Source organism: Cupriavidus sp. LA-1 (assembly GCF_055385985.1).
The window spans coordinates 668342-779022 of the sequence record NZ_AP031387.1 but is presented as its reverse complement, the minus strand read 5'-3'; the positions used below and the strand labels follow the sequence as shown (position 1 = coordinate 779022).

Below are 110681 nucleotides of genomic sequence, written 5' to 3'. Positions count from 1 at the left end.
GCTGGGCATTCCGCCCAACGCGGTGATGGCGCTGATGGTGGGTGCGATGACCATCCACAACATCCAGCCCGGCCCGCAGGTGATGACCAGCAACCCGGCGCTGTTCTGGGGCCTGATCGCCTCGATGTGGATCGGCAACTTCATGCTGATCGTGCTGAACCTGCCGCTGATCGGCATCTGGGTGAAGCTGCTGAAGGTGCCTTACCGTTACCTGTACCCGGCCATCCTGACGTTCTGCTGCATCGGCGTGTACTCGGTCCAGAACACCACTTTCGACGTGTTCCAGACCGCGGCCTTCGGCGTGATCGGCTACCTGTTCATCAAGCTCAAGTGCGAACCCGCGCCGCTGCTGCTGGGCTTCGTGCTGGGGCCGATGATGGAAGAGAACTTCCGCCGCTCGCTGCTGCTGTCGCGTGGTGACTTCAGCGTGTTCGTGACGCGCCCGCTGTCGCTGGGCCTGCTGATCGCGGCTGCGGTGCTGGTGCTGGTCGTGGCGATGCCGTCGATCAAGTCCAAGCGCGAGGAAGCGTTCCAGGAAGAATAAGCAGGAAATATCGCCGGCCCTGGCGCCGGCGGCACAACGCACTCAGGGCACCGCAAGGTGCCCTTTTTTTGTGCTTGCCGCCAGGTTCCGGCTCCGCCCGGCCGCTGCCCGCCGCGTGACGAACTATATTGGTAGGACTCGGACAACTGTCGCCCACGACGCGATGGAGGTTGAGATCATGACCATGGCTACCACGCTGGCGAAGTGCCTGAGCAAGAGGCAAAGCCAGTTCGACACCGTTCGGCACCCCTACAGCCTCAGCAGCATGGCCACTGCGCAGGCTGCGCACATTCCCGGAGACCGATTGGCCAAGAGCATCCTGCTTGAAGACGGCAGCGGCTACGTCGTGGCCGTGATTCCTTCGACGCACCACCTGAAGCTGTCTGAGATCCGCGAGCAGACCGGCCGCAAGCTGACACTGGCACACGAGGATGGCGTGCGCGAAGTGTTCCGCGACTGCGACCAGGGCGCGATCCCGCCGGTCGGCATGGCTTACGGCACGCAGACCTGGCTCGACGACAGCCTGCTGACGCATCCTGACGTCTACTTCGAGGCGGGCGACCACCAGGAACTGGTGCACATGAGCACCGGGCAGTTCCTCGACCTGATGGCCGACGCGCGGCACGGGCATTTCGCGCACAGGATCATGTAGGCCGGCTCTCAATGCCCTGACAGGCCATGCGGCCGGCGCTTGCCGGCCGCTTTTCATTGCGTCGGCAACGCCTCCCCCCGTTCGCGTCCGGATGAAAAAAGCCCCGCCGGATGAGGATCCTGACGGGGCCATGCGAGCGCTGAACAGCCTAAGCGCTCAGGTGCTCAGGCGACGTCGAACCGGTCCAGGTTCATCACCTTGACCCAGGCGGCGACAAAGTCACGGACGAACTTCTCCTGCGCGTCCTCGCTGGCGTAGACTTCGCAAAGGGCACGAAGTTGGGAATTCGCCCCGAAAACCAGGTCGACGCGGGTGCCGGTCCACTTCCGCTCACCGGTCTTGCGGTCGCGCCCTTCGAACACGTCCCGGGTCTCCGACAGCGGCTTCCATTCCGTGCGCATGTCGAGCAGGTTGCGGAAGAAGTCGTTGCTCAGCGTTTCCGGCCGGTCGGTGAAGACGCCGTGCGCATCCTGCCCGGTATGGACGTTCAGCACGCGCAGTCCGCCAATGAGCACCGTCATCTCGGGGGCGGTCAGGGTCAGCAATTGCGCCTTGTCGATCAGCAGGTCCTCCCCCGGGATGCTGTACTTCCCCTTCAGGAAGTTGCGGAAGCCATCGGCAATCGGCTCGAGCGCCCCGACCGATTGCACGTCGGTCTTTTCCTGCGAGGCGTCCATGCGGCCCGGCGTAAACGGCACGGTGATCTTGTGGCCAGCCTTTTGCGCTGCCTGCTCGATCCCCGCGCCGCCGGCCAGCACGATCAGGTCGGCGAGCGAGATCTTCTTGCCGCCGGACTGTGCGCTGTTGAACTCGGCCTGGATGCCTTCGAGGACCTTCAGCACCTTCGCCAGTTGCTCAGGCTGGTTGGCTGCCCAGTCTTTCTGCGGCGTCAGGCGGATACGCGCGCCATTGGCGCCACCGCGCTTGTCCGAGCCGCGGAAGGTGGATGCCGAGGCCCAGGCGGTCTGCACCAGTTGCGAAACCGGCAGCCCGGACGCCAGGATCTTCTGCTTGAGCGCGGCGACATCCTGCTCATTGACCAGCGGATGATCGACCGCCGGGATGGGATCCTGCCAGAGCAGCTCTTCGGCCGGCACTTCCGGGCCGAGGTAGCGGGCGCGCGGGCCCATGTCGCGGTGGATCAGCTTGAACCAGGCGCGGGCAAAGGCATCGGCGAGCTGCTCGGGATGCTCCAGAAAGCGCCGCGAGATCTTCTCGTAGGCCGGGTCGAAACGCAGCGACAGGTCCGTGGTCAGCATCGTCGGCCGCAGCTTCTTCGAGGGATCGTAAGCGTGCGGGATGGTTTCGCCGGCATCCTTGGCGACCCACTGGTTGGCACCGGCGGGGCTCTTGGTCAGCTCCCATTCGTTGCCGAACAGGCTCTCCAGATAGCTATTGCCCCACTTCGTCGGCGTATTGCTCCAGGTCACCTCCAGGCCGCTGGTGATCGTGTCGGCGCCCTTGCCGGTGCCAAATGTGCTGGCCCATCCCAGGCCCTGCTGTTCGAGAGCGGCGCCCTCGGGTTCGGCCCCGATGTTGCTCGCGGGACCGGCACCGTGGGTCTTGCCGAAGGCATGCCCGCCGGCAATCAGCGCAACGGTCTCCTCGTCGTCCATGGCCATGCGCCCGAACGATTCGCGGATGTCGTGCGCCGCGGCGAGCGGGTCAGGATTGCCTTCGGGGCCTTCCGGATTCACATAGATCAGGCCCATCTGCACGGCGGCCAGCGGGTTCTCCAGGTTCCGGCCAGGGTCGGCCTCGGCGCCAGCACCCTTGCCGTAGCGGAGGTCGCCGCCCAGCCAGGTCTTTTCCTTGCCCCAGGAGACATCCGCGTCCGGTTCCCAGGTGTCTTCCCGGCCACCGCCGAAACCAAAGGTCTTGAAGCCCATGGTCTCGAGCGCGACATTGCCGGCGAGGATCATCAGGTCGGCCCAGGAGATCTTCTGACCGTACTTCTGCTTGAGCGGCCATAGCAGGCGGCGCGCCTTGTCCAGGCTGGCGTTGTCCGGCCAGCTGTTGAGCGGTGCGAAACGCTGCTGGCCGCGCCCACCACCCCCGCGGCCATCGCCAATGCGGTACGTGCCCGCACTGTGCCAGGCCATGCGGATAAAGAGCGGGCCGTAGTGGCCGAAGTCCGCCGGCCACCAGTCCTGCGAGTCAGTCATCAGCGCGGCCAGGTCCTTCTTCACCGCTGCGAAGTCGAGACTCTTGAAGGCCTTGGCATAGTTGAAGTCGCCGTCCAACGGGTTGGATTTGCCGGAATGCTGGCTCAGCAGGTCCAGGCGCAGTTGATTCGGCCACCAGTCACGATTCGTCGTGCCACCGCCGGCGGCATGGCTGAAGGGACACTTTGCTTCGTTTGACATACGTTTCTCCATGTGGGGACGTACTGAAAACATCTGCAGCAATGGCGTCAAAGGTCGGGCGATCAGCGGGCGCGCGAGAGCGTGCGCCAACGCGGGAAGTCGTGGCGCCCATGGCAAGTCGGGCCGCGGCAGCGGCCGTCCGCAACCAGAATATATGCAATTGTGATCTTCAGGAGAATGCGTTTCTGACTATCCGCCCGATAGGCCCTGGTTATGGCAGGGAGATGGCGGCTCGGGCCAACCCGCAGGGCAAGGGGGATACGTTTTATATGTGAACAGGCCCTAGGCCCCGAACAACTCGCCGCAGGCCGCCCGCACCGCCGCGGTGACCTGCCCGCGCCCGTGGTCGCGCCGTTCCAGCATGCCGATGTGGCGCATCACGGGCTCGCCGTTGACCAGCAGCGGCAGGATGCGCAGCGCCTCGTCGTCGCGCCAGCGCGCGCGGCGCAGCAGCGGCACCACGGTCACGCCGACCTCCTGCCGCACCAGTTCCACCAGGGCCTCGATCGCATTCAGCTCCAGGAACTCGTTGACCTTCAGGTGCGCGCGGCGCAGTGCGCGCTCGACCAGCACGCCGGTGCGCTGGCTGCGGTCGAAACGCAGGTAGGGATTGGTGGCAAGCGCCTCGCGCGCGTCGCGTCCCGGGCTGCCGCGCGCCGCGATCGCCACCAGCGGCTCCTGGTACAGCGGCGTCCAGCGCAGCGTGCCGGGCACGCGCGCGGCGCCCTCCACGAGGATGGCGGCATCCAGTTCGCCGGCCTCGACCTGCGCCGCCAGCTCGATCGACTTGGCGCCGACCAGGCGCACGTCCAGCGCGGGATACGTGCGCTTCATATGCGCCACCGCGTGCGACAACCCGCCCATCACGGATACCACCGCGCCCACCGCCACCGCACCCGCCATGGCCTCGTCCGAGGCCAGCGGCAGGCGCATCTCGTCGTACAGCGACAGCATGCGCCGCGCCTGCGGCAGCAGCGCGCGCCCGTCGGCATTGAGCACGGCCACGCGGCCATTGCGGTCGAACAGCTCACGCCGCAACTCGGTCTCCAGCGCGCGCATCTGCAGGCTGACGGCGGCCTGGGTCAGCGCCACCTGCCCGGCGGCGGCGGCAAAGGAGCCGTGCTCGGCCACGGCGACAAAGGTGCGAAGGAAGCGGACGGTGCTCATTGGTGCGCGCAAATGGAGAGTGAGGCCTATGCCGCCAAGGCGCGATCCTTAAGATTTCCTTGTGACACTGGAAAGAAATATTAGCTTTCTTTGTGATCGGCAGCACGGAATAATGAAGGCCGATCATCAATCGGGGCCATGCGCCTGACACCGGAGACACGTATGAAATCCTGGCTGCGCCGCTTCGGCATCGGCATCGGCATCGGCCTTGGCTGCGGCCTGTGCCTGGCCGCCACGCCCGCACTGGCCGACACCTATCCCAGCAAGCCGATCCGCCTGATCGTGCCCTTCCCGGCCAGCGGCGCGACCGACCTGCTGGCGCGCGCCATCGCGCAGAAGGTGGGCGCCAGCATGGGCCAGCAGATCGTGGTCGACAACCGCCCCGGCGCCGGCGGCGCGATCGGCTCGGACATGGCCGCCAAGGCCGCGCCCGACGGCTACACGCTGCTGATCGCCACCACCAGCACGCATTCGATCGGGCCGTATATCAACCCCCGCCTGCCGTACAACACCGAGACCGACTTCACCCCGATCGGCCAGGTGGCCATCGCCACCAACCTGCTGGTGGTGCCGAACAGCCTGCCGGCCAGGAATGTGCGCGAGCTGATCGACTACGCCAGGAAGCATCCCGGTGAACTGAACTACGCCTCGAGCGGCAACGGCACCGTGGTGCACCTGACCGCCGAGGCCTTCAAGGCGCAGGCGGGCGTGTTCATCACCCATATCCCCTACCGCGGCACCGCGCTGGCCGTGCCGGACCTGATCTCGGGCAAGGTGCAGGTGCTGTTCGACAGCATCGTCTCGGGCCTGCCGCATGTGAAGGACGGCAAGCTCAAGGCACTGGCGGTGACCAGCGCAAAGCGCTCGCCGCTGGCGCCGGAAATCCCCACGGCGAGTGAGTCGGGCCTGCCCGGCTTCGAGTCCGATACCTGGTTCGGCATTTACGGCCCCAAGGGCCTGCCGGCCGATATCGTCAACCGCCTGAATGCCGAGTTGAACAAGGCCATCCAGTCGCCCGACGTCAGGGAACGCCTGGGCAAGCTGGGGGCAGAGCCGGTCGGCGGCACGCCGGCGCAGTTCGCCGCGATGGTGAAGAAGGACAGCGCGCGCTGGGGCAAGCTGATCAAGGATCGCAAGATCACGGCAGAATAAGCGCCACCGAGGCGCCCGAGCAAAGGACACAGACAAGCATGCAGAATTTCAACTGGACCAACCCCTACCCCTCCGTGCGCATCCCGCTGTTTGCGCGCAACGTGGTCTCCACCTCGCACCCGCTGGCGGCGCAGGCGGGCCTGCGCATGCTGCTCAAGGGCGGCAATGCCGTCGATGCGGCCATCGCCGCGGCCGCCGCGATCACCATCGTCGAGCCGGTGTCGTGCGGCCTGGGCAGCGATGCCTTTGCCATCCTGTGGGACGGCAAGGAACTGCACGGCCTGAACTCGTCGGGCGTGGCCCCGGCGGCATGGAGCCCGGAGTACTTCAAGAACAAATACGGCACCGACGCAAACGGCCTGGCCAGGCGCCCGATCCGCGGCTGGGACTCGGTCACCGTGCCCGGCGTGGTCGCAGGCTGGGCCGCGCTGCATGAGCGCTTCGGCAAGCTGCCGTTCGCCGACCTGATGGAGCCGGCGATCGAGATCGCCGAGCGCGGCTATGCCGTGCCGCCGGTGGTGGCGCACAAGTGGGCCGCCGCGGTGCCCGAGCTGAAGGACCAGCCCGGCTTCGCCGACACCTTCATGCCCGGCGGCCGCGCCCCGGCGGTGGGCCAGAAGTTCACCATGAAGGCCGCCGCCGAAACGCTGCGCAAGATCGGCGCAACCCGTGGCCGCGCCTACTACGAAGGCGAGATCGCCGAGCAGATCGCCGCCTTCAGCCAGCAGTGCGGCGGCGCCATGACGCTCGACGACCTGCGCAACTACCGCCCCGACTGGGTCAAGCCGATCAGCAAGTCCTACCGCGGCTACGAGCTCCACGAGATCCCGCCCAACGGCCAGGGCATCGCCGCGCTGATTGCGCTGGGCATCCTGGACCAGTTCGACCTGGCGTCGCTCCCGGTGGATTCGGTCGACTCGCAGCACCTGCAGATCGAGGCGATGAAGCTGGCCTTTGCCGACCTCTACCGCTACGTGGCCGACCCGCGCAGCATGGAAGTCACGCCGGAAGACATGCTCGATGACGCCTACCTGAAGTCGCGCGCAAAACTGATCGACATGCAGCGCGCCACGCATTTCAACTTCGGCATGCCCAAGGTGGGCGGCACCATCTACCTGACCGCCGCCGACGAGAACGGCATGATGATCTCGTTCATCCAGTCCAACTACATGGGCTTCGGCTCGGGCGTGGTGGTGCCGGGCACCGGCATCAGCCTGCAGAACCGCGGCGTGGGCTTCTCGATGGACCCGAAGTCCGCCAACGTGGTCGCGGGCGGCAAGCGTCCGTTCCACACCATCATCCCGGCCTTCCTGACCAGGGACGGCCAGCCGGTGATGAGCTTCGGCGTGATGGGCGGCGACATGCAGCCGCAAGGCCATCTGCAGACCGTGGTGCGCATGCTGGACTACCAGCAGCAGCCGCAGGCCGCCTGCTGCGCGCCGCGCTGGAAGGTCAACCGCGACTTCACGCTGGATGTGGAAGGCACCATGGACCCGGCCACGGTCGAGGGCCTGAAGGCGCGCGGCCACCAGCTCAAATCGGTGGACGATCCGTACATGGACTTCGGCTCGGGCCAGTTCATCTGGCGCCTGTCGGACGATGCCGAGCACGGCTACGTGGCGGCCAGCGACAGCCGGCGCGACGGACAGGCGGTGGGGTTCTGAGCCTGCGGGCCTGATTGCCTTTGCTTGAGATACGCCCGGGCCTGCCCCGGGCGTTTTTCATGGTGCGCCAGGACTGTCCGCAACTGGCCCGCCCGCGATCGGCGCAACTGTGCATGGCGTGTCCGCCTGCACTCCGTACACTTGTGCTGAAACAGCCTCCGGAGCCCCCGCGCCATGCCCACCTACGCCTTCCGCCTGCTCAATGTGTTTGCCGAATCCACCTTCGGCGGCAATCCCCTGTGCGTATTCGAGGATGCGCGCGGCATGGACGACGCCACCATGCAGGCGCTGGCGCTGCAGTTCAACCTGTCGGAAACCACGTTCATCCTGCCGTCGGAGCATGCCGGCGCGCGGGTGCGCATCTTCACGCCGGGCTATGAGATGCGCTTCGCCGGCCACCCGACGCTGGGCACCGCGCATGTGGTGCGCGAACTGGCCGGCACCGGCGACACGCTGACGCTGGAATTCCCGGCGGGCGTGGTGCCGGTGACCGCGCAGGGCGAGGTCTGGACCTTCACCGCCCCGCACAGCGGCAAGCCGAAGACCGCGCCGGCCGGCCTGCCCGACACCGACATGGCCAGCCTGCTCGGACTTGAGGAACGCGACCTGCTGGTGTCGCCGATGTGGGTCGACACCGGCGCCGACCAGTTGCTGGTGGCGGTGCGCAGCACCGATGCCGTGCGCCGCGCCAATCCCGACAGCGCACGCCTGGCGGTCTGGCCGCAGAGCAGCCTTGGCCGCAAGAGCGCCTACGTCTTCGCCTTCGACCCGGAGCAGCCCGGCCGCGTGCTGTCGCGCTACTTCTTTACCAAGCAGGGCGGCGGCGTGGCCGAGGATCCGGGCACGGGCTCGGCCTGCGCCAACCTGGGCGGCTGGCTGCTGACCACCGGCCACGCGCTGCCGGCTGAATACGCGATCGACCAGGGCGAGGCCGTGGGCCGCCCCTGCCGGCTGCACCTGGCCGTCAGTGCCGACGGCGCGATCCGCGTGGGCGGCCGCGTGCTGGAAATCGGCCGGGGCACCGTCACGGTGTAAGGCCACCGAAGCGCTTCTGCGCTACATTGACGGCTCCCCTCCCCCGACAACCAACGCCCCGCCTGCCATGACCCCGCACGCCATCACCACGCTGGCCGAACTGGAAGCGCTCTACGCGCAACCGGCGGCCCCGTCGCTGTCCAAGGAAGTCGGCTACCTGCACCCGCACTACCGCGCCTTTATCGAAGCGGCACCGCTCTGCCTGCTGTCGACGGTGGGCGATGGCTGGGCCGAATGCTCGCCGCGCGGCGACGCGCCGGGCTTCGTGCAGGTGCTGGACGAATGCACGCTGCTGCTGCCCGACCGGCGCGGCAACAACCGCATCGACAGCCTGCGCAATATCGTTGCCGATCCGCGCGTGGGGCTGCTGTTCGTGATCCCCGGCGTCGACGAGACCATCCGCGTCAACGGCACCGCGCGGATCAGCGTCGACCCCGGGCTGATCGCACGCTGCGTGGTCGACGGCAAGGCCCCGACCACGGTGCTGGTGGTCACGGTGCAATCGGTGTTCTTCCAGTGCGCCCGCGCGCTGATCCGCTCGCGCCTGTGGGCAGCGGACGCGCAGATCGCGCGCCAGTCGCTGCCCAGCAACGGCGAGATCCTGGCCACGCTGACCGGAAACGCCATCGACGGCGCGGCCTACGACCGTGACCTGCCGGAGCGGCAGCGCACCACGCTCTACTAGCGCCACCTTGTTCGTGCCGCAGCCGGCCGGCGCCCGATACGCCTAGGCCCGCGGCAGCCACTCCGGCGCATGCGTGCCGAGCGGTTCGGACGGCAGGGTCCAGCGCGCCGGCGTCTCCGACAGGTGCGCCGCGTGGCGCACCACCGTCAGCATGCCAAAGCCCGACGGCATGGCCTCGAGCAGATCGGCCACGTCGTCGATCTTCTGTTCGGGCGCCTTGAGCCCTTCCGGCACGCGCCCCAGGCTGCGCAGCCACTGTCCCACCTGCGCCAGCGACACGCGCACATGCCAGCTGCCGCCCTCCACCGCGCGCCGGTGCAGCGCGGCCATCGCGCCGAAGGCCAGCAGGTAGCCCGCCGCGTGGTCCAGCACCTGCGCCGGCAACGGGCGCGGCGTGTCGCTGCCGGCCGCCTGCGCTTCGGCATCATTGAAGCCGGTGGCGGTCTGCACCAGCGAATCGAAGCCGCGCTTGTGCGACCACGGCCCCACGTGGCCATAGGCGCTCAGCGACACATAGACAATGCCCGGCCGCGCGCGCGCCGCGGCCTCCGGCCCCACGCCCAGCTCCGCCAGACCATCGGGGCGATAGCCCTGCACCATCACATCGGCGCCGTGCAGCAGCTTGTGCAGCGTGCGCTTGTCGTCGGGATCGCGCAGGTCCAGCTGGCAGCTGCGCTTGCCGCGGCCGGTGTCGATCACCAGCGGCGCAATCGACGGCAGGTGCGAGGCGGTGACCAGCAGCACGTCGGCGCCGTGCGCGGCCAGTGTGCGGCCCGCCACCGGGCCGGCGATGATGCGGGTGAAATCGAGCACGCGCACGCCTGACAGCGGCTGCGCGTCCGGGGATGCGGGCGCCGGCAGCGGTTGCGGCGGGGCATCGCCGATGCGCTCCAGCGTGACCGGCGGCAGGCCGCGCAAGGCGGCGGCCTGCGGATGGCGGTCCCATTCCTCGAAGCTGCGCATGGCGGCGACCACCAGGCCCGCGTCGGAGGCCGCGCTCTCGAAGGATTCTGCGTCGCGCTTTTCCAGCGCGGCCTGCACCGCCGCCTTGTCGTTGGCACAGCCGAGCAGGCGCACCACGCCGTCGCGGTGGTGCGGGAAATTGGTATGCAGGCGCACCCAGCGGCCGTCGCCGCAGCGGTAGACGCCGGCCAGCTTGTCCCACAGCTCGGGCGCGGGCCCGCCGTCGACGCGCAGGTAGCGTTCGCTGCGGAATTCGGTGATGGCATGGCGCATGTCGACGCTGACGTCCTGCCAGCGGCCGGTGCGGCTGTGCCACAGCGCGGCGGCGGCCAGTGCCGAGGCGCCAAGGCTGGCCTGGGCGGCGGTGCCGACGGCAAAGCTCGACGGCAGCACCGGCTCGGCGCCGTCCAGCTTCAGGTGCGCCAGCGCTTCGGCGGGCAGGCCGGCGTCGCGCCACAGCGCGGCAACGACTTCAGAGGGCTCAAGCGGCACTGGCGCCGCGTCGGATTGGGCGTTCATGGGCATTCCTGCAGCAGTGGACCAAGGCCGGCCACAGCGAGCCGGCACAGGCTTCCATGCTACTCCGACACGTCACTTTCGTCGCACCGGCATGCATCGGCGCCGCGCAAATCCGGGACATGGCCGGAAATCGGCGCCAGCTCGCGGCGTGCGGCGGCTCCGGCACGGTAAAATCCCCTTATTGGCATTCCGCCACGCAATCTGACGACCCGGCCCGACGCGCACCCTGACGCACCCAGACGCCTCCGGCCGGCCAACCGGCGCCATCATGAGCCACGACAACAAGCCTACCGACAGCACACCCGCCGCCTCCAATTTCCTGCGGAGCATCATCGACCAGGACCTCGCCGCCGCCACCTATGCCGGCCGCCAGGACCAGGCCGGCGAGCCGCTGCCGACCGTCATCACCCGCTTCCCGCCGGAGCCCAACGGCTACCTGCATATCGGCCACGCCAAGAGCATCTGCCTGAATTTCGGGCTGGCGCGCGACTACGGCGGCCGCTGCCACCTGCGCTTCGATGACACCAACCCGGTCAAGGAAGACACCGAATACGTCGATTCCATCATCGACGCCGTGCACTGGCTGGGCTTTTCCTGGGACAGTGAGGGCAAGGACGGCGCGAAGCAGCCGCACCTCTACTACGCCAGCGACTACTTCGACCAGCTCTACGCCTTTGCCGAGACCCTGATCGAGCGCCGCGCCGCCTATATCGACAGCCAGACCGCCGAGCAGATCGCCGCCAGCCGCGGGAACTTCTCCGAGCCGGGCAAGCCCTCGCCGTACCGCGAGCGCAGCGTCGAAGAGAACCTGCAGCTGTTCCGCGACATGCGCGCCGGCAAGTACGCCGACGGCGAGCACGTGCTGCGCGCGAAGATCGACATGACCGCGCCGAACATCGTGATGCGTGACCCGGTGCTCTACCGCATCCGCCACGCGCATCACCACCGCACCGGCGACAAGTGGTGCATCTACCCGATGTACGACTTCACGCACTGCATCTCGGACGCGCTGGAGAACATCACGCACTCGCTGTGCACGCTGGAGTTCGAGAACAACCGCCCGCTGTACGACTGGGTGCTGGAGCACCTGCGCGACAGCGGCGTGTTCCGCGACCCGCTGCCGCATCAGTACGAGTTCGCGCGCCTGAACCTGACCTACGCCATCACCAGCAAGCGCAGGCTCAAGCAGCTGGTCGACGAGCAGCGCGTCGACGGCTGGGACGATCCGCGCATGCCCACGCTGGTCGGCGTGCGCCGCCGCGGCTACACCCCGGAATCGATCCAGCTGTTCTGCGACCGCGTGGGCGTGGCCAAGGCCGACAGCTGGATCGACATGAGCACGCTCGAAGGCTCGGTGCGCGACGACCTGGACGGCCGTGCCGCGCGCGGCGTGGCGGTCCTCGACCCGCTGCGGCTGGTGATCGACAACTACCCCGAAGGCCAGAGCGAAGAGTGCTCGGCGCCGGTGCACCCGAAAAAGCCGGAGCTGGGCCGCCGCGTGTTCCCGCTGTCGCGCGAGCTGTGGATCGAGCGCGAGGACTTCAACGAGAACCCGCCCAAGGGCTACTTCCGCCTGTTCCCGGGCAACAAGGTGCGCCTGAAGTACGGCTACGTGATCGAGTGCACGGGCGTGGACAAGGACGCCGACGGCAACGTCGTCGCCGTGCACGCCAGCTACCTGCCCGATACCAAGAGCGGCACGCCGGGCGCCGACAGCGTCAAGGTCAAGGGCGTGATCCACTGGGTCAGCGCGGCGCACGGCTATGAGGCCGAGGTACGCCTCTACGACCGCCTGTTCAACGACCCGAATCCGGATGCCGGCGGCAAGAACTTCCTGGATGCGCTCAACCCGGATTCCAAGAAGGTCATCACCGCCTGGCTGGAGCCGGGCTTGCGCGAAGCCCAGCCGGAAGACCGCTTCCAGTTCGAGCGCCATGGCTACTTCGTCGCCGACCGCATCGATTCGCAGCCGGGCAAGCCGGTCTTCAACCGCATCGTCGGTCTGAAAGACAGCTGGGGCAAGTGATGGCCAGATCTGGCAAAGCAGCCGTGCAGACCATCACCTTCCCGCTCGAGGGCGAGTTCATCGCGCTCAACGACCTGCTCAAGCTGGCGGGCGTGTGCGACAGCGGCGGCGCCGGCAAGGCGTTGGTCGCCGCCGGCGAAGTGTCGGTGGACGGCACGCCCGAATCGCGCAAGACTGCGAAGATCCGCGCCGGGCAGGTGGTGGGCCTGGCGGGCATCGAGATCCGCGTCGTCGCCGCCTGACCGCGCGGGCCGGCCGGCGCAGCCAGTGATGGCCGCGCCGGCATTGCAACCGAAAGGACTGGAACATGCCGATCGCTTTCTGGTGCGTGCTGCTGGCCGGCGTCATGCCGCTGGCGACGGTGGCCATCGCCAAGGCCAGCGGGCCGGGCTATGACAACCATGACCCGCGCGGCTGGCTGGAGCGGCAGTCCGGGCGCGCGCGCCGCGCCGACATGGCGCACCGCAACCACTTCGAGGCCTTCCCCTTCTTTGCCGCCGCGGTGCTTACCGCCAGCCACCTGCAGGCGCCGCAGGCGCGCATCGACGAACTGGCAATGGCCTTCATCGCCGCGCGCCTGCTGTACACCCTGTGCTACGTGACGGACCGCGCCACGCTGCGCACGCTGTGCTGGACCGTCAGCTACCTGACGGTGGTAGGGATCTTCCTGCTGCCGGTATTCGTCCACTGATCCCATGGTCGTGCGCACGCTGGCCCTTCTGGCGGTCTCAGGCATTGCAGGCGCCCACGCGGCACCGGTCGAATACACCCTGGACCCGGTCCACACCACTGTCTATTTTTCCGCCAGACATGTCGAACGCAGTTCGGTGCGCGGGCGTTTCGGCAAGATCGACGGGCGCCTCGTCTACGACGCCGACAGCGGCGCCGGCGCGCTCGACGTGACTGTTGACCTGGCCTCGGTCGATACCGGCAACCGCACGCTGGACGGCGTGCTGCGTTCGGCACAATTCTTTGATGCCGTCCAGTACCCGGTGGCCCGGCTGCGCGCGAACCGGTTTCTGATGGAGGGCGGCCGGCTTGCCGCGGTGGAGGGTGAGCTGACGCTGCACGGGGTCACGCAGCCGCTGCGCCTGCTGGCCGAGCACTTCCGCTGCGGCGAAGTGACTTTTTTCGGCGTGAGCCACCAGGTCTGCGGCGGCGATTTCCATGCCGAAGTGCCGCGCAGTGCCTTTGGCATGACCCGCTTCCTGCCCGAGGTGGGCGACACCGTGACGCTGCAAGTGGCGGTCGAGGCATCGCCCGCGGGCAGCACCCCGCGCTAGCCTTACTCGTCACCTGCAGCGCAAATTTCTCTTGTAGAATCAGCGCTTTGCCAAATTCCTGCCACACCCGCCGCGTGCGCCTGGCGGGACGCGCGAGACCGAGACCATGTTCGACATCCATTCCGGCGACATCGTGGCCGCCGCGCTGGCGGCTGCCGGCGCATGCCTCGCCTGCAGCATTCCGGCCGACTTCGTGCGCCGCTTCCCGCTGTGGGCGGTGCAGACCTATGGCCGCCGCGCGCTGCTGATGCCGTTTCTGGCGATGATGGTCGGCACCTGGCTGCTCCGCCTCGGCGTGGCCGGCCAGATCAATACCCCGGCCGGACAGGCGCTGGTAGTGGCGGCCGCCTTCCTCGGCACGGTGCTGGTCTCGGCGCTGCTGCGCTTCTACCTGAAGGAATACCGCAAGCGCTGAGCCGCGCGCACCGGCAAGATACGCGCACGGCGTGTCTTGTGATTCGCCGTCTTGTGATTCGAGTATGATGCGGCCTTTTGCGTCTCCCGCACCCCAGCCGGGGCGCCTGCCGCTCACTTCACCTTATGGCGCTCAAATCCACCATCTTCAAAGCCGACCTGTCCGTCTCGGACATGGACCGGCCGTACTACGGCAGCCACAGCCTGACCATCGCCCAGCACCCGTCCGAGAATGACGCGCGCATGATGGTGCGCCTGCTGGCCTTTGCCTGCGAAGCCACTGAGACCCTGGCCTTCACCCGCGGCCTGGACGATCCCGACGAGCCCGACCTGTGGGACAAGCGCCTGACCGGCGACATCGCCCACTGGGTGGAGCTGGGCCAGCCCGACGAAGCGCGCCTGAAGCGCGCCGCCGCCCGCGCCGAGCGCGTGACCATCTACACCTACAACGCGGCCAGCGCGCGCGAATGGTGGAAGGGCATGGCGGGCAAGGCCGGCAAGCTGCGCAACCTCACCGTCTACAATGTCCCGGCGGAAGCCGTCGAAGCCCTGGCCGCGCTGGCGCAGCGCGCCATGCGCCTGTCGGTGACGATCCAGGACGGCGATATCTGGGTGGCCGACGACGACCACAACGTGCAACTGACGCTGGATGTGCTCCAGCGCGCCCAAGCCTGAACGCAGCGGCGCTGCGTTCAACTCTCCTCACGTCTGTTCCCATCGGAAGGAAATACGCCATGCAAACCACGCCCTCTGGCCTGCAATACGAAGACACCACCGTCGGCGCCGGCGCCGAAGCCACCGCCGGCAAGCACGTGACCGTGCACTACACCGGCTGGCTGTACGAGAACGGCCAGGCCGGCCGCAAGTTCGATTCGAGCAAGGACCGCAACGACCCGTTCGTGTTCCCGCTGGGTGCCGGCCACGTGATCCGCGGCTGGGACGAGGGCGTGCAGGGCATGAAGGTGGGCGGCGTGCGCCGCCTGGTGATCCCGGCCGACCTCGGCTACGGTGCCCGCGGCGCCGGCGGCGTGATCCCGCCGAACGCTACCCTGCTGTTTGAAGTGGAACTGCTGGCTGTATAACGCCAGATTGTCGCTCCCGCGCATGCCCCGCACGGGTATGCGCGGGAGCGACAAGCGAATTGCTAGAAGCCGATGGCGGCGTTGCCGACATCGACGCGGACCTTGTCCCGGTCCAGCAGCCGCGCCGCATGGCGCGCATAGTCCTGCGCCCAGGCAGCGTCGCCGGTGAAGCGCGCCTCTCCCGAGAACTTGGCGACATTCAGGATCTTGTCGATCACCAGCACCTTGCCGACCGGGCTCGACGCCTGGCAGTCCAGCTCGGTGTATTCCCGGTCGAACCAGCGCCACGCGGCGTCCTCGGTGACCGCGGCCAGCTCGTCCGTGCCGATCGTGAAGTCATATTCCTTGCCACTGCCGAACACCACCGTAAGCGTACGCGCCATCGCAGGTTCCCCCTGATCGGATTGAGGTCACCATTGTAAGGACATGGCGGCCGCGCGGGCCAGCAATTCACGGCCGCCTGATCGCGGACAAAGGTGCTGCAGCACTGGTCCGCCGCGAGTGACAGAGGCGGCACCGCGCCGCAACCGTTGCGAACCACCCACACCCGCCCCGCTCGCTCAGCCAATTCCGAGGAAAACTGGCACTTATGTCATTTCCTCCGCCTGCCCGGGGCGCCGCTTTGATTTATGCTTGCAGCATGGGCATCACGCGACAGGACCTCGAATCGGACCGGCTGCGCACCACGCTGTGCAGCACCCCGGTTGCGTCCTCGCTGCTGCCCGAGGCGGCGCTGGAGCAGTCCCTGTCCGATACGCTGGCGCGCCGCCCGGAAGATCCCGCACTGGGCGGCGATGTCTGGGTATTCGGCTACGGCTCCCTGATCTGGAACCCGATGGTGGTCCACACCGAGCGCCTGCGCGCCACGGTGCACGGCTACCACCGCGGCTTCTACCTCTATTCGCGCATCAACCGCGGCACCTGGGACAACCCGGGGCTGGTGCTTGGCCTGGACCGCGGCGGCTGCTGCCACGGCATGGTGTTCCGCATCCCCAGCCATGTGGTCGAGCAGGAGTTCCGCCTGCTGTGGCGCCGCGAGATGCTGACCGGCGCCTACCATCCGCGCTGGCTGCGCATCCGCATCGGCAACGCCTGCGCGCCTGAGCAGCGTGCCCTCGCCTTCGTCATGAACCGGTCGCACGAGGCCTACGCCGGACGGCTGCCGGACACCAGTGTGGTCGAGCACCTGCGCCACGCCGCCGGGCTGTACGGGCCGGCGCGCGAATACCTGCAGCAAACCCTGCTGGGCCTGGCCACCAACGGGGTCGACGATCCCTACCTGGGACGGCTGTGGCGCCAGTTGCAGGCCGACGATGTCGCCGACGCCGAGCGCGCCGGGCGTGCCGCCAGTGCCACCGACGGCGCCCTTGACGGCGTGCCGGCGCCCTTGCCGGCCAGCCGCCACGAAACCGTCTGAGCCAAGGAGCTGCCGCCATGACACGCCCCGCCGCCCGCACCCGCAGACAGGCACTCAATGAGTTGCTGGGCCTGGTGGGCTTGCTGATGGGCGGCGGCCTGCTGGCGGCGCAGGGCGGCCAGACGCTGGCGGCACGGCCCGCCGGCGGCGCGGCCAGCCAGCCCGCCGCCCGCCCGCCGCACGGCACGGCCACGCGGCCGCCAATACGGCAGGACGCCATCGGCACGCTCGACCGCAACCTGATCACCGCCGCCAGCACCGGCGACCAGGAACTGGTGGCGCGCCTGCTGGCCGCCGGCGCCTCGGCCCGCGCCGCCGATGAACGCGGGCGCAGCGCGCTGCTGGCGGCCGTGCAGAACCGGCGCACCGAGGTCGCGCGCACGCTGCTGCTGGCCGGTGCCGACGTGAACCTGAAGGACGCCGAATCCAACAGCCCTTTCCTGCTGGCCGCCGCCACCGGCCAGGCCGAGGTCGTGCGCCTGGCTCTCGCCAACGGCGCCGACCTGGCCAGCACCGACCGCTACGACGGCACCGCGCTGATCGTCGCCAGCCAGCAAGGCCACGTGGAAGTGGTGAAGCTGCTGCTGAAGGCCGGCATTGCCGTCGACCACGTCAACGACCTGGGCTGGACCGCGCTGCTGGAGGCGGTGATCCTGGGCGATGGCAGCGTGCGCTACGAGGAAACCGTGCAGCTGCTGCTGGATGCGGGCGCGGACGCCAACCTGGCCGATCGAGAAGGCGTGACGCCCACGCGCCATGCGCGCGAGCGGGGCTACAAGACCATGGTGAAGATGCTGATGCGGGTGCGAGGCCATTGAGGGAGGGCACCGCGCGAACGAAAAAGGCTGGTCGACTGACCAGCCTTTTTCATTTTGCTGCGCCGCCTCAGGCCGCCGGCTTCTCCCCCGCGCCGGCATTGCGCGCGTTCTCGCTTTCCTGCAGTTGGCGCCACATCACCTTGCCGGTGCCCGACTTCGGCAGCGCATCGACAAACTCCACCACGCGCGGGTACTTGTAGGCGGCCATGTTCTCCTTGGCCCAGTCGATGATCTGCTCCGGCGTGGTCTTGCCCCTGGCATGGGCGCGCAGCACCACCACCGCCTTGACCGTCTCGCCGCGGTACGGGTCGCGCGTGCCGATGATGCAGGCCTCCTGCACGTCGGGGTGCTTGTACAGCAGGTTCTCCACCTCGGCCGGCCATACCTTGAAGCCCGACGCATTGATCATGCGCTTGAGCCGGTCGGTGATGAAGTAGTAGCCCTCCTCGTCCATGCGGCCCAGGTCGCCGGTGCGGAAGAAGGTCTTGCCCTCGAACTCGACGAAGGCGTCGCGGGTGGCATCTTCCTTGCCCCAGTAGCCCTTGAACACCTGCGGGCCGCTGACGATGATCTCGCCGATCTCGTTGGGCGGCAGTTCCTTGAGCGTGACCGGGTCGACCACGCGTGCGTCGGTGTTGAAGGTCGGCACGCCCAGGCACTGCAGCTTGGGCCGGTCCGACGGGTTGCTGTGCGTCGGCGCCATGGTCTCGGACAAGCCATAGCCTTCCAGGTAGCTCAGCCCGAACTGCTCGCGCAGGCGCTCTGCCACGGCCTGCGGCATGGCCGCGCCGCCGCCGCCGATATAGCGCAGGCTGGACAGGTCGAACTGGGCCAGGTTGGGGCTGGACAGGAAATCGATCACCATGGTCGGGATATTGGTCCAGTGCGTGACCTGGTAGCGCGAGATCAGGTGGCCGGCGACTTCACGGTCCCAGCGCGGCAGCATCACCACGGTGGCGCCGCTGTAGATCGGGCCATTCATGCCGTACTGCATGCCGGTGACATGGAACAGCGGCAGCACCGACAGGATCACCGATTCGGCGCCCGAGCCCGACCAGGTCGCGGCGCCGATGACGTTGTGCATCACGGAGCGGTGCGTATGGATGCAGCCCTTGGGGAAGCCGGTGGTGCCGGAGGTGTAAGGCATCACCGCCATATCGTCCGGGCCGGCGGTATGCGGGCCGGGCTGCAGCCCCGCGCCCAGCGCCTCGGCCCACGCGGTGGCGCCCGCGGGCAGCAGGTGCGGCGTGGTCAGCCAGGCCGGCGGCGCGTCTTCCGGGTGCTCGTGCGCGGGCGGCAGCGCATCGGCATATTGCGTCACCAGCAAATGCTGCAGGCGCTCGGCCGGCTCCAGCTCCGACTGCGCCTGCTCGACCCCGGCCGCCAGGTCGGCGGTGAAGATCGCCACGCGCGCCTGCGCATCGGTGACGTAGTGCTTGAATTCCTCGGCGCGGTTCATCGGGTTGACCGGCACCACCACGGCGTCGGCGCGCAGGATGGCGTAGTAGCTGACGATGAACTGGGGGCAGTTCTGCATGTACAGCAGCACCCGGTCGCCCTTCTTCACGCCCGCCTTCTGCTGCAGCCAGCCGGCGACCGCGGTGGCCTGCGCCTCCAGTTCACGGAAGGTGATGGCGTTGCCGAAATAGCGGATCGCGGCCTTGTCGGCATAGCGGAGCGCCGAGACTTCCAGGTTGGTCCAGAGCGACGTCTCCGGCAGCACGATGGCGGTCGGCAGGCGCTTCGGCCAGAACTGGAAATGCGGGCGGGCTGGGGTCTGCATGAAACGTCTCCTGTGCGGTCTCGCGGACCGGGTCTGTATGGTCAAGGACTATAACCGAACGATCGTTCTATTTTCAACCGCAGACTTTCCCGAACGCCGCCGGCGCGGATTTTGCAGCGGGCGTTGCATTCGGCGCCTTCGCCCTCACAATAGCGGTATAGAACCCTTCCCGATCCAGGATTGCCCATGAGCGACGTCACCCTGCAGAATTTCGAAACCGAAGTGATCGACGCCTCGCGCCAGTCACCCGTGCTGGTCGACTTCTGGGCACCATGGTGTGGCCCCTGCCGCACACTGGGGCCGATGCTGGAACGGCTCGAAGCCGAGGCCGACGGCCAGTGGAAGCTGGTCAAGGTCAATGTCGACGAGAACCAGGAGCTCGCCGCGCACTTCGGCGTGCGCAGCATCCCGCATGTGGTGGCGATTGCCGACGGCCAGGCGGTGGACCAGTTCATCGGCGTGCTGCCCGAGTCGGGCCTGCGCGAATTCCTCGGCCGCCTTGCGACCCAGCCCGCCCCCACGGCGCTGCAGGACGCGCAGCAACTCGCCGCCGAGGGCGACCGCACCGGCGCCGAAGCCAAATTCGCCGAGGCGATCGCGCTGGATCCGGAGCATGCCGACACCGCCCGGCTGGCCTATATCGCCTTCCTGCTGGACGGCAACGAGGTCAACGCGGCCAGGGCTCAGTTCGAGGCGCTGCCGCCGCACGCCGCGCAGGCGGACGCCTGCGCCGCGCTGCGCACGCGCATGGAAGCCATGGAGAATGTGTCGGGCCTGCCCGACGAAGGCACCCTCACCGGGCGCATCGCGGCGAACCCGCAGGACCTCGCGGCAAGGCTGGACCTGGCCAGGCTGCTGATCGCGCGCCAGCAGTACGAGCCGGCGCTGGAGCAGTTGCTGGAAATCGTGCGCGCCGACCGGACCTTCGAGGACGATATCGGCCGCAAGACCATGCTGTCGGTGTTCGGGATGCTGGCCGACCGGCCCGAGGCGGTGTCGCGCTGGCGCCGTCAGCTGAGCACGTCGCTGAACTGAAGCGCAGGGCCACCGGCGCGGCACGATAAACTGGCGGGCTCAGTCCCGCCTCTTTTGCTGTTCGCCATGACCGCACCCCGCCTGATCGATTTCAAGACCGAACCCGCCCCCAGCCACGACCGCCCACGCCCCGACCGGCTGGTGTCAGGCAACCCCGACCGCACCACCTGGACGCACTACAGCGCGCAGCATGGCGATTTCGATTGCGGCATCTGGGCGTGCGAGCCGGGCGCGTGGCGCATTGCCTTCCCGGCCGGCAAGGAAGAGTTCTTCCATGTGATCAGCGGCCGGATCCGCATCAGCGACGATGCCGGCCAGGCCAGCGAATTCGGCCCCGGCGACGCCTGCGTGATCCCGGCCGGCTTTACCGGGCTGTTCGAGGTGCTGGCGCCGGTGCGCAAGTATTTCGTGGTGATCGACCGCGACGCGGCGGCCTGAGTCTGGCCTGCTGCGCTCAGGCCGCCGTGACGGGGCCTTCGACCAGCGTGAAGCCGTTCTCGCGCATATGCGCCACCATCATCGCGTCCATCGACTTGACGTGATGGTCGAACCAGCCAGACAGCTCGGCCACCAGCCGGCGGCCCAACTGGAACTCAGCGTCGGTTTGCACCTTGTCGCGCACCGCGACGGCCACGGCCAGCACCTGCTGGTGCTCGCCCGCGTGGCAATGGCGCGGGCCAAAGCCCATCGCCTCCATCCACTGCTCTTCCTGGGCGAAATGATGACGGGTATGGTCGATCCATTCGTCCATCGCCGCCAGGAAGCCGGCATCGTCGGCGCCGGCCGTGGCGGCCAGCAACTGCACGAACTCGGCATGGGTGGCGTCGGTGACCGGTTCGCCCAGATGGAGGTGGTCGGGCAGGCCGGCGGCGGAAAGCTGGTCTTTGGCGTCCATGGGATCGGCGGCAATCGTGGAGGAAAACGGCAAGGATACCCAATCGGCGCGGCCCGGGCCTGATCTGGCGCAAGCCACGGGGTATGCTGTGGGCAATGCGCCCCGCCCGCCACCTCTACGCTTCATGCCAAGACTGATCTTCTTCTGCGGCCATGCCGGCACCGGCAAGACCACCCTCGCCCACCGCCTGATCGGCCCGCTGATGCAGGCCACCGGCGAGCCCTTCTGCCTGCTCGACAAGGACACCCTGTACGGCCGCTACAGCGCCGCGGCCATGGCCGCCATCACCGGCGACCCCGACGACCGCGACAGCCCGGCCTACCTGGACAACCTGCGCGACCCGGAATACCAGGGGCTGCTCGACACCGCGCGCGAGAACCTGGCGCTGGGCATCAGCGTGATCGTGATCGGCCCGCTGTCGCGCGAGGTCAAGGCCCACCTGCTGAACGATCCCGACTGGCTGCACGTGCCCGCCGGCACCACCGTGCGCACGGTCTGGGTCCACCTGCCGGAAGACGAGGCCCATGCCCGCATCATCCGGCGCGGCAACCCCAACGACGCCTACAAACTGCACCACTGGGAAGCCTACCGCACCCGGCGCTTCATGCCGGCATCCGAGGACTATCCGGAACTGATCTTCTTCGACAACCAGGCCCCGGGCGAGCCGGAGCTCGACGGACTATTGCGCAAACTGAGCGCCTGAGCGGCGCATCGATGTTCAGCCGCGCGCGATCGCGCCGATCACCGCCGACGCCGCGACAAAGCCGAACACCGCCGTCACCGCCACCGACGAGCCGAAGCCCGCGCACGCCAGCCCTTGCGGACCACGCATGGCTGGCTGGCCAGGGTGCCCGTCCGCCGGCGGCGCCTCGTCGATCTCGCAGGCCTGCTGCTCGGGCTCGGGGTATTGCAGCGGCTCGTCCGAATAGACCGCGGCAATGCCGAACTTTTTCTTCGGGTCGCGCGTGAAGCCCCATTGCTTGCGCAGGCCGGCGCGCACCTTGGACAACAGCGGGTCCTGGATGGTGCGCGCAAGGTCGTCGATGCGCACGCGCGTGGGATCAAGCTGGCCGCCAGCGCCGCCGCAAGTGATCACCGGCACGCCCTGGCGCCGGGCCCAGCCCAGCATGGCGATCTTCACCCGCACCACGTCGATGGCGTCGATCACATAGTCATAGCCCGCGCCGAGCAGCCCGGGCACATTGTCCTCGGTCACGAAATCGTCGACCTGTGCCACCTGGCAGCGCGGATTGATGGCGACGATGCGCTCGGCCATGGCCTCGACCTTGGCGCGCCCGTAGGCATCGCCCAGCGCATGGATCTGGCGGTTGGTGTTGGACAGCGCGATATGGTCCAGGTCGATCAGCGTGATGCGCCCGACCGCATTGCGCGCCAGCGCCTCGGCCGCCCAGCTGCCGACCCCGCCGATGCCGACCACGCACACGCTGGCCGCCTCCAGCCGCGCCAGTCCGGCGGCGCCGTAGAGCCGCGCGACGCCGCCGAAGCGGCGGTGGTAGTCATCGTCGGCCGGGCTTTCGTGGGTCAGCGGCTCGGGCAGGCCGGCCAGGTCGTGTGCGGCATCGTTCATACGAAAAGAATCGGGTCACCGGAAACAGGCCATGCCGCGTGCGGCAGCGTCGGGAAATAATCCGGCGCTTTCCGGCGGTGATGTCAGCCAATCCCCGACAAATGCGGGAAGCGCGCAACTATACAATAGACGTGCAGTGGCCCGCTCGCCGCCCCGCGCCGCGGGGCCGCGCCGCCAGCCAGGAGAGCCTGCCTCATGCCCGTGCGCCGCAAGGTCGTTCTGTTGAGTGCCCTGACACCGGTTGCGCTGATCGCGCTGCTGGTGATCGTGATCCTGAGTTTTGACTGGAACCGGCTCAAGCCCTGGCTCAATGACCGCGTCTCGGAGGCCATCGGCAGGCCCTTTGCCATCAATGGCGACCTGACCGTGACCTGGCGCCGCGGCGAGGGCGAGACCGGCTGGCATACGCTGGTGCCATGGCCGCGGCTGTCGGCGCGCGACATCACCATCGGCAATACCGACTGGGCCGCGCAGCCCAAGATGGCAACCGTGCGCGAACTGATCTTCGTGCTGCGCCCGGTGCCGCTGCTGACGCATGAGATCTCCGTGCCAACCATCGTCATCGACAGCCCCGCGGTGTGGCTGGAGCGGCTGGCCGACAGCCGCAACAACTGGACCTTCGATACCGGCCCCAAGACCGGCAAGTCCAAATGGCAACTGGATATCGGCGAGGTGGTGCTGGCGCGCGGCGACCTGGCGCTGACAGACCAGTTCAAAAAGATCGAACTCCATGCCGAGCTCGACACCATCGGCAACGCCGCGCTCTATGACAAGGCACGCGACGGCGCGCTGATCCCACCGCAGTCCTCCGCGGTGGCGCCCGGGCCGCCTGCCAGCGCACCCGAGGCGGCATCGGCGCCGGCGACCGCCGGCCCGGCATCCGCGACGGCCGCTGCCGCCAGCGGCCGCTACGGCATGCGCTGGAAAGCCACCGGCCGCTACAACGACGCCACCATCAATGCCACCGGCAAGGCCGGCACGGTGCTGAGCCTGCGCAATGCCGACCTGCCCTTCCCGATCCAGGCCGATGTGCGCGTGGGCACCACGCGCGCGCAGATCGAAGGCACCGTGACCAACCCGGCCCACCTGGCCGCGCTGGACGTGCACCTGACCCTCTCCGGCGACAGCATGGCCAGGCTCTACGCGCTGACCGGCGTGGTGCTGCCGTCGACGCCGCCGTACCAGACCCGCGGCCGGCTGATGGCGACGCTGCGCAAGGAAGGCTCGATCTACGAGTACCAGAATTTCACCGGCCGCGTCGGCGGCAGCGACCTGTCCGGCACGCTGACCTTCACCAAGCGCGACCCGCGCCCGCTCCTGGCGGGCAACCTGGTATCGGACCAGTTGCGCTTTGTCGACCTCGCTCCGCTGATCGGCGCCAATGCCGAGCCCGGCCGCCCGGCCAAGGACAGCCCCGTGGCCCAGCCCGCCGACAAGGTGCTGCCAGTGGCCCCGTTCCGCACCGAGCGCTGGGACGAGATCGATGCCGACGTGCACTTTACCGGCAAGCGCATCATCCGCGATGCCTCGCTGCCAGTCACCGACCTGGTCACGCACCTGAAGCTGCAGGACGGCGTGCTGCTGCTCGATCCGCTCAATTTCGGCGTGGCTGGCGGCAACCTGGTGTCGACCATCAGGCTGGACGGCAAGCGCGAGCCGATGGGCGCCATGGTCGACATGACCGCGCGGCGCATGAAGCTCAAGCAGCTGTTCCCTACCTTCGACCTGATGCGCGCCAGCATTGGCGAACTCAATGGCAGTGCCAAGCTTTCGGCTACCGGCAATTCGGTGGCGGCGCTGATGAGCTCGTCCAATGGCGAAGCCAGGCTGCTGGTCGAGAACGGCACGATCAGCAAGTTCCTGCTTGAAGCGATGGGGCTGAACGTGGGCAGCGTGGTGATCCGCAAGCTGTTCGGCGACAAGACGGTGCAGATCAACTGCGGCGTCAGCGACTTTACCTTCACCGACGGCATCGCACGCGCCCGCACCTTCGTGCTGGATACGCAGGACGCGGTGATCGAGACCACCGGCGGCATCGACCTGCGCAATGAAAGGCTGGCGCTGACCATCCACCCGGACTCCAGGGGCCTGCGCGTGTTCTCGCTGCGCTCGCCGTTGTACGTGGGCGGCACCATGAAGAAGCCGTCTGTCAGCCCCGACATCGGCGTGCTCGCGCTGCGCGCCGGCGGCGCCCTGTCGCTGGCACTGCTGGCGCCGGTGGCCACGGCGGTGTTGCCGCTGGTCGACCTGTCGCCGGGCAGCGACGACAACCAGTGCGCGACGCTGCTGGCCGACCTGCGCAAGCGCCCCACCGCGCCGCCGCCCGGCAAGACCTACAAGGACCCGAAGGCCCCCCGCGCGCCCGCCGCCAAACCCGTTGCGCCGGCGGCCGCGGTGGCCCGGCACGGCAAGCCGGCGGGTGTCCACGAACGCAAGCAAAGCAGGCTCGGCGGCCATCGCGCACCCCCACCGCCGCGGCCGAACAACGACGCGTTCTACCGGGGCGCTTAGCCCGCAGGCACCGCGCCGTAGCCAATGCTGAATGCGGCCAGCGACTTCCCGACGCCATCCGGACAGCGACTTCAGGATCCATAGCGGATGCGCTGAAGCAAATTCGCAACACTTTGCCGCCCCTGCGACAACTCGCCACACGCAGCCGTTGTGCCGCGCCCTCCGGCAGGCGCATAATTAAATGGCCATTTACAAGAAGTTTAAGCATGGCAAGCATTGGATGCGGCACGGGCTCGCCCGGGTAGCCTCCTTCGAAAGGCGCGGCCACGGCCGCCCTTGTTTTTCCGCCTCGGCCCGGCCGCCGGCCGCCACCGGGCGCGGCCCCACGACGCCACTCGCCGCCCCGCCCCCATGACGCTGACGCACACCGCCGTCCCGCCGATCACCTGGCTGATCGCACTGACGGTGTGCAACCACGTGGCCTTCAATGCCAGCCGCGTAGTGGTGTCGCTGTTCGCGATTTCCCTCAAGGCTTCCACCGTCACGCTCGGCGTGCTGATGTCGCTGTACGCGGTGCTGCCGATGCTGCTGGCGATCCGCGCCGGCAAGCGCATCGACGAAATCGGGCCGCGCAAGCCGATGACCGCGGGCTCGCTGATGGTGGTGGCGGGCACGCTGCTGCCGGCGCTGTGGCACGACATTGGCTCGCTGTACCTGTCGTGCGCCCTGATCGGCGTTGGCTTCATGCTGGTCCAGGTGGCGATGCAGCTGCTGATCGGCCAGGTCTCCACCAACGACTCCCGGCTGCGCAACTACACCTGGCATGCGCTGGGGCTGTCGGTGTCCGGCACCGTGGGCCCGGTGGCGATGGGCTACGTGATCGAGCACGCGGGTTTCCGCCCCGCCTTCATGGTGCTGGTGGCGGTGGCGCTGGTCGGCCAGGCCGGCCTGCAGTGGGTGCGTCCGCGCCTGCCCGCGCAAGGCGGCAACGCCGGGCGCATCGCCATCGAGGACGGCAGCCGCCGCTCCACGCTGGACTTGCTGCAGCATCCCGAACTGCGCGCGGTATTCATCGCCAGCGCGGTGCTGTCGGCCGCGTGGGACCTGCACGCCTTCCTGATCCCGATCCAGGGCTCGCGCATCGGCCTGTCGCCGTCGTCGATCGGCTGGGTGCTGGGCGCCTTCGCCATTGCCACCTTTGCCATCCGCGTGGCGATGCCGGCGGTGTCACGCCGGCTCTCCGAGTGGAAGATCATCCGCGCCGCACTGCTGGTGGGCGCGCTGGCCTACCTGGCCTACCCCTTCGTGGCGCAGTTCTGGCTGATGTGCGCGCTGGCCTTCGTGCTGGGACTGGCGCTGGGCAGTGCCCAGCCCAATGTCATGAACATCCTGCACACGGTGTCGCCGCATGGCCGCGCCGGCGAGGCGCTGGGGCTGCGCTCGGCGGTGCTCAACACCAGCCAGGTCGTGTGGCCGCTCACCTTCGGCGTGGTCGGCACGGCGTTGGGCATGCTGCCGATCTTCCTGTCGATGGCGGGGGCGATGGGCGCCGCCGGCTACTATTCGCGGCGACAGGGGCGCTAGGTGCTGCCGCCGCCGGTTTGACACCCGCCGCGGGTGCTGACACCGATACGCTTGTCGCCACGCAAATGCGATCCCCGATGCATTCGCTATACTCGAATCAGCCGGACCTGCGGCCCCCGCCCCCGGGCGCACCGCGCTTCCCGACCGATATCCTGATGATTGCGACATGACTCAACTTGCCGACCTTCGCCGCACCTATGTGCTGGGCTCGCTGTCCGAAACCGACGTGGCCCCCGACCCGATGAGCCAGTTCAAACGCTGGTTCGACGAGGCGGTCACGGCCAAGCTGCCCGAACCCAACGCCATGACCCTGGCCACGGTCGACGCCGACGGCCAGCCGTCCGCGCGCATCGTGCTGCTCAAGGGCATCGACGACCGGGGCTTCACCTTCTACACCAACTACGAAAGCCGCAAGGGCCTGGACCTGGCGGCAAACCCGCGCGCCGCGCTGCTGTTCCACTGGGTCCAGCTGGAGCGCCAGGTGCGCGTCGAAGGCCGCGTCGAGAAAGTCACGGACGACGAGAGCGACGCCTATTTCGCCACGCGCCCGCTGGGCTCGCGGGTGGGCGCATGGGCCTCCGCGCAAAGCCGCGAGGTGCCCGGCCGCGACGTGCTGGAGCAGCGCGAGCAGGAATACCGCAGCAAGTTCGGCGAAAACCCGCCGCGCCCGCCCTACTGGGGCGGCTACCGCGTGGTGCCGACCGCGCTGGAGTTCTGGCAGGGCCGCCCCTCGCGGCTGCACGACCGCATCGCCTTCCGCCTGCAACCCGGCGGCGACTGGCAGATCGTGCGGCTGTCGCCCTGAGGGGGCTGGCACGCCGGAACGCGCGCCAACAGCGCCGAACAGGCCGGTAGTGGGGTCTTCTGGACGGTGCGCTGCACAAGTTGCGGAATTGGACTAAAGTGAGACAGGCGTCGCTTGGCTACTCTTTTCTTGCAGCGCTCGTGACGGATCGGGCAAGGTTCCAGCGCAGTACCAGCCTTGCCTGATGCGTCGGCCGAAGCGTGTGCCGCAACCATCGGGAGGTAAAGCGCATGTTTTTCAAGCAAGCCCTGGAAAAGCAACTCGACAACTGGATCGCCGACCTGCGAGAGAATGCCAATCTGCCGGTCAGCTTGCGGCTGTGGAACGGCACCGAATACCCGCTCGGGCACTTCGACGAGCCGGCCGTCACGCTGACCGTGCGCGAGGCCACGGCACTGCCCCTGCTGCTCACGCCAAGCCTGGACAACCTGGGCGAAGCGTATGTGCAGGAAAAGATCGACTTCGATGGCAGGCTGGCCGACATCATCAAGGTCGCCTACGGTTTATCGGCCGCGGCCACGCGCCGCGCCGGCGGCGTGCTGTACAAGGTGGCGCAGCACTTCACGCATAGCAAGCAGGAAGACAAGGCGTCGATCCAGTACCACTACGACGTCTCCAACGACTTCTACCAGCTCTGGCTCGACCCCAACATGGTCTACTCCTGCGCCTACTTCGAGCACGGCGACGAAGACCTGGCCACCGCGCAGATCAAGAAGATCGACCACATCCTGACCAAGATCCGGCTGCAGCCGAACCAGACCCTGCTCGATATCGGCTGCGGCTGGGGCGCGCTGGTGCTGCGCGCGGCGCAGAAGTTCGGCGCGCGCTGCGTGGGCATCACGCTGTCGCAGAACCAGTTCGACCTGGCCACCGAGCGCGTCAGGGCCGCGGGCCTGTCCGACCGCATCGAGATCCGGCTGCAGGACTACCGCGACACCGCCGGCACCTTCGACCGCATCACCAGCGTCGGCATGTTCGAGCATGTGGGCAAGGACAACCTGCCCGGCTACTTCCGCCGCATCCGCGAACTGCTGGCCGACGACGGCTATGCGATGAATCACGGCATCACCTCGCCCGACCCGGACAACGGCGCGACGCCGATGGACGGCGCCGAGTTCATGGACCGCTACGTGTTCCCGCAGGGTGAGCTGCCGCATATCGGACTGGTGCTGCGCACGATGCAGCAAGGCGGCCTGGAAGCCTTCGACGTCGAGCTGCTGCGCCGCCACTACGCGCGCACGCTGCACCACTGGGCGGAAAACTTCGAGGCCCGCGGCGACACCATCCGCAGCCTGGTCGGCGAGAAGAAATACCGCATCTGGCGCGTCTACCTGGCCGGCTGCGCGCATGCCTTCGATACGGAAAAGATGGCGATCTACCAGGTGGTCTGCCACAAGGCCGGGCTACCGGCGAGCACGCTGCCGTGGTCGCGCCGCTATATCTATGACCAACCCATTGGCAACAAAGACTGAAGGTGACGCTGGCGATTGACTGAAGACCTCTTCGGCGGGCTGCCACTGCCCGCCCCACCTGCCCCTCCGGAACGGCCCGCCTCCCACAATGGCGCGGCCGCCCCGCCCGACCCCTCCGGCAAGCCGGCACGCGGCAAGAGCGTGCAGCCCGCACAGGCAGACGAAGCCCTGCGCGCGCTGGGCGCGCGGCTGCCATCGGACCTCTATTTCGGCACGTCCTCCTGGGCCTACCCCGGCTGGAACGGGCTGGTCTACGACGGCGAGTACGGCGACAGCCTGCTGTCGCGCAAGGGCCTGGCCGCCTATTCGCGCCACCCCCTGCTGCGCGCCGCCGGCATCGACCGCGGCTTCTACGGGCCGATCCCGCTGGCGGACTACCTGTCCTACGCCGCGCAGGTGCCCGATGGCTTCCGCTTCCTGGTCAAGGCACCGGCCAGCGTCTGCGATGCCTGGCTGCGCGGCTCCGACGGCGCCGGCCGGCTGGCCAACGCCGCCTTCCTGGACGCGGAGATCGCGGTGCGCGACTTCGTCGTGCCGGCCACCAGCGGGTTAGGAAGCAAGTGCGGGCCGCTGCTGTTCCAGCTGTCGCCGATGGGCCCGCTGGCCGACAGCGCGGTATTCCTGGAGCGGCTCGACGCCTTCCTGGGCGCGCTGCCGCCGCTCGATCCGTCGATCACTCCGCATGCCTGCTACACCGTGGAACTGCGCGACCCGGCGCTGCTGACACCGCGCTACATCCGGCTGCTGCGCCGCCACGGCGTGCGCTTCTGCCTGGCGGCGCGCGACCGCCTGCCGCCGGTGCCGCGCCAGGCCGCGGCGCAGGCGCTGATGGATGAGGAAGCGGCGGGTCCGCTGATCCTGCGCTGGATGCTGCATGGGGGCCGGCCCTATGCGTACGCGGAAAAGCTGTACGCGCCCTTCGACCGCATCGTCGACGACGACCCCGACACCCGTCATGCCATTGCCGACGTGGTGGCGCGCACGCTGCGCGCCGGGCAGCCGGCCATTGTCATCGTCAGCAACAACGCCGAAGGCTGCGCGCCGCTCAGTTGCGTGCGGCTGGCCGAGGCGATCGTTGCGAGGCTGGAAGGGTGAATTGGCTGATATGACTCGCCGGCCAGGCCGGCGAAACAGCACCTACTTCTTCAACTTCGCCCCAAACTGCTTCCGGAACTTGGCCAGCTTCGGCGAAATCACGAACGCACAATACCCCTGGCTCGGATTGTCCTGGTAGTAGTTCTGGTGGCTCACCTCCGCACGCCAGTACGGCTGCTCCGGCTCAACCTGCGTCACGATCGGCGCATCAAACACCTTGGCAGCAGCCAGTTCCCGCATCACGTATTCCGCCGTCGCCCGCTGCGCCTCCGAATTCGTAAAGATTGCCGACCGATACTGCGTCCCGACATCGTTCCCTTGCCGGTCCGGTGTGGTCGGATCATGGATGGCAAAGAAGATCCCGAGGATTTCCCGGTAGTTGATCACCGAAGGATCGAACGTAACGCGCACCACCTCGGCATGGCCCGTATTCCCCTCGCAAACCTGCTGGTAAGTCGGGTGATTCACATGGCCGCCGGTATAGCCGGACTCCACCGCCACCACGCCCTCCACCTGCTGGTAGACCGCTTCCAGGCACCAGAAGCATCCGCCCCCCAGCGTGGCCGTTTCAAGTCCATGTTCCATTTGCGCAGCTCCCTTGCTCGTTCGTGGTTTCACGGACTCAAGCATAAGCGCAGATCAGCCCCCTTGCACCGGATTCAGCCAGGCTGGCGCTGCGCCTCCAGCATCGCGCGCAGTTGCGGCTTGAGCACCTTGCCCAGCGCGCTGCGCGGCAGGTCGTCCAGCAGCACCACCTCGCGCGGCAGCTTGAAGCGGGCGATGCGGGTCGCCAGCAGTTCACGCAGCGGCTCCGCCGCCAGTGCTTCGGGCGGCGCGCCCGGCGCGGGCACGATCACCGCCACCGGCACCTCGCCCCAGCGCGCATCGGCCACGCCGACTACCGCGCACTCCTGCACGCCGGGCAGGCCGACCAGCACGTTCTCGATCTCAGCGGGATAGATGTTCTCGCCACCCGAGATGATCATGTCCTTGCTGCGCCCGACCACTTCGATGCAGCCGTCGGCATCGCAGTGCGCGAGGTCGCCGGAACGGAACCAGCCGCCGGGCAGGCCCTTGTCGGCCTGGTTCCAGTACCCCGCCATCACATTGGTGCCGCGCACCCACAGTTCGCCGACCTCGCCCTGCGCCACCTCGGCGCCATCCGCGCCGGCCAGGCGGACTTCGGCTTCCGGCTGCGGCCAGCCGGCATAGCCGGGCCGGGCCATCGCATCCTCCAGCTTCAGCACCACCGACACCGGACCGGTCTCGGTCGCGCCATAGACCTGCCCCAGCGGCACGCCGCGGGCATGGAAGGCTGCGATATACGACAGCGGGATGGTCGACGAGCCCGCCATCACGCCGCGCAGCGCCGACAGGTCGGCACCGGGCCAGCCAGGATGCTCCAGCACCGCGCGCAGCGTCGCCGGCACCATCAGCGCCAGGCTCGGCCGTGCCTGCGCCACCGCATCGAGCCATGCCTGTGGCGCAAAGCGGTCATGCAGCGTGACCTGCGCGCCGGCCAGCAGCGCGGGCAGCGTCTGGATGCACAGGCCGCCGACATGGAACATCGGCAGCACCGACAGCACGTGGTCGTGCGCCGTCATGCCATGCGCCCACCAGCTGGCGCGCGCATTGGCCAGCAATCCGGCCTGGGTGTGCACCGCGCCCTTGGGCTTGCCGGTAGTGCCGGAGGTATAGGCCAGCAGCAGCGGCGCATCGTCCGGCACCTGCGGATGGACCACGCCGAATGGCGCCGGGTGGTCGATCAGCCGGTCAAGACGGGCGACCTGGCAGCCAGCGCCGGCCTCCCGCGCCAAGGCTTCATGGTGCTCGTCATGGAACAGCGCGGCCAGTTGCGCATGGCCAGCGATGGTGCGCAGCTCGGCGGGCGCGAGCCGGTAGTTCAGCGGCGTGAGCATCGCCCCGACGCGCGCGCAGGCGAACAGCAGCACCAGTTGCAGCTCGTGGTTCAGGCACAGCGTGCCGACGCGGTCGCCCGCGCGGATGCCCCACGTCGCCGCAAGATGGGCGCTGGCGCGCTCCACGCGCCGCCACAGCTTGCCGTAGGTGAAGGAGCGGCCGAGGTAGTGCAAGGCCGCCCGCCCGGGTGTAGCGGCGGCATGGCCATGCAGCATGGCCGGCAGCGCGCCCAGCCCGGCGGCGCCCGCACGCATGGCGCGGCGGGCGGCGCTCATTCGTCGCGCTCGCCGGATTCGTACAGGGTCTCGCGGCCCATGCGGTCGAGGATCAGCTCGGCGGTCCAGGGCAGCATCAGCGCGCCGCAGCGCGAATCGCGGTAAAGCCGCTCCAGCGGCAGGTCCTTGAGCATCGACTGCCCGCCGCAGGTGCGGATGGCCAGCCGGGCGATATCGTTGGCGCCCTCCATCACGGTGTAGTGCGCCGCATACAGGCGCAGGCGCTCATCCTTGGTGGGATTGGGCTTCGCCTCATGGATCACGCGCCAGAAGATCGAGCGCATATTTTCCAGCTGGATCCGCATCTGCGCCACCGCGATCTGCTTGGTCGGGTACATGCGGCGCTTGACCGGCGGCTGGTCCGGCACCTCGCCGCGCAGGTACTGCACGGTGAAGTCGTAGGCAGCCTGCGCCACGCCCAGGTAGGTGGGCGACAGCGTGAAGAACATCGCCGGCCAGGTCTGCGCGGCGCGGTAGTACACGCCGCGCGGCATCAGCTGCTCCTGGTCAGGCACGAATACGTCCTTGAGCAGCAGCGTGCGCGACACCGTGCCGCGCATGCCCATCGGGTCCCAGTCGCCGGTCACGGTCAGCCCGTCCGCCTTGCCGGGCACGGCGATATAGAGCGTGTCGCGCATGTCGGGATGATGGTCGCCGCGATCCTCGGTGCACAGGATGCCGTAATAGTCGGCCGCACCCGACAGCGAGGCGAAGATCTTGCGCCCGTTCAGCACCCAGCCGCCCTCGACCTTGCGCGCGGTGGTGCCGAACGGCGCCTTGCCCGCGGCCGCGGCGGAGCCTTCGGAGAACGGCTGCGCATAGACCGCGCCGTCGCCCACCACGCGCGCGAAGTGCAACTCACGCCGGGCTTCGTGCTCGGCACGCTGCCCGGCCGTCATGTCGATGCCGTCGGACAGCATGCCGGTCCACATGGTCGAGCAGATATGCATGTTGTACGTGAGCGCGGTGGCGCCGCAGAAGCGGCCGATCTCGGCGCCCACCATGCAGTAGGTGGCAAAGTCAGCGCCTTCGCCGCCGAACGCCTGCGGCACGCACAGGGCCAGCAGGCCGGCCTCGCGCAGGTCGTCATAGTTGGCGAACGGGAAGCTGGCCTCGCGGTCCCAGGTGGCCGCGCGCGCCGCAAAGCGCTCGCGGCCCAGGCGGTTGGCCAGCGCCAGCAGGCGCGCTTGTTGCGGGGTGAAGTCCGCCGTACCGACGGCGGGGATGAAGTCGAGCTGGCCGGATGGCATGTCGCGGTCTCCTGTGTTCCTGCGCGCGCCGGATGCGGGGCGGCGGCGCGGCGGTGGTTCTTGTTTAGCGTCGCCGGAAGGTGGCGCGGGTCAGTGCACGGGGAAGCGCAGGCGCAGGAAATCCAGCACCGCCGCGTTGAACAGCGGGGGCCGCTCCATGCATGCCAGGTGGCCGACATCCGGCAGGCAGCGGTACTCGGCGCCCGCAATGCGCTGCGCCATCCGCTCCATCACCTCGGGTGCGGCATTGGTATCGTGCTGCCCGGCCAGCGCCAGCACCGGCACCGCGATGCGCGCCAGCGCGTCGCGCTGGTTGAAGCGCACCAGCGCGCCCAGCGCCGCGCGGTAGGTGGGCGCCGGCACCGCCGCCATCACCGCCGTGGCGAAGGCCACAGCCTGCGCATCGGCATCGGGCGCGACCATCGTGCGCACCAGCCCGGCGGCCATCTCGGCCATGGTCTTGCCGGCGTCCAGCGGCGCGGTGCGCGCGGCGATGAACTCGCGCTGCCAGGGCCCGTCGCCCTTGCCAAAGGCGGGCGAGGTGCCCGACAGCACCATGCCGTCGATCAGCGCGGGCGTGGCCGCGCAGGCCTGCTGCGCAACCATGCCGCCCATGCTGTGGCCCAGCAGCACCACGCGCCGGCCGGCATCGCGCTCGGCCTGCAGCAATGGGGCCAGCGCCTGTGCCAGTCCGTCGAAGTCATAGGGGTCGATCAGGGCGCTGTCGCCATAGCCGGGCATGTCCCAGGCCACGGCGCGGTAGCCCGCCTGCGCCAGCGCCTCGCCCTGCGCGGGCCAGGCCGCCTTGCCGCCGCCGATGCCGTGCAGCATCACCACTGCCACCGGGCCATCGCCCCAGGCCAGCATGGCGATGCCGTTGGCGTGGCGTGCCATCGTCGCTGTCGTCGCGGTTGCGCTCATGCGGCCACCTCCGCCAGCGTGCCTGCTTCGACCTCGGCGCGGCCATCCAGCGATACCGTGCAGTTGCGCAGCGGCAGGTCGAAATGGCCCAGCGTATGCCGCCCGGCCACTTCGTTGGCGCCGGTCGAAAACAGGAAGTTGCCGGCGAACGCGCGCAGTTCGGTGCCGTTGCAGTCGCGCTTGTCGTAGAAGGTCATCGCATCCCAGCGGGCCATCCGGTTCAGGCCCCAGCCGACGTGCGAGACCGCATACGCGTCACGCGTGCCCTCGCGGTCGGCCCAGGCCTGGTAATAGCCGCGCATCATGTCAGCATCCACGCCCTGCCCCTCGACACCGACGATATAGTCGTCTTCGATATGACAGACCACGGTATCGCGCAGGTAGGTCTTGAAGGTCAGGTTGACGTCGCCCGGCGCCAGCACCAGCGTGCCGTTGACCTGGCGGCTGGCCGGGAACGCCAGGCACAGGCCGCCGGGCCAGTGCGAGACCTGGCCGGGCTTGTTGCAGAAGCCCCAGACCCCGCCCACACGCGCATCGGCCAGCCCGATGCGCAGCTCGGTGCCGGCGGCGGAATGCACGCGCATCTCGCGCGCGCCGCGCAGGCGCTTCATCGCCGCGCGCACGGTGCCTTCCAGCGCCGGGTCGGGCTGGCAGCGTTCCAGGATCTCGGGGTGTTCGTTGCTGACCATCAGCATGCGCGGCACCACGCCGTCGGCGCCGCGCAGGATCAGCGGCAGCTCCGGCGCATGCAGCAGGCCTTCCACGGTGCAGTCCAGCACCAGGTGGCAGCGCGACAGCGCCGCCACCACCGGGGCAAGGTTCTGCAAGGCATCGCTGGCGCCGGTCGAGCGCACCGGCGCGGGCGCGCTCAGTGGCGGTGTCGGTACCTGGATGCGTACCGGCGCGGCACCCAGCGACTGCACCGCCAGCTCGGCCAAGGCCACGTTGACAGGGCGGGATTGCGACTCCGTTACAATCCCGACGACATCCCCGCCCTGCAGGGCACAGAGTTCCAGCGTGCGCCGGAACGCCGCCAGCCAGCGGTGTTCGATCTGCTCGATGAGCATGACGTTTGTCTCCTGCTTGTTGTTTTATGGGCGGCACGGCCGCCCTGCTTTGTGCGCCAGCCCACGTCCGCGGCGCGCTGTGTGCGGCGCCGGACTTGAACTCGCAGCCCCTGGCGCGAATAATATATATGAAATTTCATGAACTCCAGTGGAGCCCCCATGGGGATGCCTGAGGCCCAGCCACGGATTGCCAGCGCAGCCGCCGCGCCCGACTTCGATGCGATGCACTTTCGCCGCACCCTGTCGCAGTTCGCGACCGGGGTCACGGTGATCACCACGCGCGCCAGCAACCAGTCGGTCGCCGCCGGCGCGCCGCCCTTCATCGGCATCACCGCCAGCTCGTTCAATTCGGTATCGCTGCAGCCGCCGCTGGTGCTGTGGAGCATGGCCTCGCGCGCCAACAGCCTGCCGATGTTCCGCGACGGCACGCACTACATCATCAACGTGCTGTCGGCCTCTCAGCTGGACTTGTGCCAGCGCTTTGCCACCCTCAAGGGCGACCGCTTCGCCGGCGTGGACTACCGGCTCTCGGCCAACGGCCTGCCGGTCCTGTCCAATGCGCTGGCGTGGTTCGAATGCCACAACCGCAGCCGCTACGACGAGGGCGACCACGTCATCTTTGTCGGCGAAGTGGAACGCTGCGGCGTGCTGGATGGCGAAGACGGCCCGCTGGTGTTCCAGGGCGGCCAGTTCACCACCACCGCCCCGCTCGATCTCTGAACGGCACGGGCCCATCATGGCGGATCTGCCTGCAGCATCACCCCTGCCCTTCGTCGATGGCTACCTGGCCTACCTGCTGGCGCGCGCCAGCCACCTGATCTCGGGCGAATTCCACCGCGAGGTCGAAGCCAGCGGCCTGTCCGTGCAGGAATGGCGCGTGCTGGCCACGCTGGCCGACCGCCCCGACTGCACCATCGGCATGCTGGCCGAGATCACACTGACCAAGCAGCCGACGCTGACCAAGCTGGTTGACCGCATGGCCATCGACGGCCTGGTCAGGCGCAGCGCCGGCAAGACCGACCGCCGCCTGGCCCTGATCTCGATCACGCCCCGCGGCCTGGGGCTGGCCCGGCCGCTGCTGGAACGCGCGGCGCAGCACGAACGCGCCGTGCTGAACGACTTCGGCACGCAGCAGGGCGCGCTGCTCAAGGAAACCCTGCGCCAGCTGATCGCGCTGCATCAGCGCTGACTGTCCGCGCCCGCCTTCAGGATCGCCAGCGGCGAACTGTCCACCTTGATCCGCTGCAGCACGATATTCGAGCGGATATCCATCACGCCCTTGGTCCGGTACAGCCGGTTCACGATGAAGTCCGAGTAGTGCTTCAGGTTGCGCGCCTGCACCCGCAGAATGTAGTTGCTGTCGCCGGTGATGATGTACGCCGACAGCACTTCCGGCCACGACTGCACCGCGGCGATAAAGGTGTCATGCCAGCCTTCCACGTCATGGCGCATCGACACCTGCACGATGGCCTCCAGCTCCAGCCCCAGCTGCTCGGCATCGAACCAGGCGCGATAGCCGCCGATCACCCCTGACTCTTCCAGCAGCCGCACCCGCCGCAGGCATGCCGAAGGCGACAGCGCCACGCGGTCGGCCAGGTCCTGGTTGCTGATGCGGCCGTTCTCCTGCAGGCAGGTCAGGATGCGCAAATCGGTAGGATCGAGGTTCATTCGAATTTCCTTCGATAAATCATCAGTTCTTCGCATTTTATGCGAAAGATACGTGCATCGACGGCCCATTTAGCAAGCCTCTTGCCGCCGATTTTGACTATGATTCCCGACATCGAGGCAGACAGAAACGGCGCTCCGAGAAGGCGCCGCCCACCCTATGACCGCCCCCAATCAAGACCCGCGCCGGCTGTGGGACATCAGCCCGCCGCTCTCCCCCGCCACCCCGGTCTGGCCCGGCGACACGCCATTCCAGCAAGCGCCGGCATGGCAGATGGACGAGCACTGCCCGGTGAACGTGGGCCGCATCACCTTGTCGCCGCACACGGGCGCGCACGCCGACGCACCGCTGCACTACGCCGCCGACGGCGCGCCGATCGGCGCCGTGCCGCTTGCGCCGTATCTCGGCACCTGCCGGGTGATCCACTGCATCGGCGCTGCGCCGCTGGTGGAGCCGCGCCATGTCGAACACGCGCTGGCGGGCCTGCCGCCGCGCGTGCTGCTGCGCACCTACCGGCAGGCCCCGCTGGCGCAGTGGGACCCGGCCTTCTGTGCGGTCGCGCCTGAAACCATCGCACTGCTGGCCGCGCACGGCGTGCAGCTGGTCGGCATCGACACGCCGTCGCTCGATCCGCAGGAATCCAAGACCATGGACGCGCACAACGCCGTGCGCTGCCACGGGCTGGCCATCCTGGAAGGCATCGTGCTGGATGAAGTCGATGCCGGCGACTACGAACTGATCGCGCTGCCGCTGCGCTTTGCCGGGCTCGATGCCAGCCCGGTGCGTGCCGTGCTGCGCAGCCTCGACTGAACCCCTCCCGAACCACACCTGCCCAAGCGACGACATGACGACATTTGACCGCGACCACTGCATCCGGCTCGACCAGCAAGACCCGCTGCGCCCGCTGCGCGACCAGTTCGCGCTGCCCGAGGGCGTGATCTACCTCGACGGCAACTCCCTGGGCGCCCGCCCCCGCGCCTCGGCCGCGCGCGCCGCCCAGGTGGTGACCGAGGAATGGGGCGACGGCCTGATCCGCAGCTGGAATACCGCCGGCTGGTTCGAGCTGCCGCAGCGGCTGGGCAACAAGCTGGCCCCGCTGGTGGGCGCCGGCCAGGATGAAGTGGTGGTCACCGACACCACCTCGATCAACCTGTTCAAGGTGCTGGCCGCGGCGCTGCGCGTGCAGCAGACGCGCGACCCGGCGCGCAAGGTGATCGTGTCGGAAGCCAGCAACTTCCCCACCGACCTGTATATCGCGCAGGGCCTGGCCGACCTGCTGCAGCAAGGCTATTCGCTGCGGCTGGTGAACTCGCCGGCCGAGATCGACGCCGCCGTGGGCGCCGATACCGCCGTGCTGATGCTCACCCACGTCAACTACAAGACCGGCGAGATGCTGGACATGGCCTCGCTCACCGAGCTGGCCCACGCCCGCGGCGCGCTGACGGTGTGGGACCTGTGCCATTCCGCCGGCGCCGTGCCGGTCAACCTGAAGGCAGCCGGCGCCGACTACGCCATCGGCTGCACCTACAAGTACCTGAACGGCGGCCCGGGCTCGCCCGCCTTTGTCTGGGTCGCGCCGGCGCTGCGCGATGCCTTCTGGCAGCCGCTGTCGGGCTGGTGGGGCCACGCCGCGCCGTTCGCCATGGACCCGCAGTACCGCCCGGTCGACGGCGTGCGCCGCTTCCTGTGCGGGACCCAGCCGATCACCTCGCTGGCGATGGTCGAATGCGGCCTGGACGTGTTCGCGCAGACCGACATGCAGGCGCTGCGCGCCAAATCGCTGCAGCTCACCGACCTGTTCATCCAGCTGGTGGAAACCCGTTGCGGCCACCACCCGCTGACGCTGGTCACCCCGCGCGAGCACGCGCGCCGCGGCAGCCAGGTCAGCCTGGAGCACCCGGATGGCTACGCACTGGTGCAGGCCCTGATCGAGCGCGGCGTGATCGGCGATTACCGCGAGCCACGCATCGCCCGCTTCGGCTTCACGCCGCTCTACACCAGCTTCGCCGAGGTATGGGATGCTGTGGAAATCCTGCGCGATGTGCTGGACAGCGGCGCCTATCGCGACGCGCGCTTCCAGACGCGCGGCCAGGTGACCTGATCGGGAGCGCATCATGAGTGAATTCAAGGGATGCCCCTTCTCCGGCGCTGCCGGCACCGCAGGCCAGGCTGCGCCGCAAGGCGAAGGCTGGCACGGCGCGCAGATGGATTTCGCCAGGGACATGAGCTATGGCGACTACCTCGGCCTGGACCAGATCCTGAGCGCGCAGCACCCGCTCTCGCCGGACCATAACGAGATGCTGTTTATCGTGCAGCACCAGACCACCGAGCTGTGGATGAAGCTGATGCTGCACGAGCTGCGCGCCGCGCGCGAGTCGGTCAAGGCCGACAGCCTGCCGCCGGCGTTCAAGATGCTGACGCGGGTGTCGCGCATCATGGACCAGCTGGTGCAGGCGTGGAACGTGCTGGCCACGATGACCCCGCCGGAGTACTCGGCGATGCGGCCCTACCTGGGCATGTCGTCGGGTTTCCAGTCCTACCAGTACCGCGAGATCGAGTTCATCCTCGGCAACAAGAACGCGGCCATGCTCAAGCCGCATGCGCACCGGGCGGAGCACCTGGCGCTGGTGGAAGCCGCGCTGAAGACGCCGTCGCTTTACGACGAGGCGATCCGGCTGATGGCGCGGCGCGGCTTTGCCATCGATGCGGATTGCGTCGAGCGCGACTGGACCCAGCCTACGGCCTACAACGCGTCAGTCGAGGCCGCCTGGCTGGAGGTCTACCGCAATCCCGGTGCGCATTGGGAACTGTACGAACTGGGCGAGAAGTTCGTCGACCTGGAGGATTCGTTCCGGCAATGGCGCTTCCGGCATGTGACCACGGTCGAGCGGGTGATCGGCTTCAAGCGTGGTACCGGCGGCACCGAAGGCGTCAGCTACCTGCGCAAGATGCTGGATGTGGTGTTGTTTCCCGAGTTGTGGAAGTTGCGCACGGATCTCTGATCCGCCGCATGCGCGGACCCGGCGTCAGCCCGCCGGGTCCGACAACCTGGCCGCCAGCGCCCCCAACGCCGGCGCCAGCGTCTTGTGGAACACGGTTTCATCCACCGCCCCATAGGACGCACTGCAACTGAGCATGTGCAACTCCTTCTCCCCCACCGGCCGGAACGCCACCGCACACGCGTGGATCGCCGGATGCCAGTCCCGGAACGACGCCGCATAGCCGCGCTGCTGCGCCTCGGCCAGGGCCGCGCGGGTGGCAGCCTCCTGCTGCTTCCACTGCTCCGGGAACGCCTGGCTGAATTCCGCCATCACGCGCTCGCGCCGCGGCGCAGGCAATGCGGCCAGGTAGGCCCGCCCCATCGAGCTTGAGACCAGCGACAGCCGCGACCCCACGCCCAGCCCCAGCATCACGCCGGCGTCGTTGCGGATCGATTCCAGGTAGATCACCTCCATGCGCTCGCGCTTGCCCAGTGACACCGAGACCCCGTACGCCTGCGCGAACGCCAGCATATGCGGGCGCGCCAGCGACACCACGTCGGACGCCGACAGATAGGCATAGCCCAGCGCCAGCACCCCGGCATCCAGTGCGTACTTGCCCAGGCTCTCGTCATAGCGCAGGTAGCCCAGCTGCACCAGCGTGCCCGCCAGCCGGCTCACGGTCGCCTTGGGGAAACCCGTGCGGCGCACGAAGTCCTGGTTGCCCAGCATCGCCTCGCCGGTACGGAAGCAGCGCAGCAGCTCCAGTCCGCGCGCCAGCGCGGTGACGAAGTTGGGATCGCTCTCGCGCGCCGGGCCCGGCGGCGCGGCATCGGGAGAAAGTGGCGGGCTGGTGGCAGGGCTGCTGGCAGGGCTGGTCAAGGGCGGCTCCTCTCAAGTCGGCGGGTGTCCGCTCATCGCACAAAGGCGCGGAAGTCGGGGGTTTTGCCAGTTGCACGGCAAACCCATTGCGATATACTAATTCAACGGAACATAGTTCCGCAATGCGGAACCACACGGATCTCGAGAGAATCCTCCGCACGATCACCGAACCCGTCATGATTTCCGGATACACCGGCGCGGCCAGCGGCATTTGAGCCGACCCGCCCGACGCTTCCGCCGCGCTACCGAAGGAGACCTGCATGGCTGCCAACGCCGAATTCCACTGGGCCGACCCCCTGCTGCTGGACCAGCAACTGACCGCCGACGAACGCATGGTGCGCGACGCCGCAGCGGCGTACTGCCAGGACAAGCTGATGCCGCGCGTGCTGCAGTCGTTCCGCAACGAGAAGACCGACGTGGAGATCTTCCGCGAGATGGGCGAACTGGGCCTGCTCGGCCCCACCATCCCGGAACAATACGGCGGCCCGGGCCTGAACTACGTCAGCTACGGCCTGATCGCGCGTGAAGTGGAGCGCGTGGATTCGGGCTACCGCTCGATGATGAGCGTACAGTCCTCGCTGGTCATGGTGCCCATCTTTGAATTCGGCAGCGAAGCGCAAAAGCAGAAGTACCTGCCCAAGCTCGTCACCGGCGAGTGGATCGGCTGCTTCGGCCTGACCGAACCGAACCACGGCTCCGACCCGGGCTCGATGGTCACCCGCGCCAAGAAAGTAGACGGCGGCTATGAGCTGACCGGCGCCAAGATGTGGATCACCAACTCGCCGATCGCCGACGTGTTCGTGGTCTGGGCCAAGCTGCAGGGCGACGACGGCAAGGAAGCGATCCGCGGCTTTATCCTGGAAAAGGGCTGGAAGGGCCTGTCGGCACCGGCCATCCACGGCAAGGTCGGCCTGCGCACCTCGATCACCGGCGAAATCGTGCTGGACCAGGTGTTCGTGCCGGAAGAGAACATCATGCCGGGCGGGAGCGGCCTGAAGGGCCCGTTCACCTGCCTGAACTCGGCCCGCTACGGCATCGCCTGGGGCGCGCTGGGCGCCGCCGAGTTCTGCTGGCATACCGCCCGCCAGTACACGCTGGACCGCAAGCAGTTCGGCCGCCCGCTGGCCGCCACGCAGCTGGTGCAGAAGAAGCTGGCCGACATGCAGACCGAGATCACGCTGGCCCTGCAAGGCTGCCTGCGTCTGGGCCGCATGAAGGACGAAGGCACCGCCGCGGTGGAAATCACCTCGATCATGAAGCGCAATTCGTGCGGCAAGTCGCTCGACATCGCCCGCGTGGCGCGCGACATGCTGGGCGGCAACGGCATCTCGGACGAGTTCGGCGTGATCCGCCACGTGGTGAACCTGGAGGTGGTCAACACCTATGAAGGCACCCACGACATCCACGCGCTGATCCTCGGCCGCGCCCAGACCGGCCTGCAGGCCTTCTTCTGATCGCGAACCGCGACTTGCGGACAGGCTCTGCGGAATAAAAAGGCCCGGCTGGGAAGCCGGGCCAAGCACACTACCAAGGAGACGACGAGGCTGCCCCCGTCGATAAAACACCTGTCTTGCACGCCGGCCCCGCCTTTGCGGGGCCGCGTTCATTTGTTGGGTTGCGGCGTCAGGCGCAGGTACGGCCGCACGGCCTGGTAGCCTTTCGGGAATTTCTCGCGGATCACCGCTTCGTCCTTCAGCGAGGGCACGATCACCACATCGTCGCCGTCCTGCCAGTTGCCCGGCGTGGCCACGCTGTGGTTGTCGGTCAGCTGCAGCGAATCGATCACGCGCAGGATCTCGTTGAAGTTGCGCCCGGTGCTGGCCGGATAGGTGATGATCAGGCGCACCTTCTTCTTCGGATCGATGATGAACAGCGAACGCACCGTCAGCGTTTCATTCGCGTTCGGGTGGATCATGTCGTAGAGTTGCGACACCTTGCGGTCGCCATCGGCCAGGATCGGGAACTTGACCGCGGTCGACTGGGTCTCGTTGATATCCTGGATCCAGCCGCGGTGCGAGTCCACGTTGTCCACCGACAACGCAATCGCCTTGACGCCGCGCCGCGCGAATTCATCCTTCAGCTTTGCCGTCAGGCCCAGTTCGGTGGTGCACACCGGGGTGTAGTCGGCCGGGTGCGAAAACAGCACACCCCAGCTGTCACCAAGCCAGGCATGGAAACTGATGCGGCCTTCGCTCGAATCCTGCTCGAAGTCCGGGGCGATATCGCCAAGACGCAATGCCATTCTGTTCTCCTGATTTCGGGTGGAACCAGAGTAACCGGATTGATATCCAACCCAAACGAATATAAAGTCACTACAAAATCACTCGAAGTCATATAAACATTTTCTGACATTCATTACGCCGGCTTTCCGGCATGCTGGCGATACCAGGCACCGAAGTGGCCCGCACGCTGGCGTGCAGCCTTGAAACGACGGCCGCCCGCCACATATGCTAAGTATCAGTCCGACAAAAGCCGTTAGCCTCGGAGCGTAGAAAATGTCAGAATCCGCACAAACCGAACCATCCGCCCGCAAACAGGAGAAACTGATGAGCGATGTCAAGACCGTTCTGTCCGACGCCGAGGAACTGCTGAAGCAAGCCGCCTCGACCACCGGGGAAAAGGCCGCCGAACTGCGCGAGCGTGGCATGGGCCTGCTCAAGCAAGCCAAGGAAAAGGCCCAGGACCTGCAAGACGCCGTCGTGACCAAGAGCAAGGCCGCCGCGCGCGCCACCGACGACTACGTGCACGACCACCCGTGGCGCGCCGTGGGCGTGGCCGCCGGCGTGGGCCTGCTGATCGGTCTGCTGCTGAACCGCAAGTAAGCGGTGCCAACCCGGCGCGGCACGCTGGTGCCGCGCCAAAGCGGCAACCCGGTCATCGGGTTGCCAGTGGCCGGGGCACCCGCATGTGGGTGACACATGCGGGCGTCCCGGCCCCGCCTGCTGGAAAGGCGCGCACGGTCACGCCGGCGCGCCGCTCTTTCACGCCGGAGCTGCATGAGCGAATCCCCCCCTTCCCCCAAGTTCCTTGATTCCGTGCGCAACCTGGCCGGCTCGCTGGTGGCAATGATCCAGACCCGCCTCGAACTCGCCAGCGTGGAGCTTGCCGAGGAACGCACGCGCCTGATGAAGGTCGCGCTGCTGGCCTGCTTCGGCCTGGTGTTCTTTGGCATCGGGCTGGTCACCCTGACCGGGCTGGTCGCCATCCTGTTCTGGGATACCTACCGCTGGCAGGCGCTGGGCGCGCTGACAGTCCTTTACCTGCTGCTGTGCGCGATTTGCCTGGCGTATGCACGCAACCTGGTTCGCAACGCCCCGCCGATGCTGGAGGCCACGCTCGCCGAAATCGACAAAGACCGGGAGATCCTGCGCCGATGAGCACCCTGGAACCCGACGAGCGCACGACCACACGCACCCGCCGCGAACACCCGCGGCGGGCCCGGTTCACGCAAGAGGTGCGCCTGCCGCTGGCAGTGCGCAAGGAACTGCTGCTGACCCGCGCCGCCCTGGAGCGCCACGATTGCCTGCAGGCCCTGCACGCCGTGCGCGGCAGCACACAGCGCCTGAGTACCCTCAGTAGCTGGCTGCCGCGCATCGCCCGTCCGGGCTCGTGGATGAAGGTGGTCGGCATGACCAGGGACTACCCGCTGCTGAGCACCGCGGTGACGCTGGCGCTGCCGCTGCTCAAGCGCACGCCGGTGCTGCGCTGGACCTGGAAGCTGTCCAAGGTCGGCATGGTGGCTGGCGCCGCCTACTGGGCCTACAACACCTGGCGCGATGCCAGGGGGCAGGCGGCGCCCCCCGCAACCGCCCCCGATACCGATACCGGTTTCCGCGATCCACTGGTTCCCTGATTCCGATGCGCTGACGCGGCCCCCGCCGGTTCAGCCCGCCAGCGCCAGCCGCTCCCCGGCCTCGGGGCCGGCCGGGGCGAACGGCACCGGCAACGCAATGTGGTAGCCCTGCGCCAGGTCCACGCCCAGCTCGCGCAGCCGCTCGAGCATCGCTTCGTTCTCGACGAACTCCGCAATGGTCTTCTTGCCCATGGCGTGGCCGATGCGCTGGATCACCTCCACCATCACCAGGTTGACCGGATCGGCCAGCATGTCGCGCACGAAGCTGCCGTCGATCTTCAGGTAGGCCGCGGGCAGGTGCTTCAGATAGGTGAACGACGACATACCCGCGCCAAAGTCGTCCAGCGCGAACTGGCAGCCCAGCTGCTGCAGCTGCAGGATGAACGCACCGGCCTGCGCCAGGTTGGCGATCGCCGCGGTTTCCGTGATCTCGAAGCAGATGCCGTCGAGCGCAATACCGAAGCGCTGCGCCTGCTCGCGCACGAAATCGGGAAACTGGATGTCCGCCAGCGACGAGCCTGACAGGTTGATTGCACAGGTGGCGATCTCCGCCTGCCGTCCCGCCAGCGCGCCAAACGCGGTCTCGACCACCCAGCGGTCGATCATCGGCATCAGGTTGTAGCGCTCGCAGGCCGGTACGAAGGCCATCGGCGGCACCAGCCGGCCGCGTTCGTCGACCATGCGCAGCAGCAGCTCCACGTGGCGGCCCGTCTCCGGCAGCGCGCCGTATTGCACCGGCACGATCTCCTGCGAGAACAGGCAGAAGCGGCCGGCCGCCAGCGCCGCATGCACGCGGCTGACCCACTCCATTTCGCCATGGCGCGCCTGCACCACGCTGTCCATGGGATGGTAGACCTGCACGCGGTTGCGCCCGCCTTCCTTGGCCACGTAGCAGGCCGCGTCGGCCGCGCTCAGTGCCTCGGCCACGCTGCCGGTCTGGCGGTCCATCATCACCAGGCCGATGCTGACACCCACCGCGAAGGTGCGCTGGCGATGCGCAAAGCGGAAGCTCGCGATGGCATGGCGCAGCGCTTCGGCCACGCGCTCGCCATCGGCGGTGCCGCAATGCTCCAGCAGCACGCCGAACTCATCGCCGCCGAGGCGCGCCAGCATATCGCTGCGCCGCAGCTGGCTGCGCATCACCTCCGCCATCTGCCGGATCAGTTCGTCGCCGGCGGCATGGCCGCAGGTATCGTTGACCACCTTGAACTGGTCCAGGTCCAGGTACATGAGCGTATGCGTGACGCCGTGGGTGCGTGCACGCGCGATCGCCGCGCCCAGCCGGCGCTCGAACTCGGCGCGGTTGACCAGCCCGGTCAGGGCGTCATGGCTGGCCTCGTGCGCCAGCCGCGCGGCATGCGCCCGCTCCTGGCTGATGTCGTGCAGCACCACTACCACGCCGATGGCCTGCGCGGCGCGGTCGCGGATCAACGCCACCGAAGGCTTGACCGCCAGCGCCTGGCCGGGCTGCCCGGACCCGACGCGCTGCACCAGTTGCGCCGACCCGCTGCGCCAGCGCTGGCGCAGCGCCAGCGTCACGATATCGGGCAGCGGCGCCAGGCTTTCCTCGTCGCGCAGCACGCAGACTTCGCTCAGGGGCCGGCCCTGGGCTTCGGCTTCACGCCAGCCGGTAAGGGCCTCGGCCGCGGGATTGAGCGACTGCACACGCCCCCACACATCGGCCGTCACCACGGCGTCGCCGATGGCCTGCAGCGTGACCTGGGCGCGTTCCTTCTCGGCAAAGAGCTGGGTCTCGTAACGCTTGTGGTCGGAGATATCCGTCAGTGAGCCCGCCATGCGCGCGCGCCGGCGCCCCGCCCCGCGCACCAGCCGGCCGCGGGCGCGCACCCACAGGTAGTCGCCGGCCCGGTTGCGCAGGCGGAATTCGGCGTCATAGGGCTCGCCGCTGCGCAGGTGCTGCGCCAGCTTCTCTTCGAAGGCCGACAGCTCGGACGGATGCAGCAGCCCCAGCACGGTCTCGCGCGCGTGCGGCAGCTCGTCGTCGCGGTAGCCCAGCATCTGCGCGCAGCGCGGCGAGAAGTACAGCTCGCCGCGGCCGAGATGCCAGTCCCAGAGCCCGTCGTTGCTGCCCTCCACCGCGAGCTGCAACTGCTCTTCACGCTGCGCCAGCGCCTCGCGCAGCCGGCGCTCGCGCCGCAGCGGCGCCAACGACAGCAGGATCGCCGACATCAGCAGCGCGGCCGCCATCACCGCGCTACCGGTGGTGAGCAAGCGGGTCACACGGCGCGAGGCCTGGCCCAGATAGCCTGAGAAGGCCTGCTCCAGCGGCATCAGCCTGCCGTCGATCTGCGCAATGTTGCGCAGCACCGGCGCCACGCACTCGCTACCGCAGCCGGGCTGGGCGGTCAGGCGGCGCAGCGCCAGTGCCTGTTCGTGCAGGGCAGCGATTTCGATGTCGGCTGCCGCCCAGACGCGGATCGCGGCATCGACCTCCTGGATATGGCGGAAATTGCGGTACAGCCGCACCATCCGCGCAATGTCGTCGGGATGGTTGCCGCCGGCGAGGAAGCCCTCGTGCACGCGTTCCAGGTCCGGCTCGTCGCGGTCGAGTTCCAGGCGCGCGCGGTGGTCGCCCAGCGGGATGGCGATCGAATCCAGATAGCCAGTGAATTCCCTGGGATCACGCTCCTCGGCGTAGCGCAGCAGATGCAGCACGGCGTTCTTCTGGCCCTTGGACCACTGGCTCTCGCCCGCGACAAATGCGCGCGCGGCCGACAACAGGTCCAGGCTGGCGATGCTGAACAACGCCAGCGCAACGACAACCGGTACGAACGGCCAGATGATGCGCAGCACGTGCCCGCTGGCCGGCAAGGAAACGCCTGCTCGCCGCATAGGGTCTTGTTGTGGGGCCGCGTCTCGCGGCCGCTCCCATATACCGCGGTCCAAACGCCGCGGTCGACCCATTGTGCTGCGCAGGCCGGGCTAAGTCTCTAACTCGAACTAGTTAAAGCAGCCCCTACTGCCGGGGCACGCCAGACGCAAAAAGGGCCTGTGACTTGCGCCACAGGCCCTTCGAAATGCTGGTGGGTCGTGCGTGACTCGAACACGCGACCAACGGATTAAAAGTCCGCTGCTCTACCGACTGAGCTAACGACCCGAAAAAACAGAACCGCGATTATAGTGACGCGATTCCCGATGTGTCAAGTCTTCGGCGCGGCTACCCGCCTCAGACCATGCGCTCCAGACGCCATATCTGGTAGCGGAACGCCAGCACCGCCCCGGCCAGGATACCTGCCAGCGCGATAAACGAACCGATCGCCAGCGTCGACACGCCCGACAGGCCCTGCCCCACGGTGCAGCCCAGCGCGGTCACCCCGCCGGCGCCCATCAGGATGCCGCCGACCATGTGATTGGCAACGTCCTCGGCATTGCCGAAGCCTTCCCAGCGGAACGTGCGCGTGGCCAGTGCGTAGACGGCCGCACCGGCGATCACGCCGAACACGCTGACGATGCCGACTGTCAGCACCTTGCTCTTGTCGCTGAACATCATCAGCCAGTCGAGCGTATAGGCATAGGGCGCGACAAAGCTCAGGCTTTCCATGCGGCCGCTGTTGGTCGAGACGAACAGTTCTTCGAGCGTGTTGGGATCTTCGGAGACATAGCCGAGGTGGCCGGACACGTACCACATCGCCACGATGATCAGGCCCACGCCGATGCCGCCCAGCAGGTTGTCGAACGAGCGGAAGCTGCGGCCCGCCAGCGCCCACACCACCAGCAAGCCACCCAGCACCAGGCCCAGGCCCAGCTGCAGCGCGCCGCGCGCGAGCCCCGTGCCCTGCGCCAGCACGGAAGGCAGGTCCTGCGTGGTGGGCAGCGTCAGCGTCACCGCGTCGACGGTATTCACGCGCACCACGCCGAACAGCCCGCGCAACGTCATGTAGGCCGACAGGCCCAGGAAGACAAAGACCACCAGCGATTTCAGGTTGCCGGCGCCGATGCGCACCAGCGTCTTGCTGCCGCAGCCGGACGCCAGCACCATGCCGAAGCCGAACATCAGCCCGCCGGCCAGCGCCGACAGCCAGCCCAGCTTGCTGGCGGTGTAGATGGTCTTGGTGGGGTCGATCGCACCGGTCCAGGCCAGCACGCCGGTGCCGATCATGGCCACGCCGATCGCCAGCACCCACATGCGCATGCGGCTCCAGTCGCCCATGTTGACGATGTCAGAGACGGCCCCCATGGTGCAGAAGTGCGTGCGCTGCAGCACGGCGCCAAACAGGAAGGTCAGGACGAACGTGCTCAGCAGCACGGTGCGCGAGAGCGCGGCAAGGTCGATATCAGGCATGTCGGGGGCGTGGACGGCGGCTGGTGATCAGGCGGCAGCCTGGTAGCGGGTCGGGTCGGGCACGCCGGCGGCCTCGAAGCCGGCGCGGCGGATGCGGCACGAATCGCACACGCCGCAGGCGCGGCCATCGTCGTCGGCCTGATAGCACGACACCGTCAGGCCGTAGTCCACGCCCAGCGCGATGCCGGCGCGGATGATCTCGCCCTTGGTCATGTCGATGATGGGCGCATGCACGCGGAAGCGGTCGCCCTCGACCCCGGCCTTGGTGGCCAGGTTGGCCAGCGTTTCATAGGCCGCGACGTATTCCGGGCGGCAGTCCGGATAGCCGGAGTAGTCGACCGCGTTGGCGCCGAAGAACAGGTCGCGCCCGCCGACGGCCTCGGCCCAGCCGAGTGCCAGCGACAGCATGATGGTGTTGCGCGCCGGCACGTAGGTGACGGGGATGCCGCCGGAAGCGCCGTCGGTCGGCACCACCAGCGCGTCGTCGGTCAGCGCCGAGCCGCCGAAGCGGCGCAGGTCCAGGTCGACGATCTCGTGGCGGGTGGCGCCCAGCGCGGCCGCCACGCGCTTGGCGGCGTCCAGCTCGGAGGAGTGGCGCTGGCCGTAGCGCATCGACAGCGCATAGGTCTCGAAGCCCTGGGCGCGGGCCATGGCGAGTACGGTGGCAGAGTCGAGTCCGCCGGACAGCAGGACGATGGCGCGTTTGGTCATGATGGGAAGCGCCGGGTTGGCGCGCAAAACATTCAGGCGAATCGCGTATTTTAGCGCGACCCAAGAAAAAGGCCCGCCGAAGCGGGCCTTGCAGACCGAGGACCGGGCGAGCCGGCCGCTTCCGGGATTACTTCAGCGTCTTCAGCCGGTTGCTGGCCGCCTGCGCGCCTTCGGTGCCCGGATACTTGGCCACCACCTGCTCCAGCGTCTTGCGCGCGGCCGCCTTCTGGCCGGACTCGAGCTGGTTGTTGGCGACCGCGATCATTGCGTCCGGCACCTTGGGGTGCGTCGGGTTGGCGTTGATCATGTTCTGCAGCACCGCGGTGGAGCCCTTGTAGTCGCGCTGCGCATACAGCGAGTTGCCGAGCCAGTACTGCGCCAGCGGCACGTACGGGCTCTGCGGGTACTTCTTCACGAACGCCGAGAATGCACTCCCGGCGCTCCTGAAGTCACCCGCCTGGAACTGCTTGAGCGCGGCATCGTATTCGGGCTTTTCGCCCGGCTGCGACAGGCCTTCGCGGCCTTCGACCGTGACCTGCTGCGGCTCGAATTTCTTCAGGCGCGCATCGAGGTCGGCGTAGTAGTCCTTTTGCTGCTTCTGCAGCGTGTCCACCGTGTTCTGCAGCACTTCATTCTGGCCGCGCAGCCGCGCCACTTCCTGGCGCAGGCCCTCGAGCTGGTTCTGCATGTCGAGCGTGGTGCGGCTGTTCTGCTCGATGCGCTGCGTCGCGGTCGCCTGGAAACCATTGAACTGGTCGCGCAGGTTGATGACGGCCTTGCGGGCCTCGTCATCGTCGAACACGCCGGCATGCGCGTGAGACAGTGGCAGCATGCCGCCGCCGGCAACGGCGGCGAGCCACAACAGGGTGGAAACACGTGCTTTCATGGAAGGCTGTCCACAGATCAGTAGTTGATGTCCGCGCGGCGGTTTTCGGCCCACGAGGCTTCATCATGGCCGGCGGCCTTGGGCTTTTCCTTGCCCAGGCTCACGGCTTCCATCTGGGTGTCGGGCACACCCATCGAGGCCAGCGAGCGGCGCACGGCTTCGGCGCGCTTCTGGCCCAGCGCCAGGTTGTACTCGCTGGTGCCGCGTTCGTCGGTGTTGCCCTGGATCAGGATCTTGCGGCCCTGGTTGCCCGACAGGTACTTGGCGTGCGCGCCCAGCATGCCCTGGTAGTCGGACTTGACCGAGTAGCTGTCGAAGTCGAAGTACACGCTGCGCTTGGCCAGCGGGCCGTTCGGGTCGTTCAGCGGGTCGGCGGCGGTCACCGGGGTGACAGTGCGCGCATCGGCACCCGTGCCGCCGGCGCCGGCTTTGGCGGTGTCGTCCAGCTTGACGCCGGAGCTGCAGGCGCCGAGGGCCAGCAGTGCGGCAACGGCAAGGGTTTTGGTCATCAGTTGGGGCATGGTAAATGACTCCTGTTATTGCATGAAAGGACCCCAGGACGGCTCGCGAACATCGCCGGACTGGAGGGACAGAACCTGCCGGGTACGCCCGTCAGTGGAAACCGCCGCCAGCACTGCGCGACCGCCCACGCGGGTGGCATAAAGGATGTACTTGCCGTTGGCGGCGAAGCTCGGTGCTTCGTCATTGGCCGTATCGGTCAGCGACGTCACGTCGCCGTTGGACAGGTCCTGCAGCTGCAGCTTGAAGCCGCCCGTGCGCGAGATGTACGCCAGGTACTTGCCGTCCGGCGAAATGCGCGGGCTCACGTTGTAGCTGCCCTTGAAGGTGACACGCTGCGCGGCGCCGCTTTCCTCGCCGGAAGCGGGCATGCGGTAGATCTGCGGCGCACCGCCGCGGTCGCTGGTGAAGTAGATGCTCTTGCCGTCGGGCGAGTACTGCGGCTCGGTGTCGATGGCGCTGCTGCGGGAGAGGCGGTGGACGCCGGAGCCGTCCGCATTGACCTGGTAGACCTGGGTATTGCCGTCGCGCGACAGCGCCAGCGCCAGGTGCCGGCCATCGGGCGACCACGACGGCGCGCTGTTGTTGCCCTTCTGGTTCGACACCAGCGTGCGCTTGCCGCTGGCCAGGTCATGCACGTACACCACCGGCTTCCTGGACTCGAACGAGACGTAGGCCACGCGTGCGCCGTCCGGCGACCACGACGGCGAGATGATCGGTTCGTTGCTGGTCAGTGCCACCTGCGCGTTCTGGCCGTCCGAGTCGGAGATCAGCAGCTGGTAGCGGCCGCCCACCTTCGACACGTAGGACAGGCGCGTGGCAAACACGCCCCGCTCGCCCAGCAGCTTTTCATAGATGTAGTCGGCGATCTTGTGCGCGGTCACGCGCAGCTGGGTCTGGTTGACGGTAAAGGCCAGGCCGCCCAGGCTCTGGCCCTTGACGGTGTCGTACAGGCGGAAGCGCACGTCGTATCTGCCGCCGGCGGCCGGGGTCACGCTGCCGGCGACGAAGGCATCGGCGCCGCGCGACTTCCAGCTGCCCAGGTCGACATTGGCGGATTCCGCCACGGTGGCGCCGCCCGGGTCGACATTGCGAAGCCGCCCGCTGCGCGCCAGGTCGGAGCGGATGATCGCGGTCAGGTTCTGCGGGGCCTGGGCCTCGCCCTGGAAATTGGCGGTGGCCACCGGGATCTGGCTGGAGCCGACCCCGGAGATCTCAACGTTGAGCTGCGCGTGCGCGGCGCCGGCCGCCATCGTCATTGCCGCGGCCAGCCAGGCCATCAACGCGCGGCGGCCAGCCAGGGGGACCGGCCGGGTGGCGCGTTGAGATACGGGTTGGTTTGCGTTGTGCCGCCTCGCGGACAGCCAGTTGGGGGCCCAAAGCTTTCGCATGCTGCTCCTCAGTCGATTTCAAGTTTCGTCGGGCACGACAGGCAATCGGCAACACGGGCATATGGCATGGCAGCGCGTGGCGCATGCCCCGTCCGCGTGCGTACCGCACACTGTCGGCTGCGTCAGGCAACCTGTCATGCTAGCGCTGGGACCAGGACCCGGCGATGAAGGTTGCATTATGTTCCAAATCATGCTGTACAGGTCACTCAGTCCTTCGGCCGGAAGGTAATGGTGAAGCTGGCCGGCGCCTTGCCGTTCTCATCGCGTGGCAGCGGGTCGGAGCGTTCGACCGCGCGCAGTACGGCATTGTCCCAACCCGAGTCGCCGCTGGACTTGGACAGCCGCGCCGACAGCAGCGAACCATCCGGTGCCAGCTGCACCGACACCACCGCCGACGGGTTGCCCGGCACGTCCTCGGTAAAGACGATGTTCGGCTTGACGCGGCGGCGCACGCGGTCGGCATAGCCCGGCGACGCCTTGCCACCGCCCCCCGCGCCGGCGCCGGCCGTATTGCCCACGCCGCCACCGCCCGCGCCGGAGCCGCCGGCCAGCGCCTGCAGGCGCGCCAGCTCGCTCTTGCGCTGGGCATTGGCCGCGGCCTCGTGCTTGGCCTTGGCCTCGGCATCCGCCCTGGCTTTGGCCTTGGCCTCGGCGTCAGCCTTGGCCTTGGCATCGGCCCTGGCCTTCGCGTCCGCCTGGGCCCTGGCCCTGGCGTCCGCTTCCTTGCGCTCGGCTTCCTTGCGTTCCGCTTCCTTGCGCTCGGCCAGTTCCTTGCGCTGCTGTTCCTGCTGCTGTACGGCCTTTTTCTTCGCGTCATCCTTGCGCTGGGCTTCCTTGCGCTCGGCTTCGCGCTGCTCGGCTTCCTTGCGTGCGGCTTCCTTGCGTTCCGCCTCCTTGCGCTCGGCTTCCTTGCGTTCCGCCTCCTTGCGCTCGGCTTCCTTGCGGGCAGCCGCCTGCTTGTGCTCGGCCTCTTCGCGCGCGGCCGCCTCGGCCCGGCGCTTCTGGCGCGCCAGCGCGATGTCGGCGTCTTCCTCGACCTTGCTCTTCACCTCGGGCGCCGGCGGGGCCGGACGCGGCTGCACCACCGGCTCTGGCCGCGATATCGGCAGCGGCGGCGGCGCGGTGGCGGCCGGGATCTCTTCCCACAACTCGGCTTCCGCGCCGACCGGGGTGCTGCTCTGCCAGTGCACGCCGTAGTACAGCACGATGGCCAGCATCACGTGCATGAGGAGCGCGAGCAGGAAGGAACGCAGGGTTCCCCGCTCCTTGACCGGCTGGTAGGGATGGGCGGCGGCGGTCGTCATCAGGCGCAACGGCAATCAGATAGGCGCTTCAATGCGTCAGGAGGTCTTGGACTTGACCATCAGGCCAACGCGCTTGACGCCGTCGGCTTTCAGGATCGACATCACGTCCAGCACCGCCTCGTACTTGACCGAGCGGTCGGCGGCGATCACCACCGGCTGGTCCGGGTTCTCGTTCTGGCGTTGGTGCACGAAGTCGAGCAGGCCCTGTTTGTCGAGCTTGCGCTCGAAGGCATTGCCGGCGTTGTCCTTGCCGCGCGCGGTCAGCTGGCCGCTTTCATGCACGGTGACCACGATCGGCGGCGCCTTCTGCTGCGGCGTGGCATTGGCCACCGTGGGCAGGTCGACGGTGGCGGGGCTCACGATCGGTGCGGCCACCATGAAGATGACCAGCAGCACGAGCATGACGTCGATATACGGCACGACGTTGATCTCGGCGCTGGCCCGGCGGCGCGAGCCGCCGCGGCGCTGAATGGCTGCCATTGCAGGACTCCTGGAAACGCCGGCCCGGACTTGCGCCCGGACCGCTGGTATTGGGTACGGTTAGCGGGTCTGCCGCTGCAGGATGTTCAGGAACTCTTCCATGAAGCTCTCGAACCGGATCGCCAGGCGGTCGATTTCCGTGGCATAGCGGTTGTAGGCGATCACCGCCGGAATGGCCGCGAACAGGCCGATCGCGGTGGCCACCAGGGCCTCGGCGATACCGGGCGCCACCGATGCCAGCGTCGCCTGCTGCACATTCGACAGACCGCGGAACGCGTTCATGATCCCCCACACCGTGCCGAACAGGCCGATATACGGGCTCACCGAACCGACCGACGCCAGGAACGGCAGGTGCGATTCGAGCACGTCCATCTCGCGCTGGTAGGCCGCGCGCATGGCGCGCCGCGCCGCATCCAGCAGCGCGCCGGCCTCGTTGCCGCGCTCGCGCGCCTTCAGGAACTCGCCCATGCCGGATTCGAAGATCCGTTCCAGCGCGCCGGTGTTGTGGCGGTTGTTGACGGCACTGTTATATAGCGCCTGCAGGTCGCCGCCGGCCCAGAAGTCGCGCTCGAACCCTTCGGTCTGGCTGCGCGCGGCACGCACCGCGAGGTGCTTGCGGAAGATATAGGTCCACGAAAACAGCGACATGACGAGCAGCAGCGCCATGACGGCCTGCGCCAGCAGACTGGCGTGGAGCACTAGCGTTACGATCGACAGGTCTTGCGTGACGGTCACGGGATTCATCGTGCTGACTTGATGGTGGCTAGAACGGGGTCGGGGATCGGGGCGGGACGGAAAGTGCTTCTGTCGACGCATCCGACGCGGATCGCGCCGGTGGCAAGCATCAGTTCGCCACGCCAGGCTTCCTGGGTGAACTGCACTGAAGCCGGGCCGACCCGGTCGATGCGCGTGCGGATCTCAAGCTGGTCATCCAGCCGGGCGGGCGCATTGTAGTCCACCGCCGTGCTGCGGACGATAAACACCACGCCTGCCTCGTCGGCAAGCGCCTGCTGTTCAATGCCGAGCGAGCGCAGCCACTCGGTGCGGGCGCGCTCGAAGAACTTGAGGTAATTGGCGTAGAACACCACGCCGCCCGCGTCGGTGTCTTCCCAGTACACCCGCAGGGTCCAGACAAAGTTTGTCATGGCCGCGATTGTAACGGAGAGAGATGCCGGTTTCGTGTAAACCCGCAGGACGACTTTGCAACAGCAAGTTGCTGGCCAGCCCTTGCCAGCCCTTGGCTGGCGGGCCGACGGCTTGCGGCGGGCGCCCGCCTCGCGCTACACTGCGCCCAACCATTCCATCTTGCGCGACTGGCGAAGTCAGTGGGCACTACCACGAGGAAGCGCAAGTTCTCTGGCGTGACGTTCATTACGCGTTCGCGTAAGGTGCGGCACGCCTGGGCGTGAAGTTCTTTGCGCCTGCCGCTCGCCTGGGCAGCGAATGGGAAGCAGGGTGCGCCCTGCACCGACGGTTGCAACGTGCCGCCGGTGCTGGTCGCCGCTAGCCTTCCCCGCGCGCCCTACCCCCGATGCGTGTATCGGATTCCCTTTTTTCAGACGAGTTTCGCCATGTTCGAACGCAGCCGTTTTACGATCGACCAGATCGACCCCGAGGTCTTTGCCGCCATCCAGCAGGAAAACCAGCGCCAGGAAGACCACATCGAGCTGATCGCCTCCGAGAACTACACCTCCCCGGCCGTGATGGCCGCTCAGGGTTCGCAGCTGACCAACAAGTACGCCGAGGGCTATCCCGGCAAGCGCTACTACGGCGGCTGCGAGTACGTCGACATTGTCGAGCAGCTGGCCATTGACCGCGTCAAGCAGGTGTTCGGCGCCGAAGCCGCCAACGTGCAGCCCAACTCGGGCTCGCAGGCCAACCAGGGCGTGTACTTCGCCGTGCTCAAGCCGGGCGACACCATCATGGGCATGAGCCTGGCCGAAGGCGGCCACCTGACCCACGGCATGGCCCTGAACATGAGCGGCAAGTGGTTCAACGTGGTCAGCTACGGCCTGAACGCCCAGGAAGACATCGACTACGACGCGCTCGAAAAGCTGGCGCAAGAGAAGAAGCCCAAGCTGATCATCGCCGGCGCTTCGGCCTTCGCGCTGCGCATCGACTTCGAGCGCATCGGCCGCGTGGCCAAGTCGATCGGCGCCTACTTCATGGTCGACATGGCCCACTACGCCGGCCTGATCGCCGCGGGCGTCTACCCGAACCCGGTGCCGCACGCCGACTTCGTCACCACCACCACGCACAAGAGCCTGCGCGGCCCGCGCGGCGGCGTGATCCTGATGAAGGCCGAGCACGAGAAGGCCATCAACTCGGCCATCTTCCCCGGCATCCAGGGCGGCCCGCTGATGCACGTGATCGCCGGCAAGGCGGTCGCGTTCAAGGAAGCGCTGACGCCCGAGTTCAAGACCTACCAGCAGCAAGTGGTGAAGAACGCCGCCGTGCTGGCCGAGACCCTGATCGCGCGCGGCCTGCGCATCGTCTCGGGCCGCACTGAAAGCCACGTGATGCTGGTCGACCTGCGCGCCAAGAACATCACCGGCAAGGAAGCCGAGCGCATCCTGGGCGAGGCGCATATCACCGTCAACAAGAACGCCATCCCCAACGATCCGGAAAAGCCGTTCGTGACCTCGGGCGTCCGCCTGGGCTCGCCGGCCATGACCACGCGCGGCTTCAAGGAAGAAGAAGCCCGCATCGTCGGCAACCTGATCGCCGATGTGCTGGACAACCCGCACGACGCCGCCAACATCGCCAGCGTGCGCGAGCAGGTGGCCGCCCTGACCAAGCGCTTCCCGGTCTACGGCTGATGTACCAAGGCCGCCCTTGCGTGTGCGCAAGGGCGGCCGGCAGCTCCGCAGGCCGGCGCCCCAGGGCACTGGCCTGCGGGCCTCGCCAACCCGCCCCGCCACCGCAGAACGACAACACGGACAAGGCGACGGGGTTCAACTGAAGGTGGTCCGGCATGAAATGCCCCTTTTGCGGTCATTCCAATACCCAGGTACTCGACACCCGCATGTCGGAAGACGGCGATGCCGTACGCCGGCGCCGCCGCTGCGAAGCCTGCGACCGCCGCTTCACCACCTATGAGCGGATCGAGCTGTTCTTTCCCGCCATCGTCAAGAAAAACGGCTCGCGCGTGGACTACACCCGCGCCAAGCTGAAGGATTCCATGCGCCTGGCGCTGCGCAAGCGCCCGGTCTCGGCCGAAGCCATCGACGAAGCCATCACCCGCATCGAAGAGAAACTGCTGGCCCTGGGAGAGAAGGAAATCCCCAGCAGCCAGGTCGGCGAACTGGTGATGCGCGAGCTGCGCAAGCTCGACAAGATTGCGTATATCCGCTTTGCTTCGGTCTATCGGAGCTTTGAGGATGTGTCGGAATTCCGCGACGTGCTGGACGAGTTTGCGGCGTCCACCCCGCGCAAGGGCTAGCGAAACAAGATTCCGCAAATCCTTCACGCTTAGGCACATAACCGCGCCCTCACGACAGCTACCTTGACGGTCCCGGCAAGTCTTGGTGACCGCTCATGCAGGCGCTTCGCAATCCCATACATCAACGCCCGCGCATCCGGCCGCGCGAAGCCGGCCGCTCTGCCGGCTTCGGCCTGCACGAGGTGCTTTGCGCGCTGGTCGTCGTCGGCATCGGGCTACTGCCGATGATGGGGATGGCGCCCAGGGCGCTGTCCCGGCAGCGCGAATTCGAGGCGCTGGCCCAGGCGGCCAGGCTGGCAGCAGAGCATGCTGAACTGGCAAGCGCGAAATCGGCTCCGTGCGGGAGCATCCCGGCATTTGCATGCCTTGACGACGCGCGGCTGATCACGGCATGGCGGCCTGGCGCGCAGGCCGCCATGCCCGCGATCGCCTTGTGGGTGCGGCCATGACAGGGTCTGCATCGAAGGCATTCACGCTGGTCGAATTGCTGGTCGGACTGCTGCTCAGCCTGATGGTCGCGGCGGCGGCCATTGCCGCATTCCACGTCACGCGTACGGCCTACCTCATCACCACCGACCGCGTCCTGCTCGAAGAACGCGGCCAGCGTGCCCTGACGATCCTCTCCACGCTGCTGCGCCAGTCCGGATGGCCGGGCGAGCCATCGTCCGCCAGCCTCCACGCAGCGTTGCCCGCCGTGAGCGGCGCCGACAACTGCGGGCAGCCTGCCATGGGTGCCGTGCCATCCTGCGGCAAGGCCGGCGTCGGCCGCAGCGATGCGCTGCTGGTCCGCTTCAGCGGCAGCGGCCTGCCGGCGGCGCCGGCGCAGCCGGATGAAACCATGACCGATTGCAGCGGCTACGCCGTCGCGGCGCGCACCGCCGGCGCCGACGCACACAGCGGCTATGTCGCGGCCAACCTGCTTTATGTCGCAGCGGGCAGCGATGGCGTGCCGCAACTGCTATGCCGCTATCCCGCGCGCCGCGGTGGCGTGATCGATGGCAGTGGCTGGACCTCCGGCGCGCTGGTCCGTGGCGTGGAATCGCTGCAGCTGCGCTACGGCCTGGATACGGATGGCGACGGCCGGCCCGACCGCTTCGTGACGGCGGCCGAGATCCAGCCACTGGGTGATGCCGCCTGGCAGCGCGTGGTAGCCGTGCAGATTGCCATCGCCGTGCGCGGCGACCGGCCGGGCTCGGCGGCATCAAGCCAGGGCAGCGGCACAGACCCGCTGCCAACACCCGGCACCGCGGCCGGCGACCTGGCGCCGGTGGCGACGCCGCAGCCAGGCACAGCCCGCCGCGTGTTCGCCACCTCGGTACGGCTGCGCAATGCGCCACGCTGCCGGGAGACGCTGTGCTAGCCCGCCGCCTGCCAGGCAGCCGACAGTCGGGTGCCGCCACGCTGTTGCTCTGCGGCACGATGCTGCTGCTGGTCGTGCTGATCGCTGCCGGCACGCTGCATATGCTGCTGTCGGGCCGGCAACTTGCCGTCATGCAGCTCGAACGCGAAATCGCGTTCCGCGCCGCCGAGGTGGCATTGCTCGATGCCGAGGCGGGCCTGCTGAGCGCGGCGGCTTCGCAAGACATAAACGGCCGGCTCGGCATCTGGCCGGCACCGGGGCACTGCGGCAGCGGCCAGCAAGCCGGGATCTGCCGGCCTGCAGTGGCGGGTCCGCCTGTGTGGCAGCCCTGGCTGCTTGTGGATGTCGACGCAGATGCCGTCGGCGTTCCGTTCGGCCACTTCAGCGGGGCATCACTGCCGGTGCTGCCCGCTGGTGCGGCCGGGACGCAAGAGCTGCCGCGGTATGTCGCCGAGATCCTGGACGAGGCACCGCCCGGCTACGGCGCTTCGGACACCGTCACTTCCACCACACCGGCACCCCGAATCCGGATCACGGCCATCGGCTTCGGCCGCAGCCGCGCCGTACGCGCCGTGGTCCAGAGCGTGATCCAGCCATGATTCGCCTCCTCGCCGCTGCCCTCGCCTGCCTTGCCATCGCCTTTGCCCCGGTGTGCGCCGCCACCGGATCGGAAGCCGGCGGGCTGCCCCTGGCCTACCGGACCACGGACGGCGCCTATCCGTGGACCGGACGCTTGTTCGCTGTCGGCTGGCAGGGTTCGGCGCCGACGCTGTCGCCTTACGTATGGGAAGCGGGAGAGCGCCTCGACCGCCGGACGGTCTCATCGCGCCAGTTGTTCACGTCCTCGGCACCGACGAGCGAAGGGCCGGCGCGCGCCATGCCGCTGCAATGGGATGCGGTGGTGGCCGCGTTGGGCAATACGGGTAGTCGTGATCCTGTGAACGGCCTGGATCGCGCCGCCCTTGAATGGCTGCGCGGCGACCGCACCCAGGCAAGCCTGCGCCCGCGCGAAACGCGGCTGGGCAACGCGGCGGGCGCCCGCGTTCGGGTGGTGGCGCCGCCTGCATGGGCCCCAGGCAAACCCGGGCACTCCGGCTTTCGCGTGCGCTACAGCCTGCGCCCGCACATGGCCTGGCTCGGCACCAGCGATGGGCTGCTGCATGCGTTCGACGCCGTGACCGGCGAGGAACGCGCCGCCTATCTGCCCGGCGTGCTGCTGCCCTACGCCGCCGCGATGCCAGCCACCGACGCGCCACCGGTGCCCTCGCCGTGCCCGCGCCCCGAAACGCAGGACGTGACGATCCGCGGCGAATGGCGCACCGTCCTGCTGTGCGGCGTTCCTGCCAGCGCCAAGACCGGCAATCCCGCAGCAGCCTTTGCGCTCGACGTCTCCGATCCCGACGGTCCGATGCCCTTTGTGCCCCTGTGGGAGATCGCCGCTACGGACACCTTGCCAATGACGGCGCGCGGACCGGTACGTGCCGCGGGCATGCCTGGTGCGGACGGCTTGCGCTGGTTCGCGGTCGTGACGCTGGGCGCCACCGCCAATGACAAAGCCGGTGCTGTCCGTTCCGGGCTTGCGCTGCTGCCGCTGGACAAGCCCGCCGGGGCAGCATGGGCCGGCCGCTACGCCATCCGCACCTTGCCGTTGCCGGAGCGCGACTGCCTGGGCAGGCCGGCGACCGGCAACCTCGTGGCGGTGAGCGTGCTGTCCGACATGATGGGCGCGGCGCGCGCCGCTTATGCGACGGACGATGCCGGCCAGCTATGGCGCTTCCCGCTCGCCGACGCGCCGCCATCGGGTGGCGCGCCGGCCGCGTCATGCCTCCACCGGATGCAGGGACCGGCGCAGCCGCTGATGGGTGACGCGCCTGTGCTGCTCGGCTCCTCGACTACGCCGGTCGTGGTCTATGGCGCGGGCAATGCACTCGCGGCGGTGCCTGACCTGTCGACCTCGCGCGGCGCCAGGGCGGGCGCGCTGGTGCCGGTCGCGGCGCAAGCGGGTGAAGGCGGCCACATCCTGCGCGCGCAGCCTGACGGCACCGACGATGCCGGCTGGCATCTGACCTTGCCCCATGCCGGCGAACAGGTCGTGGAGATCCAGCCGGTATTTCCCGGCTATCTGCTGTTCGTGACGCGCACGCCCGATGGCGCGCAACGCAGCTACCTGGTGCTGGCGGCAACCGGGGAATCGGTCACCCAGAGCGGCACCGGCGAACGCCTGCATGCAGCCACCGGCCAGTTGCTGCCCCCGGGGGCCAGCGTGTTCGTGACCGCTGCCCAATTGCCCGGTGCACCGGCGCAGCCGGGCCGCACCGAGCGCCAGGTGTATGACTTGTCGCTCTGGGCCGTCGATGGCAACAAGGTTGCGCGGCTAACGCAAACCCTGGCCAGCCGGCGCATCGGGCGCCTGCGCTGGCGCGAGATCGTGGGCCCGGTGCGGGAGGACTTGCCATGACTGCCGCGACGTCATCCTCCCGGCACGATTGCGCGTTCAGCCTGGTCGAGCTTGCTGCGGCGCTGGCCGTGCTGGCCATCCTCGTGGCCATCGCCCTGCCCGCGTGGCACGGCCACCTGATGCGGGGATGGCGGGCGCAGGCCCGTACCGCGCTCACCGAGGCGATGCTGCAACTGGAGCGGCACGCCGTCGGCGCCATGACCTTTGCCGCCGAACCCGGTGGCGACGTGGCGGCCGGCGACTGGCCCCTGCGGGTGCCGGCCAGCGGCACCGTGCGCCATCTGGTGACCGCCGCGACCTGCCCGCAGGCTGCGCTGGATGCTTGCGTCGAGCTAAGAGCCGTTCCGCAACTGCCCGATCCCGAGTGCGGGGTACTGATCCTGCGCAGCACTGGCCAGTGGCTGGTGCTGCCGGACGGCGAAGCCGTGCCGCGGCCGCTTCCTGCCCATTGCTGAATCCGCGATGACTCTGCGCCACCGCCACCACGGCCTGACCCTGGCCGAGCTGCTCGCCGGCCTGGCCATGCTGGCCCTGCTGGCCGCGGTCGCCTATCCCGTATTCAGCAGCCTGCTCGCGCGCCAGCAGGTCACGCTGGCGGCCGACCGGCTGGCGGCGTCGCTGGCGCTGGCGCGCGCCACCGCGCTGGCGCGCCGCATCGAGGTGACGCTGGAGCCGCTGCCGGGCGAGGCGACGCTCGGCCCCGGCTGGCAGCTGGTCGCCACCAGCGGCGACCCGGACCGCCGCGCGGTGCTGTCTGTTGTCGAGCCCGGCATGCCGTGCCTGTCGGTAGCGCTGCGGCAAACCGCGCGCGGCATGAATGTGCTGAAATTCCTGCCTGTGGGATACTCTCGATCTGAGCAAGGTGGTTTCCAGGCCGCCACTTTCACGCTCGGCTGCCGTGGAGAGCAGCGGCAAGTCAGGCTGGGCGCGCAGGGACGTATCCGGCTCTGCACCCCCGGCCGCGACGCCGACTGCGAGGCGACGGAATCCTCCGGAGCGCCATGACCCCTGCAGCCCTGTCTTCCCGATCGCTGTGCCAAGGCAAACCTGACCGCCGAATGTTTTCCGATACCGACCACGCCGCCATGCAACAGGCTCTCGCGCTCGCCGCGCGGGGCATGTTCAACACCACGCCCAACCCGCGCGTCGGCTGCGTGCTCGTCAAGGATGGCAAGGTCATCGGGCAGGGTTTCACCCAGCCGGCCGGGCAGGACCATGCCGAGATCCAGGCCATGAAGGACGCGCTCTCGCGCGGGCTGGATCCGGCCGGTGCCACCGCCTACGTCACGCTGGAGCCGTGCAGCCATTTCGGGCGCACGCCGCCCTGTGCCGATGCACTGGTGCGTGCGGGCGTGGCGCGCGTGGTGGCGGCGATGGAAGACCCCAACCCGTCGGTATCCGGGCGTGGCCTGCAGCGGCTGCGCGATGCCGGCATCGACGTGCGCTGCGGCCTGCTGGAAAAGGAAGCGCGCGACCTGAATATCGGCTTTGTCTCGCGCATGACGCGCGGGCTGCCGTGGGTGCGCGTCAAGGTGGCGGCATCGATGGACGGCGGCACCGCGCTGCATGACGGCACCAGCCAGTGGATCACCGGCCAGGCCGCGCGCGACGATGGCCACGCCTGGCGCGCTCGCGCGTGCGCTATCCTGACTGGCATCGGCACCGTACGCGACGACAACCCGGCGCTGACGGTGCGTGCCATCGCCACGCCGCGACAGCCCCAGCGGGTGCTGGTCGATTCGCGGCTGGAAGTGCCACTGGACGCGCAGATCCTGACGCCTGACACCGGGGAGTTCGCCAAGCCGGTGCTGGTGTTCTGCGCGGTGGAAGACCGGCAACGCCAGCGCGCACTGGAAGGCCGTGGCGCCGAGGTCGTGGTTCTGCCCAACCCGCACGGCAAGGTCGAATTGCGCCGCATGCTGGAGGAACTCGGCCGGCGCGGCATCAATGAGCTGCACGTCGAGGCCGGCTTCAAGCTCAACGGTTCGCTGGTGCGCGAGCACTGCGCCGACGAGCTGCTGATCTACCTGGCGCCCAAGCTGCTGGGCGATGCCCAGGGCATGTTCAACCTGCCGCCGCTGGCGCGGCTGCAGGACGCCGAGCAGTTCCGCTGGCATGAGATCCGGCAGATCGGCGACGACCTGCGGCTGATTGCCCGGCGCAACGACGTGTAGCGCAACACACCATGGCACCACGCATCCAGATTCCCAATACCCAAAGCAGAAGACACCACCATGTTTACAGGCATTGTCGCGGCGGTCGGCCGCATTGATTCCGTTACCCCGCTGGGCGCCGCCGATGCCGGCGTGCGCTTGCATATCGCCGCCGGCGGCCTGGACCTGTCGGACGTCATCATCGGCGACAGCATTGCCATCCAGGGCGCCTGCATGACCGTGATCGCCATGGGGCCCGACGCATTCGACGTCGAGGTCTCGCGCGAATCGCTGGACAAGACCGTGGGGCTGGACCGCGCCGGCCGCGTCAACCTGGAGAAGGCGCTGCGCCTGGCCGACCGCCTGGGCGGCCACCTGGTGTCCGGGCACGTCGACGGCCTGGGCGAGGTAGTGCACTTCGCACCGGTGGGCGAGTCGCATGAACTGCGCATCCGCGCCCCGCGCGACCTGGCACGCTACCTGGCCTACAAGGGCTCGGTGGTGGTCAACGGCGTGTCGCTGACCGTCAACCGCGTCAATGACGAAGCCGACGGCTGCGTGTTTTCGATCAACCTGATCCCGCACACGGTGGAAGTCACCACGCTGCAGGAGCTCAAGCCGGGCGCGCGCGTGAACCTGGAGATCGACCTGATCGCGCGGTACGTGGAACGAATGCTATCGGCGTCGACCGACGACCTTAAGCCATTGGTTTAATTGAATTTCAACCGGAACCACTGTCTACTGCCAGCTAGCAGAAGCGACCGGTAGCGCACGCCTCTCGACCGTATGCCTACGATTTTCGCGGAAGTGTACCGTCACGATGCAGGAAAGCGGAGGACGTCCACCTCGGCTGTCGGTCGCTTTCCAAGCCGCGCTTGGGTTCCGCCCACGTTTCCCCGCCGAGCAGTCTGCCGGCGCTGATATCGCTCCATCACCTTTCGGCGCATGACATAGCGAGGAGCGCGGTCGCCGCTTGCGACTATCAGATTGGCACTCGGCCCAGCTGAAAATGCCGTGAAGCTATTTCGCGGCTAAGGCTCGATGGCTCAAACCGACCCGTCTCTGCCATTCGGCGGGATTGATGCGAGCGTTGGCCGTAGCCGAGCCCGAAGCCGCCATAGCAGTGCGCTGATAGCTGACGTTCAAAATCGCGGGGCGGACATTCCAAAGAGGGGAATGATCGAGACCAGCATAATCGCCTCCCTCTTGCCGGCGAAAGGGCTGCTGGCTTGATTTCGGCCACATGCAGGTACGCTGGTTCTATCGGCCCACACTTGCGCCGAACCGCGCCGGGGCCTCCGGCCTTGAGGACACGAACGAACCGCCTACATAGCGAAGCACCAGAACTTCGCCGGCCCTGGACATCTGCGCTGCCCTGCGCAGCGTGTTGGGCGAAATCGCAGAGCTGGTGCGCGACGCCGCCCCGGACTTGACCGAGGAGAACCTCGCCACCGGCCAACGAAAGCCCTTTCCCTCGCGGGAGGGCCTGGATTTCGTGGGCACCTCAGACCGAGAGCCGGCAGTCACGACTGAACTCGAATAGGACGCTTACCAGCGAACGTGGCTCCCGGAGGGCGACGGCGGTTGTCTGGACACGGTCGCCTGCGGCACGGTCAGCGTGGCGCAAATGCCCGAAGCCGAAGTGGCACGGCGTCAGGAGGCTTCGGGGCGACCAAACCTGCTGAGAGAAACCCCTAGTCTGTTCCTTGACCTAGGCGGCGTCCGGATCCCACTGACATGGCATGAAGGTTACAACTTGGGCGACATGCTTCTTCGCACGGCGAACTGTATTTCGGCTGACCTTGTGATCGAAAAGCACCAAGTGCCGCCGGCGTGGCCGGCGGCCTGTTCGGCCGGGGCTATTGAGCCACAGCGGTCGTCGCGTTGCCGGCCACGGGTGGCACGGTCATCATGGGCGCGGCCATCTGCAACAATGCCCAATAGGGCAGAGTCCGCCCAGCCCATAGCATAGGGCAGTCCCCTAGCCTCTTTTCGGCAAGGCCCTTATTCATACGGTCACCGTCGGCACCTAGACTGTATTGGTGCAATGCACAAGCTGCATTGTCCAATACCATTGGATGACCGCTATGGAACTCGAGTCCCTTCGTTGCACAACGTGGCGACCAGTTTTCGCCATTGGCGCCCTTACGTTCTGCACTGTCGCATATTGCGAGCCGGCGGCAACTTCTGAACAGAAATTTCCGCCCGGCTACCTGGAAGCTTGCTCGACCGGTTACGACAACGGTCAGGCCGCCCTAGCGCCTGCTCCAGACAAGACGCAAGTAATGACACCTAGTCCAGTGATCCGGACCTCCCTTGTTGACCAGCCTCCAACACCGATTTCTTCGCCAAACAAAGGGAAGACCAGCAAGTAGGTAGGGCATTGGCGACTGCGATCCCGGGTACTCCCCGGGTGGTAAATAGCTGGAGAATAGCCCGAGTCTCCCTGCCGCGGAGACTCGGGGCTCAGCCCTTCTATCCATCAATCCTTGCACTTCTGACGGAAATTTTGCCAAACGGGCATCTCTAATGGCCGCTTCGGCCCAGCAGTCGTCATTCGTGGGACACGCCCGAAGGGCTGTTACTCTGGCCGGGAACAGCCGGTGGGTTTCCGTCATCCCTGGCCAGCAACAGTTGACCGCAGCGCGGTGCCCGGATGAACGTGAGAGGGAATTGCCCCGACGCGGCGATAAGGCACGATAACGTGGTTGTCGCACGTCGTCAGCACACGAAGGCGGTGCATGCAGGCTTGGACGCCGGACGCCAGGCGCACGCCGCGACCTAAGCCCTAGGCGCCACTGGCCGGCAGCTGGCGGAACTGGGTACCCAATTCTCGGCGGAACTCGAGCGCGAGAGAATAGGTGGCCATCGTGCAGGAACGCGCAGAGGCCTGCGAACGTTACGCGCTGCGCGAACTGGGCCAGGAAAGCACCTTGCGTCGTCCCCGCTTGGATGACCCGAACTCGCCGAGTCGCATAGGGGACGGTGACCTACCGCTTTGCTGCCACGTGGAAAAAACCTGATGGCTGGTAAGCGAAGCGCCCTTAGCGAGGGATTTTCGCAAAGGCTGGGCGCGTGCGAGGTGCGGGACGGACACCAGCAATGTGATCGAAGAGGTATATCACCGAGGAGCGTGGCTGGCTGCCGGGGCCTTTTAAACGAATCTGCGGGCGGAATATGTATGCCTTTCGGCACGATCGCTAGGTGCCGCCCCCTACCCCGGACTGCAAATTTGTTGGTTCATGAACTTCATGAACTATCATTGGTTCATGACCGTACACCGCCGTATTTCTCTTCGCGCGCGTTTCGCCGCCGGCCCCGTCCGATTCGAATCTGCACAGCTTCCGATTAGCCGGGCCCGCGCTCGGCGTGCGGCATACTCTGCGGCAGCGCGCGAGCAGCAACTTGCCACGCCCGGTGAACTAGTTGAGACCGCTGTGGCTCTCATCAACGACGCGTCCCGTGAGGTCGCGTTGTCCGCCGAGGTCCAGCACGAGCTGGACGCTGCACTTGGCAGGATCGTTCGCATCTTTGCGAAGCCGAATCGCCCGTTGCGCGAGCATCGTTCTGTTGCTGCCGGAGAGCCTGCGGAACATGCCGGCGGGGCTGCACATTCCGATCCGCTGCAGGAGGCGCGCGAACGTGGTCGGCTGGCAGCCGCACGGGAGTGGGAACAGCCGGAAAACCTGTCCCTTAAGGACGCCGCGCTTTACGCGGGACGCTCGGACCGCGCCATCAACCAGGACCGCCAAGCGGGGCGCCTCTACGCCCTCGTGCTGCCGGGGCGCGAGCGAGGGTTTCGCTACCCGTCGTGGCAGTTCCACATCGATTCCGAGCGGCTGGCCGCTGTGCTTGCACCGTTCGTGGCTGCGGGAGCGAGCAGTTGGGTTATCCATAATTTTCTGCATCGCCCACAAGAGGGCCTGGAGGGACGCACGCCGGCGGATTGGATCGCCGACGCAGTGGCCCCGATAGACGCTGTTGTGCGGCTCGTCGACGCGCGGTACCGCGACGAGCAGGGCGCCGCATGACGCATTCGACCACCCTGAAGCAACACTCAAACATCTCATCGGCTTCACTGGCGTCGAACACTAGTCTAGGAACAAGGCACGCTGGACTCACACGCGAGTGCTCCCTGACCAGCTTGTCGCCCAAGATGCCGGGATTCCTCGCATGCCCCTGTGCATCGACCATCACCGTCCCTGCCCATGAGTAAACTGTCAACCTCTGCAGCCGAACCAGCGCCAAAGGCACAGCTGACGGACCTCTTACCTTCCGAGGTGGTCCTGCCCAACAATTGGAACTGTTCCTCGACCGCGACAGGCGAAAATAGAGCGCAATCCCATGAGCGAATACCAATACTACGAATTTGCTGCCGTCGAACGGCCACTAACCGCACAACAGCAGGCCGAACTGCGTACCCGCTCCACCCGCGCCACCATCACCTCCTCCAGCTTCATCAACGAATATCATTGGGGAGACCTCAACGGCGATCCGATTGATTGGGTAGAGCGTTATTTCGATGCTCACGTCTATTCTGCGAACTGGGGCAGTTGCCGCTTTCTCCTCCGCCTGCCGCAGGACACGTTCGATCCGCAGAGCTTGCGCGAATATGCTGGCCATCCCATGCGCGCTTCAGGTTCGAGCTTTGGACCGACACTCGAGGCCATTGACGCCAAGGGCTGTGTTCTTCTGGACTGGTCGTTCAATGAAGACTCAGGTGAAGATCCACGGTTCTTCGAAGGTGCGGACGGCCCAGGCTGGATGGCGCGACTGCTGCCCATTAGAGATGAACTGCTTAGGGGCGATGCACGGCCGCTCTATCTCGGATGGCTAGCCCGACAAGCAAGTGGCGAGTTAGGCAATGGCGATCTTGAACCACCGTTGCCGGACGGCTTGGGGGCGCTAACACCAGCCCAGGTTGCGCTGGCCGAGTTCCTCGTGCTCGATCCGGACTGGCTCGCAGCTGCGGCAGAGAAAAGCCCTCCGCTGGGCGCGGAAACAAAATGCGATAGCCGCTTCGATTCCTGGCTACTCGAACTGCCTGGCGAGGAAATGCGGGCCACCTTGCGTATGCTCCTTGACGGACGCAGCCAGGAAGCCGAACGCACGCTGCGTCGCCGCTTCCTAACCTGGGAACGGGAAAAAGCCCCCAAACCCGCCAAGCGGAGCCGCCGTCGGGTGGCTGAGATCGCAGCTCGGGTCAGCGCACACCGGGCCATTCGTGAGCAACGCGAGCAGAAAGCACAAGCCGCGCTGGAAGCGCGACGCAAAGCGGAGCGCGCCAGCTACCTCAAGACACTCCTGACCGGCGAAGATCGTGCCTGGGCTAGCATTGACAAGACACTACAGCGTGGATCAGGCTCAGCCTATGATGAGGCACTGCGCGGATTACAGGATCTGTCTGAAGCTTACTCGGGCGCCAAACGCGCGCCCGAATTCCGGCGCCGCCTAGTGCGACTAATGTCCCACCATGGCAACCGCCCCGCCTGGGTGACGCGGGTAACAAAAGCCGGCTATATGTGGGAACCGGAGCGATAGGACTTGCCCCGCTCTCGGCTCTTGAGTCTGCCACCGTCCACAAACAACCATGGGCAGCTTAAGACGCCTGACGGTTCCTGGGCCCGCTGTGACTTCAAACCCAAGCCACATAAGGCTTTGCGGGCCGATTCCACATAATCGCCCGCTATGTGGAACGGATGCTGTCGACCGCGCAGGTTCCCGCCTGATCAGTGCAACGATGCGGCGCCTACCGCGCCGCCACCACTTGCCCGTTACTTGACCGCTACCTGCCCTCCTCGGGCACGTTGTAGGCCTCGCGCAGCTTGTCGGTGAAGGGGCGCAGCGCTTCCACGCAGGCGGCGCTGTTGCCGCCCTCCATGGTCGACAGGCTCCAGTTGCAGCCGCCGGCGTCCGGCGCGTGCCACACGATATCGCCAAAGCAGGCGCCCTCGCACGCGGCGACTTTCGCTTGCTCGGCCCGTACCATGGCTCGCAGTTCGGCCTTGTTCTTGATCTGCCTCGACATGCTGGTCTCCCTTTGTTTGACAAAGCCTGCGGGCGCGAACGGGCTGGCGCCCTGATTTGAAGTCCGAACCGCCGCCCGGCTGCGCGGCGGTATCCAGAGGGCGTGGCCTGCCCTTTTGCCGGAGCTTACGCTGTCACGCCACTTCTGTGGCGAATTACTTTCTGCGCGCCCGGCGCTGGCGGCTGGCGAAGCAAGTGCGCCGCACGGGGCCTCGCGGGCCTTTGTTGTAAGTGAACTAGGCTGCGCGGCGCCCGCCACCTAGAATGATTGAGCAGCGCCATCCATATATGCTCACGGCGCCCGCCACTCGTTTCCGGGCTTCCCCCCCTCGACAACGGTCTTAGGACTGGTGACTCCTGAAGTCACTCACGGGGACCACCGGGACCTTCATGCACCCCTGCTCCGCCGCGCCACGCGCTCGTCCGCGAGCTGGCGCTTTTGCCGTTGCTTTCGATTGCCGGCCGGGCCGCTGCCTGGTCCTTCGTGAAGGAAACCACCGTGCCTGATCCCGCCACCAGAATCCTGTATCAGCGTCTTCCGGCGATGCGCCTGCTGCGCGACCGGCATCCCACGGCATCGGCACGCGCGCGCCTGGGCTTTGTGCGCCTGGCAGCGACCCACCTGCACTGTGCCGCCACGCTGCTGATCGACTGGGAGCTGGCGGTGGGCGACGGATGGCCGCGGCTGCAGCCGCCTTCCTCACCCCTGCCGAAGACATTCCGGCGCCCCGGCGCCCGGCGTTATGCAGGTTTTCCCTGGCCCAGCGGCAAGTGGACCTGACACAAAGCGAGGCTTGACCATGCGCACCCTTCTGTATTTCCGGCTGGACGACATTGCCGCGGCAAGGCGGGCGCAGGCGCAGCTTGGCGAACTGGCTGCAACCGCCGCACGCATTGACGGCCCATGGTTCTTCCAGCGCGACAACCAGCCGGCCGATGGCCTGCCCGCTCCCCGGGCGGCGCAGATCACCTACCTCAATGAAGCCGCCGCGGCCGGCCTGGCCGCCGGTGCGCTGCTGATGACCTGGATCTTGTTCCGCTACGGCACGCCGGCCAACGCAGCTGCGGGCTTCATCGCCTACCTCGGCGGCATGGCGCTTGGCGCCATCATCGGCTGGTGCCTTGGCGGCGCGGTCGGTGCCAGAATCATGCGCGCCGGCCTGAGGCGACCGAAGCGGCAAATGACTGCAGGCCAGCTGGTGATGGTCTGCGCGTGCAACAGGCAGTCAAAGGGGCGGCTCTGCGAGATCGCCCGAGATGCCGGCGCCGCTGGCATCGACCCACAGGATGGCCGGCTGCCCCTGCGCGGCTGGCTGACAGGGCGCCACTGGCCCGCATGGCTTCCAGGCCGTGGCCAGCGCGCTGTCCCGCACAGGAATCAGGCATGAGCGAGAGTTTTTACTATCAGCATTGCCACGTCGTCGTGACGCTGGCCGAGGTCACCTTCGGCAAGTGGGAATGGTCGTATGCGCTGGACGCGCACGCCAGGTTCACGAAACCCAACGCCGGCTTCCTGACGCGCGAACTCGCGCTGGCCGACGCGACCCGCGCGGCCAAGACGCGCATCGCCAGGACGATGCGCTTGCGTACCATAGCGCCTGACGCCACGCCGCTACCCGCCGGCGCATAGGCGTCAGTCGTCGTTCTTGTCCTCCCCCACCGCCTGCTGGACGTTGCGCGACAGGATCCAGTCCGATATCGCCAGCATCACGGCTCGCTCCCGGCCAACGAAGCCATGCGCTGAAAACGCCTCGCAAGGCTCGCCGCGCGCACCTTTCGTGCCGTGCACCGTAACCAGCGTCAGGCTGCCCTTGCGCGCCACGATGCTGCGGTACTGCGTCAGCGGGCAGGGGTCGTCCTGGTGGTGGACAAAGAGCTGATCGGTCTTGACCGCCGCCCAGTTGAAATCCCGCATCGGCAATCCATGGGACAAGCCCTTGCCGAAGCGCGGGTCGGTAAAGGTGGCACTGTGCACCGCGCCGTCAATGCGATCGGCAAGCTTCAGCGCGAGGAAGGCACTGGATACCGTGCCATAGCTCGTGCCCACCAGATAGATCCTGCTGACCCCCAGGTCGGCCTTCAGCTTGTCGATAGCCGCGCCGATGTCCTGGGCGTGCTGGTCCGAGGTGCGGTAAGCATCGTCGCAGTGTTCCCAGCGCGCGGTCGGGCAATCGACCATCACCGTCAGCACCTTGTCGCTGACCAGGTGCCGGCGTGCACGCACCAGGAAATTGCCGCGCAACTGGTAGCTTGGCGCGCCGCCGGCCGCAGCCTGGACCTTGAGCACGCCCGGATAGCCCGGAAACAACAATGCCGCGACCTGCGGCTGGCTGCCGGGCAGCTTGCTGACCACCAGGTTCAGGTCGGAGCCGCCGCCAAGCGGCACCGTGACAAGGCGCTCTTCCAGGCCCGCATCCTGGGCAACGGCCATGAGACTCACGCAAGTCAGCCATAACGCCATCAGGACTTTCATCGTCTGCCTCCACCGGTTGGTTTTCGGGTCACATTGCGCGTGACCAATATAGTCAGTTGCCGGCCCGGCCGCCTTCCTCCATCCGGCGGGGGGCTGCCCCGCCTCGGGGCAGCCCGGGCAAAATCCGCCGTCGCCGCCCTCCCGCCTTGCCTGCCTTGGCGTACAATACTCGGCTTGACTGGGCAACCTGCCGGGCGTATATGGCCTGGCCGGCCCGGCCCGACGCCCCGCCTCAGTCCGGCCGCTTTCAACCGCGGCCATGGTTCCTGCCCCAGCTATTCGCCGGTTTTTCGCTCGATTCGCCCCAATTTGCCGTTCAGCACGCCATGAAAATCGCCCGTACCGAAGACATCATTGCCGACATCCGCGCCGGCCGCATGGTCATCCTCGTCGATGAGGAAGACCGCGAGAATGAGGGCGACCTGGTGCTGGCTGCCGATTTCGTCACCCCGGAAGCGATCAACTTCATGGCCAAGCACGGCCGCGGGCTGATCTGCCTGACGCTGACCGCCGAGCGCTGCCGCCAGCTGAACCTGCATCCGATGGTGAGCCGCAACGGCACCCAGCACGGCACCAACTTCACCGTGTCGATCGAGGCCGCCGAGGGCGTGACCACCGGCATTTCCGCCGCCGACCGCGCCCGCACCGTTCAGGCCGCCGTCGCACGCGACGCCAGGCCGGCCGACCTGGTCCAGCCCGGCCACATCTTCCCGCTGACTGCCCAGCCCGGCGGCGTGCTGATCCGTGCCGGCCATACCGAGGCGGGCTGCGACCTGGGCGCGCTGGCGGGCCTGACGCCGGCGGCCGTGATCTGCGAGATCATGAAGGACGACGGCACCATGGCGCGCCTGCCGGACTTGATCGAGTTCGCGCAGGAACATGACCTGAAGATCGGCACCATTGCCGACCTGATCCACTACCGCAGCCGCACCGAGAGCATTATCGAGCGCGTGGGCGAGCGCGCCATGCAGACCCCCTACGGCACCTTCCGCAGCATCGCCTACCGCGACAAGCCCACCGGCCAGGCCCACCTCGCGCTGGTCAAGGGTTCGCCCGCGCCGGACCAGGAAACGCTGGTGCGCGTGCACGAGCCCTTCTCGGTGCTGGATCTGCTGGAAGTGAAGCGCACGACGCACTCGTGGAGCATCCCGGCCGCGCTCGAAGCCATCGCCACCGCCGACAGCGGCGTGGTGGTGCTGCTGAACTGCGGGGACTCCGCCGACCAGCTGTTCACGCAGTTCAGCGCCCTGGACGCGCCGCAGTCGCGCCCGCGCCGCAAGCCCGACCTGCGCACCTACGGCATGGGCGCGCAGATCCTGAAGGACGTGGGCGTTGGCAAGATGCGCGTGCTGGCGTCGCCGCAGCGCATGCCCAGCATGACCGGCTACGACCTGGAAGTCACCGGCTACCAACCCATGAACGGCGCGGCCGACTGAGCCCGCGCCACCCGGACACCCCGGCAGCGCGCACCGGCGCCGCTGCCGCCCCGAAAACTGGAGAACTGAACAATGGATCACGGCTTCTACCCCAGCAACCTCGACGGTGAAGGCCTGCGTATCGGCATCGTGCAGGCCCGCTTCAACGAGCCTGTCTGCGCCGAGCTGCTCGAAGCCTGCGTGGCCGAGCTGGAAAAGCTCGGCGTCGAGGGCGAAGACACCCTGGTGGTGACCGTCCCCGGCGCGCTGGAAATCCCGCTGGCGCTGCAGAAGATGTGCGAGAGCGGGCAGTTCGACGCCCTGGTCGCGCTGGGCGCCGTGGTGCGCGGCGAGACCTACCACTTCGAGCTGGTCTCGAACGAGTCGGGCGCCGGCATCACCCGCGTCGGCCTGGACTTCAACGTGCCCATCGCCAACGGCATCCTGACCGTTGACACCGACGAGCAGGCCCACGCCCGCACCCGCGAGAAAGGCCGCGACTGCGCCCGCGCCGCGGTGGAGATGGCCAACCTGGTCGTCGCGCTCGATTCGCTGCGCGGCCAGGAAGATGAAGACGAGGACGACGATGAGTGATACGTCGAATACCCCCGACAACGAAGGCGGCAAGGCAGCCGGCGGCAAGCCCGCCGCGGCCCGCACCGAAACCAAGGCACCGCCCAAGAGCGCGCGCCGCCGCTCGCGCGAGCTGGCCCTGCAGGGCCTGTACCAGTGGCTGCTGAACCGCAACGACATCGGCGCGATCCAGGCCCACCTGCATGACGCGCAAGGCTTCAACAAGGCCGACCGCGAGCACTTCGACGCGCTGCTCAATGGCGCCGTGCGCGAAGAAGCCCGCCTGACCGCGGCGTTCGAGCCCTTCCTGGACCGTACCGTCGACGAGCTGTCGCCGGTGGAGCGCGCCGCCCTGCTGGTCGGCAGCTATGAGCTGGTGCACTGCCTCGACATCCCGTACAAGGTCGTGATCAACGAAGCCGTCGAGCTGACCAAGACTTTTGGCGGTGTCGAGGGCTACAAGTACGTCAACGGCGTGCTGGACAAGCTCGCCGCCCAAGTGCGCGCGGCCGAGGTCGCGGCGCGCCGCTGAACTGACTGCATAGCAGCCGGGCCTGTGCGGCCGGCCACATCGCATCGCGGCGCCCGCACGCGGCCGCGTTGAAGACGACACCCGCCCAGGCGGGTGTTTTCGTTCCTGCCTATCTAATATTGACTGAACGGGCCCCGAAAGGCCCGCCCCGGACCACCATGGACATCCAGCGCCTAGCCACCGCCTCCCGCCTCGCCAATATCGATGCCTTCCACGTGATGGAGCTGGCCAAGCAGGCCGCCGAGCTGGAACGCGCCGGACGCCACATCGTGCACATGGGCATCGGCGAGCCGGACTTCACCGCCGCCGAGCCGGTGGTGCGCGCGGCCGAAGCCGCCATGCGCCGCGGCGTCACCCAGTACACCGGCGCGCTCGGCATCCAGCCGCTGCGCGAGGCCATCGCCGGCTATTACAAGACGGCCTACGGACTGGATATCCCGGCCCGGCGCGTGATCATCACCGCCGGCGCCTCGGGCGCGCTGCTGCTGGCCTGCGCGGTGCTGGTCGAGATCGGCGCCGAGGTGCTGATGCCCGACCCCAGCTATCCGTGCAACCGCCACTTCGTCGCCGCCTTCGACGGCGCCGCGCGCATGATCCCGAGCGGCCCGGCCGAGCGCTTCCAACTGACCGCCGCGCAAGTCGAGGCCAACTGGGGCGAACAGACCCGCGGGGTGCTGCTGGCGTCGCCCTCCAACCCGACCGGTACCTCGATCCTGCCCGACGAGCTCGCCCGCATCCTGCAGGCCGTGCGCGCGCGCAACGGCTTTGCCATCCTCGACGAGATCTACCAGGGCCTGTCCTATGACGCCCCGCCGGTCTCGGCCCTGAGCTTGGACGAAAACGTGGTCACGGTGAACAGCTTCTCGAAGTACTTCAACATGACCGGCTGGCGCCTCGGCTGGCTGGTGGTGCCGGAGGCGCTGGTGGAGGCGTTCGAGAAGGTGGCGCAGAACCTCTTCATCTGCGCGTCCGCCGTGGCGCAGTACGCCGCGCTGGCGTGCTTCACGCCCGAGGCGCTGGCCATCTATGACGAACGCAAGGCCGAGTTCCGCCGCCGCCGCGACCTGATCGTGCCGGCACTGGAGTCGCTGGGCCTGCGCGTGCCGGTGCACCCCGACGGCGCCTTCTATGTCTACGCCGACTGCCGCGGCGTCAACCACCCTGCCGCCGGCGATGCCGACCGGCTGACGCAGGCGATGCTGCACGACGCGGGCGTGGTGATGGTGCCGGGGCAGGACTTCGGTCCGCATACGGCGAAGGACTACATCCGGATCTCGTACGCGACCTCGCGCGAGAACATCGAAGAGGCGATGGCGCGGCTCCGCAAGCTGTTCCGCTGACCGACCCATGCTGCAGCCCCTGCTGCGGCTGCAGCGCAGAATAAAAGCACCCCGCGGGCTAGCCGTTGACAAAAAGTGTTGAAAATCGGCTGAGGCCTAGGATCCTTACCCAGCCTAGGCCTTCTCTGCCGACCGCGCCGACGAATTCTTCCGCAGGAAAGACGAAGCAAGCCTTACGGGGCGATGCCAGCGGCGAATCGTTGTAGGCGTTGCCCCTCGGCACGAGCCTCGGCGAGCAACTGGTCCCAGTCCCCTGGAGGGCGGCCACTTTCCAGCATCTTGCGGAAAACCCGGTAGGCGTCGTCGCTGCTTTCGTAGGCGCGCTTCGTGTCTTCGCCATTTACCCATGCAAGCACAATCACCTTGCTCGAAACGTGGTAGCGAAAGAACAGCCGATACTGCTGGAAGAACTTTGCTCGGAACCAGTGCTTGTGGTCGTCGCCAAGGGTGCTGCCTTGCCGGTACTCTGGTCGCGCTGGATCTTGCGGGATGACATCGAACGCGAGTTTGGCGATCGCCGCCAGTCGCTTGCTGGCGTTCTTCTTTACGTACCCACTCGGGTCCTTCTGCTGGAGGGCCTCGACCTGCTGCGCCAGCACTTCGAGCTGCGCCAGGAACAGAGGGTGAGCAAAAACCGTCCAGCCATGAATGACCAGAGGTGCGGGCTTGCCCGCCTTCATTCATCGTCTGCCGGCAGGGCCGCATCGAGATTGACTTCGACGCCACCGACCAGCGATTCGAGCCGTTGGACAAGACCAGCGTCCAAGGCTTGCAGGCGATCAGGATGGTCGGCGATGTCGCGTGCCAAGAACCCCAGGAATCGGCTGAGCACCGGGTCGTCGCCCTCGGAGGCTTCGACGCGGGTCAGCACCACCTCGCCGCTGGGGTGGATGGTGTAGTGGATCTTGTCGCGCTTACCAAGCCGAAGGGCGCGGCGCACGAGCTCCGGCACCGTTGTCTGGTAGCGGTCGGTCAACGTGGATTCGACTTCGAGGGTGGCAGGCATGGATGATATCCGGTCAAGAAGCAGCGGAACACACCCATGGTAATGCAAATGCCTTGCCAACGCATTGCAAGCGCATTTCATGTGATGTGCTGGCCGCTCCCGCGTCGCTAGGTCCCGACAAAAACGAACGGGTCCGGTCTTAGTGACCGGACCCGTTTGAGCTTTCAACACTTTTTGATAACGGCTAGCCCCGCGGGGTGCTTTTCTTATTTTGCGGTGCCAGGGTCAGCCTCAGGCGCTGTGCGGCCCGGCGTTGGCTTCCAGCTTTTCGGTCGGCGCGTGCTCGGCCGGGGCCTTGTCTTCAGCCGGCTTGTCGGCGTTGGCGGGCGCGTTGCGCACGCCGAGCAGCTGGCGCAGGCGGGCACGTTCGGCCAGCACCCTGGCGCCATAGCCGCCATCGGTGGCCGCGGTGGCACCGACGTAGTACTTCAGGCCACCTTCGATCGAGCCGGCGCGGGCGATGCAGTCCTTGAGCACCAGCGCGCCGATCTTGATATTGGCGTACGGGTTCAGCGCCGCGGCCACGCCGCCGACGGCTTCGTACTTGTCCTGGTGGACCTTGGTCATGACCTGCATCAGGCCCTGCGCGCCCACGCCGCTTTCCGCGTACGGGTTGAAGCTGGACTCGATCGCGATCACGCCCAGGATCAGCAGCGGATCGATGCCGACCTCGCGGCCGGTCAGGTAGGCCGCCTTGACCAGTTGCGCGGTGGCCTGGGCCGCCACGCGATACTTGCGGGCAATATAGTCAGCCACGGCCGCCTGCTCGCGGGGGGTGCCCAACGTGCTGGTGCTGCGGGCATCCATCGCCACGCGCGTCACCGGGATCTGCGCGGCCAGGTGCGCGACCGACGGCACCTTGGCGGCAGCCGCCAGGCTCCATTCGTCCACGCCCGACACGGTCGGCAGGCCGAGCTTGCCACCATGGCCATAGCCAAGCCTGGCCGCCGCGGCGTCCGCCGAACTCGACGGCACGGCATTGCTGACCGCGGCAGGTGCTGCCGGCATGGCGGCGCTTACCAGCACCGCGGGTGCTTCGTCACCCGCCAGCATTGCGGCCAGCGTGGTGCGCCATTCCTGGCTCAGCGACAGCGACACGGCCGAAACGACCGCGACCACGCCCAGGCTGTTCAGGGCGTACTTCAGCGTTGTGCGGCCACCGCGCAACGCGCGGCCCGCGACCGGATGCGCGAGACGGACCTGCAATGCCCGACTCACTCCGGGTACCGGCTGTCGGAGACGGACCTGCAAGGCCCGCCCGATGCCGGGAAGATGAAGGGTTTTCCAACCGCTCATGCTTACCTCCATCCGTTGCCCGCTTCGCGCGCCCGACTGCGGCGCGCGCCCGATCTCAACGTACTCAAGTAAGGATGCCGCGCCGTCTAGCAGTGACGACCAAGCATCTGTTGGCAGGCGCTCCCCGTGCGCCCAACTGGAAACAGGCAACGCTCTGGGGGAGCGCAACCTGCCACGACTAAACTCACTACGCTCCGGCAAGTCGCCGGAGGCGACCCATCGGCCCGCTATGCATCGGGCCCAACTATCGGTCCTTGCTGGAGGGATTTTCTGGCACGCATTTCTTTGATGTGCACCCCTTGACACAGGGGGAAAATCCATGTTGCGACGCAACACTCCATGGAGCAGTCCGGATTGTAGGAACGCTGTTATATCCCGTCAAGAATAACAATCACAAATCCTACTACTTTCAGTTATTTGTAACTGCGCTGGTATAGTCACTCGGGAATCACTCGTTCGCCCGCAAACGCAGGCCTGGCCTTGGGTATTCACCATTGGACCCGCGCTTGCAGCGGCAAAAAACTTACAATTTGCGTGGCGTCTTGCCGATGTTTTTTTTGCAGCCAGGCAGGCGAATGTGTATCGTCACCGACTTCACCGGGGCATCGCGGCGTTCCGTGCGGATGCCGCACCACAACAGAATTCACTATGCAATACAAAGACTTGCGCGATTTCATCGGCCAGCTGGAAGGCATGGGCGAGCTGCGGCGCATCGCCCGACCCGTTGCGCCCAACCTGGAAATGACCGAAGTCTGCGATCGCCTGCTGCGCGCCGGCGGCCCCGCGGTTCTTTTTGAGAAACCTTCCGGGGCCGGCACCGACGGAGGCACCTATAGCGTGCCCGTGCTGGCCAATCTGTTCGGCACGACACGCAGGGTCGCACTTGGCATGGGTGCCGAATCGATGGAAGACCTGCGCGACATCGGCCGGGTCTTGTCAGCGCTGAAGGAGCCGGAGCCGCCGCGCGGCCTGCGCGAGGCCGGCAAGCTGTTCACGCTCGCCAAATCTGTGTGGGACATGGCACCAAAGCGCGTCAGCAGCCCTGCCTGCCAGGAGGTGGTCTGGGAGGGTAACGACGTCGATCTGGCGCGCCTGCCGATCCAGACCTGCTGGCCCGGCGATGCCGCCCCGCTGATCACCTGGGGCCTGGTGGTGACCAAGGGCCCGCACAAGAAGCGCCAGAACCTGGGCATCTACCGCCAGCAGGTAATCGGCCGCAACCAGGTCATCATGCGCTGGCTGGCACACCGCGGCGGCGCGCTCGACTTCCGCGAGCATGCGCTGGCCAACCCCGGCAAGCCCTTCCCGATCGCGGTGGCGCTGGGCGCCGACCCCGCCACCATCCTGGGCGCGGTGACGCCGGTGCCGGATACGCTGTCCGAATACCAGTTCGCCGGCCTGCTGCGCGGCAGCCGCACGGCGCTGGCCAGCTGCCTGACGCCGACGTTGTCCGAACTGAGCGTGCCGGCCTCGGCCGAGATCGTGCTGGAAGGCCATATCCAGCCCGACCCTAACCACCCGTCCGGCTACCAGCACGCGCTGGAAGGCCCGTTCGGCGACCACACCGGGTATTACAACGAGCAGGACTGGTTCCCGGTGTTCACCATCGACCGCATCACCATGCGGCGTGAGCCGATCTACCACTCCACCTACACCGGCAAGCCGCCCGATGAACCGGCCGTGCTGGGCGTAGCGCTGAATGAAGTGTTCGTGCCGCTGCTGCAGAAGCAGTTCCCGGAGATCACCGACTTCTACCTGCCGCCCGAGGGCTGCAGCTACCGCATGGCGCTGGTGCGCATGAAGAAGCAGTACGCCGGCCATGCCAAACGCGTGATGTTCGGCGTGTGGAGCTTCCTGCGGCAGTTCATGTACACGAAGTTCATCGTGGTGGTCGATGACGATGTCGACGTGCGCGACTGGAAGGAAGTGATCTGGGCCATCACCACCCGCGTCGACCCGAGCCGCGACACGGTGCTGGTCGACAACACGCCGATCGATTACCTCGACTTCGCCTCGCCGGTGTCGGGCCTGGGCTCCAAGATGGGCATCGACGCCACCGACAAATGGCCCGGCGAAACCACGCGCGAATGGGGCACGCCTATCAGCATGGACGCGGCGGTCAAGGCCAGGGTCGACACCATGTGGGAAACGCTGTTCGAGCGCCCCGCCAACGGCTGACGGGCACCCGGGGCCATCCCCCGTTATCATGTCAGGCTGATGCCGGGCGCCTCGAACAGGCGCCCGGAACCGAACATCGCACCATCCGATGCCCGCGGCAGACGGGCGCAAGGAGGAGACATGACGACCGCCGCCCCGCTCACCGAAGGGAACCTGATGTGGACGCCGTCCGAGGCGCTGCGCGACAGCAGCCAGGTCGCGCGTTTCATGCGCTGGCTGCGGGCCGAACTTGGCCTGGCCTTTGACGACTACGACAGCCTCTGGCAGTGGTCCGTCACCGAGCTGGAAGCGTTCTGGGACGCCGTGCGCGCCTACTTTGATGTGCACTTCGACACGCCCGCGGCGCAGGTGCTGGACCGCCGCACCATGCCGGGGGCACGCTGGTTCGAGGGCGCCACGCTGAACTACGTGCAGCAGGTATTCCGCCACGCCGGCACCGGCAGCGCCCGCCAGCGCGCCGCCATCCGCCACGCCGACGAGGCGCAGCCGCTGGCCGACATCAGCTGGCACGTGCTTGAGGCCCAGGTGGCATCACTGGCGCACGCGCTGCGCCAGATGGGCGTGCAGCGCGGCGACCGCGTCGCCGGCTACCTGCCCAATATCCCCGCCACCATCGTCGCCTTCCTGGCCACGGCCAGCCTGGGCGCGGTCTGGTCCGGCTGCGCGCCCGACATGGGCCAGGTCGCGGTGATCGACCGCTTCCGCCAGATCGAGCCCAAGGTGCTGATCGCGGTCGATGGCTACCGCTACGGCGGCAAGGTCTATGACCGTGCCTCGGTGCTTGCCGACCTGGTGGCCGCCCTGCCCTCGCTGACCGACCTGGTGCTGGTGCCGCAGACCGGCAGCAACGCCGCGCCACCCGCCGGCGTACGCGCGCATGCCTGGCAGGACGTGCTGGCGCACGACGTGCCGCTGGCGATCGAGCCGGTGCCGTTCGATCATCCGCTGTGGATCGTCTATTCGTCCGGCACCACCGGCATGCCCAAGCCGATCGTGCATGGCCATGGCGGCATCGTCATCGAGCAGCTCAAGCTGATGGCTTTTCACAACAACCTGGGCCCGGACGATGTCTTCCACTGGTACAGCAGCAGCGGCTGGATCATGTGGAATGCGCAGGTAGCCGGGCTGCTGCTGGGCACCACCATTGCCCTCTACGACGGCAACCCGGCATGGCCCGACGCGGGCGTGCTGTGGCGCTTTGTCGACGATGCCGGCGTGACGATGTTCGGCGCCGGCGCGGCGTTCTTCACCAACTGCATGAAGGCCGGCATCGAGCCGGCACGCATCGCCGACGTGTCGCGCCTGCGCGGGCTCGGCTCGACCGGCTCGCCGCTGCCGGTGGAGGCCTACGACTGGATCTACCGCCATGTGCGCGAAGACATCTGGCTGGTGCCGATGTCGGGCGGCACTGACTTTGCCGGCTCGTTCGTCGCCGGCTGCCCGCTGCTACCGGTCTATTCCGGCGAGATGCAATGCCGCTGCCTGGGCGCAAAGGTCGAAGCCTTCGACGACAACGGCCAGCCGCTGATCGACGCGGTAGGCGAACTGGTCTGCACCGAGCCGATGCCGTCGATGCCGCTCTACCTGTGGGGCGACGCGGACGGCAAACGCTACCGTGACAGCTATTTCGACACCTACCCCGGCGTGTGGCGGCATGGCGACTGGATCAAGATCACAAAGCGCGGCGGCGCGGTGATCTACGGGCGCTCCGATGCCACCATCAACCGCCACGGCATCCGCATGGGCACCAGCGAGCTGTACCGCGTGGTGGAAGACCTGCCCGAGGTGCTCGACAGCATGGTGGTCGACCTGGAATACCTGGGCCGCGAATCCTATATGCCGCTGTTCGTGGTGCTGCGCGAAGGCGTGGTGCTGGACGACGCGCTGCGCGACACCCTGCGCGCGCGCATCCGCGAGGCGCTGTCCTCACGCCACGTGCCCAACGAGATCGTGCAAGCGCCCGGCGTGCCGCGCACGCTGTCAGGCAAGAAGATGGAGGTGCCGATCAAGAAGCTGCTGCTCGGCCATGCACCGCAGGGCATCGCCAACCGCGACGCAATGGCCAACCCGGACACGCTCGACTGGTACTTCGACTATGCCGCGCGCTTCCTGAAGGCACGGCAGGCGGAATCCGCCACGGCGTAGCGCCAGCACCCCCGGCGGCCGCGGGCGTCGCCGGCGAGGACATCAGAACTCCACATCCAGTTCGCTGATTTCGTCGGGTTCCTGGCGCGCCGCCGCGATCCACTCCTGCAGTTCCGGCATCGACAGGATCTGCTTGCAGTAGGCAGCCGGCACGGGATCGAGCATCACGCCATAGGTGACAAAGCGTGTCACCACCGGCGCGTACATCGCATCGGCCATGGTGCGCGTGCCAAACAGGTACGGTCCGCCGTAGCGGGTCAGGCATTCGGTCCAGATCGCCGTTATGCGGTCGATGTCGGCCTGCGCACGCGACCACACCTTCAGCCCCGGGAAGTTCCCCTTCAGGTTCATCGGCAATGCCGAACGCATCGCGGCAAACCCGGAATGCATCTCGCCGCAGATGGCGCGGCAGTGGGCGCGCGCTGCACAGTCTTCCGGCAGCAGGCCGGCCTTGGGGCGGATTTCGTTCAGGTATTCGGCGATCGCCAGCGTGTCCCACACCATCACGCCCTGGTGGCGCAGGCAGGGAACGAGGATCGATGGGGACAGCAGCAGGATCTCGGCACGCGCAGCGGCGTCGTCCGGCGGCACCAGCACTTCCTCGAAGTCCAGGCCGGCAAAGCGCACCAGCAACCAGCCGCGCAGCGACCACGAAGAATAGGTCTTGCTGCTGATTGTGAGTGTGGTCTTGCTCATCACGCCTCCTTAGCCGCGGCTCGGCGCCCGCCGGCGCGTTCGCAATATCGGTGTCGCATCCTGCGGCAAGCGCGCCGCGCACCCATGCAGTGCGCTCATTCGGCACCAGTTTGACGCCGGCGGCCTGGTTCGTGCCTCGATGCGGCGCGATACAGCTGCCGCAGGCGCATCTTGCACAACTTGTCCACGCTCGTGCCCGCCTTTCGAGTGGCACCGCGCAAAGCGCGTGCCAAGCGCGTGCCGATGGCATATATATTGCGACATACGGAAACCAGAATGATGGGGGCCGAGTGATGCTGTACCAGGCGTACCAGACCTACGCGGACATGATACTGCCGGCGTGCACGCTGGCGGAACTGGCTGCCGCGACGCTGGCGGCGAGTCCCCGGGCTGGCGGCTTCGACGCCGCGCGCCGCCTGCGTGCCGCCTGTGAGCTCATTGCGCTCGCGCGACTCACGCACCACCGGCCGGCCTTCGGCATCGACAGCGCGATCGTCGGCGGCCAGCCGGTGCAGGTCACCGAGGACGTCGTCGTGCGTACTCCGTTCTGCTCGCTGCTGCACTTCCGCCGCCACGGCATCGCCGGCCAGCCGCGCGTGCTGCTGGTGGCGCCGATGTCCGGCCACTTCGCAACGCTGCTGCGCGGCACAGTGCAGACCATGCTGGCCGACCACGACGTCTATCTCACCGACTGGCACAACTCCCGCGATATTCCGTTGCTAGCCGGGCGTTTCGGCTTCGATGAATTCGTGCAGCACCTGATCGGCTTCCTGCAGGCGCTGGGCGGCGGCACCCATCTGGTGGCCATTTGCCAGCCTACCGTGGCGGCACTGGCGGCGGCGGCGCTCATGGCCGAGGACGGGGACCCCGCCCAGCCGCCCAGCCTGACGCTGATGGCCGGTCCCATCGACGCGCGCGTCAACCCGACCAGGGTCAACGAACTGGCCATGAGCCAGTCCCTCGAGTGGTTCGAGCGCACCCTGATCGGCATCGTGCCGCTGCGCTTTGCCGGCGCGATGCGGCGCGTCTACCCGGGATACGTGCAACTGCTGGCCTTCATGAGCATGAACCCGGAGCGGCACGAGCAGGCACTGCGCGAGTTCTACGCTCTGCGCGAGCGCGGCGAGCACGACAAGGCCGACACCATCCGCGACTTCTACATCGAGTACTTCGCCACCATGGACCTGACGGCGGAGTTCTACCTGGAAACCGTCAGCCTGATCTTCCAGCGCTTCCTGCTGGCCCAGGGCCTGCTCGACGTGGGCGGGCGCCGTGTGTGCACGCGCGCCATCCGCCGCACTGCCCTGCTTACCGTGGAGGGCGAGCGCGATGACATCTGCGCGATCGGCCAGACCGTGGCAGCGCAGGACCTGTGCACAAGCCTGCACTCCTACATGCGCATGCACCACGTGCAGACCGGAGTCGGGCACTATGGAGTGTTCAACGGCAGACGGTGGGAGACTCAGGTGTACCCGCTGGTGCGCGACACCATCTACACCAGCAGCTGAGGCGGCCGCCGCCAGCGCGCTGGCTTATCATGGCGGCTGCGCCGGGCAGCACGCGATTCGGCTCGGCGCCAACGACCATCATGACCTTGCTTCCGACCCAAGACTTCCAGGGCCAGCCGCTGGTGCGGATCGGCCACGCCGACAGCTGGCTGCTGCTCGCCCCGCAACACGGCGGGCGGCTGGCGCGCTGGGTGCACCGCGGCCAAGACATCCTGTACTGGCCCGACAACGCCGACTGGGCGCGCCCGGCCAAGGTCCGCGGCGGCAACCCGCTGCTGTTTCCATTTATCGGGCGTCATTTTGTCGATGGCAACCCGGGGCACTGGCGCGACGGTCAAGGGACGATGCACACGCTGGCGCAGCACGGCTTTGCGCGCGACCTGCCTTTTGAAGTCACCGCCATCGACGAACACGCCGCGATCACCATGACGCTGCGCGACAGCGATGCGACGCGGGCGGGCTACCCGTACGCGTTTGTCTTCGACGCGGTCTACGCCCTGCTGCCTGACGGGCTGGAAGTCACGCTGCGCACCACCAATACCGGCGAGCGGCGCCTTCCCTGCTACCCGGGCCATCATTTCTATTTCGCACTGCCGCACACGCAGCGCGCATCCGCGTCCCTGACACTGGCCCGCGCCGACCGCGTGCGCCAGTTGCCCGATGGCAAGCCCGGCCCCGCAGATGCCGGCGAAACGACATACCGGCTCGACGATCCGCGCCTGCAGGACACCTTCCACGTCTTTATCCACGGCCCCGCCGCCACGCTGGCGATGTCCGATCGCACCATCGCATTCGAACTCGACCGCCCCGGCACCGTGCCGTGGCATGCCGTGACAACGTGGTCCGAGAGCGAGGCCTCGGACTTCTACTGCGTGGAACCGTGGGTAGGACTGCCCGATGCCATCCACAACGGCCAGGGGCTGCGGTACATCGAACCGGGGCAAGCGGAAAGCGCGGTGTGCCGGTTGCGGGTATCGGCCTGACAAACCCCGGCCGCGCAGCAGCTCAGTGCTGGCTCAGTGCTCGAAATCCAGCCCCCCGATCAGGATCGCCCGGTCCACCTGAGACAGCGAGCCGAAGTCGATGCCGCGCGGCTCCTGCCACGCGCGCAGCTTGCCCGGCAGCGCCGCAAGATAGCCGGCAAAGCGCGCCTCGCCGCCGGTCCCGAACAAGCGCTGCACTTCCAGCCCGTCCCAGGCCAGCGTGATATCGAGCGCAAACGGATGGCGCCGCAGCTCGGCCGGCCCGTCGCCGGTCATGCGCAGGCGCGCGGGCTGGCCAGCGGTATCGGCAGGCAAGGTGTGGAGCCGCACACGCCGGTGCAGCTTGCCGATGGCAGCGGCAATGCGCGGCAGGCATTCCGCTTCAAAGCGGGCGAAGATATCGGCAGTCAAGGTAAGGGCGTTCTGACGTAGCAAGTTGCGGGCGAGGCCGGCATGCGGGGGCCACGATCCAGTTACTATACGCCGCCAGGCCGCGCCCCACAGGTCATTAGCTTCCGCGCCGGCGCCAGCACCACCGTCTACCCTCGTCCAGGCACCGGCCTCAAGCCGCCGTTACCCCTCGACCCCGCCGAAAATTTGGCACAGTACGCCACCTGCCCGCGGGGATACCCCTTGCGCTCAGGCGCGCTTCCAACTCCTCGGCAATGTCCACCTCGACCGCCCGCGCAATTACGCGTCAGAGCGGAGCCAGATCCACCGAGCGCACGGGAACAGGCAACGCGCCAGCATCGAGCGACGCTTCAAACATCGCCGAATCCGCTCATCTTCCTGCTCTTCGGTTTGGACCCGCGCAACTGCCCACACCGACCGCTCGCCCGCGTAGTAACGCACCAGCATCGCCAGCAGCTTGTCGCTGTCGAGCCGGTCCGTCATCGCACGGCGCGCCCGCCGGCTCACTTCGATACTCGCGGAATCGGCCACTAGGTTGACGATTCGATGTGCTGAGGGAACCGTGCAGCCAAGAGCCGTCCCGTCCGGCCTCAAGCAAGTGCGCACAGGCGCATCGGCGGCTGCCTGACACGGGCTTTTGGCCCTTGGCGATTGCAGTAAGGACCGACGTGATGTCGCCGGCCGCCACCGAGCACCGGCTCGGCCCGCGCACGCCGTGGCCCAGCGACAGCTTCCGTCTCTTCCGCCCAGTTCGACGGCCATGAACAGCCTGCCGGTGATCGTCGTACTCTGGCCCTAAAAGGCTGTGTCAGGCGCATCCATTTGCGCGCCCCTCTCGAGAAACGAAACTCCGAATCCTCAAATTTACTCCAAGGGGCTTACCTCCGCGGCGCTTCCCCAGTACCTAAGCAGTGGCCCTGGCTGCTGGCCACTTCTTCGCGCGACGATGCAGTAGCAGTGGGTCCTCGCTACCCTCGCACGGTTCGCTGCAGCGGCATAATGTAAAACAGGCACGGAGCGGAGCGGACTATGATGCGTCTGGCCAAACATTCAGATGCACCATCACGCCGCGGCAGCCCAACTCACGTAGATATGCCAAGACCTTTTCCAGTCGATCAAATCGGTGTGGGCACCACTCGCGTGAGCGCAACCACTGGAAACCATTGACGCGCACGTACCAGCCTTCCGGCGCCGGCAACAGCTCGACAAACCCCACTAAATTACGCTCAAGCAAGGCTATGAATTGGCTTTCGAACAGATCGGTCAAAGTATCTCTCCTTCCCAGAAACATCGATTAGATCAAAGGAAATACGCACCGATGCCTCAGAATGAGGCAACAGCGTGATGTCCTAGAAGTAGCAAGGTCACGGCAACGGGTTAACGGCCCAGATAAACGGCTGTAATCTCCTCGCGATTGTGACCGAGCTCTGCTGAAACCTGCAGTCGCGCTGAACGATCCACTGCCCGCTGTTGCTGCGTGAGCTGTGCTGAAACTGGGCCACCTGCGGCAGGAGCTGGCCAGCCAGTGAGCTGCTGGTAACGGCGCTGTGCATACGCATGCCGAAGTCCATGTAACTTCGACATGCCAGCCTTTTCAACCGCCGACTCATAGCGACGAAGCTGGTCGACATACTTAAGATCCTTAGGGATCATCGACCCGCTTTCACAGAACGCAGTCGCACGCGCAAGTACGGCCCGCTGATGGTCATCCGTGACAGGTACAGCACGTGCCCGGCCTCCCTTACACCAAGTCGGCTTGAGCTGAATCTCCTGCACTACATCCGCCGTCAGACCTGCCAGCGCATAGCTCGCCTGAAATTTGAGGCACTCTTCTCGACGCAGTCCAAAAGCCTGCTGCAACTCAACAGAACAGCGCAGACGCTTATCGGTAATCTTCTCAAGATCCCCCGAAGCGAGCACAAGTGCCTTCGAGATATTGGTGACGTACCGGCGCCTGCCAATGCCCAACTCGGCATTGGTGCGCGGGACGCAATTCTGCTTGCCAACCTTCTCTGCCCACCACCGTACATGTGACATACGGTTCTTCATGGTGCCCACAGCAATACCGGAGGCTTGCCAACGCTTGACCAGCGCGGCAACATGCTTTGGCTTGAACCCGGTAGCAGGAAGCGTCCGGAAGCCCATGTCTTTGAGGTCATGAGCCACCTGCGCGAGCACTTCCCTGCGGGCCGCTTGCGTTGCATACGAGCCATCACGATTGCGCCTAACCAAGCGCATCAAGTCCACAAAAATATCGATTTTCACTAGGTTCCTCACTCGGTCAGTGTTAACTTTGGTCAGTGTTAACTGCGGCTGGCTAACCCAGCCCTAGCACCGGGACCCTTGGGTACACGGTACGGGTACGGCGACCAGCCACGGCTTTACCAGCCGGCCAGTGCGTCCCGTCGGGAACACACAGACGTTCTGGCGATAACTTGCCGGGACTATGTGAGGCGGAGCCCTACGTCCACCTTCATTGCTTTCCAAACGGACAACCGATTGGTTCCGTTGGATGTCTGCTTTGAGAGTGCAGACGAACTCGCCAGATACGTTCCGGCCATGCTCAGGCTGTCCTGAGGAAATCAGATAGGGAGAAGGGCTTGGAACCCCTGATGGACGCTGCTGATACGGTCACAGCGAAAGGGCAAGAGTGGACGTAGCGCCAGGGCATGTGAACCCCATCGGCTACGATTCAGGAAAATTGCGAAGGAACGGTCGAAGACAGGAAAGCGGAAACGTATAGGGGGGATACGCGCAGCGAAGCTGCGGAGCTCTCTGTAGGCAGGGGATGAGCAAATCGACTGGACGGACTTAGCAAGCCCGCCCGGATTGGCCCCAAAAAATGGACAGGTGGTTATTCAGCAACGCTTGCAGTGTCAAGCGCTGCGTCAATGACAGCTACCGTATCCAGTTGTGGCGCGCAGCGCCAATGTCGATGCCCCGAAAGGGCGGAAAGTGCCCACAGAATAATCTGTCGCATTTGATTTGACAAGGGCCAGGGCCAGCGTTCTGTGACCTCGCCTTCGTGAAGGCGAGCTCTTTGAGTTGCTATGCGCTACGCCCGTAGTACACGAGGGAGCTTCGTTCACAACGACAGGTGCCTAAAGTCATGCTAATCCTGCGAAAGACAATAGGAAACTATCGCCTTTCTAGCGATGAATGCGCGTTGGAGCTGCGGCGCTACTAATAAGAAGCGTTAGACAGCATGAGCGATGGGATCCACAGGACACGCGAGATCGACAAGGCGTTTGAGCAGGCGGCGGATGGTTTTGTTGGCGTCGTGGCGGTCGAAGTAATCGGGGCCAAGGTCGACATATTCAACGCCGTCGCGGAGCATATGGTAAGCGGCGGTGAGCATGGAAGCAGCCACCGCAACGATGGCCTTCTTGGCGCCGCGCCGGTCTTGATGCGCAGGAACTGGGCACGGAGATAGCTGGTCTTGACGCGCACCGCGGCCCAAGCGGCGGTGACCAGGGCGGTCTTGAGCCAAGTGCCGCTCTTGCGCACGCGCGTGCGGCGGCGTTTGCCGGCGCTCTCGTCATTGCGCGGACACAGGCCCGCCCAGGACACCAGGTGGCCGGCATAGGGAAAGCGCGTCATGTCGACGCCGATCTCCGCCAACAGAACCTTAGCAGTCAGGTTGCTAACCCCGAGGATCGTGGTCGGCAGGCGGGCGCGCTGTCGGATCGGCGCCAGCGCTTTTCCCACGACGGCGTCGAGCTCGGCGAGCGTGTGCTCCAGGGCACCAATGCTATCCAGATGCAGCTTGAGCATCGTGCGATGGTGTTCGGTAATGCGTCCGCGCAGGGCCTCGCGCAATTCGGCGTGCTTTTTTCGGGCGTTGCCTTGGGCCAGCGCGGCAAGCCGCTCGGGATCGGCCTCGCCGTTGACAATCGCCTTGAGCATGGCCCGGCCCCTGTGTCCCAGCACGTCCGAGAGCACGCTGCCCAGCTTGAGGTTGGCGTCTTCGAGCACTTTCTGGATACGCAGACTGTGCTGGGCAATCTCGCGCACGAGTTGCTAACGGGTGCGCGTGAGATCGCGCAACTCCTGGATGGCGGCCGGCGGCACGAAGCTCGATCGGATCAAGCCGTAGGCGAGCAGATCGGCAATCCACATCGCGTCATTGACGTCGGTCTTGCGGCCGGGCACGTTGCGGATGTGCTGGGCGTTGGCCAGCACCAACTCGAAGTTGCCCTCGAGGATGTGCCACACCGGTTTCCAGTACACGCCAGTGGCTTCCATGGCTACATGGCTACATGGGTGCAGCCGTGCAGCGCCAGCCAGTCGGCCGACGCCAGCAACCCACTGGTGGTGCTGTCAAATCTGCGCACTTAGTGATGCACGGGCGCCGAGACACGGCGCACAGGCCACAATGGTGCCCTTGTGGACGTCGAGTCCGGCGCAGCGGGGATAGAGCACTTGCATGGAGCCTCCTGCCAGAGTCAATGGCATCGGCAGCAGCCCTCGTCGTCGAAATCTGCTAGGCGCGATCCGGGGTGTCACCACCCGTGGTCGCAATTCGGGGTGCTCGCAGGGCTACGGGTCCAACTAGGATCGTGGGCAGACTGGATATGGCGCCGATGAGCCTTGCCTGCCTTTCTTGCCTGAGGCCTGTGGGTGGCAGTTGGCGGTCGACCCCGGTCTGTGCCGGCACCTGCAGTGGAAGTCGCTCTCACGGCGCTCCTCGCGTTCCGCCTCTTGTGTGCGGAGACCGTTCCGTGCGACCCAGATGAAGAAGGCTGCGGTTGGCACGCCCACGGCCAAGACGGCTAAGCCGATCGTCATAGCGATGCTCCAAGACTACAGTGTGAGATATAGGGATATAGCTCCTGCCTGACCGCGTGGATGCGGCTCGACAGAAGCATGGGAGATGCCAGGCTGAACTCGAAGCGCAGCACCTGGTTGCGGATCCGGCGCCAGTGGCACGGCAGCGCTCCCCTGCCCTGCCAGTAGGCTGTACAGGCTGCCACGCATCGCACGGCTTCCTGGTAATGGGCCAGTTGGCCCTCCTGGTATTGCAGATAGGCCACCACCAGCCCTTGCAGCTGCAGTGCGGCAGCCTCCTGGGAAGTGGGAAGGCGAATCGGCCGCTGCGCCAGGGTGGCGCCTAGGTCGTGGTACTGCGCGGCCGTCCGGGCGAGATGGCCGGCGTGGCGTGCCGTTTGCCAGAGGACAAACATGCTGCTCATGGGGGGAGTTCGCTCCGGTTCGGAACCGGCAGGGATGCTGGCACTGACATAGCGTAGTCAATCCCACCCGAGATGTCACGATTAGTGTGTGTCCGATTAGTGTGCACCCTCCCACAGTAGGGGCCATGAAACCGATCCTACGCCGTCGCTTTGGCAAGCGCATTCGTGAACTTCGGCAAGCCACTGGCCTGTCCCAGGAAGCCTTTGCCGATCATGTGGGCTTTGCCCGCACCTATATGAGCCGTATCGAGACCGGCGCTGCTAACCCGTCGCTGGATGCGATCGAAGCGCTGGCCACGGCGCTGCGGATAAGCGTGGCGGAACTTTTCAGCACGCTTTGAGCGCGATGATCTGGGTTCCCCAGCGCGCTGGCGCATCGCATCTCACCCGATATGTCAACCATATCGGAATGTTGTATGCCGAATTGGATGTTCATCGAGATTGGAATAGGCACCACCCTCGTGGTCTATGCCTACTCGACCGCCATCCCGGAAGATGCCCGAGATGCAACCCTTGCTGCCCGTGTTGGGGCGGCCATCTCCGAGCTGCGCCGTGCTCGTGGCCTGACGCAAGCCAAACTGGCGGAGATGATTGATCTTGAGCAAGAGGCGGTCTCCTACATTCGCACGCCAACGCGTGTATCGGCTCCAGCAACTCAGCGAAGCGCGTCACGTTGAACGATAGACCTGGAAGCCCAGGCCCGGCGACAACACCGCCGTCTCCCCTTCTTGCAGCGACACTGGCTTCACGCTGCCATTGGCCATCGACTCCGCCGTGAACTCTGCGATATTGCGCAGGCGCGCCGCCGGGATGCCCAGCGCGCTGAGACGCAGCTCCAGGTCCACCGCAGTGCCCGCCGCCACCGCGCCCGCGATCGCGCGCTTGAGCGCGGCCGGATCCAGCGAGCGCACGAACGCAGGCAAGGCACCGGCATCCAGCGGCGTCTCGAACAAGGCCGAATCCTGGGCAAGCCCGCCCAGCCCGAGCGCATCAAGCAGCGCCAGCAACTGCTTCGGCGTATTCGCGCCGATCGCCAGCCAGCCATCCCGGGTATGGAAGAAATCGGCCGACGGGCTGCCCGAATACCCCTGGTTGCCCTGCCGCGCCGGCACGCCGCCGGTGGTCATGGCATCGCACGTCATCGGATACATCAACTGCAGGCCGGCCGTGGCCATCGAGACGTCGAGCAGCATGCCGCGCCCGGTGCGCTCGCTCTCGCGCACACCGGCCAGGATGGCAAAGGCGGCCAGCATGCCGGCGGCGGAGTCGATCACCGGGAAGCCGGTCTTCATTGGCGGATCGCCTTCGCTGCCGCCCATCCAGGCCATGCCGGTAGCGGCCTGCACCACGTGGTCATACGCCGGCCGGCCATGCCACTGGGCTGCGCCGCGGCCGAAGCCCGAGATGCTGCAATAGACCACGCGCAGATTGCGCGCGCGCACGGCCTCGTAGCCCAGCCCGAAGCGCTCCAGCACGCCGGGCCGCAGGTTGTCGACAAAGACGTCGCAGCGGCTGGCCAAATCCAGCGCATGGGCGCGGCCGGCTTCATCCGACAGGTCGAGCGCCAGCGACGACTTGCCGGCGTTGAGCGCGACAAAGGCGGCATGGCCCTTGCCCGCGCGGCGCATCACGTCGCCGCCGCCAGCGCTTTCGACCTTGGTGACCTGCGCGCCCAGTTGCGCCAGCAGGAAGGTGGCAAACGGCCCGGCGATCACGTGCGAGAAGTCCAGCACGCTGATGCCGGCCAGCGGTGCAAAGTCCGGTTGTGAAGTGAGGGTCATGGGATGGCTTATTCGATGGTGATGCGGTTCTTGTCGATGACCTGGCGGATACGGGTGGTCTCATCGGCCACCAGCCGCGAGAAGGCTTCGGGCGTGGGCGTCGGCGCAATCACGGCACCCATTTCGGCATAGAGCCGGCGCAGGCCGGGCTCGCCCAGTGCCTGCATCACTGCCGCATGCAGGCGCGCCACGATCGGCGCGGGCAACCGCGGCGGCGCCCAGATGCCACTCCAGGCATCGAGATCGAGATCCTTGCGGCCCAGCGCCTCATTCAGCGTGGGCACCTGCGGCAGCACCGCGGCGCGGCTGGCCGAGGTCACCGCCAGGGCCCGCACCTTGCCGCCGGATATCTGCGGAATCGCCGTTGCCGCCACCGGAAAGCCAAACTGCGTGTCGCCCTTGACCAGCGACGGCACGATCTCGACCGAGCCCTTGTACGGCACGTGCACCACGTCGATGCCCATGGCCGATGCAAACGCCGCACCCGACACATGCGCCGCCGAACCAATTCCGCCGGAGGCATAGTTCAGCGTGCCCGGCGCGCGCCACGCCGCCGCGATCAGGTCGGCCACGGTCCGATAGGGCGAGCCGGCGCTGACCACCAGCACCGCCGGGCTGACGCCAACGCGGATGATGTGGGTGAACGCCATCGGATCGAACTTCGCGCCGGGCTGCAGCAGCTTCTGCGTGACATGGGTCGAAGCCCCCAACATCAGCGTGTAGCCATCCGCAGGCTGTTGCGCGACGAACTCGGCGGCCAGGATGCCCCCGGCGCCGACCTTGTTCTCGACCACCACCGGCTGGCCTAGCTCGTGCGCCAGCACCTCGGCCAGCTTGCGGGTCTGGATATCCGGCCCGCCGCCGGCGGCGTAAGGCACCACCAACCGGACCAGCCGGTTGGGATAGGGACTGGCCGCCCTGGCCCTGCCCAGCGCGGCAGCGGCCGGCAGCGCCAGCAGGGACTTCAGCAGCAGGCGGCGCCCGACATTGGCATGCATCGCATGTCTCCTCCATGGTTTGCCCCGATTGTCCGGCGCCTGGCCATTCGAAACAATTATCCAGTCTTGATGAAGCCATCACGTTTTGTTATGAGTCCTCCCTCCCCCACGCGCGCGAGCGGTGCCACACCCTCGCCCAACCGGATCGATCGGCTGCGCATCCGCCACCTGCGCCTGCTCGACCTGGTGGCGCGCAGCGGCTCGCTGACCGCGGCCGGCGAGGCACTGCACATCAGCCAGCCCGCCGTGACCAAGATGCTGCAGGAACTGGAGCAAGCCTTCGGCTGCAAGCTGATCGAGCGCACTACGCGCGGCGGCCGGCTGAGCCCCGCCGGCGAGCGCGCGCTGGAACGGCTGCGCGTGGTGCTGGGCGCGATCGACGCTGCCGGCGAAGCGCTGCAGGCGCGCCCCGAGGTGCCGCTGGTCCGCCTCGGCATGCTGCCGCTGGTGGGCGTGGACGTGCTGCCGCAAGCAGTCGCATGGCTGCGCACCAAGGGCGCGCTGCCGCGCCTGGCCGTGCGCGAACATACCGTCGGCGGGCTCACCGCGATGCTGTGCGAAGGCGAGCTCGACTGCATCGTGGGCCGGCTGCAAAAAGACGACACCGACCAGCTCAAGGCCAGGGTCCAGATCACGCCCTTGCGCAACGAATACCTGGCCGTGGTCTGCGCCCCCGGCCACCCGCTGGCAGGGCGAAGCAAAGTCGCGCTGGCGGACCTGCACGAAGGTGCCTGGATCCTGCCGCCACGCGGCACCCACACGCGCGACGTGTTCGAGCAGCCCTTTCTCGACAGCGGCCAGCTGCCGCCGGTGCCGCATATCGAATCGGCCTCGTTCCACAGCAACCTGGCCATGACCGCCGCCGGCGGCTTCCTGACGGTGGCGCCAGCCACGGCACTGGCCCACTACCAGGCCATGTCGATGGTGCGGGAAGTGCGGTTGCGCACCCCGTTTGCCTCCGGGCAACTAGTGTTCATTACCCCGGCGGAGATCGAGGCGCCACCAGCCGTGATCCGGGTGCGCGAAGCCCTGGAAGCGGTGACAAGGCAGGACGCAGGCGTACCGCCGGCGCGGGCACAGCTCCGCTGACGGGCCATATCGATTCGTGATGGCGCCATGCAATCTGGCGAATTGCCGGTGATGGCCCCGCTCAAGACAATGCCCTTCCCACTACAGGAAGGAGACATCGTGAAAACACGGATCATGGGCATCGCGCGGCAAGCGGCCCGGCTGCTGGCGTTATTGTTGACGTCACTACTGCTGCCCGGCATCGCCACCGCGCAAGCGCAGCCGGTCGGTCCGGCGGCGTTCTTCGACATGCAGACCGTACGTGACGAAAGCACGCTGGCCCCGGCGGTTGCCCGCGATGCCGTGGTGCCCAGCCGCGCGCGCCCCGGCAAGCGCGTGCGTGTGATCGAACTGCGCTTCACCAGCCAGGACTGGAAAGGCCTGCCCTGGACACACCCGGCGCGCATCTACGTGCCCGACGGCTACCAGGGCGGCGGCAACGCCGGCATCATCGGCACCGAACGGCAGTTCTTCGACGAACCCGCCTGGCCGCGCCACACCATCCCCGGCACGGGCCTCAACACCGAAGCCGAATACGCCGAAGGGACGGCCATCGACCTCGGCATGCCCGTCATGCTGTTCGCCAACCCGGCTGAAGACTACTGGGGCATGAACGAATCCGACCTGACCGGCTATGCGCTAAAGAAGGTGATGGAGACCGGCGACCTGACCTGGAACGGCTATTACCCGATCGCGATGGCCTACCTGCGCGCGATCACCCTGATGCACAGCCTGCCCGGCGTGCGCACCGAGCGGGCGGTGCTGATGGGCTGCTCCAAGCGCGGCTTCGCCGTCAGCATCGCCACCGGCGTCGACCCCGACCGCGTCGCGGGGGTGATGGCCACCTGCTACTACGGCGGCAACAGCCTGTACTTTATCGCCCGCAAGTACGCGGAGTTCGGCCCCGGCGTCGGCGGCCCGGCGCAGCAGCGCAGCGGCCCCGGCTTCCAGCCCGCCGATGCCGTGCTGCGCACCATCAACAACCCCACCGGCTTGCGCATACTGACGCACTTCGACCCGTATATGTGGCGCAAGCAGATTCGCTCCAGCTTCCTGGTCGCGCTCGGCACCAATGACGAGTTCTTCGCGCTCGGCACGCCCAACAGCATGCTGACCGAGATGTCCGGCGACAAGGCCTTCCTGGCGGTGGACAACCTGCCCCACTCCTGGGTCTCGGCCAAGCACCTCGCCGCCTGGCGCATGTGGCTGGCGCATACGTTCCTGGGGCGGAAGCTGCCCGCGATCGAGGCCAGCGGCACGGCGCAGGGCCAGCAGTTCGCGGTGCGGGCCAGGATCAGGGCCGACGAGGAGCCGGTCGGCGTGCGGCTCTTCTACGCTTACAACCCGGTGAGCGCCGACTGGCGCAAGGCCAGGTGGGAGTCGGTTCCGATGCACCGCGATGGCGCGATGTACGGCGCCGGCCTCCCGCTGCGGGACGGGTATCGGCTGGCGTACTACGTGGAAGTGGCGGATGACGGAACAGGCGGGACAGGGTACGTCAGTTCGCTGGTGAACTTCGCAAACTAGAGCGGCGCAACTCGACGCAAACGCCGGCCCTTCGCCCTTAGTACGGGTCGGCTGCCGCACTCCGCCGGGCCGCGTCCTGCTGCGCATCGAAGGTAGCAATATCGTCGCGGGCCTTGGCCAGGCCGTAGTCCAGCGCGGCCTCGACCGTGGGGAACAGCGTCGTGCCCACGTTCAGCTCATATGAGCACACGGTCGGGAAATTCGGACGGACCGGCGCGCCGTCGGTCCTGGCGATGGTGTATCGCACGGCGTAGCCCACTGCACCTGAGGAATCGCCAGGGCCAGGCTTTTGCTCGGCGTCGATCGATACCCGATATTGTCCGATAACGGCTTCCTTGTGCATGGCTTCCCCTGTCCGCGGCAACAGCGCCCGCGCGGCGGCCGCGCAGGGCCGCCGCCTGCCAAGTATAGGTCTGGGGCCCCATCTCCCCTGCCGATGCCCTGTGGTGCGCGGCGCTGCGCGCACTACACTGGCAATGTCAGCCCATCATCTCCAAGCCCTGGGGAACCGGTCGCTCTTCCCCGGCCGTCGCCGTCACTTACCGCTCGATGAACCGACTCAGGTACGCAGTCAGCCTGTCCTACGAGGTCCTGGACCCCATGGCGGACTTCCTGCTCAATATCGAAGCCGCCTGCACGGCCCGGCAGACAGTCGTCTCGGAGCGGCTCACGCTGCCGGCCTGCCTCGAAGCCGACCGCTACACGGATCCGGTGCTGGCCAACCGGCTGCTCCGGCTGCGCGCCCCCCAGGGCCGCCTGTCCATCCGCTATGACGCGGTAGTCGACATCGATCACCACCTGGAGGACGGCGACAAGCTCCTGGAAATACCCGTCGCCGAACTGCCCTTCGACGTCCTGCCCTACCTGGCGCCAAGCCGGTACTGCGAATCCGACCGCCTGATGGAATTTGCCAGCCGCGAGTTCGGCGGCATGCTGCGCGGCTATGCGCGCGTGTATGCCATCCGCGAGTGGGTGCGCAATCACGTGCGCTTCCTGTCGCGCTCCACCAACGAGCGCACCTCCGCCGCCGACACCATCGTGGAGCGAACCGGCGTCTGCCGGGACTTCGCCCACCTGATGATCGCCCTGTGCCGCGCACTCAGCATTCCGGCACGCATGTCCAGCAGCCTCGACTACGGCGCGGACATCCGCACGGGGGCGCCAGACTTCCACGCGGTGGTGGAGATCTACCTGTCGCACCGGTGGTACCTGCTCGATCCTTCGGGGATCTCGATCCCCACCGGTCTGCTTCGCATCGGCACCGGCCGGGATGCCGGGGACATACCATTTGCGGCCATCTTCGGCCAGGTAAGCTCGGAGCGGCCCGTGGTGGAAATCGAGCCGCTGACTGATGCGGCAGCTGGCATCGGGATGCCGGTGTTTACGCCGAAGGCGATTTCGACGTGGTAGCGGCGAGTGGCTTTAGTGCTGGTGCAGGCACTTGCCTCGCGCGCGCGGAAGCTGGCCGCTTGCGTCCGAACCGCAAATCCGCATAGAATCACAGGTTCGCGGGCGTCGTATAATGGCTATTACCTTAGCTTCCCAAGCTAAAGACGTGGGTTCGATTCCCATCGCCCGCTCCACCGCATGTTGATTGCGGCCTGATTCGCTAGGAATTGGGCACCACTAGGGCAGTGACACGCAGGACACCACGAAAACGTGGACCATATGGCCGCCAGACTAAGGAATCACCGCCTCCGCTCCGGCCGTTTCTGCCTTGCCCCCAAAACTGACACCTCTCCGCTGGCGTGAGACTGCTGGAACTGCCAACGCTGCCGGTTGACTATCTGAGGTTGCCAAGTGCCGCCGAACACACCGAAAGACTCCCTCCCCCTCAGTAATCAAAACCCCGTTCATGTCGCCTTTGGCGTTGACGCTGGTTATTATCGCGGCATGGGCGTCACCATCACATCCATCGTGGAAAATAATCCCGGGATGTGCTTTGTCTTTCATGTTTTCGCGTTCACGATTACCCCCGATATCAGGCAAAAGCTGCAGCAACTGCAGGAGCGGCACAACATTACCGTTCAACTGCATTTACTCGATACCGATGTGCTGCAGGAGTTCAAGCAGTTTCCCTGTTTTGGCCATCATTCACTCGGCACCTTTATTCGGCTGCTAATCCCGGATAATCTAAATGGCATCACCGACAAGGTCTTGTACCTGGATGCTGACCTGCTTTGCTTCGGCAACCTCTCCGAACTGCTCGCGATTGATATTTCGGATCACATAGCCGCGGCCGTCGCCGATGAAAAAGACACTACGGCTCGAACTCAGATCCCGGCGCTAGGTCTAAAGCACGGACACTATTTTAACGCTGGCGTGATGTATATAAATGTTCAGAACTGGATTGCCGCAGGCACACAAAAGTCAGCGCTGAAGAGTCTTACGACACAAAATCTGCGTTTTGCCGACCAGGATGCGCTCAATATCGCGCTCGATGGGCACGTGGAGTATATCAATGAAAAATGGAACTATCGTTATCATCTCGTCGATTATCTCAGCAAAGGCGAAACCAAGCTGAATGTACCTCAGGCATTTGTTCTGATGCACTTCACCGGGCCGGTCAAACCATGGCACACCTGGTGCCTGCATGACATAAAGCAATTGTTTACGGACATCCAGTCTCGGTCGCCATGGGCAGAGATTCCGCTTGACGGGCCGAAAACCACAAGAGAGTTGAAATTATTCTCAAAATTTCTCATCCTCCAGAACCGCATCCTGGAGGGAGTTTACTGGCATTGCCGGTACTTGGAATCGAGGCTGAGACAGAGCCTCCGATAAGCTTGACTGTAGGGCTTAACAAAGCAGTTGATGCGTCACGACTGATCCCCGCAGCCCAAAACGGGGGTCGACAGGACTTTGACCTCAAGTGCTTTTCATGTTTTAGCTTTGATTTCAGGAAGAATAGGATAAATCTTGCGCTATTTTCAATGGCTTATCGCAACAGCACTGGCCTCTTTTTATGTTCTGGCGCTGTTTACTGATCGAGCGGCAGGTGTTATTTATGGCATCATAATCGCTTTTGGTCTTGCCGCATTAATATTCCAGTGGAAATCCAACAGCGTATTGCTGGACGGGCTCATGCGCCGATATTGGCCGTTGGCTTTGGCCATGGTCGCGCCAATGCTCGCCGTCATCGCCAATGAACTTTCCAGGGGCCAGTTCTCCGGTAGAAATATCGATGGCCCATCGCGGCTTGCGCTGTTTGCTCTGGCATTCTGGGCGATTTCGTTGGTACCCCTCACGCATCTGCGAAAGCTGCAATGGGCATTCATCGCAGGGACTTTCCTCGCCGCCATCAAGATCTACCGACTTACGAATGGCGGCGAGAACAGATATCTGACTGACTTCATCCCCATCACAATTTTCATTGAAATGGGGCTGTTGCTCGGGGTTTTCGCCCTGTTCACAATTTCCTGGAATTCGCAGCGAGAGAAATTATTGATCCTGCTGAAGCTGCTAGCGGCAGTTGCCATCTTGTATGGAAGCTACCTTTCGCAATCGCGGGGCGCCTGGATTACGATCCCCATCTTTTTCGGGATCGCCTTGGTGGCGAACAAGAACATGCGAGTCGGACGAAAGCTGGCTCTGCTGTCAGTCGCTACGCTTGTACTTCTCGTAGGCGTCGGTCATGCCAAACTAGTAAAGGAACGCATACATCAGGCCCAAACAGATTTCCAGCAATTTGTCGATCGGACGAATGTCGACACCTCGCTCGGCATACGCTTTCAGATATGGCAAGGCTCTATAGTGATTTTCAAAGAGCATCCGGTTTTTGGCGTAGGGGTCGACGGATATGGAGATGCCCTCAAGGATCTTGCAGAGCGCAAGATCATCTCTCCAAGCACATCCACTTATGCGCATTCGCACAATGAATTCCTGTTCAATGCCGCAAAGCTGGGCTTGTTCGGGCTCGCGGCACTGCTGGCGTTATATCTGGTGCCAGCCCATTATTTTGTTCGCGACCTCAGGCACCCTGATAGGGAAGTTCGGAGCGTAGCTTGTATGGGCCTTTCGCTAGTCACTGGCATATTTATCCTCGGCTTAACGGACGTGGTCTTTCTCTGGTGGGAGGCTTTCCCGTTCTATGCAATTAGCATTGCCACCTTCATCGTCTACATGGACAAACGCAAGGGCGCGGCGAGTTCATCCGGGCAAGGCAGTGGTACCCTGTCGCCAGTGAGGTAGAATCACGTCCAACGTTAGCGAAGCGCTCCATCCGAACCCGAGTGAGCGCTTCGGCTCCGAATCACAACATCGCGCGCTGTGATGTGGATCTGTTAAATTCCCATCGCCCGCTCCACTTCCAGTCGAGACAAGCCGCCTTTGCCACCGTAACGGTGATTTGCCCGGCGGCTTTTTTTGTTGCCATGCTTCCCCAAGACCCCAGCACCGAACCGACGCCGGCCGACGACGCCGCGCCGGTAGACAGCGCCGCCGCACCAGCGTCCGCTCCCTCCCCTGCCGATCCCGAAGGCGTTGCGCATCCGCGCCGGATCCGTTCGTTCGTGCGCCGCGCGGGACGGACTTCGACCGGGCAGCAGCGCGCCATCGACGAAGTCGGGCCGCGCATGATGGTGCCGTACGCGCCGCAGCCGCTGGACTGGGAAGCGACGTTTGGCCGCCAGGCGCCGTCGATCCTGGAGATCGGCTTTGGCATGGGCGAGACCACCGCGCATATCGCCGGCCTGCGCCCGCAGGACAACTTCCTGGGCTGCGAAGTGCATGAGCCCGGCGTGGGCGCGCTGCTCAAGCTGATCGACGAGCGCGGCCTGGCCAATGTGCGGATCCTCCAGCACGATGCGGTGGAAGTGATCGCCCATATGCTGACCGATGACTGCCTGGACGGCGTGCATATCTACTTTCCCGACCCCTGGCACAAGAAGCGCCACAACAAACGCCGGCTGGTGCAGCCGCCACTGGTGAAGGTGCTGGCCTCGCGCCTGAAGCCGGGCGGCTATATCCACTGCGCGACCGACTGGGAAGAGTACGCGCACCAGATGGTGGAAGTGCTGTCGGGGGAGCCGCTGCTGGAGAACACGTCGACCGCCCCGGGCGGCTTTTCCGAGCGGCCGGATTACCGGCCCGTGACCAAGTTCGAGCGGCGCGGCGTGCGGCTCGGGCACGGCGTGTGGGACGTGGTGTTCCGCAAGCGCGCCTGAGCGCTGGCGGCGGACAAACAAAAAAGCGTGGCAGGTGCCACGCTTTTTTGTTGCCTTGGGCAAACTCGATCAGGCGTGCCAGGACACCAGGCCGGAGTACGCGGTCACCAGCACCACGATGCCGAAGGCGATGCGGTACCAGGCAAACGGCTTGAAGTCATGCGTGGCAATGAAACGCAGCAGCCAGCGCACGCACAGGAAGGCGGACAGGAAGGCAAAGACAAAGCCCACCGCGAAGATGCCGAGATCATCGGCGCTCAGCAGCGCGCGCGCCTTGTACAGTTCATAGACGGTCGCGCCAAAGATCACCGGGATCGCCAGGAAGAACGAAAACTCAGTGGCCACCTGCCGCGACAACCCGAACAGCATGCCGCCGATGATGGTGGCGCCGGAGCGCGAGGTGCCCGGCACCAGCGCGAAGCACTGCGCCAGGCCGACCTTGAGGGCGTCGTGCCAGTTCAGGTCGTCGACCGATTCAATGCGCGGCGCGCCGGCCTTGGCGGCCTCCAGCAGCGCATTGCCCCGCGGATGGGAGACCGTGCCGCGGCGCGCATCGCGCCATTCGGCCATCAGGATCACCACGCCGCCGACAATAAAGGCCATTGCCACAGTGATCGGGTTGAACAGGTGGGCCTTGATCCATTTGCCGAAGATCAGCGCCAGCACGACGGCCGGCACCGAGGCGACTATGACGTTGACTGCAAAGCGTTGCGCCAGCGCATCGGAGCCCAGGCCGCGCACCACCTTGCCGATGCGAGCGCGGAATTCCCAGCAGACCGCCAGGATCGCGCCGAACTGGATTACGATCTCGAAGATCTTGCCCTTCTCGTCGTTGAAGTCGAGCAGCTGGCCGGCCAGGATAAGGTGGCCGGTGCTGGAGATGGGGAGGAACTCGGTCAGTCCTTCGACGATGCCGAGTATCACGGCTTTCAGGGCAAGTGCGATTTCCATGCGGAAGGGAGATGCGTTGACGTAGGGCCGGTTCAGGGCCGATTGATCTTGACGTTGATGCCGTCAGACAAAACCGTGATTGTACCGGGCTCCACCTGCATGCCGGCAACCCGCAGCTGGTCTTCACGGAAGGTATAGAGCGGATAGCCCTGCAGCAACTGCTCGGCGAGGATGCCGCCGAGCGCGTTGAGCTGGCGCGAGAACTGCGCGGGCATGCCCTGCACATCGAAGCGCTGCACCTCAGGGTCCTGCAGCACCACCGAGCGCGAGGGCTCGTCATAGCGCAGGCCGCTGTCCAGCGCAAAGCGGCCGGTCAGGGCCCGGCTGAAGAACAGCTTGTTGTCGATGGTGGCATCGAACTGCACGTTGACGCGGTTGCGCGTCGGGTCCAGCGTCAGCCGCGGGTTGGCCAGCTGGATGTCGAACAGCTCCATATAGCGCTTGTTGAACGGGAACTTGCGCTCAAGCGCCGCCTGCAACTGGCTTTGCGAGAAGGTGTACTCGTTGCGCCAGGCGCCACAGGCGGCCAGGCCCACGGCCAGCGTGGCCGCGCCAGCCGCGGCAAGCCAGCGCCGTCGGGAAGTCCGGTTCATAGTGCCTCCGATTGCGGGATATATGGGTCGCCTGTCACAGGCGTCAGGCGCGCGGACCGGGCCGCTCGGGCGCGGCCTGCGGCGCGGTCAGGATTTCCAGCCGGGTCAGCCAGTGCAGCGCCGCTTCGCGCGAATCGCCGCACATGTCGGCCGACGGCTTCAGGCCGCCGCAGAACGCGGGACGGTCGGGCCTGCCGAACACCGCGCAGCGCATGTCCGGCAGCAGCTGCGCGCACGGCTCTCCCGCCGGCTTGCCGCCAGGCATGCCGGGCAGCGGCGAGGCGATCGACGGGGCGATGCAGCAGGCACCGCAGCCCGCGCGGCAGGAAAGGTCTGACCGGCAACTCATGGCAATGGTTCAGGATCGGCAGCCACCAGGGGCGGCCCACACAAAGGGGCCATTGTGCCCGAAGGGCCGGTGCCGTCCTGTAAGAAAAGGAAAGCGCCGTAAGCCGCGACCCGGGCACGACCGGATAAATGAGAGCAAAAAAGCACATGTCGCATGTTTAGCCTCATTGCGGCCTCGGTGTGTTCCCGAGGGTCGCCGGCCTGCGCTTGACCCCCTAATAGGCCTCATCTACATTACTGACCCACAAGTTATTAACTTCCAGGCCAGCCTCCGTGCCCCGCAGTACCCGCAAGACATCCGTGAAAACGCCCGCCGATTCGCACAAGGACGCCAACGCCCCGCGCTGGAGCCGGCGCAAGGCCGCCCGCCCGCAGGAGCTGGTGGCCGCCGCGCTCGACCTCTTCGTGGAGCGCGGCTACGCCGCCACGCGCCTGGAAGACGTGGCGGCTGCCGCCGGCGTGTCCAAGGGCACGGTCTATCTGTACTTCGCCAACAAGGAAGAGCTGTTCAAGTCGGTAGTGCGCGAGAACCTGGTGCCGGCAGTGGCGCGCGGCTCCAACCTCGTTGACGCCTACACCGGCAGCACGCCCGAGCTGCTGCGCGAACTGCTGCGCGGCTGGTGGGGCCTGATCGGCGCCACGCCGGTGGCGGGGCTGACCAAGCTGATCATGGCGGAGTCGGCCAATTTCCCGGACATCGCCCGCTTTTATAACGAGGAAGTGATAGTCCCGGGCGATGAGTTGTTCGCCAAGGTGCTGGCCCGCGGCGTGGCCCGTGGTGAATTCCGCGCGATGCCAGCCAATCCGACCACCACGCTGATCTGTGCGCCGCTTCTGTTCCTGATGCTGTGGCAGCGCGCATTGCGTGCCACCGCCGAGAAGGACATCGACCCCGAGGCGTTCCTGGACGGTCTACTGGACACGCTGCTGTTCGGGCTCACCACTGGCGACGCGCGCAATCGCCCGCTGCCGCCGCAGACCGGCCCTTATATCTGGGAGCGCATCCGCGACGACATGCTGGCGCAACGCGCCGCCGCCATGGACGCCGATACCGAGCCCGATTCCCCTGCGCCGCGACCCGGCACCTGAACATGAAGCGAAAGACCCTGCTCATCACCGCCGCCTGCATCGCCATCGCGCTGACCGCCACGGCCGCCGTGCGCAAGGCCGGCAGCGCGCGCCAGTCACAGGCGCCGGCCCAGGCGGCCAACGTGATGGAATTCCTGCAAACCGACCTGCTCAGCGTGGCGCGCCAGGACCTGCAGGTCTCGCTGCCGCTGTCGGGCGGACTGCGTGCGCTGAACCAGGCCTCGGTCAAGGCCAAGGTCTCGGGCGAGGTCAAGGAAGTGCTGGTGCGCGAAGGCGAGCCGGTGCGCGCCGGGCAGGTGATCGTGCGTATCGACCCGACCGAGTACGAGGCCAAGGTGGCGCAGGCGCGCGGGCAGATGCTGGCCACGCGCGGGCAGTTCGAGAACTCGCGCCAGACCTGGGAGCGCAACCGCGAGCTGGTCGGCAAGGGCTTTATCTCCAAGACCGCGTTCGACAAGTACCAGGCCGACCTGGATGTTGCCCGCGCCAACCTCGACGCCGCCCAGGGCGGGCTGGCGGTGGCGCAGAAGGCGCTGGCCGACACCGTGGTCAAGGCGCCGCTCGATGGCATGGTGGCCGCGCGCGCGGTGCAGCCGGGCGAGAAAGTCTCGCCGGATACGCGCCTGGTCGACGTGGTCGACCTGCGCGTGCTTGAGCTGGAAGCGCCGATCCCGATGGCGGACGTGGCGCGCGCCGCGGTGGGCCAGCCGGTGGCGCTGGACGTCGAAGGCGCCGGCCGCTTTACCGGCAAGCTGGTGCGCATCAACCCGGCCGTCAGCCAGGGCACGCGCAGCATCATGGTCTATATCCGCGTCGAGAATGCCGACCAGAAGCTGCGCGCTGGCATGTTCGCGCGCGGCGCGCTGGTGCTGGGCGAGCGCGCCGGCGTGGTGGCGGTGCCGTCCTCGGCGGTGCGCACGGAGGGCGAGCGCGCCTTCGTTTATGCCATCGACAAGGACACACTGACTGAACGCCCGGTGCAGCTCGGCATCCGCGACGAAGCCAGCGGTATGGTGGAAATCATCTCCGGGCTGGACGCCGGCACCGAGATCGTCCGCAACAACCTTGGCACGCTGCGCAGCGGCAGCCAGGTCAAGCGCGTCAAGGCGTAAAGGACCCGCCATGTGGTTCACCCGCCTGTCGATCCGCAACCCGGTGCTGGCCACCATGATGATGATGGCCTTCATCGTGGTGGGGCTGTTCTCTTACCAGCGGCTGCCGGTCGACCAGTTCCCCGACATCACCTTCCCGGTGGTGGTGGTTCAGACCGAGTATCCGGGCGCCGCGCCGGAGTCGGTGGAGTCCGACGTCACGCGCAAGGTCGAGGAGATCGTCAACACCATCTCCGGCATCGACGAGATCTTCTCGCACTCCTACCAGGGCACTTCGGTCGTCGTCATCAAGTTCGACCTGAGCGTCGATGTCGGCCAGGCCGCGCAGGACGTGCGCGACAAGATCGCGCTGATCCGCCCGCAGTTCCGCGACGAGGTGAAGGAACCGCGCGTGCTGCGCTATGACCCCTCCGACGCGCCGATCTTCTATCTGTCAGTCTCCAACGCGCCCGGCGCCAACCGCAGCCAGCGCGAGCTGACCACCATCGCCGACCAGATCGTGCGCAAGCGGCTGGAGACGGTGCGCGGCGTAGGCGCCATCAATATCGTCGGCGGCACCAAGCGCGAGGTCGAGATCCGCATCCGCCCCGCGCAACTGGAAGCGCTGGGTATCGGCGTGGACCAGGTGATGAATGCCATCCGCAACGAGAACCAGGAACTGCCCGCGGGCGAGCTGCGTTCCTCGGCAACGGAAACGGTGGTGCAGATCAAGGGCCGCGTGCCGACGCCTGACGCATTCCGCCAGATCATCGTGGCACGCCGGGCCGGCCAGCCGGTCACACTGGGCGAGATCGCCGACGTGCGCGATGGCCAGGAAGAACAGGAAAGCCTGGCGCTGCTGGACGGCAAGCGCGCCCTGTTCCTGTCGGTGGTGAAGGCGCAGGGCCAGAACACCGTTGATACCGTCGACGGCCTGGTGCGCATGGCCGAGGAAACGCGCAAGCTGGTGCCGGCCGGGGTGCAGCTGAACGTGGTCAACGACACCGCGCGCGGCATCCGCAGCAGCGTCAAGGAAGTGCGATCGACGCTGCTCGAAGGCGCCTTCCTGACGGTGGCGATCGTGTTCCTGTTCCTGGGCTCCTGGCGCAGCACCGTGATCACCGGGCTGACGCTGCCGATCGCGTTGATCGGCACCTTCGGCGTGATGTATATGTGCGGCTTCACGCTCAACGTGATCACGCTGATGGCGCTGTCGCTGTGCGTGGGCCTGCTGATCGACGATGCCATCGTGGTGCGCGAGAACATCGTGCGCCACAACCTGATGGGCAAGGACCACCACACCGCGGCGCTGGACGGCACCAACGAGATCGGGCTGGCGGTGCTGGCCACCACCTTCTCGATCGTGGCCGTATTTCTGCCGGTGGGCTTCATGGGCGGCATCATTGGGCGCTTCTTCCACCAGTTCGGCATCACCGTGGTGGCGGCGGTGCTGATCTCGATGTTCGTCTCGTTCACGCTGGACCCGATGCTGTCGTCGGTCTGGCATGACCCGGACCTGCACGGCACCGGCAACAAGAAAAGCTGGTACGGGCGCACCGTGGGGCGGCTGCTGGACTGGTTCTCGGCAAAAATGGACAAGCTTGGCAACGGCTATGCCAGCATGCTGGGCTGGGCGCTGAGGCACCGGCTGGCCACCGCCATCATCGCCGCGGTGACGTTCTTCGGCAGCTTTGCGCTGGTGCCGCTGATCGGCACGGAGTTCGTGCCCAATGCCGACCTGGGCGAGACCCAGGTGGGCTTCACCACGCCGGTCGGCACCTCCATCGACGTCACCGAAGCCAAGGTGCGGCAGGTGGAAGCCGCGCTGAAATCTTTCCCGGAAGTGGCCTACACCTACGCCACCATCAACTCGGGCAATGCCTCGGGCCGCAACAATGCGCTGGTGTCGGTACGCCTCACCGAGCGGCGCTCGCGCCAGTTGTCTACCGCGCAGCTCAACCCGCTGATCCGCCAGCGCCTGGCGGGCATCGCCGGCATCACGCTGACGATGGTGGGCATGCCTGACGGTGCCGGCGGCCAGAAGGCGATCCAGGTATCGATCCAGGGCGACGACCTGGACGAACTGCGGCGCCTGTCCAGGGAAGCCAGCGCACGCATGACGGCGATCCGTGGCCTGACCGACCTGGATTCGAGCATGAAGGACGACCGCCCCACCATCGAGGTGCGCATCCGGCGCGAACTGGCCTCGGACCTGGGCGTGGGCGTCGCGCAGATCGGCAATGCCCTGCGCCCGCTGCTGGCCGGCGACGCCATCAGCTCATGGCGCGCCCCAGACGACCAGAGCTACGACGTGCGCGTGCGCCTGCCCAAGGACGCGCGTACCGGCATGGCCGACCTGAGCGCGCTGATGATCGCCAGCAGCCAGACCAATGCCGACGGCTCGCCGAAGATGGTGCCGCTGCGCCAGATCGCCGAGCTGGTACCCACCACGGGCGCCAACCAGATCAGCCGGCGCGACCTGAACCGGGAGGTCGAGCTGACCGCCAACGTGGCCGGGCGCTCGGCGGGCGAAGTGGCGCGCGACGTCAAGGCCGCGCTGGACGGCGTGAACTGGCCTGCCGGCTACAAGTACCGCTTCGGCGGCTCGACCAAGTCGATGAACGAATCCTTCGGCTATGCGGTGTCGGCACTGGCGCTGGCGGTGATCTTCATCTACATGATCCTGGCCTCGCAGTTCGCCAGCTTCTTTCAGCCGGTCGCGATCATGACCTCATTGCCGCTGACGCTGATTGGCGTGTTTGCGGCGCTGCTGCTGTTCCGCTCGACGCTGAACATGTTCTCGATCATCGGTTTCATCATGCTGATGGGGCTGGTGACCAAGAACGCCATCCTGCTGGTGGACTTTGCCAACCAGGCCCGGCACGGGCATGTGGACGGCGCCGACGGCAAGGCTCCACTGTCCCGGGAAGCGGCACTGATCGAAGCCGCGCGCGTGCGGCTGCGCCCGATCCTGATGACCACGCTGGCGATGATCTTCGGCATGGTGCCGCTGGCCTTCAGCCTGGGCGAAGGCGCCGAGCAGCGCGCGCCGATGGGCCAGACCGTGATCGGCGGGATCATTACCTCGTCGATCCTGACGCTGGTGGTGGTGCCGGTGATCTATACGTATCTTGACGATTTCGGGGCCTGGCTGCGCCGGCTGTGGCAAGGCAAGGCTGCCAGCGAGCAAGCTGCGCCCGGCCAGCACGCGGCGCCCGCATCCCCGGAAGGGCCGGCCCCGGCAAAGGCCAGCGCGGAATGAGCCTGGCGGCGTCCACAAGGTTAAAATAGCAGGTTTGATAAGACTGTCCGGCCGTGTCACCGCGCGGCCGGCGCACAGACCGACAGCGGTTGGCATTGGTAAGGAATGGCAAGATGGATCTCGAAAAAGCCCGATTTAACATGATCGAACAGCAAATCCGCCCGTGGGACGTGCTGGACCAGGAAATCCTGGACCTGCTGGCGGTGGTCAAGCGGGAGCAGTTTGTCCCGCCCGCGTACGCCTCGCTGGCGTTCGTCGACATGGAGATTCCGCTGCCCGCCGGGCAGAACATGCTGGCGCCGCGCGTGGAAGCCCGCATCCTGCAGGACCTGGCCGTGCGCAAGCATGAGAACGTGCTGGAAATCGGCGCCGGCTCCGGCTACATGGCCGCCCTGCTGGCCCACCGCACCCGCCACGTGCTGAGCGTGGACATCGTGCCCGAGCTGGTCGAGCTGGCCCGCACCAACCTGGCCAACGCCGGCGTCACCAACGTCGACGTGGCCGAGGGCAATGCCGCAGACGGCTGGAGCGCCGCCGCGCCCTACGATGTGATCTGCATCTCGGGCTCGCTGCCGGCGATTCCGCAATCGATCCTGGCGCAGGTCAAGGTGGGTGGCCGCATCGCCGCCTTCATCGGCGAGCTGCCGGTGATGGAGGCGCGCCTGGTCACGCGCGTGTCCGAGACCGAATACCAGGTCGTCAACCTGTTCGAAACCGCG

At 66.8% G+C, this 110681-nt stretch carries 108 protein-coding genes, 2 tRNA genes, 1 pseudogene and 1 riboswitch (2 of these 112 running past the window's edge); of the genes and pseudogenes, 68 read left to right on the top strand and 43 right to left on the bottom strand.

Translation table 11 applies throughout. From position 1 onward, the window contains the following. Both ACZ5MJ_RS03750 and ACZ5MJ_RS03745 read left to right on the top strand, forming a co-directional pair. On the top strand, positions 1-544 hold the final stretch of the coding sequence (locus ACZ5MJ_RS03750; protein ID WP_464222496.1) for a tripartite tricarboxylate transporter permease. The gene continues 959 nt to the left of window position 1, outside the view; the window shows 544 of its 1503 coding nt (coding positions 960-1503); its start codon lies beyond the left edge, outside the window; its stop codon occupies positions 542-544. Positions 545-722: 178 nt separating this feature from the next. Next, positions 723-1196 carry an aminoacyl-tRNA deacylase gene (locus ACZ5MJ_RS03745; protein WP_464222495.1) on the top strand — a complete coding sequence of 158 codons (474 nt, stop codon included), beginning with the start codon at positions 723-725 and terminating at the stop codon, positions 1194-1196. Positions 1197-1360: 164 nt separating this feature from the next. On the opposite strand, the gene katG is transcribed toward ACZ5MJ_RS03745, so the two are convergent. Both katG and ACZ5MJ_RS03735 read right to left on the bottom strand, forming a co-directional pair. Beyond that, positions 1361-3562 carry a catalase/peroxidase HPI gene (gene katG, locus ACZ5MJ_RS03740; RefSeq protein WP_464222494.1) on the bottom strand — a complete coding sequence of 734 codons (2202 nt, stop codon included), beginning with the start codon at positions 3560-3562 and terminating at the stop codon, positions 1361-1363. Between the two features lie 282 nt (positions 3563-3844). Further along, complete coding sequence (locus ACZ5MJ_RS03735; RefSeq protein ID WP_464222493.1) at positions 3845-4729, bottom strand: LysR substrate-binding domain-containing protein; 885 nt, start codon at positions 4727-4729, stop codon at positions 3845-3847. Positions 4730-4891: 162 nt separating this feature from the next. Here ACZ5MJ_RS03735 and ACZ5MJ_RS03730 point away from each other — a divergent pair, with 162 nt between their 5' ends. The 4 genes from ACZ5MJ_RS03730 to ACZ5MJ_RS03715 all read left to right on the top strand — a co-directional run bounded on the left by ACZ5MJ_RS03730 (position 4892) and on the right by ACZ5MJ_RS03715 (position 9265). Then, on the top strand, positions 4892-5881 hold the full coding sequence (locus ACZ5MJ_RS03730; RefSeq protein WP_464222492.1) for a Bug family tripartite tricarboxylate transporter substrate binding protein: 990 nt from the start codon (positions 4892-4894) through the stop codon (positions 5879-5881). Positions 5882-5919: 38 nt separating this feature from the next. Next, a complete protein-coding gene (gene ggt / locus ACZ5MJ_RS03725) occupies positions 5920-7545 on the top strand; it encodes a gamma-glutamyltransferase (protein WP_464222491.1) in 1626 nt (541 codons plus the stop codon). A 174-nt stretch (positions 7546-7719) separates the two neighbouring features. Beyond that, entirely contained in the window at positions 7720-8580 is an 861-nt protein-coding gene (locus tag ACZ5MJ_RS03720) for a PhzF family phenazine biosynthesis protein (RefSeq protein ID WP_464222490.1), read from the top strand. 67 nt (positions 8581-8647) lie between these two features. Beyond that, positions 8648-9265 carry a pyridoxamine 5'-phosphate oxidase family protein gene (locus tag ACZ5MJ_RS03715; RefSeq protein WP_464222489.1) on the top strand — a complete coding sequence of 206 codons (618 nt, stop codon included), beginning with the start codon at positions 8648-8650 and terminating at the stop codon, positions 9263-9265. Between the two features lie 42 nt (positions 9266-9307). Here the strand turns inward: ACZ5MJ_RS03715 and ACZ5MJ_RS03710 are convergent, their stop codons facing one another. Continuing rightward, positions 9308-10747, bottom strand: a complete 1440-nt coding sequence (locus ACZ5MJ_RS03710) for a CoA transferase (protein ID WP_464222488.1) — start codon at positions 10745-10747, stop codon at positions 9308-9310. A gap of 268 nt (positions 10748-11015) precedes the next feature. Here ACZ5MJ_RS03710 and ACZ5MJ_RS03705 point away from each other — a divergent pair, with 268 nt between their 5' ends. The 7 genes from ACZ5MJ_RS03705 (at position 11016) to ACZ5MJ_RS03675 (ending at position 15552) form a co-directional block, all read left to right on the top strand. Next, the gene (locus ACZ5MJ_RS03705) at positions 11016-12773 is read left to right on the top strand and encodes a glutamine--tRNA ligase/YqeY domain fusion protein (RefSeq protein ID WP_464222487.1); all 1758 of its coding nucleotides are present in this window, start codon (positions 11016-11018) and stop codon (positions 12771-12773) included. Then, on the top strand, positions 12773-13015 hold the full coding sequence (locus tag ACZ5MJ_RS03700; protein ID WP_464222485.1) for an RNA-binding S4 domain-containing protein: 243 nt from the start codon (positions 12773-12775) through the stop codon (positions 13013-13015). Before ACZ5MJ_RS03705 ends, ACZ5MJ_RS03700 begins: the two co-directional genes overlap by 1 nt. A 65-nt stretch (positions 13016-13080) precedes the next feature. Continuing rightward, positions 13081-13464, top strand: a complete 384-nt coding sequence (locus ACZ5MJ_RS03695; protein WP_464222484.1) for an MAPEG family protein — start codon at positions 13081-13083, stop codon at positions 13462-13464. Positions 13465-13468: 4 nt separating this feature from the next. Beyond that, positions 13469-14056, top strand: coding sequence for a YceI family protein (locus ACZ5MJ_RS03690; RefSeq protein WP_464222483.1), 588 nt, complete (start codon positions 13469-13471; stop codon positions 14054-14056). Positions 14057-14162: 106 nt separating this feature from the next. After that, complete coding sequence (locus ACZ5MJ_RS03685) at positions 14163-14471, top strand: hypothetical protein (RefSeq protein ID WP_464222482.1); 309 nt, start codon at positions 14163-14165, stop codon at positions 14469-14471. 125 nt (positions 14472-14596) lie between these two features. Then, positions 14597-15145 (top strand): YaeQ family protein, encoded by a 549-nt coding sequence (locus tag ACZ5MJ_RS03680; RefSeq protein WP_464222481.1) that lies wholly within the window; start codon positions 14597-14599, stop codon positions 15143-15145. A 59-nt stretch (positions 15146-15204) separates the two neighbouring features. Beyond that, positions 15205-15552 carry an FKBP-type peptidyl-prolyl cis-trans isomerase gene (locus tag ACZ5MJ_RS03675; protein WP_010813699.1) on the top strand — a complete coding sequence of 116 codons (348 nt, stop codon included), beginning with the start codon at positions 15205-15207 and terminating at the stop codon, positions 15550-15552. A 62-nt stretch (positions 15553-15614) separates the two neighbouring features. Here the strand turns inward: ACZ5MJ_RS03675 and ACZ5MJ_RS03670 are convergent, their stop codons facing one another. After that, positions 15615-15935 carry a hypothetical protein gene (locus ACZ5MJ_RS03670; protein WP_464222480.1) on the bottom strand — a complete coding sequence of 107 codons (321 nt, stop codon included), beginning with the start codon at positions 15933-15935 and terminating at the stop codon, positions 15615-15617. Between the two features lie 206 nt (positions 15936-16141). Here ACZ5MJ_RS03670 and ACZ5MJ_RS03665 point away from each other — a divergent pair, with 206 nt between their 5' ends. After that, a complete protein-coding gene (locus tag ACZ5MJ_RS03665) occupies positions 16142-16969 on the top strand; it encodes a gamma-glutamylcyclotransferase (protein WP_464222479.1) in 828 nt (275 codons plus the stop codon). Positions 16970-16986: 17 nt separating this feature from the next. Further along, positions 16987-17787, top strand: coding sequence for an ankyrin repeat domain-containing protein (locus ACZ5MJ_RS03660; RefSeq protein WP_464222478.1), 801 nt, complete (start codon positions 16987-16989; stop codon positions 17785-17787). A 67-nt stretch (positions 17788-17854) separates the two neighbouring features. Here the strand turns inward: ACZ5MJ_RS03660 and ACZ5MJ_RS03655 are convergent, their stop codons facing one another. Continuing rightward, entirely contained in the window at positions 17855-19570 is a 1716-nt protein-coding gene (locus ACZ5MJ_RS03655; protein ID WP_464222477.1) for a long-chain fatty acid--CoA ligase, read from the bottom strand. A 186-nt stretch (positions 19571-19756) separates the two neighbouring features. On the opposite strand from ACZ5MJ_RS03655, the gene trxA reads away from it, so the two are divergent. After that, entirely contained in the window at positions 19757-20605 is an 849-nt protein-coding gene (gene trxA, locus ACZ5MJ_RS03650) for a thioredoxin (protein WP_464222476.1), read from the top strand. Positions 20606-20671: 66 nt separating this feature from the next. Then, positions 20672-21043, top strand: a complete 372-nt coding sequence (locus ACZ5MJ_RS03645; protein ID WP_464222474.1) for a cupin domain-containing protein — start codon at positions 20672-20674, stop codon at positions 21041-21043. Between the two features lie 16 nt (positions 21044-21059). Here the strand turns inward: ACZ5MJ_RS03645 and ACZ5MJ_RS03640 are convergent, their stop codons facing one another. Continuing rightward, on the bottom strand, positions 21060-21500 hold the full coding sequence (locus ACZ5MJ_RS03640; RefSeq protein ID WP_464222473.1) for a bacteriohemerythrin: 441 nt from the start codon (positions 21498-21500) through the stop codon (positions 21060-21062). Positions 21501-21624: 124 nt separating this feature from the next. Here ACZ5MJ_RS03640 and ACZ5MJ_RS03635 point away from each other — a divergent pair, with 124 nt between their 5' ends. Beyond that, on the top strand, positions 21625-22203 hold the full coding sequence (locus tag ACZ5MJ_RS03635; RefSeq protein WP_464222472.1) for a P-loop nucleotide/nucleoside kinase family protein: 579 nt from the start codon (positions 21625-21627) through the stop codon (positions 22201-22203). 15 nt (positions 22204-22218) lie between these two features. Here the strand turns inward: ACZ5MJ_RS03635 and tcdA are convergent, their stop codons facing one another. Continuing rightward, positions 22219-23088 (bottom strand): tRNA cyclic N6-threonylcarbamoyladenosine(37) synthase TcdA, encoded by an 870-nt coding sequence (gene tcdA / locus ACZ5MJ_RS03630; RefSeq protein WP_464222471.1) that lies wholly within the window; start codon positions 23086-23088, stop codon positions 22219-22221. A gap of 195 nt (positions 23089-23283) precedes the next feature. Between tcdA and ACZ5MJ_RS03625 the strand changes: the two genes are divergently transcribed. The 5 genes from ACZ5MJ_RS03625 (at position 23284) to ACZ5MJ_RS03605 (ending at position 30495) form a co-directional block, all read left to right on the top strand. Further along, entirely contained in the window at positions 23284-25599 is a 2316-nt protein-coding gene (locus ACZ5MJ_RS03625; RefSeq protein WP_464222470.1) for an AsmA family protein, read from the top strand. A 351-nt stretch (positions 25600-25950) separates the two neighbouring features. Then, the gene (locus ACZ5MJ_RS03620; protein ID WP_464222469.1) at positions 25951-27123 is read left to right on the top strand and encodes an MFS transporter; all 1173 of its coding nucleotides are present in this window, start codon (positions 25951-25953) and stop codon (positions 27121-27123) included. Between the two features lie 166 nt (positions 27124-27289). Further along, positions 27290-27928, top strand: a complete 639-nt coding sequence (pdxH, locus tag ACZ5MJ_RS03615; protein ID WP_078197418.1) for a pyridoxamine 5'-phosphate oxidase — start codon at positions 27290-27292, stop codon at positions 27926-27928. Positions 27929-28158: 230 nt separating this feature from the next. Further along, positions 28159-29400: a class I SAM-dependent methyltransferase gene (locus ACZ5MJ_RS03610; protein WP_464222468.1), complete on the top strand. Its 1242-nt coding sequence runs from the start codon at positions 28159-28161 to the stop codon at positions 29398-29400. A 15-nt stretch (positions 29401-29415) separates the two neighbouring features. Then, positions 29416-30495 carry a DUF72 domain-containing protein gene (locus tag ACZ5MJ_RS03605; protein WP_464222467.1) on the top strand — a complete coding sequence of 360 codons (1080 nt, stop codon included), beginning with the start codon at positions 29416-29418 and terminating at the stop codon, positions 30493-30495. Positions 30496-30537: 42 nt separating this feature from the next. Here ACZ5MJ_RS03605 and msrA read toward each other — a convergent pair whose 3' ends face one another. The 5 genes from msrA to ACZ5MJ_RS03580 all read right to left on the bottom strand — a co-directional run bounded on the left by msrA (position 30538) and on the right by ACZ5MJ_RS03580 (position 35928). Then, positions 30538-31080, bottom strand: a complete 543-nt coding sequence (gene msrA, locus ACZ5MJ_RS03600) for a peptide-methionine (S)-S-oxide reductase MsrA (protein ID WP_464222465.1) — start codon at positions 31078-31080, stop codon at positions 30538-30540. A gap of 74 nt (positions 31081-31154) precedes the next feature. Beyond that, positions 31155-32690 carry a class I adenylate-forming enzyme family protein gene (locus ACZ5MJ_RS03595; RefSeq protein WP_464222464.1) on the bottom strand — a complete coding sequence of 512 codons (1536 nt, stop codon included), beginning with the start codon at positions 32688-32690 and terminating at the stop codon, positions 31155-31157. After that, positions 32687-33940, bottom strand: a complete 1254-nt coding sequence (locus ACZ5MJ_RS03590; RefSeq protein WP_464222463.1) for an acyl-CoA dehydrogenase family protein — start codon at positions 33938-33940, stop codon at positions 32687-32689. The genes ACZ5MJ_RS03595 and ACZ5MJ_RS03590 overlap by 4 nt, the downstream gene beginning before the upstream one ends. A 90-nt stretch (positions 33941-34030) precedes the next feature. Further along, positions 34031-34861, bottom strand: a complete 831-nt coding sequence (locus ACZ5MJ_RS03585; RefSeq protein WP_464222462.1) for an alpha/beta fold hydrolase — start codon at positions 34859-34861, stop codon at positions 34031-34033. After that, positions 34858-35928 (bottom strand): peptidase M29, encoded by a 1071-nt coding sequence (locus ACZ5MJ_RS03580; RefSeq protein ID WP_464222461.1) that lies wholly within the window; start codon positions 35926-35928, stop codon positions 34858-34860. Before ACZ5MJ_RS03580 ends, ACZ5MJ_RS03585 begins: the two co-directional genes overlap by 4 nt. Before the next feature lie 159 nt (positions 35929-36087). Between ACZ5MJ_RS03580 and ACZ5MJ_RS03575 the strand changes: the two genes are divergently transcribed. Beyond that, positions 36088-36648: a flavin reductase family protein gene (locus tag ACZ5MJ_RS03575; RefSeq protein ID WP_464223644.1), complete on the top strand. Its 561-nt coding sequence runs from the start codon at positions 36088-36090 to the stop codon at positions 36646-36648. 16 nt (positions 36649-36664) lie between these two features. Continuing rightward, positions 36665-37117: a MarR family winged helix-turn-helix transcriptional regulator gene (locus ACZ5MJ_RS03570; RefSeq protein ID WP_464222460.1), complete on the top strand. Its 453-nt coding sequence runs from the start codon at positions 36665-36667 to the stop codon at positions 37115-37117. On the opposite strand, the gene ACZ5MJ_RS03565 is transcribed toward ACZ5MJ_RS03570, so the two are convergent. Next, on the bottom strand, positions 37108-37596 hold the full coding sequence (locus ACZ5MJ_RS03565; protein WP_432257839.1) for an Lrp/AsnC family transcriptional regulator: 489 nt from the start codon (positions 37594-37596) through the stop codon (positions 37108-37110). The genes ACZ5MJ_RS03570 and ACZ5MJ_RS03565 overlap by 10 nt on opposite strands. Positions 37597-37753: 157 nt before the next feature. Between ACZ5MJ_RS03565 and kynB the strand changes: the two genes are divergently transcribed. The 3 genes from kynB to kynA are packed head-to-tail and all read left to right on the top strand — an operon-like array spanning position 37754 to position 40596. Beyond that, positions 37754-38404 carry an arylformamidase gene (kynB, locus tag ACZ5MJ_RS03560; protein WP_464222459.1) on the top strand — a complete coding sequence of 217 codons (651 nt, stop codon included), beginning with the start codon at positions 37754-37756 and terminating at the stop codon, positions 38402-38404. A gap of 34 nt (positions 38405-38438) precedes the next feature. Then, positions 38439-39695: a kynureninase gene (gene kynU, locus ACZ5MJ_RS03555; RefSeq protein WP_464222458.1), complete on the top strand. Its 1257-nt coding sequence runs from the start codon at positions 38439-38441 to the stop codon at positions 39693-39695. Between the two features lie 13 nt (positions 39696-39708). Then, positions 39709-40596 (top strand): tryptophan 2,3-dioxygenase, encoded by an 888-nt coding sequence (kynA, locus tag ACZ5MJ_RS03550; protein WP_464222457.1) that lies wholly within the window; start codon positions 39709-39711, stop codon positions 40594-40596. Between the two features lie 24 nt (positions 40597-40620). Here the strand turns inward: kynA and ACZ5MJ_RS03545 are convergent, their stop codons facing one another. Continuing rightward, positions 40621-41454, bottom strand: coding sequence for an IclR family transcriptional regulator (locus ACZ5MJ_RS03545; RefSeq protein ID WP_464222456.1), 834 nt, complete (start codon positions 41452-41454; stop codon positions 40621-40623). Positions 41455-41714: 260 nt separating this feature from the next. On the opposite strand from ACZ5MJ_RS03545, the gene ACZ5MJ_RS03540 reads away from it, so the two are divergent. Then, positions 41715-42908 (top strand): acyl-CoA dehydrogenase, encoded by a 1194-nt coding sequence (locus ACZ5MJ_RS03540; RefSeq protein ID WP_464222455.1) that lies wholly within the window; start codon positions 41715-41717, stop codon positions 42906-42908. A gap of 149 nt (positions 42909-43057) precedes the next feature. On the opposite strand, the gene ACZ5MJ_RS03535 is transcribed toward ACZ5MJ_RS03540, so the two are convergent. Next, positions 43058-43696, bottom strand: coding sequence for a peroxiredoxin (locus tag ACZ5MJ_RS03535; RefSeq protein ID WP_464222454.1), 639 nt, complete (start codon positions 43694-43696; stop codon positions 43058-43060). Between the two features lie 253 nt (positions 43697-43949). Between ACZ5MJ_RS03535 and ACZ5MJ_RS03530 the strand changes: the two genes are divergently transcribed. The 3 genes from ACZ5MJ_RS03530 to ACZ5MJ_RS03520 all read left to right on the top strand — a co-directional run bounded on the left by ACZ5MJ_RS03530 (position 43950) and on the right by ACZ5MJ_RS03520 (position 45307). Further along, positions 43950-44276: an ElaB/YgaM/YqjD family protein gene (locus ACZ5MJ_RS03530; RefSeq protein ID WP_340526281.1), complete on the top strand. Its 327-nt coding sequence runs from the start codon at positions 43950-43952 to the stop codon at positions 44274-44276. A 174-nt stretch (positions 44277-44450) separates the two neighbouring features. Beyond that, positions 44451-44831, top strand: a complete 381-nt coding sequence (locus ACZ5MJ_RS03525; RefSeq protein WP_464222453.1) for a phage holin family protein — start codon at positions 44451-44453, stop codon at positions 44829-44831. Next, positions 44828-45307, top strand: coding sequence for a DUF3318 domain-containing protein (locus ACZ5MJ_RS03520; RefSeq protein WP_464222452.1), 480 nt, complete (start codon positions 44828-44830; stop codon positions 45305-45307). The genes ACZ5MJ_RS03525 and ACZ5MJ_RS03520 overlap by 4 nt, the downstream gene beginning before the upstream one ends. Positions 45308-45337: 30 nt before the next feature. Here the strand turns inward: ACZ5MJ_RS03520 and ACZ5MJ_RS03515 are convergent, their stop codons facing one another. The 11 genes from ACZ5MJ_RS03515 to ybgC all read right to left on the bottom strand — a co-directional run bounded on the left by ACZ5MJ_RS03515 (position 45338) and on the right by ybgC (position 56046). Next, positions 45338-48232, bottom strand: a complete 2895-nt coding sequence (locus tag ACZ5MJ_RS03515; protein ID WP_464222451.1) for an EAL domain-containing protein — start codon at positions 48230-48232, stop codon at positions 45338-45340. A gap of 117 nt (positions 48233-48349) precedes the next feature. Beyond that, positions 48350-48425: transfer RNA gene (locus tag ACZ5MJ_RS03510), tRNA-Lys, on the bottom strand. Positions 48426-48494: 69 nt separating this feature from the next. Continuing rightward, positions 48495-49610 carry a YeeE/YedE family protein gene (locus ACZ5MJ_RS03505; protein WP_464222449.1) on the bottom strand — a complete coding sequence of 372 codons (1116 nt, stop codon included), beginning with the start codon at positions 49608-49610 and terminating at the stop codon, positions 48495-48497. Positions 49611-49637: 27 nt separating this feature from the next. Then, positions 49638-50321 carry a 7-cyano-7-deazaguanine synthase QueC gene (gene queC, locus ACZ5MJ_RS03500; RefSeq protein ID WP_464222448.1) on the bottom strand — a complete coding sequence of 228 codons (684 nt, stop codon included), beginning with the start codon at positions 50319-50321 and terminating at the stop codon, positions 49638-49640. A 127-nt stretch (positions 50322-50448) separates the two neighbouring features. Next, positions 50449-51207, bottom strand: coding sequence for a tol-pal system protein YbgF (ybgF, locus tag ACZ5MJ_RS03495; protein WP_464222447.1), 759 nt, complete (start codon positions 51205-51207; stop codon positions 50449-50451). Between the two features lie 17 nt (positions 51208-51224). Next, complete coding sequence (pal, locus tag ACZ5MJ_RS03490; protein ID WP_464222446.1) at positions 51225-51728, bottom strand: peptidoglycan-associated lipoprotein Pal; 504 nt, start codon at positions 51726-51728, stop codon at positions 51225-51227. 15 nt (positions 51729-51743) lie between these two features. Further along, the gene (tolB, locus tag ACZ5MJ_RS03485) at positions 51744-53117 is read right to left on the bottom strand and encodes a Tol-Pal system beta propeller repeat protein TolB (RefSeq protein WP_464222445.1); all 1374 of its coding nucleotides are present in this window, start codon (positions 53115-53117) and stop codon (positions 51744-51746) included. 206 nt (positions 53118-53323) lie between these two features. Beyond that, positions 53324-54421 carry a cell envelope integrity protein TolA gene (gene tolA / locus ACZ5MJ_RS03480; RefSeq protein WP_464222444.1) on the bottom strand — a complete coding sequence of 366 codons (1098 nt, stop codon included), beginning with the start codon at positions 54419-54421 and terminating at the stop codon, positions 53324-53326. A 36-nt stretch (positions 54422-54457) separates the two neighbouring features. Further along, positions 54458-54901, bottom strand: coding sequence for a protein TolR (gene tolR / locus ACZ5MJ_RS03475; protein ID WP_115012730.1), 444 nt, complete (start codon positions 54899-54901; stop codon positions 54458-54460). Between the two features lie 60 nt (positions 54902-54961). Then, positions 54962-55645 (bottom strand): protein TolQ, encoded by a 684-nt coding sequence (gene tolQ / locus ACZ5MJ_RS03470; protein WP_208647542.1) that lies wholly within the window; start codon positions 55643-55645, stop codon positions 54962-54964. Further along, positions 55642-56046 (bottom strand): tol-pal system-associated acyl-CoA thioesterase, encoded by a 405-nt coding sequence (gene ybgC / locus ACZ5MJ_RS03465; protein ID WP_464222443.1) that lies wholly within the window; start codon positions 56044-56046, stop codon positions 55642-55644. Before ybgC ends, tolQ begins: the two co-directional genes overlap by 4 nt. 154 nt (positions 56047-56200) lie before the next feature. Next, positions 56201-56346: riboswitch (ZMP/ZTP riboswitch) on the top strand. Positions 56347-56472: 126 nt separating this feature from the next. Here ybgC and glyA point away from each other — a divergent pair. From glyA to ACZ5MJ_RS03405, 12 genes are all read left to right on the top strand, one after another. Next, positions 56473-57720, top strand: a complete 1248-nt coding sequence (gene glyA, locus ACZ5MJ_RS03460) for a serine hydroxymethyltransferase (protein WP_464222442.1) — start codon at positions 56473-56475, stop codon at positions 57718-57720. A gap of 155 nt (positions 57721-57875) precedes the next feature. Next, positions 57876-58343: a transcriptional regulator NrdR gene (gene nrdR, locus ACZ5MJ_RS03455; RefSeq protein WP_010813743.1), complete on the top strand. Its 468-nt coding sequence runs from the start codon at positions 57876-57878 to the stop codon at positions 58341-58343. A 95-nt stretch (positions 58344-58438) separates the two neighbouring features. Beyond that, positions 58439-58792, top strand: coding sequence for a type IV pilus modification PilV family protein (locus ACZ5MJ_RS03450; RefSeq protein ID WP_464222441.1), 354 nt, complete (start codon positions 58439-58441; stop codon positions 58790-58792). After that, positions 58789-59703, top strand: coding sequence for a PilW family protein (locus ACZ5MJ_RS03445; RefSeq protein ID WP_464222440.1), 915 nt, complete (start codon positions 58789-58791; stop codon positions 59701-59703). Before ACZ5MJ_RS03450 ends, ACZ5MJ_RS03445 begins: the two co-directional genes overlap by 4 nt. Then, positions 59697-60302 (top strand): pilus assembly protein, encoded by a 606-nt coding sequence (locus ACZ5MJ_RS03440; protein WP_464222438.1) that lies wholly within the window; start codon positions 59697-59699, stop codon positions 60300-60302. Before ACZ5MJ_RS03445 ends, ACZ5MJ_RS03440 begins: the two co-directional genes overlap by 7 nt. Beyond that, positions 60299-62161 carry a pilus assembly protein gene (locus tag ACZ5MJ_RS03435; protein ID WP_464222436.1) on the top strand — a complete coding sequence of 621 codons (1863 nt, stop codon included), beginning with the start codon at positions 60299-60301 and terminating at the stop codon, positions 62159-62161. Before ACZ5MJ_RS03440 ends, ACZ5MJ_RS03435 begins: the two co-directional genes overlap by 4 nt. After that, a complete protein-coding gene (locus tag ACZ5MJ_RS03430; protein WP_464222434.1) occupies positions 62158-62616 on the top strand; it encodes a type IV pilin protein in 459 nt (152 codons plus the stop codon). Before ACZ5MJ_RS03435 ends, ACZ5MJ_RS03430 begins: the two co-directional genes overlap by 4 nt. A gap of 7 nt (positions 62617-62623) precedes the next feature. After that, complete coding sequence (locus ACZ5MJ_RS03425) at positions 62624-63166, top strand: GspH/FimT family pseudopilin (RefSeq protein ID WP_464222431.1); 543 nt, start codon at positions 62624-62626, stop codon at positions 63164-63166. Between the two features lie 53 nt (positions 63167-63219). After that, positions 63220-64335: a bifunctional diaminohydroxyphosphoribosylaminopyrimidine deaminase/5-amino-6-(5-phosphoribosylamino)uracil reductase RibD gene (gene ribD, locus ACZ5MJ_RS03420; protein ID WP_464222429.1), complete on the top strand. Its 1116-nt coding sequence runs from the start codon at positions 63220-63222 to the stop codon at positions 64333-64335. 60 nt (positions 64336-64395) lie between these two features. Beyond that, positions 64396-65028, top strand: a complete 633-nt coding sequence (locus tag ACZ5MJ_RS03415) for a riboflavin synthase (protein ID WP_464222427.1) — start codon at positions 64396-64398, stop codon at positions 65026-65028. A 2528-nt stretch (positions 65029-67556) separates the two neighbouring features. Continuing rightward, positions 67557-68345 carry a hypothetical protein gene (locus ACZ5MJ_RS03410; RefSeq protein WP_464222425.1) on the top strand — a complete coding sequence of 263 codons (789 nt, stop codon included), beginning with the start codon at positions 67557-67559 and terminating at the stop codon, positions 68343-68345. Between the two features lie 313 nt (positions 68346-68658). Further along, on the top strand, positions 68659-69855 hold the full coding sequence (locus ACZ5MJ_RS03405) for a hypothetical protein (protein WP_464222423.1): 1197 nt from the start codon (positions 68659-68661) through the stop codon (positions 69853-69855). A 244-nt stretch (positions 69856-70099) separates the two neighbouring features. Here ACZ5MJ_RS03405 and ACZ5MJ_RS03400 read toward each other — a convergent pair whose 3' ends face one another. Then, positions 70100-70342 (bottom strand): hypothetical protein, encoded by a 243-nt coding sequence (locus ACZ5MJ_RS03400; protein ID WP_464222421.1) that lies wholly within the window; start codon positions 70340-70342, stop codon positions 70100-70102. Between the two features lie 498 nt (positions 70343-70840). Here ACZ5MJ_RS03400 and ACZ5MJ_RS03395 point away from each other — a divergent pair, with 498 nt between their 5' ends. From ACZ5MJ_RS03395 to ACZ5MJ_RS03385, 3 genes are read left to right on the top strand one after another with little or no spacing between them, the layout of a single operon-like run. After that, positions 70841-71122, top strand: coding sequence for a hypothetical protein (locus ACZ5MJ_RS03395; protein WP_464222420.1), 282 nt, complete (start codon positions 70841-70843; stop codon positions 71120-71122). Positions 71123-71141: 19 nt separating this feature from the next. Beyond that, positions 71142-71729, top strand: a complete 588-nt coding sequence (locus ACZ5MJ_RS03390) for a hypothetical protein (protein ID WP_464222418.1) — start codon at positions 71142-71144, stop codon at positions 71727-71729. Continuing rightward, a complete protein-coding gene (locus ACZ5MJ_RS03385) occupies positions 71726-71971 on the top strand; it encodes a hypothetical protein (RefSeq protein ID WP_464222416.1) in 246 nt (81 codons plus the stop codon). Before ACZ5MJ_RS03390 ends, ACZ5MJ_RS03385 begins: the two co-directional genes overlap by 4 nt. A gap of 3 nt (positions 71972-71974) precedes the next feature. Here the strand turns inward: ACZ5MJ_RS03385 and ACZ5MJ_RS03380 are convergent, their stop codons facing one another. After that, entirely contained in the window at positions 71975-72814 is an 840-nt protein-coding gene (locus ACZ5MJ_RS03380; protein WP_464222415.1) for an alpha/beta hydrolase family protein, read from the bottom strand. 326 nt (positions 72815-73140) lie between these two features. On the opposite strand from ACZ5MJ_RS03380, the gene ribBA reads away from it, so the two are divergent. From ribBA to ACZ5MJ_RS03360, 4 genes are all read left to right on the top strand, one after another. Continuing rightward, positions 73141-74250, top strand: a complete 1110-nt coding sequence (ribBA, locus tag ACZ5MJ_RS03375; protein ID WP_464222413.1) for a bifunctional 3,4-dihydroxy-2-butanone-4-phosphate synthase/GTP cyclohydrolase II — start codon at positions 73141-73143, stop codon at positions 74248-74250. A 72-nt stretch (positions 74251-74322) separates the two neighbouring features. Beyond that, positions 74323-74823, top strand: a complete 501-nt coding sequence (ribH, locus tag ACZ5MJ_RS03370) for a 6,7-dimethyl-8-ribityllumazine synthase (protein ID WP_013957645.1) — start codon at positions 74323-74325, stop codon at positions 74821-74823. Beyond that, positions 74816-75334 (top strand): transcription antitermination factor NusB, encoded by a 519-nt coding sequence (nusB, locus tag ACZ5MJ_RS03365; RefSeq protein ID WP_464222410.1) that lies wholly within the window; start codon positions 74816-74818, stop codon positions 75332-75334. Before ribH ends, nusB begins: the two co-directional genes overlap by 8 nt. A gap of 158 nt (positions 75335-75492) precedes the next feature. Further along, positions 75493-76674: a pyridoxal phosphate-dependent aminotransferase gene (locus tag ACZ5MJ_RS03360; protein ID WP_464222407.1), complete on the top strand. Its 1182-nt coding sequence runs from the start codon at positions 75493-75495 to the stop codon at positions 76672-76674. A gap of 173 nt (positions 76675-76847) precedes the next feature. Here the strand turns inward: ACZ5MJ_RS03360 and ACZ5MJ_RS03355 are convergent, their stop codons facing one another. The 3 genes from ACZ5MJ_RS03355 to ACZ5MJ_RS03345 all read right to left on the bottom strand — a co-directional run bounded on the left by ACZ5MJ_RS03355 (position 76848) and on the right by ACZ5MJ_RS03345 (position 78976). After that, positions 76848-77354: a type II toxin-antitoxin system YhaV family toxin gene (locus tag ACZ5MJ_RS03355; protein ID WP_464222405.1), complete on the bottom strand. Its 507-nt coding sequence runs from the start codon at positions 77352-77354 to the stop codon at positions 76848-76850. Then, positions 77351-77680 (bottom strand): type II toxin-antitoxin system PrlF family antitoxin, encoded by a 330-nt coding sequence (locus ACZ5MJ_RS03350; protein WP_464222403.1) that lies wholly within the window; start codon positions 77678-77680, stop codon positions 77351-77353. Before ACZ5MJ_RS03350 ends, ACZ5MJ_RS03355 begins: the two co-directional genes overlap by 4 nt. 231 nt (positions 77681-77911) lie before the next feature. Continuing rightward, positions 77912-78976 (bottom strand): lytic transglycosylase domain-containing protein, encoded by a 1065-nt coding sequence (locus ACZ5MJ_RS03345; RefSeq protein ID WP_464222402.1) that lies wholly within the window; start codon positions 78974-78976, stop codon positions 77912-77914. Positions 78977-79624: 648 nt separating this feature from the next. Between ACZ5MJ_RS03345 and ubiD the strand changes: the two genes are divergently transcribed. After that, a complete protein-coding gene (gene ubiD / locus ACZ5MJ_RS03340) occupies positions 79625-81154 on the top strand; it encodes a 4-hydroxy-3-polyprenylbenzoate decarboxylase (RefSeq protein ID WP_464222399.1) in 1530 nt (509 codons plus the stop codon). Positions 81155-81274: 120 nt separating this feature from the next. Beyond that, positions 81275-83299 carry an acetoacetate--CoA ligase gene (locus ACZ5MJ_RS03335; protein ID WP_464222397.1) on the top strand — a complete coding sequence of 675 codons (2025 nt, stop codon included), beginning with the start codon at positions 81275-81277 and terminating at the stop codon, positions 83297-83299. Positions 83300-83341: 42 nt separating this feature from the next. Here ACZ5MJ_RS03335 and ACZ5MJ_RS03330 read toward each other — a convergent pair whose 3' ends face one another. Beyond that, positions 83342-83995: a glutathione S-transferase family protein gene (locus tag ACZ5MJ_RS03330; RefSeq protein ID WP_464222394.1), complete on the bottom strand. Its 654-nt coding sequence runs from the start codon at positions 83993-83995 to the stop codon at positions 83342-83344. A gap of 293 nt (positions 83996-84288) precedes the next feature. Between ACZ5MJ_RS03330 and ACZ5MJ_RS03325 the strand changes: the two genes are divergently transcribed. Further along, a complete protein-coding gene (locus tag ACZ5MJ_RS03325; RefSeq protein WP_464223643.1) occupies positions 84289-85503 on the top strand; it encodes a polyhydroxyalkanoate depolymerase in 1215 nt (404 codons plus the stop codon). Positions 85504-85583: 80 nt separating this feature from the next. Continuing rightward, positions 85584-86486, top strand: coding sequence for an aldose epimerase family protein (locus ACZ5MJ_RS03320; RefSeq protein WP_464222392.1), 903 nt, complete (start codon positions 85584-85586; stop codon positions 86484-86486). A gap of 33 nt (positions 86487-86519) precedes the next feature. Here ACZ5MJ_RS03320 and ACZ5MJ_RS03315 read toward each other — a convergent pair whose 3' ends face one another. The 5 genes and pseudogenes from ACZ5MJ_RS03315 to ACZ5MJ_RS03295 all read right to left on the bottom strand — a co-directional run bounded on the left by ACZ5MJ_RS03315 (position 86520) and on the right by ACZ5MJ_RS03295 (position 92089). Continuing rightward, entirely contained in the window at positions 86520-86897 is a 378-nt protein-coding gene (locus tag ACZ5MJ_RS03315; protein WP_464222391.1) for a DUF5594 family protein, read from the bottom strand. A 1027-nt stretch (positions 86898-87924) separates the two neighbouring features. After that, a complete protein-coding gene (locus tag ACZ5MJ_RS03310; RefSeq protein ID WP_464222389.1) occupies positions 87925-88164 on the bottom strand; it encodes a hypothetical protein in 240 nt (79 codons plus the stop codon). Between the two features lie 110 nt (positions 88165-88274). Further along, positions 88275-89135 (bottom strand): phage integrase N-terminal domain-containing protein, encoded by an 861-nt coding sequence (locus ACZ5MJ_RS03305; RefSeq protein ID WP_464223642.1) that lies wholly within the window; start codon positions 89133-89135, stop codon positions 88275-88277. Between the two features lie 958 nt (positions 89136-90093). After that, a pseudogene (locus ACZ5MJ_RS03300) lies at positions 90094-91325 on the bottom strand (IS110 family RNA-guided transposase). A gap of 356 nt (positions 91326-91681) precedes the next feature. Beyond that, positions 91682-92089: a hypothetical protein gene (locus tag ACZ5MJ_RS03295; RefSeq protein ID WP_464222387.1), complete on the bottom strand. Its 408-nt coding sequence runs from the start codon at positions 92087-92089 to the stop codon at positions 91682-91684. Positions 92090-92214: 125 nt separating this feature from the next. On the opposite strand from ACZ5MJ_RS03295, the gene ACZ5MJ_RS03290 reads away from it, so the two are divergent. Beyond that, the gene (locus ACZ5MJ_RS03290; protein WP_464222385.1) at positions 92215-92430 is read left to right on the top strand and encodes a helix-turn-helix domain-containing protein; all 216 of its coding nucleotides are present in this window, start codon (positions 92215-92217) and stop codon (positions 92428-92430) included. Between the two features lie 75 nt (positions 92431-92505). Beyond that, positions 92506-92766 carry a hypothetical protein gene (locus tag ACZ5MJ_RS03285; RefSeq protein WP_464222384.1) on the top strand — a complete coding sequence of 87 codons (261 nt, stop codon included), beginning with the start codon at positions 92506-92508 and terminating at the stop codon, positions 92764-92766. Here the strand turns inward: ACZ5MJ_RS03285 and ACZ5MJ_RS03280 are convergent. Both ACZ5MJ_RS03280 and ACZ5MJ_RS03275 read right to left on the bottom strand, forming a co-directional pair. Next, a complete protein-coding gene (locus ACZ5MJ_RS03280) occupies positions 92758-93870 on the bottom strand; it encodes a CoA transferase (RefSeq protein ID WP_464222382.1) in 1113 nt (370 codons plus the stop codon). The two genes, ACZ5MJ_RS03285 and ACZ5MJ_RS03280, sit on opposite strands and share 9 nt — an antisense overlap. 8 nt (positions 93871-93878) lie before the next feature. Then, the gene (locus ACZ5MJ_RS03275) at positions 93879-94868 is read right to left on the bottom strand and encodes a tripartite tricarboxylate transporter substrate binding protein (protein WP_464222381.1); all 990 of its coding nucleotides are present in this window, start codon (positions 94866-94868) and stop codon (positions 93879-93881) included. A gap of 90 nt (positions 94869-94958) precedes the next feature. Here ACZ5MJ_RS03275 and ACZ5MJ_RS03270 point away from each other — a divergent pair, with 90 nt between their 5' ends. Further along, positions 94959-95957, top strand: coding sequence for a LysR family transcriptional regulator (locus ACZ5MJ_RS03270; RefSeq protein WP_464222379.1), 999 nt, complete (start codon positions 94959-94961; stop codon positions 95955-95957). Positions 95958-96056: 99 nt separating this feature from the next. Then, positions 96057-97463: a PhoPQ-activated protein PqaA family protein gene (locus ACZ5MJ_RS03265; protein WP_464222377.1), complete on the top strand. Its 1407-nt coding sequence runs from the start codon at positions 96057-96059 to the stop codon at positions 97461-97463. A 37-nt stretch (positions 97464-97500) separates the two neighbouring features. Here ACZ5MJ_RS03265 and ACZ5MJ_RS03260 read toward each other — a convergent pair whose 3' ends face one another. Next, entirely contained in the window at positions 97501-97806 is a 306-nt protein-coding gene (locus ACZ5MJ_RS03260) for a hypothetical protein (protein WP_464222375.1), read from the bottom strand. Between the two features lie 206 nt (positions 97807-98012). Between ACZ5MJ_RS03260 and ACZ5MJ_RS03255 the strand changes: the two genes are divergently transcribed. From ACZ5MJ_RS03255 to trmB, 5 genes are all read left to right on the top strand, one after another. After that, entirely contained in the window at positions 98013-98873 is an 861-nt protein-coding gene (locus ACZ5MJ_RS03255) for a transglutaminase-like domain-containing protein (RefSeq protein ID WP_464222373.1), read from the top strand. A gap of 98 nt (positions 98874-98971) precedes the next feature. Continuing rightward, positions 98972-99046 (top strand) — tRNA-Gly (locus ACZ5MJ_RS03250). Positions 99047-99263: 217 nt separating this feature from the next. Then, complete coding sequence (locus ACZ5MJ_RS03245; RefSeq protein ID WP_464222371.1) at positions 99264-100247, top strand: glycosyltransferase family 8 protein; 984 nt, start codon at positions 99264-99266, stop codon at positions 100245-100247. 135 nt (positions 100248-100382) lie between these two features. Then, positions 100383-101654, top strand: coding sequence for an O-antigen ligase family protein (locus tag ACZ5MJ_RS03240; RefSeq protein ID WP_464222370.1), 1272 nt, complete (start codon positions 100383-100385; stop codon positions 101652-101654). A gap of 182 nt (positions 101655-101836) precedes the next feature. Next, complete coding sequence (gene trmB / locus ACZ5MJ_RS03235) at positions 101837-102628, top strand: tRNA (guanosine(46)-N7)-methyltransferase TrmB (protein ID WP_464222367.1); 792 nt, start codon at positions 101837-101839, stop codon at positions 102626-102628. A 69-nt stretch (positions 102629-102697) separates the two neighbouring features. On the opposite strand, the gene ACZ5MJ_RS03230 is transcribed toward trmB, so the two are convergent. Genes ACZ5MJ_RS03230 through ACZ5MJ_RS03220 form a run of 3 tightly spaced genes read right to left on the bottom strand, consistent with a single transcriptional unit; the run spans position 102698 to position 104521 of the window. After that, entirely contained in the window at positions 102698-103579 is an 882-nt protein-coding gene (locus ACZ5MJ_RS03230; protein WP_464222365.1) for an undecaprenyl-diphosphate phosphatase, read from the bottom strand. Positions 103580-103611: 32 nt separating this feature from the next. Further along, entirely contained in the window at positions 103612-104172 is a 561-nt protein-coding gene (locus tag ACZ5MJ_RS03225) for a DUF1439 domain-containing protein (protein WP_464222363.1), read from the bottom strand. A gap of 43 nt (positions 104173-104215) precedes the next feature. Continuing rightward, positions 104216-104521, bottom strand: coding sequence for a YkgJ family cysteine cluster protein (locus ACZ5MJ_RS03220; protein ID WP_464222361.1), 306 nt, complete (start codon positions 104519-104521; stop codon positions 104216-104218). A gap of 272 nt (positions 104522-104793) precedes the next feature. Between ACZ5MJ_RS03220 and ACZ5MJ_RS03215 the strand changes: the two genes are divergently transcribed. The 4 genes from ACZ5MJ_RS03215 to ACZ5MJ_RS03200 all read left to right on the top strand — a co-directional run. Beyond that, positions 104794-105609: a TetR/AcrR family transcriptional regulator gene (locus tag ACZ5MJ_RS03215; protein WP_464222359.1), complete on the top strand. Its 816-nt coding sequence runs from the start codon at positions 104794-104796 to the stop codon at positions 105607-105609. A gap of 2 nt (positions 105610-105611) precedes the next feature. Next, on the top strand, positions 105612-106721 hold the full coding sequence (locus tag ACZ5MJ_RS03210; RefSeq protein ID WP_464222358.1) for an efflux RND transporter periplasmic adaptor subunit: 1110 nt from the start codon (positions 105612-105614) through the stop codon (positions 106719-106721). A gap of 10 nt (positions 106722-106731) precedes the next feature. Further along, on the top strand, positions 106732-109962 hold the full coding sequence (locus tag ACZ5MJ_RS03205; protein WP_464222356.1) for an efflux RND transporter permease subunit: 3231 nt from the start codon (positions 106732-106734) through the stop codon (positions 109960-109962). Positions 109963-110075: 113 nt separating this feature from the next. After that, a protein-coding gene (locus ACZ5MJ_RS03200; protein ID WP_464222354.1) for a protein-L-isoaspartate O-methyltransferase family protein crosses the window boundary here: on the top strand, positions 110076-110681 show its 5' portion. Its footprint extends 48 nt past the window's final position; 606 of the gene's 654 nt are visible here — the first part of the coding sequence; the start codon lies at positions 110076-110078; its stop codon lies beyond the right edge, outside the window.

What these genes read in the sequence shown, in the direction of transcription:
- ACZ5MJ_RS03515 (WP_464222451.1), bottom strand. Translation starts at nt 48,232, where the DNA reads ATGGGTCGACCGCGGCGTTTGGACCGCGGTATATGGGAGCGGCCGCGA.
- ACZ5MJ_RS03735 (WP_464222493.1), bottom strand. Translation starts at nt 4,729, where the DNA reads ATGAGCACCGTCCGCTTCCTTCGCACCTTTGTCGCCGTGGCCGAGCAC.
- ACZ5MJ_RS03530 (WP_340526281.1), top strand. Translation starts at nt 43,950, where the DNA reads ATGTCAGAATCCGCACAAACCGAACCATCCGCCCGCAAACAGGAGAAA.
- ACZ5MJ_RS03305 (WP_464223642.1), bottom strand. Translation starts at nt 89,135, where the DNA reads ATGCGCTTGGTTAGGCGCAATCGTGATGGCTCGTATGCAACGCAAGCG.
- ACZ5MJ_RS03745 (WP_464222495.1), top strand. Translation starts at nt 723, where the DNA reads ATGACCATGGCTACCACGCTGGCGAAGTGCCTGAGCAAGAGGCAAAGC.
- tolA (WP_464222444.1), bottom strand. Translation starts at nt 54,421, where the DNA reads ATGACGACCGCCGCCGCCCATCCCTACCAGCCGGTCAAGGAGCGGGGA.
- ubiD (WP_464222399.1), top strand. Translation starts at nt 79,625, where the DNA reads ATGCAATACAAAGACTTGCGCGATTTCATCGGCCAGCTGGAAGGCATG.
- ACZ5MJ_RS03205 (WP_464222356.1), top strand. Translation starts at nt 106,732, where the DNA reads ATGTGGTTCACCCGCCTGTCGATCCGCAACCCGGTGCTGGCCACCATG.
- tolB (WP_464222445.1), bottom strand. Translation starts at nt 53,117, where the DNA reads ATGCGAAAGCTTTGGGCCCCCAACTGGCTGTCCGCGAGGCGGCACAAC.
- ACZ5MJ_RS03525 (WP_464222453.1), top strand. Translation starts at nt 44,451, where the DNA reads ATGAGCGAATCCCCCCCTTCCCCCAAGTTCCTTGATTCCGTGCGCAAC.
- ACZ5MJ_RS03230 (WP_464222365.1), bottom strand. Translation starts at nt 103,579, where the DNA reads ATGGAAATCGCACTTGCCCTGAAAGCCGTGATACTCGGCATCGTCGAA.
- ACZ5MJ_RS03680 (WP_464222481.1), top strand. Translation starts at nt 14,597, where the DNA reads ATGGCGCTCAAATCCACCATCTTCAAAGCCGACCTGTCCGTCTCGGAC.
- pdxH (WP_078197418.1), top strand. Translation starts at nt 27,290, where the DNA reads ATGACTCAACTTGCCGACCTTCGCCGCACCTATGTGCTGGGCTCGCTG.
- ACZ5MJ_RS03665 (WP_464222479.1), top strand. Translation starts at nt 16,142, where the DNA reads ATGTCATTTCCTCCGCCTGCCCGGGGCGCCGCTTTGATTTATGCTTGC.
- ACZ5MJ_RS03520 (WP_464222452.1), top strand. Translation starts at nt 44,828, where the DNA reads ATGAGCACCCTGGAACCCGACGAGCGCACGACCACACGCACCCGCCGC.
- ACZ5MJ_RS03430 (WP_464222434.1), top strand. Translation starts at nt 62,158, where the DNA reads ATGACTGCCGCGACGTCATCCTCCCGGCACGATTGCGCGTTCAGCCTG.
- ACZ5MJ_RS03590 (WP_464222463.1), bottom strand. Translation starts at nt 33,940, where the DNA reads ATGCCATCCGGCCAGCTCGACTTCATCCCCGCCGTCGGTACGGCGGAC.
- ACZ5MJ_RS03710 (WP_464222488.1), bottom strand. Translation starts at nt 10,747, where the DNA reads ATGAACGCCCAATCCGACGCGGCGCCAGTGCCGCTTGAGCCCTCTGAA.
- tolR (WP_115012730.1), bottom strand. Translation starts at nt 54,901, where the DNA reads ATGGCAGCCATTCAGCGCCGCGGCGGCTCGCGCCGCCGGGCCAGCGCC.
- ACZ5MJ_RS03445 (WP_464222440.1), top strand. Translation starts at nt 58,789, where the DNA reads ATGACAGGGTCTGCATCGAAGGCATTCACGCTGGTCGAATTGCTGGTC.
- ACZ5MJ_RS03410 (WP_464222425.1), top strand. Translation starts at nt 67,557, where the DNA reads ATGAACTTCATGAACTATCATTGGTTCATGACCGTACACCGCCGTATT.
- ACZ5MJ_RS03695 (WP_464222484.1), top strand. Translation starts at nt 13,081, where the DNA reads ATGCCGATCGCTTTCTGGTGCGTGCTGCTGGCCGGCGTCATGCCGCTG.
- tcdA (WP_464222471.1), bottom strand. Translation starts at nt 23,088, where the DNA reads ATGAACGATGCCGCACACGACCTGGCCGGCCTGCCCGAGCCGCTGACC.
- ACZ5MJ_RS03390 (WP_464222418.1), top strand. Translation starts at nt 71,142, where the DNA reads ATGCGCACCCTTCTGTATTTCCGGCTGGACGACATTGCCGCGGCAAGG.
- ybgF (WP_464222447.1), bottom strand. Translation starts at nt 51,207, where the DNA reads ATGAAAGCACGTGTTTCCACCCTGTTGTGGCTCGCCGCCGTTGCCGGC.
- ACZ5MJ_RS03225 (WP_464222363.1), bottom strand. Translation starts at nt 104,172, where the DNA reads ATGAACCGGACTTCCCGACGGCGCTGGCTTGCCGCGGCTGGCGCGGCC.
- ACZ5MJ_RS03385 (WP_464222416.1), top strand. Translation starts at nt 71,726, where the DNA reads ATGAGCGAGAGTTTTTACTATCAGCATTGCCACGTCGTCGTGACGCTG.
- ACZ5MJ_RS03505 (WP_464222449.1), bottom strand. Translation starts at nt 49,610, where the DNA reads ATGCCTGATATCGACCTTGCCGCGCTCTCGCGCACCGTGCTGCTGAGC.
- kynA (WP_464222457.1), top strand. Translation starts at nt 39,709, where the DNA reads ATGAGTGAATTCAAGGGATGCCCCTTCTCCGGCGCTGCCGGCACCGCA.
- ACZ5MJ_RS03625 (WP_464222470.1), top strand. Translation starts at nt 23,284, where the DNA reads ATGCCCGTGCGCCGCAAGGTCGTTCTGTTGAGTGCCCTGACACCGGTT.
- kynU (WP_464222458.1), top strand. Translation starts at nt 38,439, where the DNA reads ATGACGACATTTGACCGCGACCACTGCATCCGGCTCGACCAGCAAGAC.
- msrA (WP_464222465.1), bottom strand. Translation starts at nt 31,080, where the DNA reads ATGGAACATGGACTTGAAACGGCCACGCTGGGGGGCGGATGCTTCTGG.
- ACZ5MJ_RS03350 (WP_464222403.1), bottom strand. Translation starts at nt 77,680, where the DNA reads ATGCCTGCCACCCTCGAAGTCGAATCCACGTTGACCGACCGCTACCAG.
- ACZ5MJ_RS03255 (WP_464222373.1), top strand. Translation starts at nt 98,013, where the DNA reads ATGAACCGACTCAGGTACGCAGTCAGCCTGTCCTACGAGGTCCTGGAC.
- ACZ5MJ_RS03450 (WP_464222441.1), top strand. Translation starts at nt 58,439, where the DNA reads ATGCAGGCGCTTCGCAATCCCATACATCAACGCCCGCGCATCCGGCCG.
- ACZ5MJ_RS03290 (WP_464222385.1), top strand. Translation starts at nt 92,215, where the DNA reads ATGAAACCGATCCTACGCCGTCGCTTTGGCAAGCGCATTCGTGAACTT.
- ACZ5MJ_RS03670 (WP_464222480.1), bottom strand. Translation starts at nt 15,935, where the DNA reads ATGGCGCGTACGCTTACGGTGGTGTTCGGCAGTGGCAAGGAATATGAC.
- ACZ5MJ_RS03220 (WP_464222361.1), bottom strand. Translation starts at nt 104,521, where the DNA reads ATGAGTTGCCGGTCAGACCTTTCCTGCCGCGCGGGCTGCGGTGCCTGC.
- trmB (WP_464222367.1), top strand. Translation starts at nt 101,837, where the DNA reads ATGCTTCCCCAAGACCCCAGCACCGAACCGACGCCGGCCGACGACGCC.
- ACZ5MJ_RS03260 (WP_464222375.1), bottom strand. Translation starts at nt 97,806, where the DNA reads ATGCACAAGGAAGCCGTTATCGGACAATATCGGGTATCGATCGACGCC.
- ACZ5MJ_RS03360 (WP_464222407.1), top strand. Translation starts at nt 75,493, where the DNA reads ATGGACATCCAGCGCCTAGCCACCGCCTCCCGCCTCGCCAATATCGAT.
- katG (WP_464222494.1), bottom strand. Translation starts at nt 3,562, where the DNA reads ATGTCAAACGAAGCAAAGTGTCCCTTCAGCCATGCCGCCGGCGGTGGC.
- ACZ5MJ_RS03690 (WP_464222483.1), top strand. Translation starts at nt 13,469, where the DNA reads ATGGTCGTGCGCACGCTGGCCCTTCTGGCGGTCTCAGGCATTGCAGGC.
- ACZ5MJ_RS03715 (WP_464222489.1), top strand. Translation starts at nt 8,648, where the DNA reads ATGACCCCGCACGCCATCACCACGCTGGCCGAACTGGAAGCGCTCTAC.
- ACZ5MJ_RS03270 (WP_464222379.1), top strand. Translation starts at nt 94,959, where the DNA reads ATGAGTCCTCCCTCCCCCACGCGCGCGAGCGGTGCCACACCCTCGCCC.
- ACZ5MJ_RS03575 (WP_464223644.1), top strand. Translation starts at nt 36,088, where the DNA reads ATGGGGATGCCTGAGGCCCAGCCACGGATTGCCAGCGCAGCCGCCGCG.
- ACZ5MJ_RS03275 (WP_464222381.1), bottom strand. Translation starts at nt 94,868, where the DNA reads ATGCATGCCAATGTCGGGCGCCGCCTGCTGCTGAAGTCCCTGCTGGCG.
- ribD (WP_464222429.1), top strand. Translation starts at nt 63,220, where the DNA reads ATGTTTTCCGATACCGACCACGCCGCCATGCAACAGGCTCTCGCGCTC.
- ACZ5MJ_RS03540 (WP_464222455.1), top strand. Translation starts at nt 41,715, where the DNA reads ATGGCTGCCAACGCCGAATTCCACTGGGCCGACCCCCTGCTGCTGGAC.
- queC (WP_464222448.1), bottom strand. Translation starts at nt 50,321, where the DNA reads ATGACCAAACGCGCCATCGTCCTGCTGTCCGGCGGACTCGACTCTGCC.
- trxA (WP_464222476.1), top strand. Translation starts at nt 19,757, where the DNA reads ATGAGCGACGTCACCCTGCAGAATTTCGAAACCGAAGTGATCGACGCC.
- nrdR (WP_010813743.1), top strand. Translation starts at nt 57,876, where the DNA reads ATGAAATGCCCCTTTTGCGGTCATTCCAATACCCAGGTACTCGACACC.
- ACZ5MJ_RS03320 (WP_464222392.1), top strand. Translation starts at nt 85,584, where the DNA reads ATGACCTTGCTTCCGACCCAAGACTTCCAGGGCCAGCCGCTGGTGCGG.
- ACZ5MJ_RS03700 (WP_464222485.1), top strand. Translation starts at nt 12,773, where the DNA reads ATGGCCAGATCTGGCAAAGCAGCCGTGCAGACCATCACCTTCCCGCTC.
- pal (WP_464222446.1), bottom strand. Translation starts at nt 51,728, where the DNA reads ATGCCCCAACTGATGACCAAAACCCTTGCCGTTGCCGCACTGCTGGCC.
- ACZ5MJ_RS03685 (WP_464222482.1), top strand. Translation starts at nt 14,163, where the DNA reads ATGTTCGACATCCATTCCGGCGACATCGTGGCCGCCGCGCTGGCGGCT.
- ACZ5MJ_RS03355 (WP_464222405.1), bottom strand. Translation starts at nt 77,354, where the DNA reads ATGAAGGCGGGCAAGCCCGCACCTCTGGTCATTCATGGCTGGACGGTT.
- ACZ5MJ_RS03585 (WP_464222462.1), bottom strand. Translation starts at nt 34,861, where the DNA reads ATGAGCGCAACCGCGACGACAGCGACGATGGCACGCCACGCCAACGGC.
- ACZ5MJ_RS03705 (WP_464222487.1), top strand. Translation starts at nt 11,016, where the DNA reads ATGAGCCACGACAACAAGCCTACCGACAGCACACCCGCCGCCTCCAAT.
- ACZ5MJ_RS03285 (WP_464222384.1), top strand. Translation starts at nt 92,506, where the DNA reads ATGCCGAATTGGATGTTCATCGAGATTGGAATAGGCACCACCCTCGTG.
- ACZ5MJ_RS03210 (WP_464222358.1), top strand. Translation starts at nt 105,612, where the DNA reads ATGAAGCGAAAGACCCTGCTCATCACCGCCGCCTGCATCGCCATCGCG.
- ACZ5MJ_RS03730 (WP_464222492.1), top strand. Translation starts at nt 4,892, where the DNA reads ATGAAATCCTGGCTGCGCCGCTTCGGCATCGGCATCGGCATCGGCCTT.
- ACZ5MJ_RS03645 (WP_464222474.1), top strand. Translation starts at nt 20,672, where the DNA reads ATGACCGCACCCCGCCTGATCGATTTCAAGACCGAACCCGCCCCCAGC.
- glyA (WP_464222442.1), top strand. Translation starts at nt 56,473, where the DNA reads ATGTTCGAACGCAGCCGTTTTACGATCGACCAGATCGACCCCGAGGTC.
- ACZ5MJ_RS03325 (WP_464223643.1), top strand. Translation starts at nt 84,289, where the DNA reads ATGCTGTACCAGGCGTACCAGACCTACGCGGACATGATACTGCCGGCG.
- ribBA (WP_464222413.1), top strand. Translation starts at nt 73,141, where the DNA reads ATGAAAATCGCCCGTACCGAAGACATCATTGCCGACATCCGCGCCGGC.
- ACZ5MJ_RS03660 (WP_464222478.1), top strand. Translation starts at nt 16,987, where the DNA reads ATGACACGCCCCGCCGCCCGCACCCGCAGACAGGCACTCAATGAGTTG.
- ggt (WP_464222491.1), top strand. Translation starts at nt 5,920, where the DNA reads ATGCAGAATTTCAACTGGACCAACCCCTACCCCTCCGTGCGCATCCCG.
- ACZ5MJ_RS03380 (WP_464222415.1), bottom strand. Translation starts at nt 72,814, where the DNA reads ATGAAAGTCCTGATGGCGTTATGGCTGACTTGCGTGAGTCTCATGGCC.
- ACZ5MJ_RS03675 (WP_010813699.1), top strand. Translation starts at nt 15,205, where the DNA reads ATGCAAACCACGCCCTCTGGCCTGCAATACGAAGACACCACCGTCGGC.
- ACZ5MJ_RS03415 (WP_464222427.1), top strand. Translation starts at nt 64,396, where the DNA reads ATGTTTACAGGCATTGTCGCGGCGGTCGGCCGCATTGATTCCGTTACC.
- ACZ5MJ_RS03330 (WP_464222394.1), bottom strand. Translation starts at nt 83,995, where the DNA reads ATGAGCAAGACCACACTCACAATCAGCAGCAAGACCTATTCTTCGTGG.
- ACZ5MJ_RS03570 (WP_464222460.1), top strand. Translation starts at nt 36,665, where the DNA reads ATGGCGGATCTGCCTGCAGCATCACCCCTGCCCTTCGTCGATGGCTAC.
- ribH (WP_013957645.1), top strand. Translation starts at nt 74,323, where the DNA reads ATGGATCACGGCTTCTACCCCAGCAACCTCGACGGTGAAGGCCTGCGT.
- ACZ5MJ_RS03335 (WP_464222397.1), top strand. Translation starts at nt 81,275, where the DNA reads ATGACGACCGCCGCCCCGCTCACCGAAGGGAACCTGATGTGGACGCCG.
- ybgC (WP_464222443.1), bottom strand. Translation starts at nt 56,046, where the DNA reads ATGACAAACTTTGTCTGGACCCTGCGGGTGTACTGGGAAGACACCGAC.
- ACZ5MJ_RS03425 (WP_464222431.1), top strand. Translation starts at nt 62,624, where the DNA reads ATGACTCTGCGCCACCGCCACCACGGCCTGACCCTGGCCGAGCTGCTC.
- ACZ5MJ_RS03640 (WP_464222473.1), bottom strand. Translation starts at nt 21,500, where the DNA reads ATGGACGCCAAAGACCAGCTTTCCGCCGCCGGCCTGCCCGACCACCTC.
- ACZ5MJ_RS03280 (WP_464222382.1), bottom strand. Translation starts at nt 93,870, where the DNA reads ATGACCCTCACTTCACAACCGGACTTTGCACCGCTGGCCGGCATCAGC.
- ACZ5MJ_RS03405 (WP_464222423.1), top strand. Translation starts at nt 68,659, where the DNA reads ATGAGCGAATACCAATACTACGAATTTGCTGCCGTCGAACGGCCACTA.
- ACZ5MJ_RS03610 (WP_464222468.1), top strand. Translation starts at nt 28,159, where the DNA reads ATGTTTTTCAAGCAAGCCCTGGAAAAGCAACTCGACAACTGGATCGCC.
- nusB (WP_464222410.1), top strand. Translation starts at nt 74,816, where the DNA reads ATGAGTGATACGTCGAATACCCCCGACAACGAAGGCGGCAAGGCAGCC.
- tolQ (WP_208647542.1), bottom strand. Translation starts at nt 55,645, where the DNA reads ATGAATCCCGTGACCGTCACGCAAGACCTGTCGATCGTAACGCTAGTG.
- ACZ5MJ_RS03720 (WP_464222490.1), top strand. Translation starts at nt 7,720, where the DNA reads ATGCCCACCTACGCCTTCCGCCTGCTCAATGTGTTTGCCGAATCCACC.
- ACZ5MJ_RS03655 (WP_464222477.1), bottom strand. Translation starts at nt 19,570, where the DNA reads ATGCAGACCCCAGCCCGCCCGCATTTCCAGTTCTGGCCGAAGCGCCTG.
- ACZ5MJ_RS03635 (WP_464222472.1), top strand. Translation starts at nt 21,625, where the DNA reads ATGCCAAGACTGATCTTCTTCTGCGGCCATGCCGGCACCGGCAAGACC.
- ACZ5MJ_RS03345 (WP_464222402.1), bottom strand. Translation starts at nt 78,976, where the DNA reads ATGAGCGGTTGGAAAACCCTTCATCTTCCCGGCATCGGGCGGGCCTTG.
- ACZ5MJ_RS03535 (WP_464222454.1), bottom strand. Translation starts at nt 43,696, where the DNA reads ATGGCATTGCGTCTTGGCGATATCGCCCCGGACTTCGAGCAGGATTCG.
- ACZ5MJ_RS03595 (WP_464222464.1), bottom strand. Translation starts at nt 32,690, where the DNA reads ATGAGCGCCGCCCGCCGCGCCATGCGTGCGGGCGCCGCCGGGCTGGGC.
- ACZ5MJ_RS03400 (WP_464222421.1), bottom strand. Translation starts at nt 70,342, where the DNA reads ATGTCGAGGCAGATCAAGAACAAGGCCGAACTGCGAGCCATGGTACGG.
- ACZ5MJ_RS03620 (WP_464222469.1), top strand. Translation starts at nt 25,951, where the DNA reads ATGACGCTGACGCACACCGCCGTCCCGCCGATCACCTGGCTGATCGCA.
- kynB (WP_464222459.1), top strand. Translation starts at nt 37,754, where the DNA reads ATGACCGCCCCCAATCAAGACCCGCGCCGGCTGTGGGACATCAGCCCG.
- ACZ5MJ_RS03295 (WP_464222387.1), bottom strand. Translation starts at nt 92,089, where the DNA reads ATGAGCAGCATGTTTGTCCTCTGGCAAACGGCACGCCACGCCGGCCAT.
- ACZ5MJ_RS03435 (WP_464222436.1), top strand. Translation starts at nt 60,299, where the DNA reads ATGATTCGCCTCCTCGCCGCTGCCCTCGCCTGCCTTGCCATCGCCTTT.
- ACZ5MJ_RS03580 (WP_464222461.1), bottom strand. Translation starts at nt 35,928, where the DNA reads ATGCTCATCGAGCAGATCGAACACCGCTGGCTGGCGGCGTTCCGGCGC.
- ACZ5MJ_RS03565 (WP_432257839.1), bottom strand. Translation starts at nt 37,596, where the DNA reads ATGAACCTCGATCCTACCGATTTGCGCATCCTGACCTGCCTGCAGGAG.